Below are 115343 nucleotides of genomic sequence, written 5' to 3' on the forward strand. Positions count from 1 at the left end.
GATATGGTCGGCGTGGGGGTCCAGCAACGGCGTGGGCAACACGATGACCTGGGGCCGCGCCTTGAGCAGCAGCGCCCGCAGATCGGCGATCAGGTTGTGCCAAGTCGGCGCGCCATCAGCATCGCCAGGCAGGGCAAAACCATTGAACTGGCGAAACAGCCGCGTATCGGCCAAATCGGCTTCGCGCGAGGCTTGAGGCTGATCCGGCGCGACCTGCATGGCTTGCAACTGCATGCAAAAGTAGCCCAATTGCACGCACTGCGCCTCGGGCACGCCCGCCCAGCGGGGCACGGCGACGCTGTCCCAGGCGCGCAAACGGCCCTTGAGGCGCGCAGCTTCAGCCTTGGGCAGGCCCATGTGCTGATAATGCTCGGCTTCGATTTCACCGGCGGTCAGCGTGACGATCCAGCTTTCAGTCGCCTGGCTGTAAAGGCTGAACGCAGCCAGCTCGGCATCGTCGGCATGGGGCGCGATCACCATCACACGTTGCTGGCGATAGTCGGGCTGGCGAAAGCGCCACAGCGTCGGCTGCCCCTTGATCCGGCAAAAACGCCCGCGCAAGTGGAGCTTGCCCGCCGCCAAGTCTTCGGCGGCGCCGGTCAGGTTCAGATAACGCCGCCCAGCGACGCCGCGTTCGAAGGTTTGCCGGTCCGGGCTTGCCAGGCCCGACAGGTCTACCGCAGGGTCGAAGAAACGCCCCAGCCAGGTACTTTTCAACTCAATGCCGACGATCAGGGTTTCATCCGCCGCCAACGGCGTATCCAGCAACAGTCGGCCCGCCTCCAGGCGCAAGCCGGGTTGTTCGCTGCCGGCCGGGAACGCGTACTCATAGCTGTCTTGGGGCGAGTAAAACAGGTGATCGGCAAACCAGGCCTCATGGGCGGCCCACAACAGCACCGCAAGGATCAGCGGCAACCACCAGGCAACCAGTACGCCGGTCGCGACCAACACCAGCACGCCGATCAGCAGCGCAATACGTTTGTTACGCCGATGGCGCTTGAGCAGTTGCTGTTTGCGGCTCATACGCTGAACACCGGCACCGGGTTGCACCAGCGCTCCTTGTATTCACGGTCGGAACGCCCGAAGGAGAAGCGCAGTGACTTGTTCGCCGCCCGCGCCTGTTCCCAGGCACTTTGGGTATTGAGGAAACTCAGCACACTGCCAGGGCTGAATGCACGGGTTTCAGGGTCGACGCCGCCGTTGACATACTCGGCGCTGAACCACTCGTTGGACTGCACCTGATACACCAATTGCACTGCAATCGGCGCGTCGTTCAGAAACAGCACCGAGCCGAACAGGAATTCCTTGAGCAACTCCAGCACCTCGGCCAGACGCGCCGCGCCCGCCGCCGGGAAGCCCCAACGACGCTGGAACAGGTCGCAATAAATCGCCGCCAGTTCTACGCTGGAAAACTCACTGACCGCCCGTACCACGCCGCCCGCCTCTTCCAACAGGCGCAGTTCACGCCGCTGGTTATAGCGAAACTTCTTCGACAGGTCTTCGGGCGTACGCGCCATGGCCAATTGCTCGGCCTGAGGCTTGAGGGTGCTCACGCGCCCCTCGTTCAGCGCCGAGAGGTAGCGCGCACGGTGCCGTAACGGTACCTGCGCATCGGCGGCAATCGGCAGGATGATCTCGGCGTTGCCCAGGTCAAACAGGCCTTTCTTGCCGCTGCGCTTGAGCACGTCCTTGGACAGCGCCAGGTCGCGCCCCCAGGTGGCGATCGCCCCCTTGAACTCACCCCCTTGCTCCCAGCCCAGGTAGCGCACGGGTATCTGCGCCAGGCCGGCCAGCCGCTCGATCACCTGGGGATGGGTCGCCACGCTGCCGCCGTAACGCTGCCAGGCCTGGGCGTAAACCTCGGCCTCGACAGGCGCCCAGCCACGTTCACGCCAGCCCTGGAAGCGGTTCAGCATTTAAACCACGGCGTCATAAGGGTCCACGCCGTCCTTGACCACCAGGATGTCTTCCATGATCAGGTACTGCAGGTCCGAGCCGAAGAACATGTTCAGCGCGTCGGTCGGCGAGCAGATCATCGCTTCGCCACGACGGTTGAGCGAGGTGTTCAGGGATACGCCGTTACCGGTCAGCACTTCCAGCTCTTTCATCATGTCGTAGTAGCGCGGGTTGTATTCGCGCTTGAGCACCTGGGCACGGGAAGTACCATCTTCGTGCACCACTTCCGGTACACGGGTCTTCCACTCTTCGGCGACTTCAAAGGTGAAGGTCATGAACGGCGCCGGGTGATCGACCTTGATCATCTGTGGGGCCACGGTGTCGAGCATCGACGGGCAGAAAGGCCTCCAGCGCTCGCGGAACTTGATCTGGTGGTTGATGCGATCCGCCACGCCGGTTGCACTTGGGCAACCGATGATCGAACGACCGCCCAACGCACGCGGGCCAAACTCCATGCGGCCCTGGAACCAGGCTACCGGATTGCCGTCGACCATGATCTTGGCAATGCGCTTAGGCATGTTCTCGATCTTGCGCCAGTTCGGCTTGCTCTCGTGCTTGGCGCACGCGGCAATCACGTCTTCGTTGCTGTAGGACGGGCCGAGGTAGACGTGTTCCATCTTCTCGACCGGTACACCACGAGCATGGGACACGTAGGCCGCCGCACCGACGGCGGTGCCGGCATCACCGGAAGCCGGCTGTACGAACAGCTCTTTGACGTCGTCACGGGCAATGATTTTCTGGTTCAGCTTGACGTTCAGCGCACAGCCGCCGGCGAAGGCGAGCTTGCCGGTGTCCTTGAGGATGTCGCCCAGGTAGTGGTCGATCATCTGCAAAGCCAGTTTCTCGAACAGCGCCTGCATGCTGGCCGCGTAGTGGATGTACGGCTCGTCGGCGATGTCGCCTTCGCGTTTCGGCCCCAGCCACTCGATCAGTTTTGGCGAGAAGTAGAACCCCTTGCCCTTCTCTTTGTAGCGGCGCAGGCCGATGACATTGGCGTAGTCGGTGTTGATCACCAGCTCGCCGTTTTCAAAGGAGGCCAGGCGCGAGAAATCGTACTTGCTGGCATCGCCGTACGGCGCCATGCCCATGACCTTGAACTCACCGTCGAGCATCTCGAAACCGAGGAACTCGGTGATTGCGCCGTACAGGCCGCCGAGGGAGTCCGGATCGTAGAATTCCTTGATCTTGTGGATCTTGCCGTTTTCGCCGTAGCCGAAGAAGGTGGTGGCGTACTCGCCCTTGCCATCGATGCCCAGGATCGCGGTTTTTTCCTGGAAGCCCGAGCAGTGGTAGGCGCTGGAGGCGTGAGCCAGGTGGTGTTCAACCGGTTCGATCTTGATTTTCTTAGGATCGAAGCCCAGTTGCTCCAGGCACCAGACGATCTTGTTGCGATAGCGTTTGTAACGACGGTTGCCCATCAGGATCGCGTCGAGGGCGCGGTCCGGGGCGTACCAGTAACGCTTGGCGTAGTGCCAGCGCGCCTCGCCGAACAGGCTGATCGGGGCGAACGGGATCGCCACCACGTCAACGTCCGAAGGCTTGATGCCAGCCTGCTCAAGACAGAACTTCGCCGACTCGTAGGGCATGCGGTTCTTTGCATGTTTGTCGCGTACGAAGCGCTCTTCTTCGGCGGCCGCAATCAGCTTGCCGTCGATATACAGGGCTGCGGAAGGATCATGGCTAAGGGCGCCGGACAGGCCAAGAATCGTCAATGCCACTGGGGTCTAGCCTCTTTTAGTCTGCATGCAGGCGCATCGCGCCTGAAAAAAGTGTGCCTCTCGCCTGGGCGAGAAACAGCTAAAGGGCGGGATTATAGCTTAAAAGCAGAGGGAAGCTGTTAGCGGCAAGCGCCGAGAGGGGCTAGCGGAAGATCTCGATGCTGCCGTCCTTGTTCTGGCGGTAGATCGTGTAAGGCAGCATCAGGGTGTCCATGACACCAGAGGCGACAAATTCAATCGCGATGATCGGGAAAGCATTGCCTTGGCGATCCAGCAGGCTTTGGTCCTTCAGGCTTTTGTCCGGTGCGGGCTCGCCATTGAGGGTACAAAAGCCGTAGATCACCCCACTGTAGATACGCGGCACGTTTTCGCAGTGACTGCGCGACTCCTTGAGATTCTGGCTGGCCACGGCATCCGGACGCAAGACGGTATTGATCGTTCCGCAACCGGAGGCCATTAACAAGGTTGAAACCAGCAGTACTTTGAAACCACGACTCACGGACTACTCCTTTCGCCGAGTAAATGGGCTGGGCAGGTGCTTTTATACCCATAGGCTTATGAACGGCCTGGACGCCAATAGATGCTGATATTACCGTCGGCCGATTGTCGATAAATCGTATAGGGCAAAACCACCGTATCGGCAACCGCGGACACCGCAATATCTACGAGCACGAAGGGTATGAGGAACCCGGTGGGGTCCGGGGCCGCGTGCAGCATGCAGAAATCAAACGCCACGCCGCTGTAAGCGCGGGGAATGGATTGGCAATAGGTTTTTACGAGCCTGAGCTCACGCGCCGTGTCGCCCTCTTTGCGCATGACGCTATTAACGGTTCCACAACCGCTTAATAACAGCGCAACGACACTTATACCCAGTGCAGCCATTCTTTTTCTTTTCATATCCGAGCCTCGCAAACGGTCAGCCACGCTAGCACCGAGAGATTGGCTCATTCATCCGAGAAGCACCGCCACATTGCGTGGGAAAAATCCGAAATGGTAAAACTTACCTGACTGTTTACACTTGCGCACTTTTTGCGCGCCTTCACTATGCGTGCCCGAAACTCTGGCTGCCTCATGAAAAAAACGCACGCTCGCTTTTCCCTCTTGCTGCCTGGCCTGCTGGCCTTGAGCACCACAGCGCAAGGCGAGGACTCGCCACTGATACTTGACCCCAGCGTGGTCACCGGTTCGCGCAGCGCCAGCCCAACGTTTGATTTGCCCTACTCCGTGGACGGCATCAGCCGCGAACAGATCAGTGACGGCCAACTCGGCATCAACGCCTCCGAAGCCCTGTCCCGCGTGCCCGGCCTGGTGGTGCAGAACCGCCAGAACTATGCGCAGGACCTGCAAATTTCTTCCCGAGGCTTCGGCGCCCGTTCAGCATTCGGCGTGCGCGGCATCAAGCTGATCGCCGACGGCATTCCCGCCAGTACCCCGGACGGTCAGGGTCAGGCCGCCACCTTCAACCTCGACACCGCCGAGCGCATCGAAGTGCTGCGCGGCCCGGCGGCGACGCTGTATGGCAGCAACGCCGGGGGCGTGATCCAGATGTTCTCCCGCGTCGGCGAGGGCCCGCCTCGTATCGGCGCCGAAACCCTGGTGGGCAGCGACGGGCTGAACAAGAACCACCTGAGCGCCGAGGGCGCGGCGAATGGCGCCGGGTTTGTGCTCGACGCCTCGCGCATGGACACCAACGGCTACCGCGATCACAGCAGCGCGCGCCGCGACCAGACCTTCGCCAAGCTCAATTTCCAGCCCGATGACGACAGCAAGCTGGCGCTGATCTACAGCAGCCTGGAGCAGAACGGTACGCAGGATCCGCTGGGACAAACCTGGGCAGCGTACAAGGCCGACCCGCGTTCGGTGAGCGCCAATGCGCTGAACTACAACACGCGCAAAAGTATCGATCATCAGCAATTGGGGATGAATTACGAGCGGTATTTCGGTGGCGCCACCTTGCAGGTCAATACCTACACTGGGCGCCGTAGTGTGATTCAGTACCTGTCGATCCCCAAGGGCACGCCCGCCAACGAACGCGGCGGAGGCGTGGTGCAATTTGATCGAAAGTTCTACGGCGGCAGCGTGCGCTGGATGCAGCCCATCGAAAGCGCGCCTGGCGAGCTGATGATCATTACCGGCCTGGACTTCGACCAAAGCGAGGACAGCCGCCATGGCTATCAGAACTACAGCGGCAATGCCCTGGGCGTGAAAGGCCAACTACGCCGCGACGAAATCGACACGGCTCGCAGCCTCGACCCGTATATCCAAGCCAACTGGGCCCTCGACCGCTGGACCCTGCAAGCCGGCGTACGCCACAGCACGATGCAGATGGACGTTGACGACCAGTTCCTCAGCAATGGCGACGCCAGCGGCAACAAGACCTACCAGAAAAACACACCGTCGATGAGCGTGATGTATGCGTTCACCCCCGACCTGCATGGCTACATCAGCGCAGGCAAAGGCTTTGAAACCCCGACCCAGGCCGAGCTGGCCTATGCACCGGGCAACGCCGAGGGCTTCAACTTCGGCTTGAAGCCGTCTGAAAGTACGCAATATGAAATGGGTGTGAAAGCGCAACTGAACAACACGCGGATCAACGCCGCCCTTTTCCAGATCACCACCGAGGACGAACTGGTGGTGCAGCAATCCATCGGTGGCCGTACCAGCTACCAGAACGCCGGTCGCACATTGCGCCGCGGCTTCGAACTGGGCGTTGAAAGCCAACTGAGCGAGCACTGGAGCACCAGCCTCGCCTACACCCGCCTGCACGCCACCTACGACAGCGACTTTGCCAGCGGCGCCAACACCATCGACAAAGGCAACTACCTCCCCGGCGTGCCACAAACTACCCTGTTCGCCGAACTGAACTGGAAACCACGGGACTGGGTCAGCACCGCCATCGAGGGCCTGTACCGCAGCAAAGTCTACGTAGAAGACACCAACCAGCAACACGCCGCACCGGCCTACAGCGTCTTCAACTGGCGCGCACGGTTTGTGCAGAAGGTAGAGCACTGGACCTTTCACCAGACCTTGCGCCTGGATAACCTGCTGGATCGCCAGTATGTGGGGTCGGTAATTGTGGGCGACGGCAATGGTCGCTATTACGAAGCCGCGCCGGGGCGGTCGTGGTATGCGGGGGCTGGGGCGCAGTACCAGTTCTGAATGCAGCGCCTGGACGGGCGCCATCGCGGGCAAGCCCGCTCCCACATTTTGACCGCGTTCACAGATCAAGTGTGGGAGCGGGCTTGCCCGCGATAGATTTAACTGCCGACACCCGCCTCTTTGGGCAAGCGCTGGTCAATCACCTGGTACAGCGCACTGCCCTGCGGCCAGTTACGCATAAATCGCGCACGGTCTTTGGCATACGCAGGGGCGAAGCTGGACAGCGAACCGTGCTGGCACATCGCATCCAGGTCAATCATCGCCCAGCGCCCGTCGCTCCAGAACAGGTTATGGCCCTTGAAATCCCCATGGCTGATGCGCTCGCGGATCAGCTCGGCAAACAACTGGTCCAGCGCCTGCAATTCGCTCTCGGGCGCATCGCCGCTTTCAACATACGGCGCAAAGCGCTCGATGATGTCTGGCCCAGGCAGGTATTCGGTGACCAGGTAGGCACGGCTGCGCAACCACAGGAACCGTTTCTCCAGCACCGCCAGCGGCTTGGGCGTGGCGAAGCCCAGGAAGGCCAGGCGGTTGCCTTCGCGCCAGGAGTGCCAGGCGCGGCTCGGGCGCCAGAAGCGCTTGAGCCAATGGGCAAAGCCCTTGATGTTGTAGCGTTTGATCACCAGCGGCCGGCCAGCCACGTCGACCTTGGCCACGCTCGCCGCGCCACCGGTCTTGTACAGGTGACCCTGGTCGAGCAACGCATCGGCCTGCTCCAGCACCGGCACCATGGCGGCTTCTTCTTCGCGGCGGATCGCACGCAAGCCAAAAGCGCCGCGCACCACGCTGAACAGCGTGCATTCGCGGCCGGTCTTGTCCAGGTAGTCTCTCAAACGCCAGGCGCTGACTTTACGCACCTGCTTTTCCAAGGCTTGCATTGGCAAGGCGTGTTCGCCGTTGGCCAGCAAGTAATACACCAGCAACTCTTCGGTAAAGGGCTCGAGGTTCTTGGGCAGTTGGGCGAAGAACACACCGAGGTTCTCCAGCACTCGATTGCGCGACAACGGCTTGCCCGCCTCTTCGACACGAATACCGGCGCCATCGATCAAATACAGCTTGCCATCCTTGCGCAGCAGGTTGTCCAGGTGCAGGTCTTCTTGCCACAGGCCCTTGGCATGCATCTGGGCAATCGCGCCCAGCGCTTCGGCGAGCACAGCGGTTTGTTCGTCCGCCAACGGCGGCAGGTTTTCGACGGCGAGCCAAGCGTCGGACAGGCTTTGGGCCCCCTCGATAAATTCAAACAGCAGCCAACCGCCCTCGCCGTCCTGCAAGCCATCGGCCAGCAGCAACGGCGTGGTCAGGCCCTGCTCAGCCAACAGGCGCACCCCCGTAAGCTCACGCTGAAAATGCCGCGCCGCCTTGTTGCCCACCAACAACTTGGCCAACACCGGGCGACCCCGCCACACGGCGGCGCCCACATAGCGCTGCCCCGGCAACACCCGCAAAAGGCTCAGCAATTGCAATTGCCCAGGGCCGGCGGCATCCGCCAGGTCGAGGGTCAGTGGCAGGCCGGGGGTACGCCCAGCCGTTTTCAGCTCGGATAAACGCATCAGCGGTTCTCCTTATGGCTGCGGCGCGCGGTCAGGCGCTGGTGCCAAGTGGACACCAGGGCACTGTCCTCGGGCTGCTCAAGGTACGCCGCCAGCAATTGGCGCACCTGCGCGTCCGACCATTGCGGCGCGCGGCGCAGCAGCGGTTCCAGGTCCTTGACCCGGTCACGCCAGCCAAACAGCAGCGGGCGGGTTTTCTCCAGGTCGATCAACTGCGCGGCATAACCCTCACCGGCAGGCTGCAGGAAAATATGCTTGGGGTAAAAACAGCCATGCACTTGCCCGACGCTGTGCAGATGACGCGCCAGCTTGCCGCACGCCAACAGGATCGCACTGTGCTGGGCTGCGCTCAATTGCGACCACTGCTCCAGCAACGAGTCCAGGTCATTCCAGCCATCCAGCGCACGGGTGAGCAGCATCGCCCGGCGCTCGCCCTTGACCTTGCGTTCACCGAAGAACGCCGCTTGCAGGGCCGGTATACCGAGCTTTCGATACAGGCTGATGTTGCGAAACTCGCGGGCAAAACTCGGCTCGCCGAACGGGCGGTGCAAGGTGCGCGTGAGGTAGTTGCTCTGGCGCTTGAGGTAGTAACCCTGCCCCTCAAGCTCCAGGCGATACACACTGCTCCAACCGTCGCCGCTGGTGTTCGGCTCGTCCACTGCATCCAATTGCTTGGCCCACAGCGCGTCGAAGGTCGCCAGGCCGTTGCGCTCAAGCAGAGCGCGGTCTTCGGCCGCCAGGAAGTCACTCATTCGCGTCCCTCGAAAAACTTCACCACATGGCGAATTCGCTGTTTGTCCGACGCGGTCAGGTGCGCGCGCTGACGATATTGCAGGTAGAAGCGCAGGCGCTGGGTGGCCGACAAGTGATACTTGGCGACTTTGTCCAGGCAGGCCAGGTCTTTGGTGATGCGGTACTTGAGCCAGAAACCGCGCCAGAAATCACCGTTGGGGCAGTCGATCAGGTACAGGGTGCGTTGGTCGTCCACCAGCAGATTGCGCCACTTCAAGTCGTTATGGGTGAAGCGGTGATCGTGCATGGTGCGCGTGTATTCGGCGAGCTGGCGGCTGATGCCATCGACCCACCGGGGGTCTTTGAGGCGCTCATCGTGACGCTCGGCCAGCACCGACAGATCTTCGGTCTTGGGCAGTTCGCGGGTGATCATGGCGCCACGGTTATAGGCCAGGCCCTTACGGTCCAGGCCCCAGGCCACCACGTCGGCGGTAGGGATGCCCCACTTGGCGAAGCGCTTGAGGTTCTGCCATTCGGACTTCACCCGCGGCCTGCCCAGGTAACGACGCAGGCCCTTGCCGGCACCTACGTAGCGCTTGACGTAATAATTGACCCCGCCACGCTCCACCCGGATCACTTCCGACAACGGGTCGCGGGTCAGCCGCTCGCCTTGCAGGGCGAACACCGCGTCCAGGCTTCCAAAGTCATCCGCCAGGGCGGCGTAGGCAGGTTCCAGATTCCAACCCGCCATCAGATCGCATCCCCATATCGCTGTTTACGCGCATACAGCTTTGCTGCCATGCGTTCCAGCGCAGACAACAGCGCGGTTTGCTCTGCCAGGATCTGGCGCAGCGGCTGCTGGAAGTAGGCCTTGAGAAAACGCAGCTTGTCGCGCTGGGTCAAGCCGATCTCCAACGCGGAGTAATACAGGCCGGCCAGGTCTTTGTTGCGCCAACGCACGGGGATCGTCGCACGTACCTGGGCACGGTGCAGGTCGATCACCGACAGCTTGAGGTTGTCGACGCTGATAGGCCGGTCGGTGTGCAGCAGGAAATGGCACAGGTAGCAGTCACGGTGGTTGACGCCGCCGCGGTGCATCGCGCCCACGGTACGCGCCAGCTCAAGGATCAAGGCATGCTTGATGGCCGGCACGGGCGGTTGCTTGACCCAGTCCAGGGTCAGGTCTTCCAGGCTGATGATGGGGGTCAGTTCCTGGGTGATGATGAACGAATGCTGGTCGGCCGGGTTGCTGCCTTTTTCACCGAACGCCACGGCGGTCATGGTCGGTACGCCAAGCGCCTGCAAGCGCTGGATCGCCACCCACTCCTGGCCCGCGCCCAACACCGGTAATTTGGCGGTGACCAGGTTCTTGAGGATTTCGCCCCAGCCGATCCCACGGTGGATCTTCACAAAATAAGGCTGGCCCTCGACCACCGTACGCAACGTACGGCGAGCGGCCAGCTCGCGGAACACCTGGCCTTCCAGCTTCTCGACCTCGGCGAACGCATCGCGTCCGGCCCAGAGGGTCTTGAAGGGTTCGGCTAGAATCAACTTCATCGGTTTGGCTCCGCCAGAATCAGGTCCGCAGCGTACTGCGGCATGCTAAAGAGGTCGGCCGTCTCGGCGAAGGCCAGACCATTGCGACTCCAGGTCGCACGCGCTTGTGGGTCGTCGAGCATATCGACCAGATACTGGTTGAGCTGGGTTTGCTCGAACGGCTCGTCCAACACCCGGCCGCTCTGGGCCTTGTCGATGTAGAACGCATAGCCGCACACCTGGCTCACCAGTACAGGGAGGCCGGCGACCACCGCTTCGACCAGCACCATGCCGGCCGCCTCGTTGTACGCAGGGTGAATCAACAGGTCCGCCCCCAGCAGGAAACGCGGAATATCATTGCGGCCCTTGAAGAACTGCACCTGGTCGCCCAGGCCCAGCGCCGCGCTCTGCAATTGGAATACTTTGGGGTCGTCCTGGCCGATTACAAATAGCCGGGTGCGTTTCTTCAGCCGCGAAGGCAGAGCAGCCAGCGCCTTGAGGCTGCGGTCGACGCCCTTGGTCTTGAACCCCGAACCGATCTGCACCAACAGCAGATCATCCTCGGCCAAGCCGAATTCAGCGCGGAACTCGGCGCGGATTTCGGCGGCGTTCGGCGGGGCGCGGCGGTCGCGGGCAATACCCGGTGGCAACAGGTGAAAACGCTCGGCCTGGGTGCCGTAATACTGGGTAAACAGCTGCTGCTGGTGCTCAGACAACACCATGATCTGCGTCTTGGCGTTTTTATCGAACACGGCGCGCTCGTATTCGGCAAAGTGCTTGTAGCGCCCGAACCAGCGATACATCGGGTTGCGCAGGGTCTGGGCCTTGTCCTCGAACACACCGTCGGCGGCAAAGTACAGGTCCAGCCCCGGCATCTTGTTGAAGCCCACCACGCGGTCCACTGGGCGCTTGGCCAGGTCGGCCTGGATCCAGGCGTAGAGCTTTTCGTTGCGACGGTGGTTGACCAAGGCCTTGACCGGCGCCACCAGCACTTCAAAGCCTGGCGGGATATCACCTTCCCAGATCAGGGTGTACACCCGAATGCTGTGGCCGCGCTGCTGGCATTCCAGGGCGATGCGCATGAAGTCGCGCTGCAGGCCACCGAAAGGGAAGTACTTGTACAGAACAAAAGCCAGTTGCATCAGTGCTGCTCCTCGGCCAGTAACAACGTGCTCAGCCGGCTTGCAACACGCTCAGGGTTCAAGCGCGTGAAGCACAGGGGCGACTCGCGGGCGATGTCGAACCGCCGCAGGTCGTCGGCAGTGGGTTGATAAGTGCACTGTTTTTGCAGGCAAGGCGCGCACGGCCAGTCGCTGGCCAAGTGAATATGGCCTTTGCCGTAGGCACCGGTAAGGCCTGGGTTGGTGGGGCCAAACAGGGAAATGGTCGGCACGTCCAATGCCGCCGCCAAGTGGCCAAGGCCGGTGTCGACGGCCACGCAGGCACGGGCGCTCGCCAAGACACGGGCAACGCCCGCCAGGTTGAGCTTGGGCAACACTTCGGTGTTGGGCAGGCCGAGGGCCAGGCGTTCGGCCCGCGCCTTTTCGGCGGCGTTGCCCCACGGCAGCTTTACGTCCACGCCCAGGCGGCCCATGCGTTCGGCCAGCTCGCGCCAATAGGCTTCGGGCCAGTGCTTGGTGTCCCAAGTGGTGCCATGCAACAGCAATACGAACGGTTTTTTCGGCGGCAGGCCGAGCAGCTTTTCAACGCTCAGGCCGTAGTCGCCCAGGCGTTGGGGCAGGTCGTAGCCCAGGGCCACGGCAAACAGCTGGCGCAAGCGCTCCACCGCATGCTGCCCACGGGCCACGGCCAGGCGCCGGGAATAAAAGCGCGCAGCCAGGGGTTCACGCGCAGAGTCTTTGTCGAAGCCAGCGATGGGCGCCCGCACATAGCGCGTCAGCCAGGCGCTTTTGAGCAAGCCCTGGGCGTCGATCACCAGGTCGTATTTAGTCGACTGCACCGCCTGCTTGAAGCGCCGCCATTCACCGCTCTTGATGGTTTGCCAGAGGTTCTTGCGCCAGCGGCGAATCGCCACCGGAATCACCTTGTCGACCGCCGGGTGCCAGGTGGGGATTTCGGCAAAGCCTTCTTCCACCACCCAGTCGAACCGAATGCCGGGAATCGCCCGCGCTGCGTCGGTGAGGGCCGGCAAGGCATGGATCACGTCGCCCAGGGATGAGGTCTTGATTACCAGAACCCGCAACTCAATGAACCTCGACCACGTCGCCCTGCAAACGCTGCAGGGCATCGGTTACCGGCTGGGGCAGCAACTGGCGCAGGCAGTTGTAGTGGCCGAAGCGGCAAGTACGGTCAAAGCACGGGCTGCAATCCAGGCCCAGGCGCACCACTTCGACCTTGTCGGCTAACGGCGGAGTGAAGCCTGGGGATGTGGAGCCGTACACGGCCACCAGCGGACGATTCAGCGCCGCCGCCACATGCATCAGGCCGGAGTCGTTGGACACCACCGAGTCGGCGCACGACAACAGGTCGATGGCCTCGGCCAGGGACGTGTCGCCACTGAGGTTCACCGCCTCTTCACGCAGGCCGGGGATCAAGCGCTGACGAATGTCTTCACCCACCGAATGATCGTTCTTGGAGCCGAACAACCACACCTGCCAGCCTTCGCGGATCTTGGTTTCGGCGACTTTGGCGTAATGCTCCGACGGCCAGCGCTTGGACTCGCCAAATTCGGCGCCCGGGCACAAGGCCAATACGGGCCGATCCAGGGTCAGGCCGAACTTGGCCAGCGCCGCGTCGCGGGTCACCGGGTCGATCTGCAAGCTGGGGCGCGGGTACGGCTTGGGCAGTTCAGTGCCCGGCTCGTAGGCCAAAGCCATAAAGCGTTCGATCATCAACGGGTAACGGGCTTTATCCAGGGTGCGCACGTCGTTGAGCAGCACATAGCGAAACTCGCCGCGCCAGCCGGTGCGCTTGGGGATACCGGCAAAGTACGGCACCAGCGCCGACTTCAGCGAGTTAGGCAGCAGGATCGCCTGGTCGTACTGGCCCGCCATGGACTTGCCGATACGTCGGCGGGTCGCCAACTCAAGGGCGCCGTGGCCGAGCGGGAAGCTCAAGGCCTTACGCACCTCTGGCATGCGCTCGAGGATCGGCCGGCTCCACTCAGGGGCGAGCACGTCGATCTGGCAGTCTGGATAGCGCAGGCGCAGGCACTGAAACAGTGTCTGTGCCATCACCATGTCACCGACCCAACTGGGCCCAACGATCAGAATATTCATGTAGTTTCCACAAACGATGCGGGGAGGCCTATGCCTCCCCGCCTCGATAATAACTGTAGATCGCGGTGCGCCAGGGAGCATCTTTATGTGGGAGCTGGCTTGCCTGCGATCGCATCACCTCGGTATCCCTGATAAACCGAGGCGCCTGCATCGCGGGCAAGCCCGGCTCCCACATTAATCCGCATCCCATATGAAAATTGGCGTCGCCAATCAGTCGAGTTTCAATTTAAGCCCAGCGCCTGCCAGATTCGCATCACCTGTCGCCGCTCGTCGGCGAACTGGTCCCCGGCTACCGTACCGGCCTCGTTCTGCAAAGCCTGGCGGTGCGCGGCTGAGCGATAAGCCTTGTACACTTCACGCAGCAAATGGGCATCGGCGGCGGGCATCAGCCCGACCTGCTCCAGGCCCTCCAAAATGCGGATATTGTCGGTGTAGCGCAGCAACGATGGATGTTGCGCAGACCACGCCAAAGCCGCGTATTGCACCATAAATTCAATATCGACGATACCTCCGGCGTCCTGCTTGAGGTCGAACAGCGCCGTGGCCTCGAAGGCATTGGCGCCCCTGCCGGCAGTCGTGGCCTTGGTGCCCAGGTTGTCACGCATCTTGGCACGCATCTCGCTGACCTCCTGGCGCAGCTTCTCCAAGTCCCGCTCACGCCCCAACACGTTAGCCCGTACCTGCTCGAACGCCTGGCCCACATCCTGGCTGCCCACCAGTACCCGCGCACGGATCAGGGCCTGATGTTCCCAGGTCCAGGCTTCATTTTGTTGATAGCGATCAAACGCCCCCAGGGAACTCACCAACAAGCCGGATGCGCCGGAAGGTCGCAGGCGCATGTCCACTTCATACAGCTGGCCAGAGTTGGTCTGGGTGGTCAGCAGGTGAATGATGCGCTGGCCCAGGCGTGTAAAGAATTGTGCGCCATCGATCGGCTTGGCACCGTCCGTCTCGGCCTGGGGGTCGCCGTCATGGATAAACACCAGGTCCAGGTCCGAACCATGCCCCAGTTCGATGCCGCCGACTTTCCCATAACCGACAATGATGAACCCAGGATCGCACAGGGTGCCGTCCAGGCGCTGCGGCGAGCCGTGGCGGGCGACGGTCTGGCGCCAGGCCAGGGCCAGCACTTGTTCAAGAATGGCTTCGGCCAGCCAGGTGAGGTAGTCGCTGACCTTCATCAACGGCAGGCTGCCAGCGATTTCGGAAGCGGCCACCCGCAGGCGGTGCGCCAGTTTGAAATGGCGCAAGGCTTCCATCTGCTGCTCAAGGTCATCTTCGGGAATGCGCGTGAGGCGCTCGCGCAACTCAGCGGCCAGTTCCGGCGCCAGCGGCGGCTTGAACAAGCGGCCTTCGTTGAGCAATTCATCGAGCAACAGCGGGAAACGGGTGATCTGTTCGGCGATCCACGGGCTGGCTGCGCACAATGTCAGCAGGCGACGCAGGGCGTCGGGGTTCTCGGTCAGCAACACCAGGTAGGCCGAACGCCGGGCCACGGCTTCCACCAGCGGCAACACGCGCTCCAGCACCAGGTCTGGGTTGGCATGTTCAACGGCCTGGGCCAGCAGGCGTGGGATGAACGCATCCAGGCGCTCACGCCCCAGGCGCTGCATGGCGCGCAACTGCGGGCTGGCGCGCAGGCTGGCCAAGGCCTTGAGGGCCTTGGGGGCATCGGCGAAACCGCCTTCACTCAGTTGGCGGCACGCGGCATCGTCATCCTGGGATTCCTCCCACAGTGGCAACCATTCACCGCCGACCACCAATTCGCTTTCTTCGCCCTCTTCTTCATCAGGGTCGGCAATCACTTGGCGAAAGTGCCAGTCCACACGGCCACGCCAGTACATCAGGCGCTCATGGAACGCGGCCCAGTCACTAAAGCCCAGCATAAAGGCAATGCGTGCCTGGTCTTCGGGGCTGTCCGGCAGCATTTGCGTCTGGCGGTCGGCAATCGCCTGGATCGCATGTTCGGTGTAGCGCAGGAACTCGTAACCGCTGCGCAGCTCGCTGATCACCGCCGCGGGCAAATAACCCTGGCCTTCCAGCGTGCCCAGCACGTTCAACAGCGGGCGTTGCTGCAGGCTGAGGTCGCGGCCGCCATGGATCAGCTGGAATGCCTGGGCGATAAATTCCACCTCACGAATGCCGCCCGCGCCCAGCTTGATATTGTCGGCCATGCCCTTGCGCCGCACTTCCTGCTGGATCAGTTGCTTCATGGTGCGCAGCGCTTCGATGGCCGAGAAGTCCAGATAACGGCGATAGACAAACGGGCGCAGCATGTCGAGCAGTTGCGCGCCAGCCGCCTGGTCCCCGGCCACCACCCGCGCCTTGATCATGGCGTAGCGCTCCCAGTCCCGGCCCTGGTCCTGGTAGTACTGCTCCAGCGCGTTGAAGCTGAGCACCAGGGCGCCGGCCGAACCGTAGGGACGCAGGCGCATGTCGACGCGGAAGACAAAACCGTCGACGGTCATCGGGTCCAGGGCCTTGATCAGTTTTTGACCCAGGCGAATAAAGAACTCCTGATTATCCAGGGCGCGCTTCACGCCCACCGTTTCACCACCTTCGGGATAAGCGAAGATCAAGTCGATATCCGACGACAGGTTCAGCTCCACTGCACCGAGCTTGCCCATGCCGAGGATGACCATGTGCTGTGCCTCGCCGCTGCGTGCGCCGGTCGGCGTGCCGAACTGGGCGCAGTGGCGCTGGTACAGCCATTGATAGGCCTGGTCGATGCAGGCGTCGGCCATGTCGGACAGATCGCGACAGGTTTGCACCAGATCAGCCTGCCGTGTGAGGTCGCGCCAGATGATGCGCACCTGCTGGCGCGTGCGTTGGCGGCGTAGCGCACGGCCCAGTTCATCTTCTGTTTCGGCCTGTTGCACGGCACCAGCTATCTGGCTGCACAGCTCGCCGGGCGCAAAGCCGCGGTCCAGCTCGCCCCAGGCCGCCAGTTCAAGCAACATCAAAGGGTCACGAACACTCTGTTCAATGACGAAATCACTGGCGGCGCACACGCGAGCGAAGTCGGCCCACCGTTGCGGCGTCCACGCAGAAAGGCCATGATCGTCGTCCAGCGCGGCCACTGCGTCACGAAATGACTGCTCGGCCCGGCTGGCGTAAGGCAACAGAATGGCCGGCAGTTCGGCCAGCGTTGGAAGGCTCATGGTCTATCCTTGATCGGCGTGTAAATGGCGTGTAGTTGTGAAGGCAAGAGCCATGCTCGGTGAAGGACTGTCGAACAAAGGTTAGAAATAGCTGAAATTAAATTAATCTTGGCAGGCAACATCAAAGTTTCACCTTTTCTTGTTCGCAATAGACCAACAATAACGATTATGCTCACCAGCAAGACCGAGCCATACGCTCAGTCTTGTGTAGTTTTACTACTCGTATATACATTCGAAAGGCTGAAATGGCCGACGATTTGTAGTAAAACTACAGGACGCCGAAGCAACCTTCGGCCATCCAAGAATTTATGTCGTCTGCCCACAAGGCCAGTCGCAAACTTCAGGCAACCGATTCTGGTAGCCTTTCCGCCCTGGAGCAAGCCATGCAAGACCTCGATCCCGTCGAAACCCAGGAATGGCTGGACGCCCTGGAATCGGTTCTCGACAAAGAAGGCGAAGACCGTGCTCACTACCTGATGACCCGTATGGGCGAACTCGCGACCCGCAGCGGCTCGCAACTGCCTTACGCCATCACTACGCCATACCGCAACACCATCCCCGTTACCCACGAAGCACGCATGCCTGGCGACCTGTTCATGGAACGCCGCATTCGCTCGCTGGTACGTTGGAACGCCATGGCGATGGTAATGCGCACGAACTTGAAAGATTCGGACCTGGGCGGTCACATCTCCAGCTTCGCTTCCAGCGCAACCCTGTATGACATCGGCTTCAACTACTTCTTCCAGGCCCCGACCGACGAACACGGCGGCGACCTGATCTACTTCCAGGGCCACACCTCGCCAGGCGTCTACGCCCGTGCGTTCATGGAAGGTCGCATCAGCGAAGAACAAATGAACAACTTCCGCCAGGAAGTCGACGGTCAGGGCCTGTCGTCCTACCCGCACCCTTGGCTGATGCCTGATTTCTGGCAGTTCCCAACCGTTTCCATGGGTCTGGGCCCAATCCAGGCGATCTACCAGGCACGCTTCATGAAGTACCTGGAAGCCCGTGGTTTCATCCCCGAAGGCAAGCAGAAAGTCTGGTGCTTCCTCGGCGACGGCGAGTGCGACGAGCCGGAATCCCTGGGTGCCATTTCCCTGGCCGGCCGCGAGAAGCTCGACAACCTGATCTTCGTCATCAACTGCAACCTGCAGCGCCTCGACGGCCCGGTTCGCGGCAATGGCAAGATCATCCAGGAACTCGAAGGCGTGTTCCGCGGTGCTCAGTGGAACGTGACCAAAGTCATCTGGGGCCGCTTCTGGGACCCACTGCTGGCCAAGGACGTCGACGGTATCCTGCAGCGTCGCATGGACGAAGTCATCGACGGCGAATACCAGAACTACAAAGCCAAAGACGGCGCGTTCGTCCGTGAGCACTTCTTCAACACGCCTGAACTCAAGGCGATGGTTGCCGACCTGTCCGACGACGAGATCTGGAAGCTCAACCGTGGCGGCCACGACCCGTACAAGGTCTACGCGGCGTACCACGAAGCGGTCAACCACAAAGAACAACCCACCGTCATCCTGGCCAAGACCATCAAGGGTTATGGCACCGGTGCCGGCGAAGCGAAGAACACCGCGCACAACACCAAGAAAGTCGATGTCGACAGCCTGAAGTTGTTCCGCGACCGCTTCGACATCCCGGTCAAGGACGAAGAGCTGGAGAACCTGCCGTTCTTCAAGCCAGAGCCAAACAGCGCCGAAGCCCGCTACCTGAGCGAGCGCCGCACTGCACTGGGCGGTTTCGTGCCACAGCGCCGCGCCAACAGCTTCAGCGTGCCGACGCCAGACCTGAGCACCCTCAAGGCTATCCTTGACGGCTCGGGCGACCGTGAAATCTCCACCACCATGGCCTTCGTGCGTATCCTCGCGCAATTGGTCAAGGACAAGGACATCGGCCCGCGCATCGTCCCGATCATCCCGGACGAAGCCCGTACCTTCGGTATGGAAGGCATGTTCCGTCAGTTGGGCATCTACTCCTCCGTCGGCCAGCTCTACGAGCCAGTCGATAAAGACCAGGTGATGTTCTACAAGGAAGACAAGAAGGGCCAGATCCTCGAAGAAGGCATCAACGAAGCGGGCGCCATGAGCTCCTTCATCGCTGCCGGTACTTCGTACTCCAGCCACAACCAGCCAATGCTGCCGTTCTACATCTTCTACTCGATGTTCGGCTTCCAGCGTATCGGCGACCTGGCCTGGGCAGCAGGCGACAGCCGTACCCGTGGCTTCCTGATCGGCGGTACCGCCGGCCGCACCACGCTGAACGGCGAAGGCCTGCAACACGAAGACGGTCACAGCCACATCCTGGCTGCCACCATCCCGAACTGCCGCACCTTTGATCCAACCTACGGCTATGAGCTGGCGGTGATCATCCAGGACGGCATGAAGAAGATGACCGAAGAGCAGCAGGACGTTTTCTACTACATCACCGTGATGAACGAGTCCTACCAGCAGCCAGCCATGCCGGCCGGTGTGGAAGAAGGCATCATCAAGGGCATGTACCTGCTCGAAGAAGACACCAAGGAAGCGGCGCACCACGTACAGCTGATGGGCTCCGGCACCATCCTGCGTGAAGTGCGTGAAGCGGCGAAGATCCTGCGCGACGAGTTCAACGTCGGTGCCGACGTATGGAGCGTCACCAGCTTCAACGAACTGCGCCGCGACGGCCTGGCCGTGGAGCGCAGCAACCGTCTGCACCCTGGCCAGAAGCCAGCCAAGAGCTACGTCGAAGAGTGCCTGGCCGGCCGTAAGGGTCCAGTCATTGCCTCTACCGACTACATGAAACTGTTTGCTGAACAAATTCGCCAGTGGGTCCCGTCCAAGGAATTCAAAGTCCTGGGCACCGATGGTTTCGGCCGCAGTGACAGCCGCAAGAAGCTGCGTCACTTCTTCGAAGTCGACCGTCACTTCGTGGTGTTGGCAGCCCTGGAAGCCTTGGCTGACCGTGGTGAGATCGAACCTAAGGTGGTGGCTGACGCTATCGTCAAGTTCGGGATCAACCCGGAAAAACGCAACCCACTGGACTGCTGAGGAGATTTTTTGTGAGCGAACTCATTCGCGTACCTGACATCGGCAGCGGTGAAGGTGAAGTAATCGAGCTGTTTGTGAAGGTCGGCGACACCGTCGAAGCCGACCAGAGCATCCTGACCCTGGAGTCGGACAAAGCGAGCATGGAAATCCCTGCTCCCAAGGCCGGCGTGGTCAAGAGCCTGAAAGTGAAGCTGGGCGACCGCCTGAAAGAAGGCGACGAACTGCTGGAACTGGAAATCGAAGGCGCTGCTGATGCAGCCCCTGCGGCCGCGGCTCCGGCCGCCGCTGCACCTGCACCTGCTGCTGAAAAGCCTGCCGCTGCCGAGGCTGCTCCAGCCCCGGCCGCCGCACCTGCCGCCGCGACCGTCCAGGACATTCACGTCCCGGACATCGGCTCGTCGGGCAAGGCCAAGATCATCGAGCTGCTGGTCAAGGTCGGCGACACCGTCGAAGCCGACCAGTCGCTGATCACCCTGGAGTCCGACAAGGCCTCCATGGAGATCCCATCGCCGGCTGCCGGCGTAGTGGAAAGCATCGCGGTCAAGCTGGAAGACGAAGTCGGCACCGGTGACTTCATCCTCAAGCTAAAAGTACAAGGTGCTGCGCCAGCCGCCGCACCAGCACCGGCTGCTGCTCCGGCGGTCAAGGCTGAAGCGGCACCTGCCGCTGCTGCCCCTGCGCCGGCCGCAAAAGCCGAAGCTGCGCCCGCCCCTGCGGCGGCTGCACCTGCGCCAAGCGGTGCCAAGGTTCACGCCGGCCCAGCCGTGCGTCAGTTGGCCCGTGAATTCGGCGTCGAGCTGAGCGCTGTTGCAGCCAGCGGCCCGCACGGCCGTGTGCTGAAGGAAGACGTGCAGGTTTACGTCAAAACCATGATGCAAAAAGCCAAGGAAGCTCCGGCTGCCGGCGGCGCTACCGGTGGTTCGGGCATTCCGCCGATCCGTACCGTGGACTTCAGCCGCTTCGGCGAAACCGAAGAAGTGCCGATGACCCGCCTGATGCAAATCGGCGCGGCAGGCCTGCATGCCAGCTGGTTGAACATCCCGCACGTGACCCAATTCGACCAGGCCGATATCACCGACCTGGAAGCGTTCCGCGTTGCGCAGAAAGCCGTGGCCGAGAAGGCCGGCGTGAAGCTGACCGTACTGCCACTGCTGCTCAAGGCCTGTGCACACCTGCTCAAGGAACTGCCGGACTTCAACAGCTCGCTGGCGCCAAGCGGCAAGGCGATCATTCGCAAGAAGTACGTGCACATCGGCTTTGCGGTCGACACCCCGGATGGCCTGCTGGTACCGGTCATCAAGAACGTCGACCAGAAGAGCCTGCTGCAGCTCGCTGGCGAAGCGGCTGCGCTGGCTGCCAAGGCCCGCGACAAGAAGCTCACCCCGGACGACATGCAGGGCGCCTGCTTCACCATCTCCAGCCTCGGCCACATTGGCGGTACTGGCTTCACGCCAATCGTCAACGCGCCGGAAGTGGCGATCCTGGGTGTGTCCAAGGCCACCATCCAGCCTGTGTGGGACGGTAAAGCGTTCCAACCCAAGCTGATGCTGCCACTGTCGCTGTCCTACGATCACCGCGTGATCAACGGCGCCGCGGCTGCGCGCTTCACCCAGCGCCTGAGCCAGTTGCTGAACGACATCCGCACCATCCTGCTGTAAGTCGCAGGGCCTTCCTGTTACCGGGAAGGTCCTTGCCACACCGATTTCCGAGCGCCACGCTCGTACCTCAACCCCGCCACTTGGCGGGGCTTTTTTTGCCTGTGTTTTTGTAGACGCGAGCTTGCTCGCGAAGATCGTCAACGATGACGCGGGTCTTCTGGATAAACGCGGTGCCCTGGCGTTTTTCGCGAGCAAGAACTAGGCGTCCCCCTCGCTCCTACAGAGAACAGACGTGAACCATCGATCACCCCAATTACAGAAATCCCTCGCGCGGCCGATAACAGGCTTATAGCACTTAGCCTTCATCCTCTCTTGTCACTGCGTCCTGCATGATGCAACCTTGCCGCAGTCGACAGTCAAGAGGGCGTGAGCCCAGCGCAGTGCGCATTTTCCCAAGCGAGTTTCCCCATGAAAAGCCAACCCGATGTCGCCCGTATGGCGGCCGAGGTAGTGACGCAATTACCGGTGCCTTCGCGCCTCGGTATGCTGCGTTTCGAGCGGCTTAATGAGGCAAGCTGGGCCCTGCTCTACCTCGATCCCAATTGCGAACGCCAGTTCGGCCTGCCGGCGGTTGAACTCTGCGCCTTGATCGGCACGCCCTACGCCAGCCTGATGGAACCCCAGGCGCGCTACCAGTTGCACGATGCGATCCAGCAACAACTGGCCCACAGCCCCCATTATCTGGTGCGCTATACCCTGCACACCCATGACGGCCCGCTGAGCGTGCTGGAAATGGGCGAGGCCTACAAACAACACAACCGCCACCTGGTGCGCGGCTACCTGATGGTGGTCGAGGGGCTGTTCAGCGAGAACAGCGCACCCGCCCCGACGGTCGACCTGGAAAACCAGAACAGCCGCCTGCAAATTGCCCTGGAGCTCAATCAGCGAGCACAGCAGGAACAGTTGCAGCATCTGGAGCGAGTGCGCGCCCAGCAGGAACTGATCCTGCTGCTGGCGCGCCAACGCTACACCACGCCAAACTCCCTGCAAGAAGCCGCTGAACTGATCACGCGCAGCGCCTGCGACATTTACCAGATCGACTGCGCCAGCATCTGGAACCTCGAAGGCCATCACTTGGTACCGATCTCCGCCTATCACCGCGCCGATCAACAACACCACCTGCCTGAAGCCATCGATGCCAGCGGCTTCCCGGATTACCTGGAAGCCCTGCACTCCAGCCGCGCCATCGACGCCACCCACGCCATGCGCGACCCACGCACCCGGGAAATGGCTGAAAGCCTGCGCGCCAAGGACATCCACGCGATGCTCGACGCCAGCATCCGTGTAGACGGCCAGGTGGTCGGCGTGCTGTGCCTGGAACAAGGTGGCAGCCCGCGCGCCTGGCAGTCCGATGAAATCGCGTTCGCCGGCGAGTTGGCAGACCAGTTCGCCCAGGTCATCAACAACCACAACCGCCGCACTGCCACCAGCGCCTTGCACCTGTTCCAGCGCGCGGTAGAGCAAAGCGCCAACGCGTTCTTGCTGGTCAATTGCGACGGCGTGGTGGAGTACGTCAACCCCAGCTTCACCGCGATCACCCAGTACAGCGCCGAAGAAGTCCACGGCCATCGCCTGGCCCAACTGCCAGCCCTGGAGAACCTCAGCGAATTGCTGTTCGACGCGCCCTCGGCCCTGGCCAAAAGCAACAGCTGGCAAGGCGAGTTCAAGAGCCGCCGCAAGAACCTGGAACCCTACTGGGGCCAGCTGTCGATTTCCAAAGTGTATGGCGACAACCGCGAGTTGACCCACTACATCGGCATCTACGAAGACATCACCCAGACCAAGCTGGCGCAGCAGCGCATCGAACGCCTGGCCTACACCGACAACCTGACCAACCTGGGCAATCGCCCCGCGTTCATTCGCAACCTCGACGAGCGCTTTGCCCGCGACAGCGACAGCCCGATCAGCCTGCTGTTGGTGGACATCGACAACTTCAAGCGCATCAACGACAGCCTCGGCCACCAGACCGGCGACAAGTTGCTGATCAGCCTGGCGCGCCGCCTGCGCAACAGCTTGAGCAGCGGCGGCAGCCTGGCGCGTTTTGCCAGCAACGAATTCGCGGTGCTGTTGGACGACGCCGACCTTGAGACCGGCCAGCAGGTGGCCAGCCAGTTGCTGACCACCCTCGACAAGCCGATGTTCGTCGACAACCAATTGATCAGCGTCACCGGCTCCGTGGGCCTGGCCTGTGCGCCGCTGCATGGTCGCGACCCACAGACCTTGATGCGCAACGCCGGCCTGGCCCTGCACAAGGCCAAGGCCAACGGTAAACACCAGGTGCAGGTGTTCACCGAAGCCCTGAATGCCGAGGCCAGCTACAAGCTGTTCGTGGAAAACAATCTGCGCCGTGCCCTGACCCAGAACGAGCTGGACGTGTTCTACCAGCCCAAGCTATGCCTGCGCAGCGGTCGCCTGCTGGGCATGGAAGCACTGTTGCGCTGGAACCACCCGGAAAAAGGCATGATCCGCCCCGACCAGTTCATCAGCGTGGCTGAAGAAACCGGGCTGATCATCCCCATCGGTAAATGGATCGCGCGCCAGGCCTGCCGCATGAGCCGCCAATTGACGGCCGCAGGCCTGGGCAACTTGCAGGTGGCCATCAACCTGTCGCCCAAGCAATTCTCCGACCCGGACCTGGTGGCCTCGATTGCCACCATCCTCAAGGAGGAACAGCTGCCGGCCAACCTGCTGGAGCTGGAGCTGACCGAAGGCTTGCTGCTGGAAGCCACCGAAGATACGCGCCTGCAACTGGACCAGCTCAAGAGCTTTGGCCTGACCCTGGCGATGGACGACTTCGGTACCGGTTACTCGTCGCTGAGCTACTTGAAAAAATTCCCCATCGACATCATTAAGATTGATCGCAGCTTTATCCATGAAATCCCGGACAACCAGGACGACATGGAAATCACCTCGGCGGTGATCGCCATGGCCCACAACCTCAAACTCAAGGTCGTGGCCGAAGGCATCGAAACCGCTGAGCAGTTGGCGTTCCTGCGCCGGCACCGTTGCGACGTGGGCCAGGGCTACCTGTTCGACCGCCCGATCCCGGGTGCCGAGCTGATGCAGAGGCTTAAACGCTACCCGCGCGGGCCAATCGCCTGACAGCGCTGTAACACTCGGGCACACTGGCTGTCTGACAATTTACTGTTACTCAACCTGACGAGAGGACTGATCATGGTCTTGCGCTCGGAAATTCTGGTGAACAAAAACGTGCTGCCTACTCAAGAACAAGCGTTGCCTGGTCGTGAAACCCCGATGAAGTTACCGGAAACGCACTTCGTCAACGGCAACCCACTGCTGGGCCCGTTCCTGGATGACGTCGGCTTTGCGATCTTCGGCCTGGGCTGCTTCTGGGGCGCAGAACGCAAGTTCTGGCAGCGCGACGGCGTGGTCAGCACCGTGGTCGGCTACGCCGGCGGCTTCACGCCTAACCCGACTTACGAAGAAGTCTGCTCGGGCCTGACCGGCCACAGCGAAGTGGTGCTGGTGGTGTATGACCAGGCCAAGGTGAAATACGAAGACCTGCTGAAGATGTTCTGGGAACTGCACAACCCGACCCAGGGCATGCGCCAGGGCAACGACATCGGCAGCCAGTACCGCTCGGTGATCTACGCCACCACGCCGGAGCAATTGGCGGCGGCCAAAGCCAGTGCCGAGGCTTATCAGCAAGAGCTGAGCAAGGCCGGCCTGGGTGAAATCACCACGGAAATCGAAGAGGCCCCGACGGTGTACTTCGCCGAGGCGTATCACCAGCAGTACCTGGCGAAGAATCCCCAGGGTTACTGTGGGATCGGCGGCACTGGCGTGACGTGCCCGATCTGACCCTTGTGCCATGATCATTCCCACGCTCCGCGTGGGAATGCCGCCCTGGACGCTCCGCGTCCGCTTTTAACATCGTGACGCGGAGCGTCACAGGCTGCGTTACCACGCGGAGCGCGGGAACGATCGGTTACTCGGCGATCAGCCAATCCATCTGCCAGCCACCCTGGGTCTGGCCCAGTTGCTTGGACAACCATGGCAGCAATTCACGCAATTCCTCTTCCAGGCCCCACGGCGGGTTGGCAATCGCCAGGCCCGAGCCGGTGAGGGTGTTGGGCGTGTCCAGCGGATGCACCAGCAACTCCACACGCAGCAGCTTCGGCGCACCGGTACCGGCCAGGTCCTGGTAGAAACGGCGCAACATGCGCTGGTCTTTCACCGGGTACCAGATCGCCGCGACCGTCTGGCGCATACGGCTGACGGCTTCCTTGAGGGACGCCGCGCAACGCTGCATTTCGTCGAGTTTTTCAAACGGCGGGTCGATCAGCATCAGCCCGCGCTTTTCCGGCACCGGCAGCAAGGCCCGTGGCACATGCCAGCCCTCGCCCAGATGCACTTTGACGCGGCGATCACCCTTCATGTTGTCCTTGAGCAGCACGCCATCTTCCGGGTGCTTCTCATTGAGCAGCACACGGTCCTGGGGCCGCGTGAGGCGGCGCGCCAGTTCCGGCGAGCCCGGGTAGTAGCGCAACTGGCCATCCGGGTTCATCTCGTGCAGCACGCGCATGTAGTCGGCGGTGAGCGGAGGCAGGTCGCTTGCGCCCCACAGGCGGGCGATGCCTTCCAGGTACTCACCGGTGCGGTTGGCCTGGTCGCCCTGCAAGTCGTACAAGCCAATGCCTGCGTGAGTGTCGAGGTAGGCGAACGGCTGTTCCTTGCGCGACATCAGGGCGATGAGGCGGGTCAAGGTCAGGTGTTTGAAGACATCGGCGTGGTTGCCGGCGTGAAAGGCGTGACGATAATTCATGGTTGCTCCTGCGCAGGGGGCGAAGTTTACCTCCTACCGACGCAAAGGTGCAGGGCCGCACGGCAGGCGGCACGGATGTCACGCTATTGCCAGGGGCTCAACTGAGTTGCGAGGCAAGGTAATCAGCCAATGCGCCATGGCTGACTTGCGGCCTGCGTACGAAGTAGGCGACCTTGTGCTGCAAGGTCGCTGGCGTAAACGCGGTGTAGAGGTCAGGGCGCTGTTCCTGGAGCCATTGCAACAGGTTGTCGACCAGCACCTGCGGTGACTGCGGGGCCATATGCATCAGCAACGATGCCGGTACCTGCCACCACGGACTGGTTGGGGCCGCAGTGACTGATTTGGGCGCCACCGACAGCGGTTGGCCGTTGACCAGGTAGCGCTGGAACACCGGCAACACGCGCGCCGCCTCGTCGCCTAATGACTGCAACATCGGCAAAAGGTGCGCGCCGTCCCAGAAGCGCAAAAACACCGGCTGGCTTTCCGGCAAGTACACCTGGGTCAACCCCTTCAAATGCGCGATCACCACCTCCAGCGGGCTGGATGAGACCGCCAGCCAGCCCCAGTCCGACGCTTGGGTGGTGGCTATCCAATCGAGAAAAGCACTGCTCGGCTCAACGACGCCAACGTAGGGCATGACCTCCTCCCAGTCAGCGTAGGCCGTGCCCACCCAGATCGGTCGCGGCATCTTCCCCGCAGCCGTGCCTTGCCAGGTGGCGAGCGGCTTGGCGTCGCTGGCATTGCCCAGCACGGCGTACAGCTGTTCATCTGGCTGCAACGGGTAGTGCGCCAGCCAGGCATTGGGCGTCAAGGGCGCGGGCATCAGGACGCACTCCGTGCATGGGCGCCGATGTCACACTGGCCGTTCTTGCAGCGTTCGCATTCTTCGCAGAACGGCGCGCTGCGTTTGAGGCTGAACACTTGTGCACGGCTTAACGGCGCGGGAACCACGGTCAATAAAGTCTCGTTCAATCCAGGCATCAACGGTGCAGGTGTCGGAGCAGGCGCGCTGCCGAGCTGGATCGGCACACTGCTGAATATCCCGCCCGCTGACAACGTGATCGACTGCCCACCCGCCTGGATCGTCACGCTGGCACCCGCATCAATAATGATGTTTTGTCCGGCCCCCAACGCAATGGTCTGCCCGGCACGCATGTGCTGCGAACCGCCAACCACCAGATGGTCATCCTGCTTGAGCTGCGTCAAACGGTTGCCGTGGGTGATGCGCTGCTCTTCGCCCCGCAGCTCATGGCGCGACTCGCCGCCCACCTGCACGCGACGCTGGTTATCGACCTGTACCTGCTGGTCGTGCAACACATGCTGGGTCCAGTCCCGCTGGGCGCGCAGGTAGATTTCCTCAGCGCCCTTGCGGTCCTCGATACGCAGTTCGTTGTAGCCACCACCGCCAGGGCTGCTCTGGCTACGCCAGAGACTGCGGGTCTTGTCTGCGGGCAGGTCGAGGGGCACTGGCGTGGCGGCGTTGGGCAGGCACCCCACCACCAGCGGCATGTCCATGTCGCCATTGACGAACCCCACCAGCACCTCCATACCGACCCGGGGGATCAGCACCACGCCATAACGGTCATGGGCCCAGCCGCTGGCTACCCGCAGCCAGCAACTGGAATGGTCGTTGTGCTCACCGACACGATCCCAGGCCAGTTGCACCTTGACCCGGCCGTACTCGTCACAGTGGACCTCACTGTCAACCGGGCCGGTAACCACCGCGCTTTGATACCCCGATACCGTCGGGCGCGGCGGCTCCGGCAAAGGCGGACGAAACACCGCATCCCATGGCGCGGCGACAAATGTGTTGCGATACCCCTGGCGCAGCTCCCCACCCTCTTCCTCGGTAACCGCCTCCTCCAGCACCTGGGGTTGTTTGCCTTCATGGCGCACCTGCGTCACCAGCCACAAATCATTCCAGTCCTCGCGGGGGTGCTCGCGCAACTGCAAAAACCGGCCACTGGCCAATGCCGGCTCATCGCCCTGGCCATGGGCACTGCGGTAGTCGCTGCGGTGCCGTTCCAAGCCACGCTGGGCGAGGTATCGGCCATGGGCTCGGTCGGAAAAATTGCCGGGGTAGTGCTGCGCTTCAAGCTTGGGCAAAGACTCATCGACGGCTGCGCTTTCCAGCTCGACATGGGGTTTGCGAAAGTCGTAATCGCGCAGGTTCAACGCCGTGGTCCGGGTCGCCAATTGCAAGGTGAAGCGCTTGATCCCAGGGGTATCGGCCACCATTCCCGAACCTGGCCGGTAAGGCGTGGGCTGATCCATCTGGGCAAACACCGTCTGGTCATCGCCAAACACCAGCAGATGCCCTTCGGGGGAATGCTGGAAGTGATAGTGAATCCCCAGCTCGGCACACAGGCGCTGAATGAACGCCAGGTCGCTCTCGCCGAACTGCACGCAATATTCACGCTCCGGGTAATCACCGCTCAACCGGAACTCAAAGCGATCACTGTGAATCCCCTGCCCGGCCAGCACCTGAGTAACAATCTGCGGCACCGTCTTATGCTGAAAAATACGCTGATGGCTACTGTGCGCCAGGTACGCCAGATGCGGCGCAAGACTGAGTTGGTAACGCGTCAAGCGCCGGCCCGAGTCGCCCTGGGCTACCCGATACACCAGGCCATGAACGCCATGCCCCTGATCATCGAAGCCCAAGTACACCTGGCGATGCAGCAAACCCTCCAGATCGATATCCGGTTGCTCGCAGACCAGCTCAAGTTCAAACCGGTAAGGCTGGCTGATGGCCTCGGTGCCGTTGAACGCGAACACCTTGAAGTCACTGGGCGACCCATCCAGGGCCAGGGTAAATGCGGGTTGGTTGGCAGGAGCGAACATCCGGTGTTTCTCTGCGAAGGGTGGGCGGCCGATTCTGCACCAGCCGCTCGCCTGGCCGAGCGCTGCCTCGGCAAATAAGTAAGGTCCTACGTGAGCACCGCTGGAATCCACGGGCATCGGCGGCTATTGCACCAATCAGCCCAGCAAAAAAAGGCCCAGCGTCCTTCGGACGTGGGCCTTTCTTGTTCGCTCAGCAGGCGTTAAACGCCCAGCGAATTACTTGTTCAAGTTGTAATCTTTTTCCGCCGCGTCAAAACGCTCGACCATACCCACCGTCGGTGCGCCCATCTTGCTCACGAAGTAGATCGCCAGGCTGGCGAAGATGAAGCCTGGGATGATTTCGTACAGGCCCAGCAATTCGAAGTGCTTCCACACGATCACGGTGATTGCGCCGACCAGGATGCCGGCCAGCGCGCCGTTGCGGGTCATGTGTTTCCAGATTACCGAGATCAGTACCACAGGGCCGAAGGCTGCACCGAAACCGGCCCAGGCGTAGCTGACCAGGCCCAGTACGCGGTTTTCCGGGTTGGCTGCCATGGCGATGGCGATCAAGGCCACTACCAGCACCATGATGCGACCGACCCATACCAGCTCAAGCTGGGACGCGCCCTTGCGCAGGAACGCCTTGTAGAAGTCTTCGGTCAGGGCGCTGGAGCACACCAGCAATTGGCAGCTCAGGGTGCTCATCACAGCCGCCAGAATGGCCGACAGCAACACACCGGCAACCCATGGGTTGAACAGGATTTTGGCCAGTTCGATAAACACACGCTCTGGGTTTTCAGTCACCGGGCCTGCTACTTCCGGGTGCGCCGAGAAGTAAGCGATACCGAAGAAGCCCACTGCCACGGTGCCGCCCAGGCACAGGATCATCCAGGTCATGGAAATACGACGCGCCTTGGCGATCGATTTCACCGAGTCCGCCGCCATGAAACGCGCAAGGATGTGCGGTTGGCCGAAGTAGCCCAGGCCCCAGCCCATCAGCGAAATAACGCCGATGAAGGTGGTGTTTTTCAGCATGTCGAAGCTGGTCGGGTCCTTGGCTTCAATGGCCAGGAAGGTGGTGTCTACGCCGCCGGTGGCCAGCAGCACGATGATCGGCGTAAGGATCAGCGCGAAGATCATCAGCGTGGCTTGTACGGTGTCGGTCCAACTGACTGCCAGGAAACCACCGATGAAGGTGTAGGCAATGGTCGCTGCAGCACCGGCCCACAGCGCGGTCTCGTAGGACATGCCGAAGGTGCTTTCGAACAGGCGGGCGCCGGCGACGATGCCGGAGGCGCAGTAGATGGTGAAGAACACCAGGATCACCACGGCGGAGATGATCCGCAGCAGGCCGCTCTTATCTTCGAAGCGGCTGGAGAAGTAATCCGGCAGGGTCAGGGCGTCGCCGTTGTGTTCGGTCTGCACCCGCAGGCGGCCGGCCACGAACAACCAGTTGAGGTAAGCACCGACGATCAGGCCGATGGCAATCCAGCTTTCCGACAGACCGGACATGTAGATCGCGCCCGGCAAGCCCATCAACAGCCAGCCACTCATGTCGGAAGCACCGGCGGACAAGGCTGTCACCACGCTACCGAGGCTGCGACCGCCCAGGATGTAATCGGAAAGGTTGTTGGTGGAGCGATAGGCCATCAGGCCGATCAGCACCATTGCTGCGATGTAGATCACGAACGTGATCAGGGTTGGATTGCTAACGCTCATAGGAGTGACGCCCTGGCTTTGTTTTTATGTAGCGACGGTCATGGGGACGGCCACCCGTGGATAACCGGATAGACGAACCTGCATGCCGCGCATTTATGACTGGCGTTTCCCCAGGAAAGCCGCCAGCCGATGAACCCACCCTGAGGGTTGGTTGCACCTTGGTGCGCGAATGCTATTCAACAAAGCAAATAAGGTGCAACCAGTTTCTGCCGATTAAGTTGCACCCAAGTATGTTTTAGGACAAACGCGCTTTTTTTGCTCCTTTTCGGAGCAAGAACAGCCGATCTCAGAAGCAAATGCACCAGCGCGGAGCGGATTCGGTCGCCTGTTTATTTTTTTCCGATCAAGCGTCGAACATTTAACCAACAAAAGGGTTGCACCCGGTTGCACCTCGGGATGGGCAAAGCTAATCTTGCCGCCAGCAGATGCCACTCGGTAGTGGCACCCATGAGGATAAAAAAATGGCAACGACCACCCTTGGGGTCAAACTCGACGACCCGACCCGCGAACGCCTGAAGGCCGCCGCGACCTCCATTGATCGTACGCCGCACTGGCTGATCAAGCAGGCGATTTTCAATTACCTGGAGAAACTCGAGGGTGGTGCAACCCTGTCCGAGCTCAATGGCTTGAGCAGCAAGGAGGCCGATGATGCCGGCGAGGTCCAGGCCGACCACGCCCACCAGTGCTTCCTTGAGTTCGCCGAGAGCATCCTGCCGCAATCGGTATTGCGTGCCGCAATCACCGCCGCTTACCGTCGCCCCGAGCCTGAAGTGGTGCCGATGCTGATCGAACAGGCGCGCCTGCCGGCGCCGATGGCCGAAGCCACCAACAAGCTGGCCGCGAGCATTGCCGAAAAACTGCGCAATCAGAAGAGTGCCGGCGGCCGTGCCGGTATTGTTCAGGGCCTGCTGCAAGAATTCTCCCTGTCGTCCCAGGAAGGCGTGGCGCTGATGTGCCTGGCCGAAGCGCTGCTGCGTATCCCGGACAAAGGCACCCGCGATGCGCTGATCCGCGACAAGATCAGCACCGGCAACTGGCAGCCGCACCTGGGCAACAGCCCTTCGCTGTTCGTCAACGCCGCCACCTGGGGCCTGCTGCTGACTGGCAAGCTGGTGTCGACCCACAACGAAGCGGGCCTGACCTCGTCCCTGAGCCGCATCATCGGCAAGAGCGGCGAGCCGATGATCCGCAAGGGCGTCGACATGGCCATGCGCCTGATGGGCGAGCAGTTCGTCACCGGCGAAACCATCGCCGAAGCCCTGGCCAATGCGAGCAAGTTCGAAGCCAAGGGCTTCCGCTATTCCTACGACATGCTCGGTGAAGCCGCCCTCACCGAACACGACGCCCAGAAGTACCTGGCCTCGTACGAACAAGCCATTCATTCCATCGGCAAAGCCTCCCATGGCCGTGGGATCTATGAAGGCCCGGGCATCTCCATCAAGCTCTCCGCCCTGCACCCGCGCTACAGCCGTGCGCAGTACGAGCGGGTGATGGACGAGTTATACCCGCGCCTGCTGTCGCTGACCTTGCTGGCCAAGCAGTACGACATCGGCCTGAACATCGACGCCGAAGAAGCCGACCGCCTGGAGCTGTCCCTGGACCTGCTCGAACGCCTGTGCTTCGAGCCGCAATTGACTGGCTGGAACGGCATCGGCTTTGTGATCCAGGCGTACCAGAAGCGTTGCCCGTATGTGATCGACTACGTCATCGACCTGGCCCGCCGCAGCCGCCATCGCCTGATGATCCGCCTGGTAAAAGGCGCGTACTGGGACAGCGAAATCAAGCGCGCCCAGGTCGAAGGCCTGGAAGGCTACCCGGTGTACACCCGTAAGGTGTACACCGACGTTTCCTACATTGCCTGCGCGCGCAAACTGCTGTCGGTGCCGGAAGTCATCTACCCGCAGTTCGCCACGCACAACGCCCACACCCTGTCGGCTATCTACCACATCGCCGGTCAGAACTATTACCCCGGCCAGTACGAGTTCCAGTGCCTGCACGGCATGGGTGAACCGCTGTACGAACAGGTTGTAGGCAAGGTTTCCGAAGGTAAGTTGAACCGTCCGTGCCGTGTGTACGCGCCGGTCGGTACCCACGAAACGCTGCTGGCCTACCTGGTACGCCGCCTGCTGGAAAACGGCGCCAACACCTCGTTCGTCAACCGCATCGCTGACCAGTCCATCTCGATCCAGGAACTGGTAGCCGACCCGGTGGCCAGCATCGAGCAAATGGCAACCCAGGAGGGCGGTTTCGGCCTGCCGCACCCGCGCATCCCTTTGCCGCGTGACCTGTACGGCAGCGACCGCGCCAACTCGGCCGGTATCGACCTGGCCAACGAACATCGCCTGGCCTCGTTGTCCTGCGCCCTGCTCGCCACTGCTCACAACAACTGGAAAGCCGCACCGATGCTCGGTTGCGCCGCCAGCAATGAAGCGGCACAACCGGTTCTGAACCCATCCGACCTGCGTGACGTGGTCGGCCAGGTACAGGAAGCCACCGTCGAAGACGTCGACAACGCCATCCAGTGCGCCATCAGCGCCGCGCCGATCTGGCAGGCCACCCCGCCCGCCGAACGTGCTGCCATCCTGGAACGCGCCGCCGACCTGATGGAAGGCGAGATCCAGCCGCTGATGGGCCTGCTGGCCCGTGAAGCCGGCAAGACCTTCGCCAACGCCATCGCCGAAGTGCGTGAAGCCGTGGACTTCCTGCGTTACTACGCGGTGCAGGCGCGCAACGACTTTACCAATGACGCCCACCGCCCATTGGGCCCGGTGGTGTGCATCAGCCCGTGGAACTTCCCGCTCGCCATCTTCAGCGGCCAGGTAGCTGCAGCGCTGGCTGCTGGTAACCCGGTGCTGGCCAAGCCTGCCGAGCAGACGCCGCTGGTGGCTGCCCAGGCCGTACGTATTCTGCTTGAAGCCGGTATTCCGGAAGGCGTGCTGCAATTGCTGCCAGGCCAGGGCGAAAGCGTCGGTGCCCGTCTGGTGGGTGATGATCGCGTCAAAGGCGTGATGTTCACCGGCTCCACCGAAGTGGCGCGCCTGCTGCAACGCAATGTCGCCGGTCGCCTGGATGCCCAGGGTCGCCCGATTCCACTGATCGCCGAAACCGGTGGCCAGAACGCGATGATCGTCGATTCCTCGGCGCTGACCGAACAAGTGGTGATCGACGTCGTGTCGTCGGCCTTCGACAGCGCCGGTCAACGTTGCTCGGCACTGCGCGTACTGTGCCTGCAGGAAGATTCGGCAGACCGTGTGGTCGAAATGCTCAAGGGCGCCATGGCTGAATGCCGCCTGGGTAACCCGGAACGCCTGTCGGTCGACATCGGCCCGGTGATCGACGCCGAAGCCAAGGCCGGTATCGAGAAACACATCCAGGCCATGCGCGACAAAGGCCGCAACGTTTACCAGGTGGCGATTGCCGACGGTGAAGAGATCAAGCGCGGCACCTTCGTGATGCCGACCCTGATCGAGCTGGAAAGCTTCGACGAACTGCAACGCGAGATCTTCGGCCCGGTGCTGCACGTAGTGCGCTACAAGCGCAAAGAGATCGACCAGCTCATCGGCCAGATCAACGCTTCCGGCTACGGCCTGACCCTGGGCGTGCACACGCGCATCGACGAGACCATCGCCAAGGTGATCGACAACGTCAATGCCGGTAACGTCTACGTCAACCGCAACATTGTTGGCGCCGTGGTCGGCGTGCAGCCGTTCGGCGGCGAAGGCCTGTCGGGCACTGGCCCGAAAGCCGGTGGCCCGCTGTACCTGTACCGCTTGTTGTCGACTCGTCCTACCGATGCAATCGAGCAATCCTTCGTACGGGGCGACAAGTTGGCCGCGCCGGATGTGCGCCTGCGTGATGCCATGAGCCAATCGCTGACCGCCCTGAAAACCTGGGCCGACGGCAATAAGTTCAGTGAACTGAGCGCCCTGTGCACGCAGTTCGCCGCCCAGTCGCAAAGCGGTATCACCCGCCAACTGGCCGGCCCGACCGGCGAGCGCAACAGCTACGCCATCCTGCCGCGCGAGCACGTACTGTGCCTGGCCGAAGTGGAAGGCGACCTGCTGACCCAACTGGCGGCGGTATTGGCCGTCGGTGGTTCGGCGGTATGGCCGGAAACCGAGCTGACCAAGGCCTTGTTCCCACGCCTGCCTAAAGAGATTCAGGCGAAGATCAAGCGCGTGGCTGACTGGACCAAGGACGACGTGGTGTTTGACGCCGTGCTGCATCACGGTGATTCCGACCAACTGCGTGCGGTGTGCCAGCAAGTGGCGCAGCGCGGTGGGGCGATTGTCGGGGTGCATGGCCTGTCGCAAGGCGAAACGGCGATTGCGCTGGAGCGTCTGGTGATCGAGCGTGCGTTGAGCGTAAACACCGCCGCGGCGGGTGGTAACGCCAGCCTGATGACCATCGGCTAACTGACACACCGCGGCTGATCGCGGCTGATCGTTCCCACGCTCCGCGTGGGAATGCAGCTTAAGGACGCTCTGCGTCCAGAAGCGTGACGCGGAGCGTCAAAAGAGGCGTTCCCACGCAGAGCGTGGGAACGATCTCGATGCCTCGCCAGCGTTCTGCCCCTCTATCACTTAGATCAATCTTGCTACCCACCCTCCATTCCCGCACTTAGACTCAGGCCAATTCCTTCAAAGGTAATCCGCCATGTCCGAGACGCTGCTCAGTTCCCGCAATCTGGCTTTCGAGCTGTACGAAGTCCTCGATGCCGAGGGCCTGACCCAGCGTGAGCGGTTTGCCGAGCACAACCGCGAAACTTTCGACGCTGCAATCAGCACGGCGCGCAGCATCGCCGAAAAGTACTTCGCCCCCCACAACCGCAAGAACGACGAAAACGAACCGCGTTATGAGAACGGCCAAGCGATCCTGATCCCGGAAGTCAAACCCGCCGTAGACGCCTTCCTGGAGGCCGGCTTCCTCAACGCAGCACGTAGCTTTGAAGCAGGTGGCATGCAACTGCCGACCCTGTTGTCCCAGGCCTGTTTCGCGCACTTCCAATCGGCCAACGCCGCCTCGACGTCCTACCCGTTCCTGACCATGGGCGCCGCCAACCTGATCGAAAGCTTCGGCACCGAGGAGCAGAAACAACGCTTCCTGCAGCCAATGATCGACGGGCGCTTCTTCGGCACCATGGCCCTGACCGAGCCCCATGCCGGTTCTTCCCTGTCGGACATTCGTACCCGTGCAGAACCCGCGGCTGACGGCAGTTATCGGCTCAAGGGCAACAAGATCTTTATCTCCGGTGGCGACCATTCGCTGTCGGAAAACATCGTGCATATGGTGCTGGCAAAATTGCCGGACGCTCCCGCAGGCGTGAAGGGCATTTCGCTGTTTATCGTGCCCAAGTTCCTGGTCAACGAGGACGGCAGCCTGGGCGCTCGCAACGATGTGCTGCTGGCAGGGCTGTTCCACAAGATGGGCTGGCGCGGCACCACGTCCACGGCGCTTAACTTTGGCGATAACGGCAACTGTGTCGGCTATCTGGTGGGCAAGCCGCACCAGGGGCTGAGCTGCATGTTCCAGATGATGAACGAGGCACGCATCGGCGTGGGCATGGGCGCGGTGATGCTCGGTTACGCCGGCTACCTCTACTCCCTGGACTACGCCCGCGAACGGCCCCAGGGGCGCCTGCCTGATAGTAAAGACCCGAGCACCGCACCGGTGGCGATCATCCAGCACGCCGACATCAAGCGCATGCTACTGACCCAGAAAGCCTATGTGGAAGGCGCCTTTGACCTCGGACTCTACGCGGCGCGGCTATTCGACGACACCACCACCCTGCAAACCGACACCGAGCGCAAGCAAGCCCACGAACTGCTCGACCTGCTCACGCCCATCGTCAAATCCTGGCCGTCGGAGTTCTGCCTCAAGGCCAACGAGCTGGCGATCCAGATTCTCGGCGGCCACGGCTACACCCGCGAATACCCGGTGGAGCAGTACTACCGCGACAACCGCCTGAACCCCATCCATGAAGGCACCCACGGCATCCAGTCCCTGGACCTGCTCGGGCGCAAATTGGCGCAGAACGGTGGTGCCGGCTTGAAGCAATTGATTCGCCTGATCGCCGAAACCGGAGCCCGGGCGCAAAAGCACCCTTCACTTACGGCACTGCGAGAGCCTCTGGAGCAACTGGTAAACCGGCTGCAAAGCGTCACGATTGGCCTGCTGACCGATCTCGCCCAAGGCAAGGTCAACAGCAGCCTGGCGAACTCGGCGCTGTACTTGAAAGTGTTCGGGCACACGGTGATTGGCTGGCGCTGGCTGGAACAGGCGATCCGCGCCGAAGAAGGGCTGGCCAAAGGGGAAGCGGCTGACGCGGCCTTTTATAAGGGCAAGCTCCAGGCCGCCCGGTACTTCCTGACTTGGGAAGTACCGAGCTGCCATCATGAACTGGCGATTCTGGAAGCACGCGACGATACGTGCCTGGGCATGCAAGACGAGTGGTTCTAGCCCTCAGGGCTGACCGATCACCTTGGAAATCACATCGACCGTGGCGCTGACTTGCTCTTGGTAACGGTCGAGTTCCTGCTGGTGCGCCTGTTGCATTTCAATCTGCTCGGCGCACAGGTTCAGCGCGGCCAGTACCAATAGCTTGTCACCGATCAGGGTCGGGTACTTTTTCTTGGTAACCGCCAGGGAGGCCTTGAGCATGGTCACGGCATGCATCAGGGTCTGATCTTCGCCGGCCGGTGCCTTGATCGAGTAATCCTCTCCGAGAATCGAAACGACCTTTATGCCCTCACTCATGCGCTGACAGGCCCTGCACTTACACGCTCAACCAGCGCCTGGATGCGGGCGGCGGTGGCGCCGTGCTTTTCTTCCTGTTCCATCAGGTTCAGTTGCAGGCTGTCGTTTTCGTCCTTGGCGCGGGCCAGCTCGGCCTTGAGGGATTCGTTGCTGCCCAGCAGTTCTTGATTCTGCTGTACGAGGTCGCTGACCAGTTGTTCCAATTGGCTGAGGGATGCTTCTAACATTTTGATTTCTCGGGCGTTTAAAAAGGGCGGTGACGATAAAGAAAATTCACCTTGGATGCCAGGGTTATCCCCGGCCGCGCAGCCCGATGTTGCAAGGCCGGGCCGCACTTTCGAGCCTTAGTGACTGCATTTACCCGATCTGGTTCCTGAACTCACCCAACCCCTGGTCCGATGCGACAAAAGCGCGCGCCCCCTTAAGACTTTAGTCGCAGGGCCGATAAGGCGGGCACACCTCGTCTCATGGCCGCATGGATAGCGCCTCCCCCAGGACTCCAGCATGTCTCTTCGTAATATGAATATCGCCCCGAGGGCCTTCCTTGGCTTCGCGTTTATTGGCGCCTTGATGTTGTTGCTCGGTGTGTTCGCCCTGAACCAGATGAGCAAAATTCGTGCAGCCACCGAAGACATCACCTCGGCCAGCGTGCCCAGCATTCGCGCCCTGGATGAATTCACCCAACTGACCCTGCGCCTGCGCGTGCTGTCGTACCGCTTGCTGACCAACCGCGAGCCAGATGTACAGCAAAAGACCCTGGAAGCCTTCGAACTGCGCAATCAGCAGATTCGCACAGCCCAGGACATCTACGAAAAACTGATCACCAGCACCGAAGAGCGCAGCGCTTACAACGAGTACGTGCGCTTGCTGGGTCAGTACCGCCAGATTGAAGAGCGCATGAAGAGCCTGTCTCGCGCCAATCAGGTCAACGAGCTGCGCAGCCTGCTCAACACCGAGTTGCTGGACAACTCCGAGCAGGTCAATGCGGTCTTGACCCGCTTGCTGGATATCAATAACGACGACGCCAACGCCACCAACCAGCGCGCCAAAGACCAATACGACATGGCCTTTGACCTGGTAGTAGGCCTGCTGGTGGTTGCCACGGCGCTGACCTTGCTGTTCGCCTGGCTGCTGACACGCAGCATCACCCTGCCCATCGCCCAGGCGCTAGAAGCCGCCGAAGAAGTGGCCGAAGGCAACCTGACGCGCCCGATCACCGTGGACGGCAACGACGAAGCCGGACGCCTGCTCGCGGCCATGGCCAAGATGCAACACAAACTGCGCGACACCCTGCAACGTATCGCCGGCTCCGCTACCCAGCTGGCGTCTGCCGCTGAAGAGCTGAATGCGGTCACCGACGAAAGCGCCCGTGGCCTGACCCAGCAGAACAACGAAATCGAACAGGCCGCCACTGCCGTCAACGAGATGACCAGCGCGGTGGAAGAAGTCGCACGCAACGCGGTGAGCACCTCCGAAGCCTCGCGCAACGCCACCACCTCTGCCGGCGACGGCCGCGACCTGGTGCAGGAAACCGTTAGCGCCATCGAACGCATGAGTACCGATGTGCAGGCCACAGCGTCCCTGATTGGCGATCTGGCCAATGAATCGCGGGATATCGGCAAAGTGCTGGACGTGATCCGTGGCCTGGCTGACCAGACCAACCTGCTGGCCCTGAACGCAGCGATTGAAGCTGCGCGCGCCGGCGAAGCCGGACGTGGTTTCGCCGTGGTGGCCGATGAAGTACGGGCCCTTGCCCATCGCACCCAGCAGTCCACCAGCGAGATCGAACGCATGATCGGCAGTATCCAGACGGGTACCGAACATGCAGTGGATTCGATGCGTAACAGCACCGAGCGGGCCGAATCGACACTCAACATTGCCCGAGGCGCGGGCCTGTCGCTGGACACCATCAACACGGCGATTGTGGAGATCAACGAGCGCAACCTGGTGATCGCCAGCGCGGCGGAAGAACAGGCCCAGGTGGCGCGGGAAGTGGACCGCAACCTGGTGAATATCCGTGACCTGTCGGTGCAATCGGCCACCGGCGCCAGCCAGACCAGTGCGGCGAGCGGCGAATTGTCGCGGTTGGCGGTGGACCTGAACGGGATGGTCGGAAGGTTCCGCCTCTGAAATAAGCCTTTGCTCACACCGCATACCCTGTGGGAGCTGGCTTGCCTGCGATAGCAATCTATCAGCTAACGCCCCTGGCGCCTGGCACACCGCAATCGCAGGCAAGCCAGCTCCCACATTTGATCGATGCGCAGCCACAAAAGCTTTTTGACAGCGCAGCAATTCAACAGGTTAGAATCCCTGGCACGCAGACTGCATGGTCAGTTTGCGTCCTGTCTTCCCCTGCCCTGGAGTACTGCCTTTGAATGCGACGACCATCAACAGCCTGTTCTTGATCGGCGCGTTGCTGGTGACTGCGAGCATTCTGGTGAGTTCGCTTTCGTCACGCCTGGGGATCCCCATCCTGGTGATTATCCTGGCCGTGGGCATGACCGCCGGGGTCGATGGCGGTGGCATCATTTTCGACAACTACCCGACCGCCTACCTGGTGGGCAACCTCGCCCTCGCCGTGATCCTGCTCGACGGCGGTTTGCGCACCCGGGTGGCGAGTTTCCGCGTGGCGCTGTGGCCGGCATTGTCCCTGGCCACGGTGGGGGTGTTGATTACCACCGGCCTCACGGGCATGGCCGCGGCCTGGCTGTTCGACCTCAATATCATCCAGGGCCTGCTGATTGGTGCCATTGTCGGCTCCACGGACGCCGCGGCGGTGTTCTCACTGCTGGGCGGCAAGGGCCTCAACGAGCGGGTCAGCGCCAGCCTGGAAATCGAATCGGGCAGTAACGATCCGATGGCGGTGTTCCTCACCGTCACCCTGATCGACATGCTCGCCAGCGGCCAGACCGGCCTGCACTGGAGCCTGCTCACGCACCTGATCCGCGAATTCGGCATCGGTGGCCTGGTAGGCCTGGGTGGCGGCTGGCTGATGTTGCAGCTGGTCAACCGCATCAACCTGGCCAACGGCCTGTACCCGATCCTGGTGATCGCCGGCGGCCTGTTCGTGTTTGCCCTGACCAACGCCCTGCACGGCAGCGGCTTCCTCGCCGTGTACCTGTGCGGGCTGGTGATCGGCAACCGCCCGGTGCGCAGCCGCCATGGCATTTTGCACATGCTCGACGGCATGGCCTGGCTGGCGCAGATCGGGATGTTCTTGGTGCTGGGCCTGCTGGTCACGCCTCACGACTTGCTGCCCATCGCCCTGCCCGCCCTGGGCCTGGCGCTGTGGATGATCCTGTTTGCCCGGCCGCTGTCGGTGATGGTTGGCCTGCTGCCATTCAAAGCGTTCCACGGGCGCGAAAAGGCCTTTATCGCCTGGGTCGGCCTGCGCGGCGCGGTACCGATCATCCTCGCGGTGTTCCCGCTGATGGCCGGTCTGCCCCATGCACAGCTGTACTTCAACCTGGCGTTCTTTATCGTGCTGGTCTCGCTGTTGGTGCAGGGCACCAGCCTGCCGTGGGTGGCCAAGTTGCTCAAAGTCACCGTACCGCCAGACCCGGCACCGATCTCCCGCGCAGCCCTGGAAGTGCACGTCACCAGCGAGTGGGAGCTGTTCGTCTACCGCCTCGGCGCCGAGAAATGGTGCATCGGCGCGGCCCTGCGCGAGCTGAAAATGCCCGAAGGCACGCGCATCGCCGCGCTGTTTCGTGGCCAGCAACTGCTCCATCCGTCGGGTAGTACGGTGCTGGAAGTCGACGATTTGCTCTGTGTGATCGGCCACGAACACAACCTGCCGGCTCTGGGCAAACTGTTCAGCCAGGCACCGCAACGGGGCCTCGATTTGCGCTTCTTCGGCGACTTCGTCCTCGAAGGCGACGCCCAGCTGGGCGCGGTTTCCGCCTTGTACGGGCTCAAGCTTGAGGGTATCGACCCGGACATGCCGCTGAGCCGTTTCATCACCCAGAAGGTGGGCGGTGCACCGGTAGTCGGCGACCAGGTGGAGTGGAACAACACCATCTGGACCGTCGCGGTCATGGACGGGAACAAGATTGGCAAAGTCGGCGTCAGATTCCCCGAAGGAAGTCGCCCGGGCCCCGGACTCTTCCTCTAAACTGCGGGACAACGACGCCCCGATTCTTCACTTTGCAAGACCGGTCTCTATGCCAACCCTGCGTACTTTTCTCGCCACTGCCCTGCTGGGCCTGACCCTTTGTGTTGGCAGCGTATATGCCGCCGACCCGCCCAGCGCCGAAGCCGTCCAGCAAAGCCTGGATAAACTGCCCGACCGCAAGCTGCCTGACGCCGACATGAAGGCGCTGCAGGCGACCCTGCAACAGACCCTGACCTACTTGGGCAATCAGCAGGACTACGAGCAGCGCCTGGCCGACCTCAAGCGCCAGCTGGAAGAGGCCCCGCGCCAGACCAATGAGAACCAGCGTGAGCTGGCGCGCCTCAAGGCCACCAAAATCATTCCGGTGGCCCAACGCTACGCCAGCCTGCCGGTGCCGCAGCTTGAGCAGTTATTGGTGCAACGCAGCACCCAGCAAGGCGACCTGCAAAAAGAACTGGCCGACGCCAACAGCCTGACCATCGCCGCCCAGACCCGCCCCGAGCGCGCTCAGACCGAAATCAGCAGCAGCCAGACGCGCATCCAGCAAATCAACGCGACGCTCAAGCTTGGCAAAGACAACGGCAAGCCCCTCAGCAGCGACCAGCGCAACCAGCTCAACGCCGAACTGGCGGCCCTGAATGCCTTGATTCCCCTGCGCCGCCAGGAATTGGCCGGCAACAGCCAGCTGCAAGATTTGGGCAACAGCCAGCATGACCTGATCCAGGAAAAAACCGCACGCCTGGAGCAGGAAATCCAGGACCTGCAAACCCTGATCAACCAGAAACGCCTGGCCCAGTCCCAGCAGACGGTGACCCAACAGTCCATCGAAGCGCAGAAAGCCGGGGGCAGCAGCATCCTGGCCAAGGAAAGCGCAGACAACCTGAAGCTGTCCGACTACCTGCTCAAAAGCACCGACCGCCTCAACGACCTGACCCAGAAAAACCTGCAGACCAAGCAGCAACTGGACACCGTGACCCAAAGCGATTCGGCCCTGGACGAGCAGATCAACGTGCTCAAGGGCAGCCTGCTGCTGTCCAAGATTCTCTATAAACAAAAGCAGGCCCTGCCGCGTCTGACCGTGGACAAAGACCTGGCCGACGACATCGCCAACATTCGCCTGTACCAGTTCGAGGTCAACCAACAGCGAGAGCTGATCACCTCCCCCAGCGCCTATGTGGACAACCTGCTGGCCAACCAGCCGCCAGATGAAGTCACCCCGCAACTGCGCCGCACCCTGCTGGAAGTGGCGATCACCCGCAGCGACCTGCTGGAACGCCTGAGCCGCGAACTGAGCGCACTGCTCAACGAATCCATCACCCTGCAACTGAACCAGAAACAACTGCTCAGCACCGCCAGCACCCTGCGCGCCACGCTCGATGAGCAAATGTTCTGGATCCCCAGCAACAAGCCGCTGGACACTGAATGGCTGGAAACCGTACCGGCGCATCTGAGCAAACAGGTCACCACCCTGCCCTGGGCGTCCAGCGTCAGTGAGCTGTATGACGGCCTGACCCAACGCCCGCTGCTGTTCCTGCCGTTGCTGTTGCTGATCGGCGCGCTGCTGTGGCGGCGCAATGCGCTGTATGTGCGCCTGAAAAAGGTTCACCAAGACATCGGCCACTTCAAGCGCGACAGCCAGTGGCATACGCCGCAGGCCATCCTGATCAACATCCTGCTGGCGATGCCCGTGGCCCTGGGCCTGGCGCTGTGCGGCTACGCGTTGCAGATCGACGCCCGCGGGCAAAACGCCAACCTGGGCGCGGCCTTGCTGCAGATCGCCCAAGCCTGGCTGGTGTTCTACACCGCCTACCGCATCCTCGCGCCGGGCGGCGTGGCGGAGCTGCACTTTCGCTGGGAGAGGCCGCAGGTCGAATTCCTGCAAGGCTGGATACGCAAGCTCGGGCTGGTGGTACTGGCGTTGGTGGCCGTGGTCGCAATTGCCGAACATCAACCGGCCGCGCTGGCTGACGACGTGTTGGGTATCGCCGTGGTACTGACCTGTTACGGGCTGATGGCCTGGCTGCTGGGCCGCCTGCTGCTGAACAGCCCAACCCACGAAAAGGCCTCATTGTTTCGCAAAGCGATCGGGGTGGTGTTCACCGCCCTGCCCATCGCGCTGTTTATTGCCGTGTGCTTTGGCTATTACTACACCGCGCTGAAACTCAGTGACCGGCTGATCAACACCCTGTACCTGCTGATGTTCTGGCTGGTGATCGAAGCCACCTTCGTGCGCGGCCTGGGTGTTGCCGCACGGCGCCTGGCCTACGCCCGCGCCCTGGCCAAACGCCAGGCAGCCAAGGAGGCCGGTGACGGCGAAGCGGTGATCGAAGAGCCGACCCTGGACATCGAGCAGGTCAACGAACAGTCCATGCGCCTGATCCGCCTGGCCCTGCTCGGCGGCTTTATCGCGGCGTTGTATTGGGTGTGGTCGGACCTGATCTCGGTATTTTCCTACCTGGACAACGTCACGCTGTACGAATACACCAGCGGTACCGGTGCGAATATCAGCATGGTGCCCATCAGCATCGGCGACCTGCTGGGCGCGTCGATTATCATCGGTATCACCTTCGCCCTGGCGCGCAACCTGCCCGGCCTGCTGGAAGTGCTGGTGCTGTCCAAGCTCGACCTGGCCCAAGGCAGCGCCTACGCCACCACCACCTTGCTGTCCTACATCATTGCCGGCGTGGGCTTTGTCACCACCCTTTCCACCCTCGGTGTGAGTTGGGACAAGCTGCAATGGCTGGTGGCCGCGCTGTCGGTGGGCCTGGGTTTCGGCATGCAGGAGATCTTCGCCAACTTCATCTCCGGCATCATGATTTTGTTCGAACGCCCGGTGCGCATCGGCGACACCATTACCATCGGCAACCTGTCGGGTACGGTGAGCAAGATCCGTATTCGTGCCACCACCATTACCGACTTCGACAATAAAGACATCATTGTCCCCAACAAGACCTTCATTACCGGGCAGTTGATCAACTGGTCGCTGACCGACACCATCACTCGGGTGACCCTCAAACTCGGCGTGGACTACGGCTCCGACCTCGACCTGGTGAAGGAACTGTTACTGAAAGCCGCTCGGGAAAACCCTCGGGTCCTGAAAGAACCGGAACCCCATGTGTACTTCCTCAACTTCGGCGAAAGCACACTGGACCACGAGCTGCGCATGCACGTGCGCGACCTGGGCGACCGCAACCCGGTGCTCGACGAGGTCAACCGCTTTATCAACCGTGAGTTCAAGAAACAGCACATCAACATCTCGTTCCGGCAGATGGAGATCTACCTGAAAAACCTCCACGGCCAGGAATACAAACTGGTGCCGGCCGAGGATGAGCGCAAGACCATCGTGCAGCCCGTCGACCAGCCCGACGCCCCAGAGCCACCTGCGGGCAAAGTGGTGGATGCGCCGGAGCCGCCACCCAGCAAACTCGACTAAATGCCCTATCCCCAGCAGAATGCTCGGACATTCTGCTGGAGATGGCCGGTGAAAGCCCTCGACGAACTGACCTTCGACAATCGCTTCGCACGCCTGGGCGATGCGTTCTCAACCCACGTTCTGCCCGAACCCCTGGACGAACCGCGCCTGGTGGTAGCGAGCAAGGCCGCCATGGCGCTGCTCGACCTCGACCCGGCCGTGGCCGAAACCTCCGTGTTTGCCGAACTGTTTGGCGGCCACAAACTGTGGGCCGAAGCCGAGCCACGGGCGATGGTGTATTCCGGGCATCAATTCGGCGGCTACACGCCGCAACTGGGCGATGGCCGCGGGTTGCTGCTGGGCGAGGTCTATAACGAGGCCGGCAAGCATTGGGATTTGCACCTCAAGGGCGCCGGGATGACGCCTTACTCGCGCATGGGCGACGGGCGGGCGGTGTTGCGCTCTTCGATTCGTGAATTCCTCGCCTCCGAAGCCCTGCATGCGCTGGGCATCCCCACCAGCCGCGCCCTGTGCGTGATCGGCTCCAGCACGCCGGTATGGCGGGAGAAACAGGAACGCGGAGCGATGGTTTTACGCCTGGCCCACAGCCATATTCGCTTCGGGCACTTCGAATATTTCTATTACACCAAGAAGCCTGAGCAACAGGCCGAACTGGCCGAGCACGTGCTGAACCTGCACTACCCAGAATGCCGCGAGCAACCCGAGCCTTACCTGGCGATGTTCCGCGAGATCGTCGAGCGCAACGCCGAAATGATCGCCAAGTGGCAGGCTTATGGTTTTTGCCACGGCGTGATGAACACCGACAACATGTCGATCCTGGGCATTACCTTCGACTTCGGGCCCTTCGCGTTTCTCGATGATTTTGACGCGCACTTCATCTGCAACCATTCCGATCATGAAGGCCGCTACTCCTTCAGCAACCAGGTGCCGATCGGGCAGTGGAACCTCAGCGCCTTGGCCCAGGCGCTCACGCCGTTTATCAGCGTTGACGCACTGAAAGAAGCCCTCGGCCTGTACCTGCCGCTGTACCAAGCGCACTACCTGGACTTGATGCGCCGCCGCCTGGGCCTGACCACCGCCGAAGACGCCGACCAGCAGTTGGTGGAGCGCTTGCTCAAGCTGATGCAGAACAGCGGCGTGGACTACACGCTGTTCTTGCGCCACCTGGGCGATGAACCCGCTGCTCTGGCCGTGGCGCGGCTACGTGATGACTTTGTCGACCTGGCCGGGTTCGACGCCTGGGCCGAGCAGTACAAGGCCCGCGTGGCGCGGGACGGGGATTACACCCAGGAACAGCGCCGTGAGCGCATGCACGCGGTCAACCCGCTATATATCCTGCGCAACTACCTGGCCCAAAACGCCATCGCCGCCGCCGAATCAGGCGACTACAGCGAAGTCCGGCGGCTGCATGAAGTGTTGACCAGGCCGTTTGAGGAGCAAGCAGGGATGGAGCAGTACGCGCAACGGCCGCCGGATTGGGGCAAGCATTTGGAGATTAGTTGTTCGTCGTAAGTCCTAAAGACGGTCGGATTATTCTGCGGTGAGTAGGCTCATCAGATCTGAGGCATACGCTGATGCTCCAGATCATAGGCCTCCACCCAGTCAGAAATGATGTCAAGTAGCCCACTCATTGGATGGTCTTCATCTTCTCCTGTGATATCGAGCAGCTCATCAATCGCCTCGACCAGGACGCCATAATCATCCTCGGTTTGGGGTTTGCGCAGCAGCGTTGCAACGTAAGGCCAATGTTCAATGGCCAGTTTTAGAGCGTGGTTCATGCTTTGTCCTTTTTTCGCGTGTTGATAAACCGCGTCGCCGACACCAGATTGAAGCCAATAGCCGCCCCCAAGGAGCCCCCGATGTCCGAATCTCTTGTAATCCCCTGCCCACATTGCAACGGCCTCAACCGCATCCCCGGCGAACGCCTGGCTGATGCGCCCAAGTGCGGGCGTTGCAAGCAGTCGGTGTTGCTGAACAAACCCTTTGATTTGAAACAGGGTGACTATGCCAGCCAGATCAAGGGCGACCTGCCGCTCCTGGTCGATGTGTGGGCCGACTGGTGCGGGCCGTGCAAGTCGTTTGCTCCGATATTCGAACAGGCCGCCGGGCAGTTGGAAGGCAAGTGCCGGCTGGCGAAGCTGGACAGTGAGGCTAACCAGAAGCTGTCGGCTCAGCTGGGGATTCGCTCGATTCCCAGTTTGATACTGTTCAAGAACGGCCGCGAAGTGGCGCGCCAGAGTGGGGCATTTCCGTTGCCGCAGTTGATGAGTTGGTTGCGTAGCCAGGGGGTGTAAACATCCTCCTCCATCAACTCGGTCAATGTGGGAGCTGGCTTGCCTGCGATGCAGGCGACTCGGTCTGCCTGGTACACCGAGGTGATGCCATCGCAGGCAAGCCAGCTCCCACATTAGATGCATTTCATGCGTTAGGTCAGCGGGGCTTCGCGGTCCATCATCTGGCTGACCAGCATGACGCCCAGTTCGCTTAACTGGTGGATGGCCAGCGCTACGTCGCGGTGTTCGCCGGTGAGGTCGTTGGACAGGTTGAGCAGCAAGGTGCGCACCGAGGAGAAGGTTTCGTAGCTGTTGAGTACGAGGGTTTCGGTGGGGAGGTTGGGTGAAACATTGAAAAGACGGATAGACATGCATTTGTTCCCTGATAGGGCCACTACCGTTTCGCTACTAAACGAAGGGTGGCAGCTGTACGCAGGTTAGTAGACCGGGGAACAAAGCAAAGACCGGCGCACCCGAAGGTGCCCTGCGCACAGCCACCATCAGATAGGCGATAAACGCCATGCTTTTGGAGCAGGTGCACATGCTTTGGTCGGTCGGGCTACTAAACCCGATCACTGAACATTCAGCGACCGGCAAACCTTAGAGACGCCCATCCAGACGCACAAGCCGGCGGATTCTGGCGTAGCTGTAGGCAAGGTTACAAGGCACAAGCCCAATTGCCAGCCCCTTCCTACATACCTTGTGGGACAAATCCAACTCACCTGCCGACATGCAATCCAAACTGTGGGAGCTGGCTTGCCTGCGATAACGGTGTTCCAGGCGACACATTGAGTCAATGTGCCGCCCTCATCGCGGGCAAGCCCGGCTCCCACAGTGTTCGGTGTTGCCTGTGGGGTCAGGCGTTCTCAAGTAAGTTATGCAACTCCACAAACTGCTGCGTCAGCTTATGCCGTGGGTCCAGATGAATCAGCGGCTTGCTCTCCTGGTGCGACTCGCGCATACGCACGGAGCTGGCCAGGTACACCGGCAGTACCGGCAGCCCTTCGGCAATCAACTCATCGAGAATCTGTTGCGGCAGGCTCGCCCGTGCCTGGAATTGGTTGACCACGATGCCTTCCACTTCCAGGCCTTCGTTATGGTCGTCCTTCAATTCTTCGATCTCTGCTAGCAGGCCATACAACGCCTGGCGCGAGAAGCTGTCACAATCGAAGGGGATCAGCACGCGATCAGCGGCAATCAGCGCCGAAACCGCATAGAAGTTCAAGGCCGGAGGCGTATCCAGGTAAATCCGGTCGTAATCCTCGCTCAGCTCATCCAGCAGCTTTCGCAGCTTGTTGATTTTGTGCTTGGCTTCGAGCTTGGGCTGCAGGTCTGCCAGCTCGGCGGTGGCGGTGATCACGTGCAGGTTGTCGAACGGCGTTTCGTAGATATCCACCTTGTTCTTCTTCGAAAACGGCCCGGAAGACAACGTCTGCTTGAAAAAATCCGCGATCCCCATGGGGATGTCGTCACCCGTCAGCCCAGTGAGGTACTGGGTTGAGTTGGCCTGTGCATCGAGGTCCACCAACAGGGTTCGATAACCTTCGCTGGCGCTGACCGCCGCCAGGTTGCAGGCGATGCTGGACTTGCCCACACCGCCTTTTTGATTGAACACCACGCGCCGCATGGAAAAACCTCCGTGTATCAATGAATCCCCCGAGTGTAGAGCGCAAAAGCGCCGGTTAGCTACCTCGTTCATCCTTGCGCGCTGTCTGGCTCACAAATGAATGGAAACCGCGTAACGATCGAGTCCGGCCTTTGATCGCCGATAATCTGCAAATTCTTCCAACTTATTTGTGATCATTAGTGAACAAACTTTCACCACTATTTGCTAGAACCCCACAGCACCGGGATAATGCGCGCCATACGGCCATTGCTCCCTGTCCCGGAATCCGGGGCCATTGGCCGCACATGGAAGCCCGCAGGGGCGGGATAACTTCTCAGTGATCAACTTCAACATCGCCCAATGGCGCGCCTGGGCTCCCGGCCTTGCGAGTGCGGACGACTGGTACGCCTGGTGCCGGGACCCGGTGTTGCCGCCTGTCAGCGAAGCGTCCCCCGATGTGTCATTTTTGCCAGCCATGCAGCGCCGCCGTCTGAGCCGGCTGGCGCGCATGGCGTTCAGCGTCGGCTGGCCGCTGGCCGAGGGCCTTGAAGACCTGCCGCTGGTGTTTATTTCCCGCCACGGCGAAACCCCGCGCACCCTGGACATCCTCAGTGACCTGGCCAACGAGCAGCCGCTGTCGCCCACTCAGTTCAGCCTGTCGGTGCATAACGCGGTGATTGGCCTGTGGTCGATCCTGCGCAATGAAACCAGCGAGATGACCGCCCTCGCCGCCGCCGGCGATGGCCTCGAACACGGCCTGCTCGAAGCCGCCGCGTTGCTCAACGAAGGCGCCGCCGCCGTATTGCTGGTGATCACCGAAGAACAACCGCCCCACGCCTACGCCAGCTGGATTAGGGATGTGCCCTTCCCCTACGCCCTCGGCCTGTTGCTCACGCCGGGCGACGAGTGGCAACTGGAACTCACCACCGGCACTGTCCAACTCACTCAAACCCAGTGGCCCCACGCCCTGAACCTGCTGCGCACCCTGCTGACCGAACAGGGCGCCTGCCAACATGCCTGGAAGAACCGAGTATGGAACTGGCAACGCAAGCCCTGACCCACAAGCCACGGCAGGCCTATTATTGGCGCCTGTTCGCCACGGCCCTCAGCTTTTGCCTGTTTGGCATCGGCGGGCTGTGCCTGCGTTTGCTGGTCTTTCCGTTGCTCAGTTGCCTGCCGGGCGACGCCAGCCAGCATCAACGGCGCGCACGCCACACCATCAGTTGCCTGTTCTGGTTTTTCATTCGCCTGATGAAGGGCCTGGGCATTCTCACGTACAGCGTCGAGGGTGCCGAAAAGCTTGGCCGCCCTGGCCAGATGATCGTCGCCAACCACCCGTCGCTGATCGACGTGGTGTTCCTGATCGGCCTGATGCGCCAGACCAACTGCGTGGTCAAGCAGAGCCTGTTCCAGAACCCGTTCACCCGCAGCCCGGTGCGCGATGCCGGCTATATCAGCAATGACGGCAGTGCCGACATGCTCGATGCCGCAGCCGACGCCCTGCGCGCCGGCCAGACGCTGATCATCTTTCCCGAAGGCACCCGCACCACGCCGGGCGCGGCGCCGGCCTTTCATCGCGGCGGTGCGGCCATTGCGCTGCGTGGTGCGACAATCATCACGCCAGTGGTGATCAAGGTCAGCCCCACCACCCTGACCAAGGCCGAACCCTGGTATCGCATCCCCCACCGTCGATTTCACTTCAGTTTGCGCGTGGGCGCCGATATAGAGCCACAAGCGTTTGCCGCAGTCGGGCCCGCGCCCCAGGCTTCACGCAAGCTCAACGATCACCTGCATCACTATTTCATTAAGGAGCTCGCCGAAGATGAGCGACCAACACCGCCTTGAGCACGACATAAAGACGCTGATCATCGAGGCCCTGGGCCTGGAAGACATCAGCCCCGACGATATTGGCAGCGAGCAGACCCTGTTTGGCGAAGGCCTGGGCCTGGATTCGGTCGATGCGCTGGAATTGGGCCTGGCGATCCAGAAAAAATACGGCATCAAAATCGATGCCGACGCCAAGGACACCCGCAATCACTTCACCAACGTGGCCAGCCTTGCGGCGTTCGTCACGGCCCGACAGGCAGCTTGAGACCGTACCATGCAAACTCGTGACGATATCTTCAACACCCTGCGCGACGCCTTGGTGGAACTGTTTGAACTGCCCCCGGAACGCGTCACCCTCGACGCCAACCTGTACCAGGACCTGGAAATCGACAGCATCGACGCCGTGGACCTGATCGACCACATCAAGCGCCAGACCGGCAAGAAAATCGCCGCCGAAGAGTTCAAGGCGGTACGCACGGTGAACGACGTGGTAGAGGCGGTGTACCGTCTGGTCCAGCCCGCCGCATGAGCCGGCTGATCGGCCTTGGCCTTTTATTGGCGGGGCTGCTGTACCCCTTCGCCGTGTATTACGGCACCGAGCATTTTGCACCCTGGCAGTTCGGCTTGCTGTTGGGCAGCCTGTGGCTGTTGCGCGCGCTCACCGCTGCGCGGCGCCCGGGCAGCCGTTGGATGGCGGTGGTGGTGATCGTGTTTTGCCTGGCACTGGCATGGTTCGATAACCCGCAGTGGCTGCGCTGGTACCCGAGCCTGGTCAGCGGGTTCATGCTGGCGCTGTTCGGCCTGAGCCTGAAATACGGCCCGCCGATGGTCGAGCGCCTGGCACGCATGACCGACCCGCACCTGCCGCCCCACGCGGTGGTGTATACCCGCCGGGTCACCCTGGTGTGGAGTGTGTTTTTTCTCTGTAATGGCCTGCTCGCCGCCGCGCTCACCCTGTGGGCACCGCTGAGCTGGTGGACGTTGTACAACGGCCTGATCGCCTACGGGCTGATGGGGCTGTTGTTTGCCGTGGAATGGCTGGTACGACAAAGGGTTCGAGGCCGCGTATGAATGGGTTGAAACTTGAGCACTTGCTGCTTGAGCCGCTGCAAAATCGTTGGGTAACCACTGAGCCCGAGATGAACCACGCGCAACTGTGGGAGCAGTCGCTGAGCCTGGCGGCGGGCCTGCAAGCCCGGGGTATCCGGCGCCTGGCCGTGCACCTGGAAGACGCCGGGCTGCTGGCGATTGCGCTGCTGGGCGCCTGGCGCGCAGGCGCGAGCGTGCTGCTGCCCGCCGACCTGCAACCCCAGACGCGCCAACGCTGGACCGACGCCGTGGATGCCTGGCTGGTCGAAGCCAGCGACCTGGACGCGCTGTATCAAGTGCCCTTGAGCGCCGCCGCCCTCGACCTGGACACTTGCCAACTGAGCCTGTGCACCTCCGGCTCCAGCGGCGAGCCCAAGCGCATCGACAAGTCCCTGCGCCAGTTGGCCAATGAAGTAGAGGCGCTGGAGGCCCTGTGGGGCAAAGACCTCAAGGACGCCTGCATCATCGGCAGTGTCGCCACCCAGCATATCTACGGCTTGCTGTTTCGCGTGCTGTGGCCGCTGTGCGCAGGTCGCACCTTTGTGCGCAAACAACTGGCGTTCCCCGAAGACATGCAGCGCGCCAGCCGAGAGCACCGGCAATTTGCCTGGGTGGCCAGCCCGGCGTTGCTCAAGCGCATGGGCGACAACCTCGACTGGCCGGCACTGAGCCAGGTTGCGCGAGTGTTTTCCTCCGGCGGTGCATTGCCGATTGAAGCTGCCGGCAGCCTCTACGACCGTTTACAGCAATGGCCGACGGAAATCCTCGGCAGCTCGGAAACCGGCGGCATCGCCTGGCGCCAGGGTGCGCAACCCTGGCAGCCGTTTGCCGATGTACAACTGAGCCAGGATGCCGACGGCGCTCTGCGTATCGCATCAAAATACCTGCCCGAAGGGCACATCGAACAGACTGCCGACGCTGCACGCATCCATGCCGATGGCCGTTTTGAGTTGCTGGGCCGCCTGGACCGTATCGTCAAGCTGGAAGAGAAACGCATCTCCCTGCCGATGCTCGAACAGGCGTTGATGACCCACCCGTGGGTCGCCGAAACCCGCTTGGGCGTGGTGCAGGAAAACCGCGCCTCCCTCGGCGCGCTGGTGGTGCTCAGCAGCGATGGCTTGCATGCCCTGCGCAACCAGGGCCGCCGCACGCTCACCCAAACCTTGCGCCAGCACTTGAGCCAACATTGCGAGGCCCTGGCCTTGCCGCGCCGCTGGCGCTTGCTGCGCCAACTGCCGCTGAACAGCCAGGGCAAGCTGCCTCAGGCCGGTGTCGAAGCCTTGTTGCTGGCGCCTCGCCCCAAGGGGCCCGAGGTGTTGGCGCAAGTCGAAACCGAAGGTGAATGGACCTTGCAACTGAGCATCCCACCGGACCTGGCCTATTTCAGCGGGCACTTCCCGGTCACCCCAGTATTGCCGGGGGTGGTGCAGGTGGAATGGGCGTTCAACCTGGGCCAGCAATTGCTCGACCTGCCAACCCGGTTCGCCGGCATGGAAGTACTCAAGTTCCAGCAACTGGTGCGCCCGGGCGATCACATCGAACTGCACCTGCGCTTTGATCGGGAGCGTAGCAAACTGTACTTCGCCTATCGCAATGGCGTTGCGGCGTGCTCAAGCGGGCGGATCGTGCTGGAGGCCGCGCATGCATAAGCCGGGTGAGCACTTCGTGCTCAATCGCGGGCAAGCCCGCTCCCACACTGGATCAGTGTCGGCCAACAATCTTGTGTGCACAGCAAATCCAATGTGGGAGCTGGCTTGCCTGCGATGCAGGCGGCCCGGTGTATCGGGTGCGCCCCATCATGCATAACCCCTGCGCTTTAATCCCGGTGTACAACCACGAAGCCGCCGTGCCGGCCGTGGTCCACAGTGTGCTGAAAAGCGGCCTGCCCTGCCTCTTGGTGGACGATGGCAGCAGCGCCGCCTGCGCAGCCGTGCTGGCGCACCTGGCGACGCTGGACAACGTCACCCTGCTGACCCTGCCCAGCAACCAGGGCAAGGGCGGCGCCGTGATGGCCGGTTTCCGCGAGGCAGCGCGCCTGGGCTACACCCACGCCCTGCAAGTGGACGCCGATGGTCAGCACGACCTGCGCGAAGTCGAGACCTTTATCCACACCTCACGCCAGCACCCCGACGCCGTCATCTGCGGCTACCCCGAATACGACGACAGCGTGCCCAAGGGTCGCCTGTACGCACGTTACCTGACCCACGTGTGGGTGTGGATCAACACCCTGTCGCTTGAGATTCGCGACTCGATGTGCGGCTTTCGCGTGTACCCGCTGGCGCCGACCCTGGCGCTGATGGACTCGGCCTACATCGGCACGCACATGGATTTCGACTCGGACATCCTGGTACGCCTGGCCTGGCGCAACCAGCCTATGCGTTGGCTGCCCACCCAGGTGCACTACCCCGCCGACGGCCTGTCGCACTTTCGCTTGTTGCGTGACAACCTGCGCATCAGCGCCATGCACACGCGGTTGTTCTTCGGCATGCTCGTGCGCGCGCCGATGATCCTGTGGCGACGGTGGCAAGCATGAACGACAGCACCAAACATTGGGCCGACCGCGAGGAACGCGGCAGCTTCTGGCTGATGAAATTCACCGCGGTCGCGGTCAAAGTCCTCGGCCGTCGCCTATTGAGCCCGTTGCTCTACAGCATCGTCTTTTACTTCTTCCTGTTCGGCCGCACCGCACGCCACAGCGCGTGGCAATACCAGCAGCGGCTGGCGCAATGGAGCGGGCGCGATGACTTGCTGCCGAGCCACCGCACCGTCTTTGCCCAGTTCATGGCCTTCGCCGATTCGCTGCTGGACAAGCTGGACGTGTGGAACGGCAAGCTGCGCCTGGAGCAAATCGAGATCAACGACCCGGCGCAGTTGCGCAGCCAACTGCGTGGCGAGCGTGGGCAGATGCTGGTGGGTGCGCACCTGGGTAACCTGGAAGTGTGCCGCGCCCTCGCGGAGATTGGTGAGCAGGTCACCATGAATGTGCTAGTGCACACCAAGCACGCCGAGCGTTTCAACCGCCTGCTGGGCGAGGCCGGCGCGACCCATTTGCGCCTGATTCAGGTGAGCGAACTGGACCCGGCCACCATGCTGCTGCTCAGCCAGCGCCTGGACGATGGCGAGTGGCTGGCGATTGCCGGCGACCGCATCCCGCTGCACGGCGGGCGTACGGTGCGCGTGGACTTCCTCGGCCATACGGCGACATTTCCCCAAGGCCCATGGCTGCTGGCGGGCTTGCTCAAGTGCCCGGTCAATCTGCTGATGTGTCTTAAGCACCAGGGCCGCTATCGCCTGACTATCGAGCCCTTTGCCGATTTGATCGAGTGGAAGCGCAGTACCCGCGAGCAGGTCATCGCCCTGTGGACCGCCCGCTACGCCGCACGCTTGGGCCAGTTCTGCCTGCAAGCGCCCCAACAATGGTTCAACTTTTACCCTTTCTGGAAGACCGATGACGACGCCTCTTGAGCCCATCACCTTTGGTGAACGCCCCCTGCGCATCGAAGACGTGCTGGCCCTGGCCAACCGCCAGGTACCCACTCACCTGCAGGACGATGCCGCGTACCGCCAACGCATCGCCAAGGGCGCGCAGTTCCTCGACTCGCTGCTGGACAAGGAAGGCGTGATCTACGGCGTGACCACCGGCTACGGCGACTCCTGCGTAGTGGCGGTGCCGCTGGAGCACGTCGAAGCCTTGCCGCGTCATCTGTACACCTTTCACGGTTGCGGCCTGGGCAAGTTGCTCGACGCCCAAGCCACCCGTGCCGTGCTGGCGGCGCGTTTGCAGTCGCTGTGCCATGGCGTATCGGGCGTACGCGTGGAGCTGCTGGAGCGCTTGCACGCCTTCCTCGAACACGATGTGCTGCCACTGATCCCGGAAGAAGGCTCGGTGGGTGCCAGTGGTGATCTGACGCCGCTGTCCTACGTGGCCGCGACCTTGTCCGGCGAGCGCGAGGTGCTATTCCGTGGTGAACGCCGTCCGGCGGCCGACGTTCACCGCGAGCTGGGCTGGGAGCCGTTGGTCCTGCGCCCCAAGGAAGCCCTGGCACTGATGAACGGCACCGCGGTGATGACCGGCCTGGCCTGCCTGGCCTTCGCCCGCGCCGACTACCTGCTGCACCTGGCGACGCGCATCACCGCGCTCAATGTGGTGGCGCTGCAAGGCAACCCGGAACACTTCGACGAGCGCCTCTTCGCCGCCAAGCCGCACCCAGGGCAGATGCAAGTGGCTGCGTGGCTGCGCCACGACCTGGCGATCGATGCACCGACCGCACCGCTGCATCGCTTGCAGGATCGCTATTCGCTGCGCTGCGCACCCCACGTACTCGGCGTGCTGGCCGATAGCTTGAGCTGGCTGCGCTCGTTCATCGAAATCGAGCTCAACAGCGCCAACGACAACCCGATCATCGACGCTGAAGAAGAACGCGTGCTGCATGGCGGGCACTTCTACGGTGGGCATATCGCCTTCGCCATGGACAGCCTCAAAACCCTGGTGGCCAACGTTGCCGACCTGCTCGACCGCCAGCTCGCACTGTTGGTGGACGTGCGTTACAACCATGGCCTGCCGAGCAACCTGTCGGGCGCCCCGGCTGATCGCGCGATGATCAACCATGGCTTCAAGGCCGTGCAGATCGGCACCAGCGCCTGGACCGCCGAAGCGCTGAAAAACACCATGCCGGCCAGCGTGTTCTCACGCTCTACCGAGTGCCACAACCAGGACAAGGTGAGCATGGGCACCATCGCTGCCCGCGATGCGATCCGCGTGCTGGAGTTGACCGAACAGGTGGCCGCCGCGACCCTGCTCGCCGCCAACCAGGGCGTGTGGCTGCGCGCCCAGGCCGAGGATGCCCGCCCACTGCCACCGGCACTGGCCGCGATGCACGCGGAACTGGCCCAGGACTTTGCGCCGGTCATCGAAGACCGCGCCCTGGAAGGCGAACTGCGCCTATGCCTGCAACGCATCGCCGCGCAACACTGGAGGCTGCATGCGTAGCCCCGGCGTGTTGCACAGCGACACTGAAATCCTCGTGCCGTTTTTCGACATCGACACCATGAACGTGGTGTGGCACGGGCATTACGTGAAGTACCTGGAAGTGGCGCGCTGTGCGTTGCTGGACAAGATCGGCCATAACTACACGGCGATGCTCGAAGCCGGCTACGCCTGGCCAGTGATCGACATGCAGCTACGCTATGTACGCGGCGCGACCTTCGGCCAGACCATCAATGTGCGCGCCAGCCTGGTGGAATGGGAGAACCGTTTGAAGGTGAACTACCTGATTACCGACCTGGCCAGCGGCGAACGCTTGACCCGCGCCAGCACCGTGCAAGTAGCGGTGGAAATCGCCAGCCGCGAGATGCAACTGGCCTCGCCCAAAGTCTTCACCGATGCCGTAGAGAGAGCCTTGAAATGAGATCCCCTGTGGGAGCGGGCTTGCCCGCGATGGACGTTAACGATAAAGCAGGTCGCCTGACGCTGCGCAGCGCCCTCAGGTTCTTCGCGGGCAAGCCCGCGCCCACATTGATCGCGTTGTTGCTGAGCTTCAGCGCCCACGCCTTCGACCTCCAGCAGTTGAGCGATCAGCTTGCCAAACCCTCCGTGATCCACGGCAACTTCACCCAGGAAAAACACCTGCGCGCCCTGCCCCAGCCATTGGTGAGCAAAGGCACCTTCGTGCTCGCCAAGGATCAAGGCCTGCTGTGGCTGTTGAAAAGCCCGCTGCAACAGGACTACCGCATTACAGCCCAGGGCATTGCCCGCCGCGATGCCAATGGCTGGCAACTACTGCCAAACAAGAGTGCCGGCGCCGAACAGAATCGTTTGTTCCTGGCAGTACTGCAGGGCGACAGCAGTGGCCTGCAGCGCGACTTCGACCTGCAACTGCAAGGCGAGGCCCAACAATGGAAGCTCACGCTGACCCCACGCTCACTGCTGCTCAAGCAAGTCTTCACCCAGATCAATATCGACGGCGGCGCACTGGTGCGCACCATTGAACTGCTGGAAACCCAAGGCGACAGCACGCTGTTGCGCATGCAGGACAATACCGCCGACCAGCCGTTGAGCAATGCGGAGCAACACGACTTTGCCCAGTGAGCGCCTGCTGCCGCGCCTGTTCCTGACCTTGCTGGTGGCCGTGCTGGCCCTGGCAGGCTGGCAGTGGCGTGATGGCGCGCCGTTGTCGGCCAACCTGATGGAACTGGTGCCCGGCAGCACGCCGGACGCCTTGGAACTGCAAGCCGAACAGCGCATGCAAGAGCCGCTCAACCGCGAAATGCTGGTACTGGTGGGGCATGCCGACCGCCAGCAAGCGGTGGCCGTGGCGCAGCAACTGGGTGAGCGTTGGCAGGCCAGCGGCCTGTTTGAAAAGGTGCAGTGGAACCTGCAAGCCGACTTGCCAGCGTTGCGCGAACAACTGCTGCGTGGGCGTTTGTCGATGCTCTCGTCCAAGGACCGCGAACAACTGATCCAGCAGCCTGAGGCGTTCATCCAGCAACGCGTGCAATCGCTGTTCGACCCCTTCACCGGTTTCAGCCTGGTACCAAGCCAGGACGATTGGCTCGGCCTGACCGGGCGCATCCAGAACAGCCAGCCGCAACACGGTGCGGTGCAAATGGACATCGGCAGCGGCGCCTTGATCGCCGATGCCGACGGCAAGAGTTGGGTGCTACTGCGAGCGCGCACTACCGGCAACGCCTTCGATATGAAGCTGCCGCTGCAAGTGGCGGACTTGCTGAAGGCCAGCCGCGAGCAAGCCGGCGCACACGGCGCGCAACTGCTCGCCGCCAGCGGTTTACTCTATGCGGCCAACGGGCAGCAGCAGGCCACGCGGGAAATGACCTGGGTCGGCGGCGGCGCCACCCTGGGCATCCTGTTATTGCTGCTGCTGGCGTTCCGACGCTGGCGGGTGCTGCTGGCGTTCGTGCCGGTACTGGTGGGCATGCTGTTTGGCGCGGTGGCATGTGTGGCGCTGTTTGGGCATATGCATGTGATGACCCTGGTGCTGGGTTCCAGCCTGATCGGCGTGGCGGTGGATTACCCACTGCACTACCTGTCCAAAAGCTGGAGCCTGCAGCCGTGGCGCAGTTGGCCGGCGTTGCGCCTGACCCTGCCAGGGCTGAGCCTGAGCCTGGCCACCAGCGCTATCGGCTACCTGGCGCTGGCCTGGACGCCGTTCCCGGCGCTGACCCAGATTGCGGTGTTTTCGGCTGCCGGTTTGGTCGGTGCCTATTTGTGTGCCGTGTGCCTGTTGCCCGCGCTGCTCAAGGGCGTGGAACTGCGCCCGGCGCAATGGCCGCTGCGTGTCGCCCAAAGCCTATGGCAGCTGCGCACGGCCTTGCTCAAACGCGTGCCCAGTTCGGTACTGCTGGTGTGGGTGCTGCTGTTCTGCGCGGCGGGCCTCTGGCAACTGAACACTAAAAACGATATCCGCCAATGGATCGGTGCGCCGCCGCAGTTGCTGCAGGAAGCCCAGGCCGTGGCGCGCATCACCGGGTTCCAGCCCACCAGCCAGTTTTTCCTGGTGCGGGCGGACAATCAGCAGCAGTTGCTGGAACGCCAGGCCGCCCTGGGCAAACGCTTGGACCAGTTGGTGCAGATGGACAAGCTTCAGGGCTACCTGGCGCTCAATCAACTGGTCAACCTCCCCGCAGAACAACAACAGTTGCGCGAGGCGCTGAACAACCTGGCGCTACACTGGCAACCGCTACTGGACCTCGGCCTGCCCCTCAGTGCCCTGCAAGCCGAAGTGGCGCAATTGCAGGCGCTGCCTACCGCAGACATCGACGCCGCACTGCAAGGCCCGCTGGCCGAGCCGTGGCGCACGCTGTGGCTGGGCCCGGTGGACGGTGGCGTGGCGGCCATGGTCAGCCTGCAAGGCTTGAACAACCCGGCGCTGCTGCGGGTGCAGGCGCTGAACTTGCCCGGTGTGCAACTGGTCGACCGCCTGGGCGACTTGAACCGCGTATTTGCCGACACGCAGATCAGCGCTGCCGAATTGAAGTTGCTGTCTTGCGTGCTGATCGTGCTATTGCTGATTGCGCCCTTCGGCGTTGGCGGCGCCTTGCGTATCGTCGCCCTGCCGCTGCTGGCCGCGTTGTGCAGCCTGGCCAGCCTCGGTTGGCTGGGCCAGCCGCTGACTTTGTTCAGCCTGTTTGGCCTGCTGCTGGTCACGGCCATCAGCGTCGACTATGCGATTTTGATGCGCGAGCAGATCGGCGGCCCTGCCGTCAGCCTGTTGGGAACACTGCTGGCAGCGCTGACGACTTGGTTGTCGTTCGGCCTGCTGGCGGTCTCCAGTACACCGGCCGTGAGTAATTTCGGCTTGTCGGTCAGCCTGGGCCTGGCGTTCAGCTTTATGCTGGCGCCCTGGGCCGGCCGGCAGAAACACGCCTTATGAATGTGATTAGCGCCTATGCGGCAAGGAGCCCTCGTGCCCACAGTTGAAATGGAACGTCGCCAGGTGGTGGTGATCGGTGCCGGGCCTTCCGGTGCCATCGCGGCCGCGCTGTTAAAGCGCAAAGGGCATGATGTATTGATCATCGAGCGCGAGCATTTCCCGCGTTTCTCGATTGGCGAAAGCCTGCTGTCGCACTGCATCGACTTTATCGAAGAAGCCGGCATGCTCGACGCTGTGCAAGCTGCAGGCTTCCAGGTAAAAACCGGCGCGGCCTTCGCCTGGGGCGAGCGCTACAGTGCCTTTGATTTCAGCGACACCTTCAGCAACGGCAAGCCCACCACCTTCCAGGTGCAGCGCGGCGAGTTCGACAAATTGCTGGCCGACCAGGCGGCACTGCAAGGCGTGGAAATCCGCTATGGCCAAACCATTGTCGGCGTGGATTTTTCTGCCGAGAGCCGGTATTTGCATGTGCGCCGCCAGAATGGCAGCGAGTACCACCTCAAGGCCAGGTTCGTGCTCGATGCCAGTGGCTATGGCCGTGTGTTGCCACGCCTGCTGGACCTGGAAGCACCGTCGAATTTCCCGCTGCGCCAGGCCGTGTTCACTCACGTCGAAGACCGTATCGAACACCCAGGCTTTGACCGCAGCAAAATCCTGGTGACCACTCACCCGACCCAGCGCGATATCTGGTTCTGGACCATCCCGTTCAGTAATGGCCGTTGTTCGGTGGGCGTGGTTGCGGCCAAGGAGCATTTCGAGGGTGCCGACAGCGACCTCGACGCCTGCCTGCGCGGCTTTATCGAGCAAACCCCAAGCCTGTCCGGCGTGCTGCAAAATGCCGTCTGGGACACCCCGGCGCGCACCATCGGCGGCTACTCGGCCAACGTCAAAACCCTGCACGGCCCAGGCTTTGCGCTGCTGGGCAATGCGGCGGAGTTCCTCGACCCGGTGTTCTCTTCCGGCGTGACCATTGCCATGCGTTCGGCGAGCATGGCCGCAGGGGTGCTGCACCGCCAATTGAGCGGCGAAACAGTGGACTGGCAAACCGAGTTCGCCGAACCGCTCAAGCGCGGTGTCGATACCTTCCGTTGCTACGTCGAAGGCTGGTATGCGGGCACGTTCCAGGACGTGATTTTCCATCCTGGCAGTTCACCGGAGATTCGCCGCATGATCAGCTCTATCCTGGCCGGTTACGCCTGGGATGAACGCAACCCGTTTGTCAGCGAGCCGAAACGGCGCTTGCGGATGTTGTCGGATATTTGTGCGAGTGAAGCGGTATGAGCAGCCCGGGCGTCGAAAAAAACTACCTGAGTCAAAACTACGTCGAAGAAACCAAGTTCGGTTTCTGGTTCCTGCGCAGCCATACCTGGCAGCATCACGTGTTGCGCGTGGCGATCAATGACCTGCGCAGCCTGTTCAGCGAGCCGCTGCCGGTGGCGCCGGTGTTGCTGGATGCCGGTTGCGGCCAAGGCAAATCCTTCCAGTTGCTGCATCAGGTATTTGCGCCTTCGCGCCTGATCGGCCTGGATGCGGACCCTCACAGCCTGGCACTGAGCCGCGAAGAAGCCGCGCGGCTGGGCCTGGACGTGGAGTTGATCGGCAGCGACTGCGCGACCCTCAACCTAGCGGATGCCAGCGTCGATATCCTGTTCTGCCACCAGACCTTCCATCATCTGGTGGAACAACATCGCGCACTCAAGGAGTTCTATCGGGTGCTCAAGCCGGGCGGCTATCTGCTGTTTGCCGAATCCACCGAAGCTTACATCGACACCTGGGTGATTCGCTGGCTGTTCCGCCACCCGATGCATGTGCAAAAGAGCGCCGAAGAATACCTGGAGATGCTGCGCGAGCAGGGCTTTGAGTTCGCTGCACAGAACATTTCGTACCCTTACTTGTGGTGGAGCCGTTCCAGTGACTTCGGCCTGCTGGAACGCTGGGGCCTGCGCAAGGCACCGCCTGTGGGCCAGCGCGAGGAAACCCTGGTCAACTGCGTGGCCCGTAAACCTGTGGAGAACGCGGCCCCATGATGCGCCTGCTGTTGATAAGTTGCCTGCTGCTGCTCGGTGCCTGCGCCAGCCAGGCGCCGCTGCCGGAGAAGAGCCCGGCCCTGGCCTTGCCGATGCAATTGCATGTGCAGCGCCTGGCAGACGGCCAGAGTCAGGACTGGCTGCTGGTGATCCAGCGCGAAGGCCGCGCGATTCGCTGGTCGATGATGGACCCGCTGGGCATTCCCCTGGCCCGGCAAAAACTGCTTGATGGGCAGTGGCAGGCAGACGGCTTGCTGCCGCCCAACCCCCAGGCGCGCACGCTATTTGCCGCGCTGCTGTTTGCCCTGACCGCGCCCGGTGACGTACCGGCGTTGTATCCCACTGCGCAGGCCATGGACCTGACGCGCACGCTGCCGGGCCACTGGCAGATCGTCTATCAGTCTTCGGAGGTGTTCAGCGTGAACATGGCCGACCCGCCGTTGAGTTACCGCATCACCCCGTTGGGTGTGAGCCGATGACCGCCTACCTCAATGCCCTTGGCGTGATCTGCGCCCTTGGCCGTGGCCAGGCGCAAGTCAGCCGCAAGCTGTTTGCCGGCGACTGCTCGGGCATGCGTGCCGAAAGCGGCTGGGTGCCGGAGCGCGTCGTGCCGGTGGCCGCCGTACACGGCGAACTGGCGAGCCTGCCCCCTGAGCTGGCCCAGCAAAGCAGTCGCAATAACCAGTTGCTGTTGGAAGCGGCGCTGCAAATTGAAGATCAGATTCGTCAGGCCATCCAAACCTACGGCCCTGGCCGGGTCGGGGTTGTGCTCGGCACCAGCACCTCGGGCATTGACGAAGCCAGCCGTGGCATTGCCCATTACCTGCAAAACACGCAGTTCCCCGCCGACTACGATTACCAGCAACAGGAACTCAGCGCCCCGGCCAACTTCCTCGCCGACTGGTTGGACGTGAGCGGCCCGGCCTATGTGATTTCCACCGCCTGCACCTCCAGCGCCCGAGCATTGATGAGCGCCCAGCGCCTGTTGGACCTGGGGGTGTGCGATGCGGTGATCTGCGGCGGCGTGGACAGCCTGTGCAAGCTGACACTGAACGGGTTTACCGCGCTGGAAGCCGTGTCTGCGGAGCGCTGTAATCCGTTCTCGGTGAACCGCAACGGCATCAATATCGGTGAAGCGGCGGTGCTGTTCCTGATGAGCCGCGAGCCGGCCCCCATCGCCTTGCTGGGCAGCGGCGCCAGTTGCGACGCGCACCATATCTCTGCGCCCGAGCCCAGCGGCAAGGGCGCGTTGCTGGCCATGCGCAAGGCCCTGGCCAGTGCAAAGCTTTCGCCCGAGCAGATCGGCTACCTGAACCTGCACGGCACCGCAACCCAACACAACGACGCCATGGAAAGCCTGGCGGTCGCCAGCCTGTTTCCAGGCGGCGTCGCCTGCTCATCGACCAAGCCCATGACCGGCCACACCCTCGGCGCTGCCGGGGCACTGGAAGCCGCGTTCTGCTGGCTGAGCCTGACCCATCGCCTGCTGCCACCCCACGTATGGGACGGCCACCCCGACCCGGCGCTGCCCGCGTTGCAATGGGCGCGCAGCGGCGACAGCTTGAAAAAACCCTGCCTGATGAGCAACTCGTTTGCCTTCGGCGGTAACAATGTCAGCCTGATAATCGCAGAGGCCCCATGATCGATTGGCCACTTGCCGAACTGCTGCCCCATGCGGGCGACATGATCCTGATCGACCAGGTGCTGTCGTTCGATGAAGAGCAGATCCACACCCGCGTCACCGTCAAGCCCGGCGGCCTGTTCAACCGTGCTGACGGTAGCCTGCCCGCCTGGGTCGGCATCGAGCTGATGGCGCAAAGCGTCGCCGCCTATGCCGGTTGCCATGCACGCCAGCAAGGCAAGGCCGTGGAACTCGGTTTCCTGTTGGGCACACGTAAGTTCGAGTGCAACGTGGAGCACTTTCCGGCCGGCCTCGAGCTGAATATCCACGGCCTGCGCTCCCTGGAAGACGACAACGGCATGGGCGTGTTCGAATGCCACCTCACCGGCGACGGTATCCAGGCCAGCGCGCGCTTGAACGTATTTCGACCGCCCCAGGCGGCCAACTATTTAGATGAATCGAAGGACGAAACGCCATGACTGAATCCGTACTGGTCACCGGCTCCAGCCGTGGTATCGGCCGCGCCATTGCCCTGCGCCTGGCCCAGGCCGGCCATGACATCGTGCTGCATTGCCGCAGCGGCCGTGCCGAAGCCGACGCGGTACAGCTCGAGGTCCAAGCCCTGGGGCGCGAGGCACGCGTGCTGCAGTTCGACGTGGCCGATCGCGCTGCGTGCAAAGAGATCCTTGAGGCCGATGTGGAGCGGCATGGCGCCTATTACGGCGTGGTGCTCAATGCCGGCCTGACCCGCGACGGCGCCTTTCCTGCGCTGTCGGAAGACGATTGGGATGTGGTGATGCGCACCAACCTGGATGGTTTCTACAACGTGCTGCACCCGGTGATGATGCCGATGATTCGGCGCCGCGCCGCCGGGCGTATCGTGTGTATCACCTCGGTGTCCGGGCTGATCGGCAACCGCGGCCAGGTCAACTACAGCGCCTCCAAAGCCGGCTTGATCGGTGCGGCCAAGGCGCTGGCCATTGAATTGGGCAAGCGCAAGATCACCGTCAACTGCGTGGCGCCGGGCCTGATCGACACCGCGATGCTGGATGAAAACGTGCCGGTAGAAGAACTGATGAAAATGATCCCGGCCCAACGCATGGGCACGCCGGAAGAAGTCGCTGGCGCCGTGAACTTCCTGATGTCGGCCGAAGCCGGCTACATCACGCGCCAGGTGCTGGCCGTGAACGGGGGCCTGTGCTGATGAAGCGCGTTGTCGTCACCGGCATGGCCGGCGTGACCTCCCTGGGCAGCGACTGGGACACCATCGCCGCGAACTTTCGCGCCAACCGCAGCGGCATTCGGCGCATGGATGAGTGGGACCGTTTCACCGAACTGAACACCCGCCTGGCCGGCCCTATCGACGATTTCGTCGTGCCCGCGCACTGGACGCGCAAACAACTGCGCAGCATGGGCCGCGTCTCGCGCCTGGCGGTGTGGGCGGCGGAGCAGGCGTTGCGGGACGCCGGCTTGCTGGGTGACGAGTCGATCAAGGACGGGCGCATGGGCGTGGCCTGTGGCTCGTCCACCGGCAGCACCGATGAGATCAAGGCGTTCGGCAATATGCTGCTCAACTCGGTGGCCGAGGGGCTCAATGCCAACTCCTATGTGCGCATGATGCCGCACACCACGGCGGCAAATATCAGCATCTTCTTTGGCCTCACGGGCCGGCTGATTCCTACCTCCAGCGCCTGCACCAGCGGCAGCCAGGGCATCGGCTACGCCTATGAGGCAATCAAGTTCGGGCGCCTGCCGTTGATGCTTGCGGGCGGCGCAGAAGAACTGTGCCCCACCGAAGCCATGGTGTTCGATGCGCTGTACGCCACCAGCCTGAAAAACGATGCGCCGCAAACCAGCCCTCGTCCCTACGACAGCGGCCGCGACGGCCTAGTGATCGGTGAAGGTGGCGGCATGTTGGTGCTCGAAGAGTTGGAACACGCACTCGCGCGAGGCGCGCATATTCATGCGGAGCTGGTCGGCTTCGGCAGCAACGCCGACGGCCAGCACACCACCCGCCCGGAACAGAAAACCATGCGCCGCGCCATGGAGCTGGCCCTGGAAGACGCAGGTCTTGAACCGTCCGCCATCGGCTACGTGAACGGCCACGGCACGGCTACCGACCAGGGCGACATCGCTGAAACCCTGGCCACCAGCAGCCTGTTTGGCAGCCGTATGCCGATCAGTTCGCAGAAAAGTTTCCTGGGGCACACCTTGGGCGCGTGCGGGGCGTTGGAATCGTGGTTCAGCATCGAGATGATGAACCGCGACCAGTACGTGCACACCTTCAACCTGGACGCGGTCGACCCGCAATGCGGCGAGCTGGACTACCTGCAAGGTGGCTTTCGCCAGATGCACAACGACTACGTGATGAACAACAACTTTGCCTTCGGCGGGGTCAACACCTCGTTGATCTTCCGCCGCTGGGCCTGACTTTTTAATCGATTGGAGAAAACGGAATGTCTTCCCTGCTACGCGCTGCCCTGATCACCCTGGCCCTGCTGACCACGGCTGGCTGCACCAGCAAACCCGTGCTCAACACCCAGCATGAGTTACCGGCCACAAGCCAGGTCAGCGAAGAAAAAATGAAGCAAGTGATCGTCGCCGCCCTGCAAAAACGCGAGTGGACGGTACAACGCCTGAGCCCACAACTGGTGCAGGCCGAGATCACCGTGCGCGGCCAGTTCTACGCCGCCATCGACATCCGCTACACCCGCAACAGCTACGCCATCACCTACCGCGACAGCCGCGACCTGGGCTACAAGGACGGTAAGATCCATCGCAACTACAACCGCTGGGTGAGCATGCTGGATCGGGATATTCTGGCGGGGTTGCGTACTTACAGCGTGAATGAAGCAAATACTTCGCCCCAAAACTGACCCCCTTGTGGCGAGGGAGCTTGCTCCCTTGCCACAGGTTATTGAGCGGCCTTACGCGTCAACAACTCCACAAACCCTTTCGCCATTGGCGTTTGCGCGCCCTTGCGCTGCACCAGCCACACCGCCGTCACCGCCTGCGGATCGAGCAAGGTGCGATAGACCACGCCGTCAATGCGGATGCGCTGGTAAGACGCCGGCAACACCGACACCCCCAACCCCGCCGCCACCAGGCCGATGATGGTCATTGCTTCCCCTGCTTCCTGGGCAAAGTGCGGGCTGAACCCGGCGTCGCGGGCCAGGTTGAGCAACTGCGCGTACAAGCCGCTGCCGTAACTGCGCGGGAAGAACACAAAAGGCTCCTCGGCCAATTGCTCCAGATGCAAGCCGCGCTCGCTGCCGTGGGCCAATGGGTGGCCGGCGCTCAGTACCGCGACTAATGGCTCGCGCATCAACTCGATCACGTTCAGTGAGTCGGGCAAGGGCAAAGGCCGCATCAACCCAACCTGAATCGACTCGTCCACCAGCGACTCGGCCACTTGGGTGCTGCTCATTTCTTGCAGGTTCAGATGCACCGCCGGGAATGCCTGGCGGAAGGCAAAGATCGCCTGGGGAATGCTGGCGTTGAACGGCGCAGACGAGGTAAAGCCGATCTTCAATTCACCCAGTTCCCCCAACTGCGCACGCCGCGCCACATCTGCCGCCTTGTCGACCTGGGCCAGCACCAGCCGTGCCTCTTGCAAGAACAAGCGCCCGGCCTCGCTCAGCTCGACCCGACGATTGGTACGCTCGAACAAGCGTGCGCCCAGCTCGTGTTCCAGCGCCTGTATCTGCTGGCTCAGGGGCGGCTGCGAGATGCCCAGCACCTGCGCGGCGCGGCCGAAGTGCAGCTCTTCGGCAACGGCGATGAAGTAGCGCAAATGGCGAAATTCCATGCAAGCCTCATTAGGTCGTAAAAGCTATCAAACAGGTCGAACAATATATTGGAAAGAATCATTAGCCAGCTATATTCTTTTTCGTATTGTCAGTCCTGGCAGACTTTCCTCCCCGAGGTCCCCCGTGAATCCTGCTGTTGCCCCACTTGCCCAACACACCTCGCCCTCAGCCCTTGATGACGTAGTGGCGCAGCTCAACGACGCGTACATCGAAAAAGGCACGCCGATGTTCATGCGCACCGTGCTGGCGCTGTTCTCCGGCGGGTTCGCCACCTTTGCGCTGTTGTATTGCGTGCAGCCGATGATGCCGGCGCTGTCCCACGAGTTTTCCATCAATGCCGCGCAGAGCAGCCTGATTCTATCCGTCGCCACCGCGATGCTCGCCTGCGGCCTGCTGATCACCGGGCCGATATCCGACAGGCTGGGGCGCAAGCCGGTGATGGTTGCCGCGTTGTTCTGTGCGGCGCTGGCCACCATCGCCAGCGGCCTGATGCCGAGCTGGGAGGGCATCCTGTTGATGCGCGCACTGGTGGGCCTGTCCTTGAGCGGCCTGGCCGCCGTGGCCATGACCTACCTGAGCGAAGAGATCCACCCACAACACATTGGCCTGGCCATGGGTTTGTACATCGGTGGCAACGCGATTGGCGGCATGAGCGGGCGCCTGATCATCGGCGTGTTGATCGACTTCGTCAGCTGGCACACCGCAATGCTGATCATCGGTGCCCTGGCATTGATCGCCGCCACAGTGTTCTGGAGGATCCTCCCCGAGTCGCGCAACTTCCGCGCCAGCAGCCTCAAGCCGCGCAACCTGGTGGACGGCTTCGTCATGCACTTCAAGGACGCCGGCCTGCCGTGGCTGTTCCTTGAAGCCTTCCTGCTGATGGGCGCCTTCGTGACGATGTTCAACTACATCGGCTATCGCCTGCTGGCCTCACCCTATGAGCTGAGCCAGGCGGTGGTTGGCCTGTTGTCAGTGGTGTACCTGTCGGGCATCTACAGCTCGGCCAAGATCGGCTCCCTGGCCGACCGCCTCGGCCGCCGCCGAGTGCTGTGGGGCACCATCGTGCTGATGCTCGCCGGCATGGCGCTGACACTGTTCACCCCGCTGTGGTTGGTGGTGCCGGGCATGCTGATCTTCACCTTCGGCTTTTTCGGCGCCCACTCGGTCGCCAGCAGCTGGATCGGGCGCCGTGCGGTGAAAGCCAAGGGGCAAGCGTCGTCGCTGTACCTATTCTGCTACTACGTGGGGTCGAGCATTGCCGGGACGGCGGGTGGGTTCTTCTGGCACTTTGCCGGGTGGAACGGGATTGGTGGGTTTATCGTCGCGCTGCTGATTGGCGCGTTGCTGGTGGCGTTGAAGCTGGCGAAGTTGCCGCCACTGGGAAATATGCAGACCTGACGCGATTGGCTTTATGTGGGAGCGGGCTTGCTCGCGAATGCGGTGGTCTAGTGACGAATTTGTCGACTGACACTGCGCATTCGCGAGCAAGCCCGCTCCCACATTTGTTTTGTGTTTACCCATGAAAAAGCCCGGCTTCAAGCCGGGCTTTTTCGTCATTCGTGGTATTGCGCCGACAGTTCGTGCACTGCGCGCAGGAACGCACCGGCATGCTCCGGGTTCACTTCCGGTGTGATGCCGTGGCCAAGGTTGAACACGTGGCCACTGCCCTTGCCATAGCTGGCCAGGATGCGTCCGACTTCGGCACGGATCGCTTCCGGCTTGGCGTAAAGCACGGTGGGGTCCATGTTGCCTTGCAGCGCGACCTGGTTGCCCACGCGACGGCGGGCTTCGCCGATATCGCAGGTCCAGTCCAGGCCCAGGGCATCGGCCCCGGCATCGGCGATGCTTTCCAGCCACAGGCCGCCGCCCTTGGTGAACATGATCACCGGCACTTTACGGCCTTCGTGTTCGCGGATCAGGCCGCTGACGATCTTGCGCATGTAGGCCAGGGAGAACTCCTGGTACGCCGCCGCCGACAGGTTGCCGCCCCAGGTGTCGAAAATCTGTACCGCTTGGGCGCCCGCCATGATCTGGCCGTTGAGGTAGGAGGTGACCGACTGCGCCAGCTTGTCCAGCAACAGGTGCATGGCTTGCGGGTTGTCGTAGAGCATGGCCTTGGTCTTGCGGAAGTCTTTCGACGAGCCGCCTTCGACCATGTAGGTGGCCAGGGTCCATGGGCTGCCAGAAAAGCCGATCAGCGGCACACGGCCGTTAAGCTCGCGGCGGATGGTGCTCACGGCGTCCATCACGTAGCCCAGGTCTTTGTGTGGATCAGGGATCGGCAGGGCTTCGATATCGGCCAGGGTGCTGACGACTTTCTTGAAGCGCGGGCCTTCGCCGGTTTCGAAGTACAGGCCTTGGCCCATGGCATCGGGGATGGTGAGGATATCGGAGAAGAGGATGGCCGCGTCCAGTTGTGGGTAGCGGTCCAGCGGCTGCATCGTGACTTCGCAGGCGAACTCCGGGTTCATGCACAGGCTCATGAAATCGCCCGCATTGGCGCGACTGGCGCGGTATTCCGGCAGGTAGCGACCGGCTTGACGCATCATCCACACCGGGGTGACGTCTACGGGTTGCTTGAGCAGGGCACGAAGGAAACGGTCGTTCTTGAGGGCAGTCATGTCGGCATCCGCAAAAAAAGTGCGGGCATTTTCTCAGAGCGCGACGCAAAAGGCACGGAATGCACCGTGCCTTTTGTCTATCGGGTCAATTTGTCGCGGCAATGCCGCCGCAGGATCGTTCCCACGCTCCGCGTGGTAACGCCTCCTGTGACGCTCCGCGTCATGCTGTTCGGGACGCGGAGCGTCCCTGGCGGCATTCCCACGCGGAGCGTGGGAACGATCATCAGACTTGCAGGTAGTCCAGGATACCTTCGGCGGCGTTACGGCCTTCGAAGATCGCGGTGACCACCAGGTCCGACCCACGCACCATGTCGCCACCGGCGAAGACCTTCGGGTTGCTGGTCTGGTGCTTGTACTGGCCTTGCTCCGGGGCGACGACGCGGCCCTGGCTGTCGGTCTGGATCTCGAACTGCTCGAACCACGGTGCCGGGCTTGGGCGGAAACCGAAGGCGATGACCACGGCGTCAGCCGGGATGATGTCTTCGGAACCCGGGATCGGCTCGGGGCTGCGACGGCCACGGGCATCCGGCTCGCCGAGACGGGTCTCGACCACCTTCACACCTTCGACGCGGTCTTCACCGACGATGGCGATCGGCTGGCGGTTGTAGAGGAATTTCACGCCTTCTTCCTTGGCGTTCTTCACCTCTTTGCGCGAGCCGGGCATGTTGGCTTCGTCACGGCGATACGCGCAGGTCACCGACTTGGCGCCCTGGCGGATCGAGGTGCGGTTGCAGTCCATCGCGGTGTCGCCACCGCCCAGCACCACGACCTTCTTGCCCTTCATATCGACGAAATCTTCCGGCGACTTTTCAAAGCCCAGGTTGCGGTTGACGTTGGCGATCAGGAAGTCGAGCGCGTCATACACGCCTGGCAAGTCCTCACCGGCAAAGCCGCCCTTCATGTAGGTGTAGGTGCCCATGCCCATGAACACCGCATCGTATTCGGCGAGCAGTTGCTCCATGGTAATGTCTTTGCCGATTTCGGTATTGAGACGGAACTCGATACCCATGCCGGTGAACACTTCACGACGGTGGCTCAGTACAGTTTTTTCCAGCTTGAATTCAGGAATACCGAAGGTCAGCAAGCCACCGATTTCCGGGTTCTTGTCGAACACCACCGGGGTCACGCCGCCACGCACCAGCACGTCGGCACACCCCAGGCCAGCAGGGCCTGCGCCGATGATCGCGACGCGCTTGCCGGTTGGCTTGACCTTGGACATGTCCGGGCGCCAGCCCATGGCGAACGCGGTGTCGGTGATGTACTTCTCCACCGAACCGATGGTCACCGCGCCGAAGCCGTCGTTGAGGGTGCAGGCCCCTTCACACAGCCGGTCTTGCGGACACACCCGGCCGCAGACTTCCGGCAGGGTATTGGTCTGGTGAGACAGCTCGGCGGCGGCGAGGATGTTGCCCTCGGCCACCAGCTTGAGCCAGTTGGGAATGAAGTTGTGCACCGGGCACTTCCATTCGCAATACGGGTTACCGCAACCCAGGCAGCGATGGGCCTGGTCGGCCGAGTGCTGGGGTTTGAAGGGTTCGTAGATTTCCACGAACTCTTTCTTGCGTTGACGCAACAGTTTCTTCTTCGGATCTTTGCGCCCGACATCGATGAACTGGAAGTCGTTATTCAGACGTTCAGCCATGTTAAAACCTCATCAAACTGTTCAGGCGCATATCACTGCGGGTTGGCACGGATGCTGGAAAGCAACGATTTCAGGTTGGCAGCCTTGGGCTTGACCAGCCAGAAACGACGCAGGTAATCATCGAGGTTTTCGGCGAGGTTACGACCCCATTCGCTGCCGGTTTCCTCGACGTACTCGTCCAGCACGTGCTGCAAGTGGTTCCGGTAGGATTCCATGGCTTCGCCGCTGATGCGCTGGATCTCGACCAACTCGTGGTTGACCTTGTCGACGAAGGTGTTGTCCTGGTCGAGCACGTAGGCGAAACCGCCGGTCATGCCCGAACCGAAGTTGTAACCGGTCTTGCCCAGTACCGCGACAAAGCCTCCGGTCATGTACTCGCAGCAGTGATCGCCAGTACCTTCCACCACGGTGTGGGCACCGGAGTTACGCACGGCGAAACGCTCACCGGCGGTACCTGCGGCAAACAGCTTGCCACCGGTGGCGCCGTACAAGCAGGTGTTGCCAATGATGGCGCTGTCCTGGGTCTTGTACACGCTGCCAGCCGGCGGGACGATGACCAGCTTGCCGCCGGTCATGCCCTTGCCCACGTAGTCGTTGGCGTCGCCTTCCAGGTACATGTGCAGGCCGCCGGCGTTCCACACGCCGAAGCTTTGGCCCGCAGTGCCCTTGAAGCGGAAGGTGATCGGCGCTTTCGCCATGCCCTGGTTGCCGTGCTTGCGTGCGATTTCGCCGGAGATGCGTGCGCCGATGGAACGGTCGCAGTTGCAGATATCCAGGGCGAATTCGCCACCGCTGGCGTCGTTGATCGAGGAGCCGGCCATTTCGACCATTTTCTCGGCCAACAGGCCTTTGTCGAACGGTGGGTTGCGGTCCACCTGGCAGAACTGTGGCTTGTCTGCCGGGATGTGATCGCTGCCCAACAGCGGGGTGAGGTCCAGATGTTGTTGCTTGGCGGTCTGGCCTTCGAGGATATCCAACAGGTCGGTGCGACCGATCAGCTCTTCCAGCGAACGTACGCCCAGCTTGGCCAGCCACTCACGGGTTTCTTCGGCGACGTAGGTGAAGAAATTCACCACCATGTCGACGGTGCCGATGTAGTGATCCTTGCGCAGTTTTTCGTTCTGAGTCGCTACGCCGGTAGCGCAGTTGTTCAGGTGGCAGATGCGCAGGTATTTGCAGCCCAGGGCGATCATTGGCGCGGTGCCGAAGCCGAAGCTTTCGGCGCCGAGGATCGCGGCCTTGATCACGTCGAGGCCGGTTTTCAGGCCGCCGTCGGTCTGTACTCGCACCTTGCCGCGCAGATCGTTGCCGCGCAGGGTCTGGTGGGTTTCGGCCAGGCCGAGTTCCCACGGCGCACCGGCGTACTTGATCGAGGTCAGCGGCGAAGCGCCGGTGCCGCCATCGTAGCCGGAGATGGTGATCAGGTCGGCATAGGCCTTAGCCACACCGGCGGCAATGGTGCCGACGCCGGCTTCTGCGACCAGTTTCACCGAGACCAGGGCCTGAGGGTTGACTTGTTTGAGGTCGAAGATCAACTGCGACAAGTCTTCAATCGAGTAGATGTCATGGTGCGGCGGTGGCGAGATCAACGTCACACCCGGCACCGCATAGCGCAGCTTGGCGATCAGGCCGTTGACCTTACCGCCGGGCAATTGCCCGCCCTCACCCGGCTTGGCGCCTTGGGCCACCTTGATCTGCAGCACCTCGGCATTGACCAGGTACTCGGGGGTCACACCAAAGCGGCCGGTGGCCACCTGCTTGATTTTCGAGCTTTTGAGCGTGCCGTAGCGCGCCGGGTCTTCACCGCCTTCGCCGGAGTTGGAACGCGCACCCAGGCGGTTCATGGCTTCGGCCAGGGCTTCGTGAGCTTCCGGCGACAAGGCGCCCAGGGAAATACCGGCGGAGTCGAAGCGCTTGAGGATCGATTCCAGCGGCTCGACTTGGCTGATGTCCATCGGCGTGTCCAGGGTCTTCACCTTGAACAAGTCGCGGATCATCGACACCGGGCGGTTATCCACCAGGCTCGTGTATTCCTTGAACTTGGCGTAGTCGCCCTGCTGCACAGCGGCTTGCAGAGTGTTGACCACGTCGGGGTTATAGGCATGGTATTCGCCACCGTGCACGAACTTGAGCAGGCCACCTTGCTGGATCGGCTTGCGCGCGCTCCAGGCCTCCAAGGCCAGGGCTTTTTGCTCGGCTTCGATGTCGACGAAACGCGCACCTTTGATGCGGCTCGGTACGCCACGGAAACTCAGCTCGCAGACTTCTTCGGACAGACCGATGGCTTCGAACAACTGAGCGCCACGGTACGAGGTGACCGTAGAGATACCCATCTTCGACAGGATCTTCAGCAGGCCCTTGGTGATGCCCTTGCGGTAGTTCTTGAACACCTCATAGAGGTCGCCCAGCACTTCACCGGTACGGATCAGGTCACCCAGCACTTCGTACGCGAGGAACGGGTACACCGCCGAGGCGCCGAAACCGATCAGCACCGCAAAGTGGTGCGGGTCGCGGGCGGTGGCGGTTTCCACGAGGATATTGGAGTCGCAGCGCAGGCCTTTTTCGGTCAGGCGATGGTGCACCGCGCCGGTCGCCAGGGACGCGTGGATCGGCAACTTGCCCGGCGCGATGTGGCGGTCGGTCAGTACGATCTGGGTACGGCCGGCGCGCACGGCTTCTTCAGCCTGGTCAGCAACGTTACGTACAGCCGCTTCAAGGCCCAGGCTCTCGTCGTAGTTCAGGTCGATGATCTGGCGGTCGAAGCCTGGACGCTCCAGGGTCATCAGCGAGCGCCATTTGGCCGGAGAAATGACCGGCGAGCTGAGGATCACGCGGGACGCATGCTCAGGCGATTCCTGGAAGATGTTGCGCTCGGCACCGAGGCACACTTCCAGGGACATCACGATGGCTTCGCGCAGCGGGTCGATCGGTGGGTTGGTCACCTGGGCGAACTGCTGGCGGAAATAGTCGTACGGCGTGCGCACGCGCTGGGACAGCACGGCCATTGGCGTGTCGTCACCCATGGAGCCTACGGCTTCGTAGCCTTGCTCACCGAGTGGGCGCAGCACCTGGTCGCGCTCTTCGAACGTGACCTGATACATCTTCATGTACTGCTTGAGCTGGTCGATGTCGTAGAAAGCCGAACCGTGGTCGTTGTCTTCCATGGTCGCCTGGATGCGCAGGGCGTTCTTGCGCAGCCATTGCTTGTACGGGTGACGCGACTTCAAACGGTTGTCGATGGCGTCGGTGTCGAGGATCTGTCCGGTTTCGGTGTCCACAGCCAGGATCTGGCCAGGGCCGACACGGCCTTTGGCAATCACGTCTTCAGGCTTGTAGTCCCACACGCCGATTTCCGAGGCGAGGGTGATAAAGCCATTGGTGGTGGTGACCCAACGCGCCGGGCGCAGGCCGTTACGGTCGAGCAGGCACACCGCGTAGCGGCCGTCGGTCATGACCACGCCGGCCGGGCCGTCCCACGGTTCCATGTGCATCGAGTTGTACTCGTAGAACGCACGCAGGTCCGGGTCCATGGTCTCGACGTTCTGCCACGCTGGCGGAATGATCATGCGCACGCCACGGAACAGGTCGATGCCACCGGTGACCATCAGCTCAAGCATGTTGTCCATGCTGGAGGAGTCCGAACCCACGCGGTTGACCAGCGGGCCGAGCTCTTCGAGGTCCATCAAATCGTTGGCGAACTTGGTGCGCCGGGCCTGAGCCCAGTTGCGGTTGCCGGTGATGGTGTTGATCTCGCCGTTGTGGGCGAGGAAGCGGAATGGCTGAGCCAGCGGCCATTTCGGCAAGGTGTTGGTGGAGAAGCGCTGGTGGAACACGCAGATTGCGGTTTGCAGGCGCTCATCGCTCAGGTCTGGATAGAAGGCGGTGAGGTCCGCCGGCATCATCAGGCCTTTATAAATGATGGTCTTGTGGGAAAAGCTGCAGATGTAATGGTCGGTGTCGGCGGCGTTGAGCACCGACGAACGACGACGGGAGGTGAACAGCTTGATCGCCATGTCCTGGTCGCTCAGGCCATCGCCGGCGATGAACACTTGTTCGATCTGCGGCAGGCGCTCCAGGGCCAGGCGGCCGAGTACGCTGGTGTCGATGGGCACTTTGCGCCAGCCGACGATCTGCAGGCCGGCGGCAACGATCTCGCGGTTCATGTTCTCGCGAGCGGCCTCGGCTTTTACCGGGTCCTGGTTGAAAAACACCATGCCCACGGCGTACTGCTTGGGCAGTTCGACCGCAAATTGCTCTTTGGCGACAGCACGCAGGAACTGGTCGGGCTTTTGAATCAGCAAGCCACAGCCGTCACCGGTCTTGCCGTCGGCGTTGATCCCACCGCGGTGGGTCATGCAGGTCAGGGCCTCGATGGCCGTTTGCAAAAGGGTATGACTGGGTTCGCCCTGCATGTGGGCTATCAGGCCGAAACCGCAGTTATCCTTGAATTCATCGGGTTGGTACAGACCTGCTTTCATAGACACTTTCTCACCAGGCTGCCTCTTATATCGAGGCAAATTTCTTTTCAATTCAACCGGTTACCTTCCACGCCGAACGTACGCCGGCTTAGCGGGGGCAAAAGGGAGGTCATTGTACACACCGACACACACGCTCACAAATTTAGCGACGAAATGTCGCAAATCTATGTCGCATTTATGAAAGGTTTAAAGCGATATGCTGTGCTAGTCAAAACTTTTTTAATTCTGACCGCTACGACTCAAAAGCCACTGTGACGCAGACACCACAAAGCGCGCGGTCTCGGGAGACTGCACCCACTTGCGGATTTTTTTGAGGTGCCGGGAGGGCGGCCTGGGTAAGGCCGCCGGATCTTCAGCGAGTTGCTGCCAGTTCTTGTTGAACGCTGGCAACAGTGCGAGGCCAAGGTTTACCAGCCTGAACCTTCGCTGGCAAGGCTTTGATAGCAGAATCGGCTGCGGCGCGGCTTGGGAAGCTGCCGTAGGTGATCACGTAGAGAGGCTTGCCGTTGAGCACTTTCTTGAAATAACGGTACTGGCCGCCCTGCTCTTTGACGAACGCCTGGGCGTTAGCTTCGGAGCTGGTGCCGAGGATCTGTACCACAAAGTTGCCGGTAGGCTGGCTGCTGTACCAGCTGCTGCCGGCGGCACCGGCCTTGGCCACGGTGGCGGCTGGTTTTTCAGCAGGCTTGGCGGCTGGCGCTGGAGCCGGCGCTGGTTTTGCTACCGGTGCCGGCTTGGCGGTGGCAACGGTCGGCGCAGGCGTTGGCTTGGCCGCTGGCGCTACCGGAGTGGCTGGCGTGCCAGCCGGTACGCCCGCAGGTGGCGCGGTGGTGGTCACAGTCGGCGGCGTGGCGCTGGAGCCTTCCACCGGCACTCCGTCGTCGCCTTCGGAGATGCCACCGGCTTCTTCTGCCAGCGGGCCGCGCATCACCGGTTGGCCGACCATCGGCAGGTTGGTCGGTTGGCCGGAGTTGGCAAATTCGACGTTTGGCGTGGGCTTGCCCAATGGCAACTGCGCCTGCTCAGTTGGCGCGCCGGTGGTTGTCGGTGCCTTGTTGCGACCCGGGATCAACCAGGCGGCGGCTACAGCGACCACGACAACGGCGGAAATAGCCAATACGTGCTTCTTAGGCATAGTGAACCCCATCTTTGGACGCTTGACCGCAGAGCGGCTGGCAATCATGGCTTCGATCATCGCATCGCGGGCAACCTGGTTGATGTTTCCAGGCCAGCCATCGGAGCTTTCGTGAATATCAGAGATCTGCGCAGCGGTGAAAAGTTCGATACCCGCCCCGGCGCCTTCAAGGCGTTGTGCCAGGTATTCGCGGGTTTCTTCCTCTTCGTACGGCTGCAACTCGATGACGTGGAACAGCTCCTGCTCACCACTGATCTGCTCCAGATCGGCGATCAGCGACGACTCACCGAACAGGAACACATGCGGGCGACCTTCCGGCGTGCCCGCCGCGAGCGCCAGCAGCGCTTCGAGGGCGGATTCGTCGAGCTGCTCGGCGTCATCTACCAGCAGGTAGACTTCCTGGCCGGTCAGGCCCAACTGCACCACTTGCTTGAGAATCGCGTTCGGCTCGGCATTGGAGACGTCCAACGCCTGCGCTACCTGGCGCAATACGCCGGCCGCATCACCGGCACCGCGGGCCGATACCACCACGCTCTGCACCGATTGCTTGTTGGTGCTGGCCACCAGCGCCTGGCGCAGCAAGGTCTTGCCGCTGCCCAGAGGGCCGGTGACCACCAGCAGCAACTGGCTGTAGCGCGCGAGGTGATGCAACTGCCCCAGTACCGGCTTGCGCTGGGCGGGGAAGAATTTGAAACCCGGCACCCGTGGAGCAAAGGGGTCGTGGCTCAAGTGGTAATGGCCGAGGAACGCCTCGTCGGCATGCAAACTAGTCATCGGGTCTTATTAACCTTTGAGCTGGGCCAGGGCGCGGTAATCCGCTCCCAGCGTGGCCTGTAGAGTCTCTTTTGGATAATCGTCGGTCACCACGGCTTCGCCGATGTGGCGCAGCAGTACCAGTCGAAGTCGACCGTCGATCACTTTCTTGTCTATCGCCATATGTTCAAGGAAATCCGCCTCGGTCATATCCGTGGGCGGAATAACCGGCAAACCGGCGCGCTGGAACAGGCGGATACCGCGATCACGCTCTTGGGCGCTGATCCAGCCCAGGCGCTGCGACATGTCCAATGCCATCACCGTGCCAGCCGCTACGGCTTCCCCATGCAACCACACACCATAGCCCATGTGCGTTTCGATCGCATGGCCGAAGGTGTGGCCCAGGTTCAGTGTGGCCCGCACACCGGACTCGCGCTCGTCGGCATTGACTACCAGCGCCTTGGCCGCGCATGAGCGGGAAATCGCCTCGGTAAGCGCCACCTGGTCGAGGCCGCGCAAGGCGTCCATGTGCTCTTCCAGCCAGGTCAGAAACGGCTCATCGCAGATCAGCCCGTACTTGATGACTTCCGCCAGGCCGGCCGACAGCTCACGCGGTGGCAGGGTGTTGAGGGTAGCAGTGTCGATCAGCACAGCTTGGGGCTGATAGAACGCGCCGACCATGTTCTTGCCCAGCGGGTGGTTGATACCGGTCTTGCCGCCCACCGACGAATCGACCTGGGACAGCAAGGTGGTCGGCACCTGGATAAAATCCACGCCGCGCTGGTAGCAGGCCGCGGCAAAACCGGCCATGTCGCCAATCACACCGCCGCCCAGGGCGACCACAGTGGTTCGACGGTCATGGCGTGCGGTCAGCAGGCCATCAAAGATCAGCTGCAGGGTTTCCCAGTTTTTGTGGGCCTCGCCGTCAGGCAACACCACGGAGATCACCGAGTACGCCGCCAGGCTGCGGCTCAAACGCTCAAGATACAGCGGCGCGACCGTTTCGTTGGAGATGATCGCCACCTGTCGGCCGGCAATATGCGGCGCAAGCAGTTCGGGCTGGTCCAACAGACCTGCGCCAATGTGGATCGGGTAGCTGCGCTCGCCTAGATCGACCTTAAGTGTCTGCATGTGTCCCCGCGTTGAAGATGTATTGACGACCGGCACTGTCGATATCTCGACACCGCCTAGTGGCTCTACGCCATACCTTACAGGGTGATGGCGCGCCGCCGAGAATAGCGCATTTCGGGCCAGGCTTTAACGGGGTGGCAACCGTTGCAGGCGCTCGAGGATGTCGAGCACGACCATCCGAGGTGGCCGCTCATCGGTTTCCACCACCAGATCGGCGATTTCCCGGTACAGCGGATCGCGCAGCGCCAGCAGGTCACGCAGGGTTTTGGCCGGGTCGGCAGTGCGCAACAACGGGCGATTGCGATCACGGGCGGTACGGCCCACCTGCTGCTCGACCGACGCGTGCAAATACACCACTCGACCACCGGCATGCAGCGCCCGACGGTTTTCATCGCGCATGACAGCGCCACCACCGGTCGCCAATACCACGCCATCGCAGCCGCACAGCTCGGCAATCATCGCCTGCTCGCGGTCACGAAAGCCCAGCTCGCCTTCTTTATCGAAGATCCATGGGATATTGGCACCCGTGCGCAATTCAATTTCCTTGTCGGAATCTTTGAACGGCAGGCGCAGCTCTTTGGCCAGCAAACGGCCGATGGTGCTTTTTCCAGCCCCCATCGGCCCTACAAGAATCAAATTTCGCACAGAATCAACGACTCACAGCAATCGCCTGGTTATTCATGATACGCGGAGTCAGGAATACCAGCAGCTCGGATTTTTTCTCCGCCAGCACATCGCGCCGGAAAAGGCGGCCAAGATACGGCACATCGCCCAAAAATGGCACTTTATCTACCACTTTGCTCTGGGTGTTGGAGAAAACCCCGCCAATGACGATGGTCTCGCCATCCCTGACCAGAACCTTGGCGTTGACCTCGTTTTTCTTGATCGGCGGCACGTCATTGAGGCGATTCAGGTAGTCAGGCTCATCCTTGGTGACCTTGACCGCCATGATCACATGGTCGTCGGGGGTGATTTGCGGCGTGACTTCAAGCGACAGCGAAGCCTCTTTGAACGACACCGAGGTGGCGCCCTGGGAGGTGGATTCCTGGTAAGGAATCTCGGTGCCCTTGAGGATGCGTGCAGTCTCTTTGTCGGAGGTGACGACCTTGGGCTGCGAGACGATCTCACCGTTGCCGGTTTTTTCCATGGCGGTCAGCTCAAGGTCCAGCAACAGGTTGTCGGTGATATAGGCGATCCCCAGGCCCGAGGTTCCGGCCAGCGACCCCAAGTCGACAAAGGGTGAACTGGGTGGGTTTTGCGGCGGCTCGGCACCCTCCGCCGGCGGCTTGGCAATACCGCCAACGCCGCCGTTGCCGCGGGTGAGCCGCCCACCCCAGCGCACACCCAGGCTTTTGTCGTAGTCGACATTGGCCTCCACAATCCGCGCCTCGATCATGACCTGGCGTACCGGGATATCCAGCTGCGCCACGATGCGCCGCAGCTCTTCGAGCCGCTCGCCAGTCTGGTAGGCGATGATGTTGTTGGTGCGGTCATCCACCGCCACCGAACCGCGCTCATCGGTGGCGCCCTCAAAGCCGGTCACCGACTGAAACAGCTTGGCCAGGTCGGCGGCCTTGGCGTAATTGACCTGCAGCAGCTCCCGACGCAAGGGCGCCAGCTCGGCCATCTGCTTGCGCGACTCCAGCATCAACAGCTCTCGGGCAGCCAATTCATCGGCGGGCGCCACCAGCAGCACGCCCGCCTTGACTCGCTTGTCCAAGCCCTTGGTTTGCAGTACCAGGTCCAGAGCCTGGTCCCAGGGCACATCCTTGAGCCGCAGGGTGATCGAGCCCTGCACCTCATCGCTGGTCACCAGGTTGAGCCCGGCGACATCGGCGATTTGCTGCAATACCGCACGCAAGTCGATGTCTTGGAAATTCAGGGTCAGTTTGGCGCCTGTATAGCTGACCGGCGGGGCGCTGTCGGGCGGCGGCAGTTGGATAAGGTCGAGGCGATTGGGCACAGCAGCAGCCATCGGTGCCGTGAACGCTATCCATAGCGCCACACCGAAGGACGAGAAGGTCCTTTTCATTGTTTGATTCCGTTATGAGTTGACGTTCAGCACAAGGGTTCGCGGGCGTTCCAGCCAGGCACCCTGTCCATCGGGAAACAGCTCCACCAGCTCGACAGCAGCGTCTTGAATGGCCGTGACCTGGCCATGGTCCGGCCCCAGGTAATCACCCACCGCCAGCCGATACACCCTGGCCCCAGCCCGCAACAAGGCAAAGGCCTGCGCACCACGGGACAACGTGCCGACCATTTCGAACTGGTCGAGACGCATACCCTCCAACAGTCCCCGTGGCCGGGTGAAATCCGGGGCAAGGGCCGGCCGGCCTGGAACGTGGGGTGCCTGCAAAGCGGGCGGCGTGAACGGGTCGCGCAAGGACGAGGGCTCGTAGACAAATTGCGGCCCTGGGTCGAGCACCTGGCGGGCCTTGCCGTTTTGCAGGGTGCTGCGATAGGTCTTGGCGAGCATGTTCAGACGCAACAAGGCACCCTGATGCCCGAGCGCAACATCCTGCACGGTAACGACCCGCGGCAACCCACCCAAGGCACTGACAAACGTCGCCAGGTCGTGGTAAACCCCGGACGCGCTTATCTGCATGGGTTGTTCGATATAAAGCTGCCGAGGCGCTTCATCCAGCACGGTGATGCCTTCGACCCACACCCCATGGGCAGCCGCCAGCCGGGCGATGTCTTCCAGCACGGCAGGCAGCTCGGACTCGCCGGGCAATTGCCCTAGAAGGCTGGCAAGGTTGTCTTCCATGCTCCGGACTTGCCGGGTGCGCAGCTCAAGGCTCGCGGCCAGGTCGGTCTTTTCTGTGAGTTGCTGCTGCAGCGCCTGCTCCCGCGCCTCAAGCCCGTGCAATCGCTCCCGCTGCGGCCCCCCATGCGAAACCTCGCCTATCACCAGCACCAGGCCGGCCAGCGCACAGCCAAGCAGCACCTTGCCCGGCAGGGACCATTTAGCAGCGTTGTAAGAAAGCGTGGAAAAATCGAGCCTGGGCAGGCTCATGGTTGCGCCTCGCTGGATTCTCCCTGGCGCACCATCAGCTGAAATTCGCTTTCGCCGCGCGCACCTTCGGCCTGCACGCGCTGCAGACGGGTCGAACTGGAACCCTGGGTTGGCTTGAGCTGCTGCATCAAACGGGCGATATCCTGGTTGCTTTCAGCCGTGCCGCGAATGCTGATGGTGTCGCCGTTTGCGACCACCTCATGCAGATGGACACCTTCAGGCACCGCACGCGCCAATTGCTCGAACAATCGAGCCCCGGAAGAGCGGGCATCGTGCAGGTCCTGAACCACCTTCATGCGTTCGGCCAGTTGCTGGCTTCGCTCCTGAAGATCGTCGATCGTCTTGATGCGCGAGTCCTGGGTGGCGATGTGCTCTTCCAGGCGGCTGTTGCGGCTTACCTGCCGGTCTATCGCCTGGTCGATCACTTGATCAGCCAACCACAATGCCGCGAGCGCCATGCAGGCAAACGCCAGCAATAGCACCAACAGGTATTTGCGTCTGCGCTCCGCCAGGGCCTGGCGCCAAGGCAAAAGATTGATTCGTGTCATCCAGCGAAACTCCTCAGGGCCAGCCCGCAAGCCACTCCCATCCCTTGGGCATCCAAGGCCCATTGTGCACCATCGACTCTGTGACCCGGCGTGAAGCTGGCAAAATCCTGAAGGCAAGCGCGCTGCAATGCAAACCCTTCTACATCAACCACCCGCGGCACCAGCCCCGCCAGGGCCAAAACCGCCTCGCGCGCTTCGACCTGCTCGCGCAGGCACGCCGCCAGCATCACCTCCACCCACTGTGGGCCTTGAGCCGATGGCCCTTGAACCTGAAAGTCGATGGCCACTTCATCCAATGGATAAGGGATGAACTGGTCGGCTTCCATCTGGATCTTCCAGGCCATTTCCTCGTCGCTGAGGCCTGCGTCCATGTCAATCAGCCGGGTAATTACCGACGGGCCCGCAACCGCCACGGCGGCGTACCGGGCCGAGGTACCCAGGCGCGACAGCGCCTGTTGCAGCCCCCGGCCCACACCCTCAAGGTCCAGCAGGGTGCCGTCGACCACCGCGTGGGGCGCCAGCACTTGCGTGGCGTAGCCCTGGACGCTGAAACCGCCGGATGAACGGCCCAGTTCGATCAGCTTGATGCCACTGTCATTGATATCGACCCCCAACACCGTGTCGACTTTTCGCGTGAAAAATCCCTTTCCCATAAAACTCCCCAAAACTTTCCCTGTCATACCGGCTGTCATCTCGCCTGATTGCTGCCAGGCACCTTGCATTCGGTCGGCTTGTTCAAGGCTCGCGAATGACGCCCCAAGCCGAAAAATGCTTTAATGCCCAGCGTTTTTTCCCGCTTTTTATCTGCTGCCCGGGTCGATCCATCGTTTGCCATGCATGCCCCGACGCGTAACTCTTTCTTTTCTCTGGAAATCCAAAAGCCTTGATTCGTCTGCTGAAGTTTTTCGGGTACTCCATTGTCGCCATCGTCTGCGGGCTGCTGCTCGTATTCAGCGGGGCCTACCTCTACCTTAGTCCGGGTTTGCCCTCCGTAGAGGCCCTCAGAAGTATCCAGTTGCAGATTCCTTTGCGGGTCTACAGCAGCGATGACAAGTTGATCGCGGAGTTCGGCGAAATGCGCCGCACACCGATCCGTTTCGCCGATATTCCACCCAATTTCATCAGCGCATTGCTGTCCGCCGAAGACGATAATTTCGCCAACCACTACGGCGTAGACCCCAGCAGCCTGGTGCGTGCAGCCACACAACTGGTAAAAAGCGGACACATTCAATCGGGCGGCAGCACCATCACCATGCAGGTGGCGAAGAACTTCTTCCTCACCAGCGAGCGCAGCTTTTCCCGCAAGGCCACCGAAATCCTGTTGGCGCTGCAGATCGAACGCCAGCTGACCAAGGATGAAATCCTCGAGCTGTACGTCAACAAAATCTACTTGGGCAACCGCGCCTACGGCATCGAGGCCGCGTCCCAGGTCTATTACGGCAAGTCGATTCGTGACGCCAGCCTGGCGCAGATGGCCATGATTGCTGGCCTGCCCAAGGCACCTTCGCGCTTCAACCCGCTGGCCAACCCGGCGCGCAGCAAAGAACGCCGCGACTGGATCCTGGGCCGCATGTACAAGCTGGGCAAGATCGACCAGGCCGCTTATGAAAGCGCCGTGGCCGAGCCGCTGAATGCCAGCTATCACGTGCCGACGCCCGAAGTGAATGCACCCTATATCGCTGAAATGGCCCGCGCCGAGATGGTTGGCCGTTATGGCAGCGAGGCCTACACCGAAGGTTTCCGCGTCACCACGACGGTGCCGAGCGACTTGCAGGAAATCGCCAACCATTCGGTACATGAAGGCCTGATTACTTATGACCAGCGTCACGGCTACCGCGGTCCCGAGTCGCGCCTGCCGGGCAAGACCCTGAGTGCCTGGACCACCGAATTGAGCAAACAGCGTTCGATCAGCGGCCTGGACCCGGCCATCGTTACCCAGGTATCGAAAGACGGCATCCAAGTGCTGACCCGTTCTGGCGAAGCCCATGTAGCCTGGGACAGCATGAAGTGGGCGCGCCCGTTCCTGAACACCAACAGCATGGGCGCGATGCCCAAGCAGCCCTCCGACGTGGCCCAGGTGGGTGATCTGATCCGCGTGCAACGCCAGAAGGATGACAGCCTCAAATTCAGCCAGGTGCCGCTCGCCCAGGGCGCCCTGGTGTCCCTGGACCCGCAGAACGGTGCGATCCGTGCGCTGGTCGGCGGTTTTGCCTTTGAGCAGAGCAACTACAACCGCGCTACCCAGGCCAAGCGCCAGCCAGGCTCCAGCTTCAAGCCGTTCGTCTACAGTGCGGCACTGGACAACGGCTACACCGCCGCCAGCCTGGTCAACGACGCGCCAATCGTGTTTGTCGACGAATACCTGGACAAGGTCTGGCGCCCGAAGAATGACACCAACACGTTCCTCGGCCCGATCCGTATCCGCGAGGCGCTGTACAAGTCGCGCAACCTGGTGTCGATTCGCCTGTTGCAGGCGATGGGCGTAGGCAAGACCATCGACTACATGACGCGCTTTGGCTTCGCCAAGTCGGACCTGCCGCCGAACCTGTCCCTGGCCCTGGGTACCGCAACCCTCACGCCGATGGAAATCGCCACCGGCTGGAGCACCTTTGCCAACGGTGGCTACAAGATCGCGCCTTACTTGATCGACAAGATCGAAAGCCGCAATGGCGACACCCTGTTTACTGCCAATCCGCCACGGGTACCGGGTGATGTGGTCAATGGCGTGGCGGCAACCGACGGCCTTGCGGCACCGAGCAACGGCGGTATCACCATCGAGCCGACGCCAGGCACGCCGTCGGCCGCAAACGCCAGCGCACCGGCCGAACCGCAAGCGCCAGCGGTTGCCGAGCGCATCGTGGATGGCCGTACTACCTACATCCTCAACAGCATCCTGCAAGACGTGATCAAGAAGGGCACCGGCCGCCGCGCACTGGCCCTGGGCCGCGCGGATATCGCTGGCAAGACCGGTACCACCAACGAATCCAAGGACGCCTGGTTCTCCGGCTACAACGGCGACTACGTGACCACCGTGTGGACCGGCTATGACCAGCCTGAAAGCCTGGGCCGCCGCGAGTTTGGTGGCACCGTCGCCCTGCCGATCTGGATGAGCTACATGGGCGCAGCGCTCAAGGACAAGCCGCTGCATACCCAGCCAGAGCCGGAAGGCATCCTCAGCCTGCGCATCGACCCGATCAGTGGCCGCGCAGCTTCACCGAGCACGCCGAATGCGTACTTCGAGCTGTTCAAGAGCGAAGACACACCGCCGTCGGTCAACGAACTGGGCAACGGCGCAGTGCCGGGCAGCCCACTGCCGGCGGATGAAGGCGCGCCGATCGATTTGTTCTGACCTGATCACGCTGATCGGCCGATCGTTCCCACGCTCCGCGTGGGAATGCATCCTGTGACGCTCTGCGTCACGACCTCAAAAGCAGACGCGGAGCGTCCAGGTGGGCATTCCCACGCAGAGCGTGGGAATGATCAGCCAAAGCCTCTCGTGAATCGCTACCCACAAAAAAGCCCCGACTGATCACTCAGCCGGGGCTTTTTGTTGGTGCGCTATAACGGCTTAGCCGTTGAACACATCATCCACGCTCTGCAGCGGGTAGTTCTTTGGATACGGCAGGGTAGCCACACCAGTCTCGATCGCGGCCTTGGCCACGGCATCGGAGATCAGGGTGATCAGGCGCTTATCCATTGGTTTTGGAATGATGTACTCACGACCGAATTCCAGCTTGGCGCCACCGTAGGCGTCGCACACGTCCTGAGGTACCGGCAGCTTGGCCAGTTCACGCAGGGCGTTGGCAGCGGCCACTTTCATTTCTTCGTTGATACGCTTGGCGCGAACGTCCAGGGCACCACGGAAGATGAACGGGAAGCCCAATACGTTGTTGACCTGGTTCGGGTAGTCCGAACGGCCGGTGGCCATGATCACGTCGCTGCGAGTGGCGTGGGCCAGCTCAGGAGAAATTTCCGGATCCGGGTTGGAGCAGGCGAACACGATAGGGTTCGGCGCCATGGATTTCAGGCCTTCAGCGCTCAGCAAGTTCGGGCCGGACAGGCCAACGAACACGTCGGCACCGTCGAGGGCGTCAGCCAGGGTGCGCTTGGAGGACGGATGGGCAAACATCGCCTTGTACTGGTTCAGGTCGGTACGCTCGGACTGGATCACGCCCTTGCTGTCGACCATATAGATGTTTTCCAGCTTGGCGCCCATGCTGATGATCAGCTTCATGCAGGAAATGGCCGCGGCACCGGCGCCCAGGCAGACGATTTTCGCCTCGCCCAGGGTTTTGCCAGCGATTTCCAGGGCGTTGATCATGCCGGCTGCGGTAACGATCGCGGTGCCGTGCTGGTCATCGTGGAATACCGGAATGTCGCACTGCTCGATCAGGGCCTTTTCGATCTCGAAGCACTCAGGTGCCTTGATGTCTTCCAGGTTGATGCCACCGAACGTGATGGAAATGCGCTTGACGGTGTCGATGAACGCCTGCGGGCTTTCGGAATCGACTTCGATGTCGAAAACGTCGATGCCGGCAAAGCGCTTGAACAGCACGCCCTTGCCTTCCATGACTGGCTTGGAAGCCAATGGGCCGAGGTTACCCAGGCCCAGAATCGCGGTGCCATCGGAAATCACTGCAACCAGGTTGCCTTTGCCGGTGTACTTGTACGCCAGCTCTGGGTCACGGGCGATTTCACGTACGGGTTCGGCAACACCAGGGCTGTAGGCCAGCGACAGGTCGCGGGCAGTGGCAGTGGCTTTGGTGAGCTCTACACTCAGCTTTCCTGGACGAGGATTGGCATGGTATTCGAGAGCGGCAGTTTTCAAATCAGACATATCGGCATTCCGCTTTTACTGTTGGTCGACGGACCGCCGAGGATACGCGTGTCGTAAAGTCCCTACAAGACTGGGCAGTCACAGGTGTCAAGGGCCCTGGGCTACGACTTTTGGCCAAGAGCCACGGGATACAAGGGCTCAACTGTTCACAATCGAAATAAAAAATGTCTACAATTTTTTATTCAAAGCGTCGATTTCAGCATGCGAGAGTCGGTTATTGGCAACAGCCAGCGTGCTTGGCCTTTTTTCAGGCCGCCACTGCGGGAACGATCCTGCACCCAGCCACGCGCCTCAAGGGTGCGGCCTTGCAGACCATTGAGCATGGCCGTATCGAACTGGCTGATCAGCTCGGGCGCAATGCGTAATACCAGTGAACCCTGCAGTTCAATCCAGATTCCGCCGCGATTGCGCTCGATCTTGCTGACCCGACCAGCCACCAGGGCAAACCCGGAGCGCTTGAGATTGGCCACGTTTTGCACCGGCGATTGGCGCCACAGGCCGAGCCGTGACTGGCGGGCGCTGTTTTCGGCCGCCTGCTGGCAGGCCACCAGGTCCACGTTCGGCGCCACGCCCACCTGGTACCCCAGGCCCTCGGCCAGCAGTTGCGCCTCCAGGTTCTCGCCATTGGCGCCGTAGAGGTAAGCCAGGGTGCGCCCGTAATGATCTTTGCCTTCGCGCCCCGGCACCAGGCCGACACGCCCATCACTGGCCTTGACCAACGCCTGCAGGCGCTGGCGTGCGGCGACGGCAAATGGCTCGTCTGGACGGCCCTTCTTGCCGGTTTCCGGCGCATTGAGGCCGATCATACGTACGCTGCGACCATCCTTGAGGCGTACTGTGTCGCCATCCACCACACGCTGCACCTCAACGCGGGCGATAGCTGCCGGGGCGGGGCAGAATGCATCGGCCTCAGCGGTCACCAGCCAAATTCCAGGCACAAAAAAGGCGCCCACAAGGGACGCCTTTTTCAACAGCGGGTAAAAGCCCATAAGGCTCTTGAACCTTACTCTGCTGGAGTAGCAGGCTTCTTGCCGAAAGCACCAAAGCGATCTGCGAAGCGCTGTACGCGGCCGCCGGTGTCCAGAGTTTTCTGCTTACCGGTGTAGAACGGGTGGCACTCGTTGCATACGTCAGTACCCAGTGGCTTGCACAGGTTCGAACGAGTTTCGAACTTGTTGCCGCAGCTGCAGGTGACTTGGATGGTTTCGTACGCTGGATGGATATCGGCTTTCATGGCACTTCCTCAGGCTAGCGTGCCGCCACTCGACACTATTGTCGAATACCGCACGTAATTAGGCCGCGGATTCTACCAGACCTTTTTAATCGCGCAAGCGGCGGTAATGGCCGAAAGCTCCCTTTCATCAGATATTCCTGACACACCGCCGACAATGTGGGAGCCGGGCTTGCCCGCGAAGGCGGTGTGTCAGTCACTGCATCTGTTACTGCACTAGCGCTTTCGCAGGCAAGCCAGCTCCCACAAGATCCGGTTCCAGTACTGGAGACGTGACAACCCCGGTCTGCTAGGCTCCCGCCCCTGCGCCACCGCTGCCTTAATAGATGAGACTCCTCGCGTGCCCGACGCCATTTTGCGCCTAGCCCTGCCCTCGCCCCTGCGCCGCCTGTTCGATTACCGGGCCCCGCCCGGCGTGTCGCGTGCGCAGTTGCAGCCAGGCATGCGCGTGCGCGTGCCGTTCGGGCGCAGGGAAATGATCGGCATTCTGGTGGAAGTTACCGACCACAGCGAAGTGCCTGCCGAAAAGCTCAAGCCGGCTATTGCCCTGCTCGACGCCACACCGCCGCTGCCGCCCGCGCTGTTCAAGCTGTGCCTGTGGACCGCGCAGTATTACCAACACAGCCTGGGCGATACCTTGAGCTGGGCGCTGCCGGTGCTGCTGCGCCAGGGCGAACTGGCCGAAGCGCGTCAGGAGCGTTTCTGGTCGATGGCGCCCGGCGCACGCCTCGAAGACCCGCGCATCGCCCGCGCCCCGCGCCAGCGTGAGGCCCTGGCCACCTTGGCGCAGCATCCACACGGCGTGGCCCATCAGCTATTAAGCAAGCTGATGCTGAGCAAAGACAGCCTCGACCTGCTGCTGGCCAAGGGCCTGGTGCAGGTGGAAATCCGCAAGCACGCCCCGGACCCGCGCCACGAACACTGGCTGGCCCAGCCGGAGTTGCCGCTGAACCCCGAGCAACGCGCCGCGTATGAGGCGATTCGCGCCGGTTTCGACAGTTTCCACGCGTTCCTGCTAGCCGGCGTCACCGGCAGCGGCAAGACCGAAGTCTATTTGCAACTGATCCGCGAAACCCTGCAGGCGGGCAAGCAGGCACTGGTGCTGATCCCCGAGATCAATCTGGGCCCACAGACCGTGGCGCGTTTCGAGCAACGCTTCAATGCCCGGATCGCCCTGGTGCACTCAGCGGTCAATGACCGTGAACGCCTGGAGTCGTGGCTAGCGGCGCGGGACGGCGAGGCCGACATTATTATCGGCACGCGCTCAGCACTGTTCACGCCGATGAAAAACCCTGGGCTGATCATCGTCGACGAGGAGCACGATGGCTCCTATAAACAGCAGGAAGGTTTGCGCTACCACGCCCGCGACCTCGCGCTGGTGCGCGCCCGCCAGGAAGACATCCCGATTGTGCTGGGCTCGGCCACGCCGTCCCTGGAAAGTCTGCACAACGCCTACACCGGCCGTTACGGGCTGCTGCGCCTGAACGAGCGCGCCGGCGGCGCCAAACAACCGCGCTTCCTGCGCCTGGACGTGAAAAGCCGCCCGCTGGACAGCGGGATTTCCGGCCCGATGCAACAGGCCATTGGCCAGACCCTGGCCGCCGGCCAGCAAGTATTGGTATTTCTCAACCGCCGCGGCTTTGCCCCGACGCTGCTGTGCCATGACTGCGGCTGGATGTCCGGCTGCGAGCGCTGCGATGCGCGCATGACCGTGCACCAGCGCCACGGCGAGTTACGCTGCCATCACTGCGGCCATGTGGAACGGGTACCGCGCCATTGCCCGCAGTGCGGCAAGGTGGACCTGCGGCCCGTGGGCGCCGGCACCGAGCGCGCCGAAGAACGCCTGGGCATTCTGTTCCCGGATTACCCGGTGCTGCGGGTCGACCGCGACAGCACGTCACGCAAAGACGCTATGAACCAACTGTTCACCACCATCCACAAGGGCCAACCGTGCATTCTGGTGGGCACGCAGATGCTTGCCAAAGGGCATCACTTCCCACGGGTGACCCTGGTGTCGATCCTGGATGCCGATGGCGGGCTGTTCTCCGGGGATTTTCGCGCCAGCGAACGCATGGCGCAGTTGATCGTGCAGGTGGCAGGGCGCGCCGGGCGGGCCGAAGAGCCAGGCAGGGTGATTATCCAGACGCACCTGGCCGACCACCCGCTGCTGATTCAACTGACGGAACAAGGCTACTTTGCCTTCGCCGAGCAGGCCTTGAGCGAACGCCGCGCCGCCGGCCTGCCGCCCTTTGCGCACCTGGCGCTGCTGCGTGCCGAAGCCCACAAACCCGGGCAGGCCGAAGGCTTTCTTGATGAGGCCTGCAGCGCCGCCGAACGTTTATTGGGCGAACTGGCCCTCAGTGGCATCGAACTACTCGGCCCGGTGCCAGCGCCCATGGAGCGGCGCGCCGGGCGTTATCGCGCTCAGCTACTCTTGCAGGCAACCTCCCGCGCGCCGCTGCATCGGCTATTAAGTCGCTGGATGCTTGAGCTGGAGCAACTGCCCAGCGGTCGGCAGGTGCGATGGTCGTTGGATGTAGACCCGGTAGATTTGTATTGAGGGTAATTACGTCATCGCAGGCAAGCCAGCTCCCACATTATGAAATGTGAATACCCTTAAATGTGGGAGCGGGCTTGCCCGCGAAGAGGCCCGCAGGTCCGCCATATAGTCTGAACGGTTGGCAAGCCCGCCCTCGCCACGGATAATGCCCAGTTTTTCCACCTGCGCATCGCGCGCCGCCGCTTGCGGTCGAAAGAGAACACCATGAAAGACACCATTCGCCAGCTGATCCAACAAGCCCTCACCCAACTCGTCCACGAAGGTGTGTTGCCTGAAGGCCTGTCGCCGGCGATCCAGGTGGAGAACACCCGCGACAAGACCCATGGCGACTTCGCCAGCAACATCGCGATGATGCTGTCCAAGCCGGCCGGCATGAAACCGCGCGACCTGGCAGAAAAAATCATCGCCGCGCTGCCGGTTGACGCCAGTGTCACCAAGGCCGAAATCGCAGGCCCTGGCTTTATCAACTTCTTTCAGAACACCCAGGCCCTGGCGTCACGCCTGGATGCTGCCCTGGCCGATGCCCGCATCGGTGCGCGCAAGGCCGGCGACAGCCAGCGCGTGGTCATCGACCTGTCGGCGCCGAACCTGGCCAAGGAAATGCACGTGGGCCACCTGCGCTCCACCATCATTGGCGACGGCGTGGCACGGGTGCTGGAATTCCTCGGCGACACCGTGATCCGCCAGAATCACGTGGGCGACTGGGGTACCCAGTTCGGCATGCTGATGGCCTACCTGCAGGAAAACCCGATCACCAGCAACGAGCTGGCCGACCTGGAAAACTTCTACCGCGCCGCCAAAAAGCGGTTTGACGAGTCTGAAGAGTTCGCCGACCGCGCACGGGGCCTGGTGGTCAAGCTGCAAGCCGGCGACGAAGAGTGCCTGGCGCTGTGGAACCGCTTCCGTGAAATTTCCCTGTCCCATTGCCAGGAAATCTACGAGCTGCTCAACGTGAAACTGACCATGGCCGACGTGATGGGCGAAAGCGCCTATAACGACGACCTGATCAACGTGGTCAACGACCTCAAGGCCAAAGGCCTGCTGGTCGAAAGCAACGGCGCCCAGTGCGTGTTCCTCGAAGAATTCAAGACCGCCGACGGCGAGCCGCTGCCGGTGATCATCGTCAAGGCCGATGGCGGCTACCTCTACGCCACCACTGACCTGGCCGCCGTGCGTTACCGCAGTGGCGTGCTCAAGGCTGACCGTGCGCTGTACTTCGTCGACCAGCGCCAGGCCCTGCACTTCCAGCAGGTGTTCGAAGTGGCCCGTCGCGCCGGTTTCGTCACCCACCCGATGCACATGGAGCACATGGGCTTTGGCACCATGAACGGCGCCGATGGCCGCCCCTTCAAGACCCGCGACGGCGGCACCGTGAAGCTGATCGACCTCCTGACCGAAGCCCAGGAACGTGCCTACAACCTGGTGAAGGAAAAGAACCCCGAGCTGGCCGAGGCCGACCTGCGTAATATTGCCCGCGTGGTGGGCATTGGCGCGGTGAAATACGCCGACCTGTCCAAGCACCGCACCAGCGACTACAGCTTCAACTTCGACCTGATGCTCAACTTCGAAGGCAACACCGCGCCGTACCTGCTGTACGCCTACACCCGCGTGGCCGGGGTATTTCGCAAGCTGGGCAAGGACTTCAGCGAAGTCGAGGGCCAGATCGCGCTGGACGCCGCCCACGAACAGGAACTGGCGGCCAAGCTCGCGCAATTTGGCGAAGTGCTCAACAGCGTTGGCGAAAAAGGCACGCCGCACATCCTGTGCACCTATTTGTACGAAGTGGCCGGCCTGTTCTCCAGCTTCTACGAGAACTGCCCGATCCTGACCGCCGACGACGAAGCCCAGAAACAAAGTCGCCTGCGCCTTGCCGCATTGGCTGGACGCACCCTCAAGCAAGGCCTGGAACTCTTGGGCCTGGAAACTCTGGAGCGTATGTAAGTTGGCTGCCAAGAAAAAACCTGCACCCAAGCGCGGCGCCAGCCGCTACCAGGCCCCGGCGAAGCAACCGATTCCGGGTTGGTTGTGGATGGCCATCGGCCTGACGGTCGGCGCATTTATCGTGTTTCTGATGAAGCTGGAGCCCGGCCAGGGCGATGACGTCAAGCGCGTCAAACAGGAGCAGCAAAAGGCCACGAAAATCGCCGAAGCCAACAAGACCGCGCCGAGCCCGACCGCACCGGTAAAGCCCAAGTACGACTTCTACACGCTGCTGCCGGAATCGGAAGTGATCGTGCCGCCTGACGCCGTGCCGGAAAAAACCCTGCCGACGCCACAAGTGCCGACCACGCCGGTAACCCCAGCGGAAGCGGCGAAAATCGACACGGCGCGCGCCCAGGCCGCGCTGGCCGGTATCACGCCGCCGCCAGCACCGCCAGTGGCTGCAACCAAGGCGGCGCCGGTGACCAAGTTCTTCCTGCAAGCGGGCTCGTTCCCGAAACAGGCGGATGCGGACCGTGTACGCGCACAGATCATTCTGTTGGGCCAATCGGTATCGGTTGAGTCCGGCACGGTGAAGGATGCGACTTGGTATCGCGTATTGGTGGGGCCGTTCAGCAACCGTGAACAGCTGACCGTGGCGCAAAAGCAATTGGCCGGCGCCGGGTTTAGCAACCTGTTGTTACAACAACGCCAGAGCCGCTGACGCATACCCACTGATCGTTCCCACGCTCCGCGTGGGAACGTGCCCCTTGACGCTTTGCGTCACAGAGCAGGCGCAGAGCGCCCAAGGCGGCATTACCACGCGGAGCGTGGGAACGATCACCACTCGTCCGCACTGCCTCCCTACGGTTGAAATCCCCCTCGCCACCCCCATATGAGTTTCCATCAGGGCATTTTCGCCCCGCTGCGTGGAGACTCTCCCCTTGACCACCATCGTTTCAGTACGTCGCCACGGCAAAGTTGTCATGGGCGGCGACGGCCAGGTTTCCCTGGGCAACACCGTGATGAAAGGCAACGCCAAGAAAGTGCGCCGCCTGTACCACGGCCAGGTGCTTGCCGGCTTCGCAGGCGCGACCGCCGATGCCTTTACCCTGTTCGAACGCTTCGAAGGCCAGCTTGAGAAACACCAGGGCCACCTGGTGCGCGCCGCTGTAGAGCTTGCCAAAGAATGGCGCACCGACCGCTCCCTCAGCCGCCTGGAGGCTATGCTGGCGGTTGCGAACAAAGACGCTTCCCTGATCATCACCGGCAACGGCGACGTGGTTGAACCCGAGCATGGCTTGATCGCCATGGGTTCAGGTGGCGGCTACGCCCAGGCTGCGGCCAGCGCGCTGCTGAAGAAAACCGACCTGTCGGCCCGTGAAATCGTCGAGACCGCCCTGGGTATCGCTGGCGATATCTGCGTGTTCACCAACCACAATCAGACCATTGAGGAGCAGGACCTCGCCGAATAAGCCCTAGGCTTATTCAGGCTTGAGGCCGCCAAACACTATGTCCATGACTCCCCGCGAAATCGTCCATGAACTCAACCGCCATATCATCGGCCAGGACGATGCCAAGCGCGCCGTTGCCATTGCGCTGCGTAACCGCTGGCGCCGGATGCAACTGCCAGAAGAACTGCGCGTTGAAGTAACGCCCAAGAACATCCTGATGATCGGCCCTACCGGCGTCGGCAAAACCGAGATCGCTCGGCGGCTGGCCAAACTGGCCAATGCACCGTTCATCAAGGTCGAAGCGACCAAATTCACCGAAGTTGGCTATGTGGGCCGCGATGTCGAGTCGATCATTCGTGACCTGGCTGACGCCGCCCTGAAGATGCTGCGCGAACAGGAAGTGACCAAGGTCAGCCATCGCGCCGAAGACGCCGCTGAAGAGCGCATCCTCGACGCCCTGCTGCCACCGGCACGCATGGGTTTCAACGAAGACGCCGCACCTTCGTCGGATTCCAACACCCGCCAGCTGTTCCGCAAGCGCCTGCGTGAAGGCCAGTTGGATGACAAGGAAATCGAGATCGAAGTGGCCGAAGTGTCCGGCGTGGATATCTCTGCCCCGCCTGGCATGGAAGAAATGACCAGCCAGTTGCAGAACCTGTTCGCCAACATGGGCAAGGGCAAGAAGAAAAGCCGCAAGCTCAAGGTGAAAGAAGCGCTCAAGCTGGTGCGCGACGAAGAAGCCGGGCGCCTGGTCAATGAGGAAGAACTCAAGGCCAAGGCCCTGGAAGCGGTCGAGCAACATGGCATTGTGTTTATCGATGAGATCGACAAGGTGGCCAAGCGTGGTAACTCCGGCGGCGTGGATGTGTCCCGCGAAGGCGTGCAGCGCGATTTGCTGCCACTGATCGAAGGCTGCACGGTCAACACCAAGCTGGGCATGGTCAAGACTGACCACATCCTGTTTATCGCCTCCGGTGCCTTCCACCTGAGCAAGCCCAGCGACCTGGTGCCCGAACTGCAAGGCCGCCTGCCGATTCGGGTGGAGCTCAAGGCACTGACGCCGGGCGACTTCGAGCGCATCCTCAGCGAGCCGCATGCCTCACTCACCGAGCAGTACCGCGAGCTGCTGAAAACCGAAGGGCTGGGTATCGAATTCCAGGCAGACGGTATCAAGCGCCTGGCGGAGATCGCCTGGCAGGTCAATGAAAAGACCGAGAACATCGGTGCCCGTCGCCTGCATACCTTGCTTGAGCGCCTGCTTGAGGAAGTATCCTTCAGCGCCGGCGACATGGCCGGTGCGCAGAATGGCGAAGCGATCAAGATCGATGCCGATTATGTGAACAGCCACCTGGGCGAATTGGCGCAGAACGAAGATCTGTCTCGTTATATCCTGTAAGCCTCACTCAATGTGGGAGTGGCTTGTGTGGGCGCTGGCTTGCCTGCGATAGCATCACCTCAGTGTTCCTGAAACACCGAGGTGCCGGCATCGCGGGCAAGCCCGGCTCCCACATTGGTCCCTCCCACATTTTGGGCCGGTTCCTTCAGGGTTATCTCCAATGTCGAAATTTCCTACCGCAGTAAACCTGCATAAAACTTCCAACACCCTCGGCCTTACCTACGGGCCCGACGAGGTTTACCAACTACCCGCCGAATTCCTGCGGGTGCACTCCCCTTCCGCCGAGGTCCAGGGCCACGGCAAACCCATCCTGCAATTCGGCAAGCTCAACGTCCGGTTGATCAAGCTGGAACCGGCCGGCCAGTACGCACTGAAATTGACCTTCGACGACGGTCATGACAGCGGACTGTTCACCTGGGACTACCTCTATCAGTTGGCCGTACGTCAGGACGCTTTGTGGGCCGACTACCTGGCCGAGCTCAAAGCCGCTGGTAAAACCCGCGATCCGAGTGAGTCGGTCGTGCGGCTGATGCTCTAGCTCAACGGTCTTGCTGTTTAGAGCGCATTTTCTAATTTCATCTGCTTGAATGCCCTGTCGCGTGGCCAACGATTGGCCCGCTTGCGAAAAAAAATAAACTCGGGTAACCAATGGAGCTGGCAAGTTCCCTGCATTTGACGATGCGGTATCAACGGTCACCCGAGTCGCAGTACCAGGCTGGTGTCGTGTATCGAAATTGGGTGCGCAGCAATCGCCGGTACTCGTCTTTCGGACAATGGAGCGTCGTAGATGAGTAACAAGAATAACGATGACTTGAAACGCCAGGCCTCGGAAAACACCCTGGGGTTGAACCCGATCATCGCGTTACGCAAAAAGGATTTATTGGCCTCGGCCAAGATGGTGCTGACCCAAGCCATCAAGCAACCGTTGCACAGCGTCAAGCACGTCGCCCACTTTGGCGTTGAATTGAAGAATGTGATGTTCGGCAAATCCGCACTGGTGCCCGAGGGCGACGACCGTCGTTTCAACGACCCAGCCTGGAGCCAGAACCCGCTCTACAAACGTTATTTGCAGACTTACCTGGCATGGCGCAAGGAACTTCACGACTGGATCGACGACAGCAACCTGTCGGCACAAGACATCAGCCGGGGCCACTTCGTGATCAACCTGATGACCGAAGCCATGGCCCCCACCAACAGCGCGGCCAACCCGGCGGCGGTCAAACGCTTCTTTGAAACCGGCGGTAAAAGCCTGCTCGACGGTTTGTCTCACCTGGCCAAGGACATGGTGCACAACGGCGGCATGCCCAGCCAGGTCAACATGGGCGCCTTTGAAGTCGGCAAGACCCTGGGCACCAGCGAAGGCGCGGTGGTGTTTCGCAACGACGTGCTGGAGCTGATCCAGTACAAGCCCATTACCGAGCAGGTGCATGAGCGCCCGCTGCTGGTGGTGCCGCCGCAGATCAACAAATTCTACGTCTTCGACCTGTGCCCGGATAAAAGCCTGGCGCGCTTCTGCCTGCGTAATGGCCAGCAGACCTTTATCGTCAGTTGGCGCAACCCCACCAAGGCCCAGCGCGAATGGGGGCTATCCACCTATATCGAGGCGCTGAAGGAAGCGGTCGATGTGGTCACGGCGATTACCGGCAGCAAAGACGTGAATATGCTCGGTGCCTGCTCAGGCGGCATCACCTGCACGGCGCTGCTGGGCCACTACGCGGCGCTGGGGCAGAAGAAGGTCAACGCCCTGACTCTGCTGGTGAGCGTGCTGGATACCACCCTGGACACCCAGGTGGCGCTGTTTGTCGACGAGCAGACTCTGGAAGCGGCCAAGCGCCACTCCTATCAGGCCGGCGTGCTGGAAGGCCGCGACATGGCCAAGGTCTTTGCCTGGATGCGCCCCAACGACTTGATCTGGAACTATTGGGTCAACAACTACCTGCTGGGCAACGAGCCGCCGGTGTTCGACATCCTGTTCTGGAACAACGACACCACACGCTTGCCGGCCGCGTTCCATGGCGACCTGATCGAACTGTTCAAAAACAACCCACTGGTACGGGCCAACGCCCTGGAAGTGTGCGGCACGCCCATCGACCTCAAGCAGGTCACTGCCGATATCTATTCCCTGGCCGGCACCAACGACCACATCACGCCGTGGCAGTCCTGCTACAAGTCAGCGCAGTTGTTCGGCGGCAAGGTCGAGTTTGTACTGTCCAGCAGCGGGCATATCCAGAGCATCCTCAACCCGCCGGGCAACCCCAAAGCGCGCTACCAGACCAGCGAGGGCCTGGCCGGCAGTGCGCTGGAGTGGCAAGAAGATGCGACCAAGCACACCGATTCGTGGTGGCTGCATTGGCAGGTGTGGCAGGCGGAGCGGGCGGGAAAATTGAAAAAAGCCCCGACGACATTAGGCAATAAAACCTATGCAGCCGCTGAAGCGGCGCCGGGTACCTATGTACATGAACGCTAGGCATTCTTGTGATTGAAATGAGATCAGATGTGGGAGCTGGCTTGCCTGCGATAGCAATGGGCCTGCTCACTAATCGCGGCCTGAAAGAATGCCATCGCAGGCAAGCCAGCTCCCACACTGACCGAGTTCCTACAGACCAATAGCACCACTTCACAGGGCTTGAGCATGGCGCAACCGTTCATCTTCCGTACCATCGACCTGGATGGCCAGACCATCCGCACGGCGGTACGCCCGGGCAAGCCGCACTTGACCCCGCTGCTGATCTTCAACGGCATCGGCGCCAACCTTGAGCTGGTGTTTCCGTTCGTCCAGGCCCTGGACCCGGACTTGGAAGTGATCGCCTTCGACGTGCCCGGCGTGGGCGGATCCTCGACGCCGAACCGACCCTATCGCTTCCCCGGCCTGGCCAAGCTCACCGCACGTATGCTCGATTACCTCGACTACGGCCAAGTGAATGCCGTGGGCGTGTCCTGGGGCGGAGCGCTGGCCCAGCAATTTGCGTATGACTACCCCGAGCGCTGCAAGAAATTGATCCTGGCGGCCACCGCGGCCGGGGCCTTCATGGTGCCGGGCAAACCGAAGGTCTTGTGGCTGATGGCAAGCCCCAGGCGTTATATCCAGCCGTCCCACGTGGTGCGCATTGCACCGATGATTTATGGCGGTTCGTTCCGCCGAGATTCCAAACTGGCCGCCGAGCACGCCAGCAAAGTGCGCTCGGCCGGCAAGCTGGGTTACTACTGGCAACTGTTTGCCGGGCTGGGCTGGACCAGCATTCACTGGCTGCACAAGATCCGCCAGCCCACCCTGGTGCTGGCCGGGGACGATGACCCGCTGATCCCGCTGGTCAACATGCGCATGCTCGCCTGGCGCATCCCCAATGCGCAGTTGCACATCATCGACGACGGCCACCTGTTCCTGATCACCCGGGCCGAAGCCGTGGCGCCGATCATCATGAAGTTTCTGGAGGAGGAGCGCCTGCGTGCCGTGATACATCCGCGACCGGCGGTGTGAAGGACCACACCACCGCGCAACTTGCCAGGAACCGACTATGGTTCTGGATTGGCGTGCCTGCTTGATGACTTGACGAAGGAGTGTTGGCTCATGCGAGAAAGACCCGTGACGAACCCGGCGCCCACCCCCGCTGCGTTCATCAACGCGCAAAATGCGATCACCGGCCTGCGCGGCCGGGACTTGCTGTCGACCCTGCGTACCGTCGCCGCGCACGGCCTGCGCAACCCGGTGCACACCGCTCGCCACGCCCTGGCCCTGGGCGGCCAGCTGGGCCGCGTGCTGCTGGGTGAGGCCGTGCACGAACCCAACCCCAGGGACCATCGCTTCAGCGACCCCACCTGGAAGCTCAACCCGCTGTACCGCCGCAGCTTGCAAGCCTATCTGAGCTGGCAAAAACAGACACGGCAGTGGATCGATGACAGCACCCTCAGCGACGATGATCGCGCCCGCGCGCAGTTCGCCTTCGCCCTGCTCAACGATGCCGTGTCCCCTTCCAACACCCTGCTCAACCCGCTGGCGATCAAGGAGTTGCTCAACTCCGGCGGCAACAGCGTAGTGCGTGGCGTGAGTAATTTGTTCGAAGACCTGCTGCACAACAACGGTTTGCCGCGCCAGGTCAGCAAGCACGCTTTCGAAGTGGGCAAGACCGTGGCGACCACCCCCGGTTCGGTGGTGTTTCGCAATGAGCTGCTGGAGCTGATCCAATACAAGCCCATGAGCGAAAAACAGTACGCCAAGCCACTGCTGGTGGTGTCGCCGCAAATCAACAAGTACTACATTTTCGACCTGAGCCCGGCCAACAGCTTTGTGCAATACGCGCTCAAAAACGGCCTGCAGACCTTTATGGTCAGCTGGCGTAACCCGGACGTGCGGCATCGCGAATGGGGCCTGTCCACCTACGTGGCGGCGCTGGAAGAAGCGCTCAACGTGTGCCGGGCCATCACTGGCGCCCGCGAGGTCAACCTGATGGGCGCCTGCGCCGGGGGCCTGACCATCGCCGCGCTGCAAGGCCACCTGCAAGCCAAGCGCCAGTTGCGGCGCATCTCCAGCGCCAGTTACCTGGTAAGCCTGCTCGACAGCCAGATCGACAGCCCCGCAACCCTATTCGCCGATGAACAAACCCTGGAGGCCGCCAAGCGCCGCTCTTACCAGCAAGGCGTGCTGGATGGCCGCGACATGGCCAAGGTGTTTGCCTGGATGCGCCCCAACGACTTGATCTGGAACTACTGGATCAACAATTACCTGCTGGGCAAGGAACCGCCGGCGTTCGACATCCTGTACTGGAACAACGACAACACGCGCCTGCCCGCCGCCTTGCACGGCGACCTGCTGGACTTCTTCAAGCACAACCCCCTGAGCCACCCTGGCGGCCTGGAGGTATGCGGCACGCCCATCGACTTGCGCAAGGTCGCGGTGGACAGCTTCAGCGTGGCCGGCATCAACGATCACATCACGCCGTGGGACGCGGTGTACCGCTCCACGCAACTGCTGGGTGGCGAGCGGCGCTTCGTGCTGTCCAACAGCGGGCATATCCAGAGCATCCTCAACCCACCGGGTAACCCCAAGGCCAACTACGTCGAGAACCTCAAGCTGAGCAGCGACCCGCGCGCCTGGTATTACGACGCCCAGCACGTCGAAGGCAGTTGGTGGCCGCAGTGGCTGGAGTGGGTGCAAAAACGCTCCGGTGTACAACGCGAAACCCTCACCGCTCTGGGCAACCAGAATTACCCACCGATGGAAGCGGCGCCGGGCACTTACGTGCGCGTGCGATGAGCTCAAACATCACATTAAGAAGACTGGATGAAGACCCGCGACCGTATCCTTGAATGTGCCTTGCAGTTGTTCAACCACAAGGGCGAACCGAACGTGTCGACCATGGAGGTGGCCAATGAAATGGGGATCAGCCCCGGTAACCTCTACTACCACTTCCATGGCAAGGAGCCGTTGGTACTGGGGCTGTTCGAGCGCTTTCAATGCGAGCTGGCGCCGCTGCTCGACCCGCCTGCCGATGCGCAACTGGAGGCTGAGGACTACTGGCTGTTTTTGCACCTGATTGTCGAGCGCATGGCCCACTATCGCTTCCTCTTCCAGGACCTGTCGAACCTGGCCGGGCGCCTGCCGAAGCTGGCCAAGGGGATCCGCAATCTGCTTACCGCGCTCAAACGTACCCTGGCCTCCTTGTTGGCGCGGTTGAAGGCTGCGGGGCACCTGGTCAGTGACACCCAGGCACTGGGGCAGTTGGTGGAACAGATCACCATGACTCTGCTGTTCTCCCTCGATTACCAACGCGTACTGGACCGTGAAGGCGAGGTACGAGTGGTGGTGTACCAGGTCATGATGCTGGTAGCGCCGCACCTGCTGTCACCTGCACGCCAGGCCACCGAACGCTGGGCCTTGCGCTACCTGGATGATCCGCTTTGACCGGTGCTTACTCAGGCCCGCCGAATTGCTGAATGAATTTGAAAAGTTCACTGTCATTGCGCACGCCCAACTTCCGATAAGCCGATTGTTTCTGCGTACTGATAGTACTTGCACTGCGGGAGAACTTTGCCGCAATCGAACTGACTGACATGCCATCGAGAAAACAGCGCAATACTTCGCGCTCTTTGGGTGTGAGCCCGGAGGTCAATGACAGCGTCGCTGAAACATTGACCGTCGACTTCACGGTGACGAGATCAAACGCAGAGTGTTTGCCCTGTAATGTCGCCAACATACAAGGTTGTATATAAAGCCGCCCTTGAGCGACAGTTCGGATAGCCGTGATCAGCTCGGTCAGATTCTGAGTCTTACCCAGAATGCCCCAACATCCAGCCTTGAGCGCCAGCGAGACTGTCGCAGGCGAATAATCCGAGGAAACGATCAATGCCCGGCACTGGCTGAAACGCCTGCCCAGCGTCTGGAGCAGACTGAGGCCGTCGATGTCTGACGGCGCCAGCACGAAGTCCATGACGACCACATCGACCCGCTGACGGGCCAGCGCCTCCAGCAGTTGCCGGCCCGTACCGTAGGAGCCGGTCACCTGAATGTCGGCCTCGGCATTCAATCCCAGTGCGATACCTTGGCGAACCATCTCGTGGTCATCCAGCAGCATGACGGTACAGATGGCCAATGGTGAAGTTGTCATAACGAGCCCCGCATAAATCAATGCAGTACTGCACGCTATAGACCAGCCTTATGCAGGGTTCAATAAGCGGACACAACAGTACTACATTTACTTACGGCAACTTCCTACAGAAACAACTGAGGAAACTTTACCCAACCAAAAATCCATACGAAAAAAACTAAACAAAACAAAACGCTTTCGAACAATCACGAACCAAAACTCGAGACTTCGCTATAGAGCGCATTCACTTTTAGATACAAATTATGCCAGCCCGCCCCAAGAAAAAAATTCGACAAGAACCTCAGGCACTGCGCTTAAACCTGCGGCGGATAACTTCAATAACTCGAGATCGAAAACAGAATGAAAGCCAACGTTTTACCTGCCGTTGCAACCGCCCTGGCCTTGAGCGCCACGATGACGTCATCGGTGTACGCCGCGGACGGCGTGATCAACTTCAGTGGACTGGTGACCGACGTGACCTGCACCGTCGAAGGCGCGGCTCCGGGCACGGGGGCTGTGGTCAAGGACGTGAACCTGGGTGGCGTCTCTGCTGCACGCCTGGCCACGGCAGGCAGCCGTGCCAACCTGACCGGCTTCACCATTCGCATCGGCGCACCGGGTGAGGGCAGTTGCACAAACGGACGCACCGCCATGGTTGCCTTCGATCCGACCAGCCCGGCCATCGACGTGGCCACTGGGCGCTTGAACATTGATGGTTACGACGATCCATCGGATACCACCAACGCCAAAAACGTCCAGGTGGAGGTCACCAGCCGCAGCGGCACGCCGATCAACGTGTACACCGAAAAATCCGAAGGCGTGGTGATCGCCGATAACCAGGCAACCATCCCATTGGCTGCACAACTGTACGCCAGCGGCCCGGCCACCGAAGGCAAGGTCAACACCCGGGTCGGGTTCATGATCGAGTACGCCGAGTAAAGCGCGAGCGAGCCTGCGAAGGCGGGCTCCTCCCTGGGTAAAGAGACCAGACGATGAAAACGAAGGCCCGTCTTACATTTGTCGCCGGTGTGTCTGGTGCAATGCTGCTGTTCATACTTGCCGCCGAGGCAGGCGTCATCATCCACGGCACACGGGTGATCTACCCTGCCGAACGGCAGGAAGTGATCGTACGCCTGGAAAACAAGGGCAATCGCCCGGCATTGGTGCAAACCTGGCTGGACGACGGCGACCGATACTCAACAGCCGCCACTGCAAAAGCGCCGCTGAGTACGTCCCCCCCAATCTTCCGCATTGAGCCGCACCAGCAACAGGCGTTGCGCCTGCGCTACTCGGGCGAGCCTTTGCCTGCCGATCGTGAAAGCCTGTTTTGGCTCAACGTACTGGAAGTGCCGCCGAGTGCCGCAAAGGGTGACGAGAATAACCAGATCGAATTGGCATTTCGCACCCGCTTGCGCGTATTCCTGCGCCCGCAAGCGTTGCCTTATGCGGTGGCAAACGCAGCCTCGAAACTGCAATGGAAACTGATCGCCCACGATCGCGGCTACGCCCTGCAAGCCACTAACCCGACGCCCTATCACGTCTCGCTTGCCTCTATCGAACTGCTCAGCGCCGGCCAGCGTTTTGCCAAAGCGCCGAACCAGAGCGCCAACGACAGCCTGCTGCTGCCGGCCGGCGATGTAAAGCGCTTTGCGTTGCCGCTGTTGCGCGAATGTCCGCGTACCCCGGCCAAGGTTGAGTTCACCAGCGTCAGCGATTTCGGTGCCCGCGTACGGCATTCGGCAGCGCTGCCTGGCTGCACGGGATAAACCACCATGAATGTATTTTCGATTTTTGCGCAGACCACCTTGCTGACCTGCACGCTGGTGGGCGCAACGGCGCTGCAGGCGAGCGTGATCATCAACAGCACGCGCGTGGTTTATCCGCAGAACGACAAAGAGGTCACCGTCAGGCTGGAGAGCAAGAACCAGGCACCGGTATTGGTCCAGACCTGGCTGGATAATGGCGATGAGCAGTCGACGCCACAGGTGGGCGGCATTCCTTTTGTGGTGACCCCGCCCATCTTCCGTATGGAACCGGGCAAGCAACAGGTGGTGCGCGTGGCCTATACCGGCGAACCCTTGCCGACCGCACAGGAAAGCCTGTTCTGGTTCAACTTGCTGGAAGTGCCTGCGCAATCTCCAAATGCGCAACAGGGCAACCAACTGCAGCTGGCGTTTCGCTCGCGGATCAAACTGTTCTTCCGTCCGCATAACCTGCTCTACGGAGTCGAAACGGCACCCGGAAAACTGCAATGGCGACGCATCTCAAGCGCACAGGGCCAGGGCCTGGAAGTCTTCAACCCGACGCCCTATCACGTGACCTTTGAAGCCGTCGAGGTGCTGGAGTCCGGGCAACGACATGCGCGTAAAACCGCGTCGTCGGGCAGTGAAAACATGGTACTGCCCGGCGGCCGCCTGCGCTTTGAGCTGCCCACGCTCAAAGCATCGGCCAATACCGAGGCGACCGTAGAGTTCCAGACACTCGATGACTATGGCGTGAAGGCCGTCCATAGCGCCAAGGCCCCGCCATGACAGCCCCCAGAACAGACCTTCCAGCGTAGGGCGCCCTGACTGGCGCTACCACGCCCCTACTTTTTCATGTCGATGCCCACTGACGCGGGTAGGGACGCCCTATGCCGACAGTCGACCGACACCTGTTTTTCGAGAATGCTGAACATGAGTTTCAACACGCCAACCGGCGTAAAAGCACGTCATCGCTTCAAGCGGACCCTGCATAGCCTGCTGTTGATCAGCGGCGCTCAAGCCGTCAGCGCCCAGAGTGCCGAACAGGTCGAATTCAATCCGGCTTTCTTTCCGGGTGGCAAGGCGGGCTTGCAGGTCGATATCGCCAAGTTCAACCAAGGCAACGTCGTCCTGCCTGGCAGCTATCGCGCCGATGTGCACCTTAACGGCCAGTGGATCGGGCGTGAAACCCTGTCCTTTTCCAAGATCGCGGGCCATGACACCGCCCAGCTGTGCCTGGAGCCCCAGGCGCTGCTCAGGTTTGGCGTTATCGTCGATAGCGTCGAGGCAGCAGCCCTTTCCAGCTGTGCCGACATCGCCAGCTACCTGCCCGGCGCCAGCAGCCAGTTCGATTCGGGTGAAAGTCGCCTCGACCTGCAAGTTCCGCAGATATACCTGGCGCGCCAGCCACGCGGCTACGTCGACCCGCAACACTGGGATGGCGGCGTGGATGCCGCGTTTGTGCGTTACAACACCAATACCTTCACCACGCGGACCGGCGGGCGCACCCAGGGCTCCAGCTACCTCGGCCTGAACACCGGCCTCAACCTGGGGAACTGGCACTGGCGCCACAACGGCAGCTACAGCCGCACCCATACCGCCTCGGGGTACCAAAGCAGCGCCACCTATGTGCAGCGGGATTTGAGTGCCTTGAAGTCCCAACTGGTGCTTGGCGAACTCTATACCCCCGGCGAACTGTTCGACAGCGTGCGTCTGCGCGGCGCCAGCCTGTCTTCCGATGACCGGATGCTGCCCGATTCACTGACCGGCTTTGCCCCGGTAGTGCGCGGGGTTGCCGAGACCAACGCACGGGTCACTGTGCGCCAACGCGGTGTGTTGCTGGATGAAGTCTCCGTCGCGCCCGGCCCGTTCGTGCTCAAGGACCTGTTCCCCACCGGTTACGGCGGCGACCTGAATGTCACCGTCACCGAAGCCGACGGTCGTACCCGTGAGTTCATCGTACCGTTTGCCGCCAACGCCAACCTGCTGCGCCCCGGCTACAGCCGCTATTCGCTGAGTGCCGGCCTGCTCGATGAAGTCGGCCTGCACCACCCGCCCAGGCTGATGCAAGCGACTTACCAGCATGGCCTGAGTAATCTGCTGACCGGTTATACCGGTGCCGTGATGGGTGAGGATTACCGTTCACAGTTGCTGGGGGCCGCGTTCAACACACCGTTGGGCGCACTTTCTCTGGACTTGACCCAGTCGAACGCGCATCTGCCAGGGCATGGTTCACGCGCGGGTCAAAGCGTACAGCTGCGCTACAGCAAGAACTTCGCGAATACGGGCACCCACTTCGCGCTGGGCGCCTACCGCTACTCCACCGAAGGCTTCTTGAGCGTGAGCGACGCAGCACACATCCGCGACCTTGCGCTGGACGGGCTCAAGCTCGACACCGTTTCGCGCCTGCGTGACCGAATGGACATCAGCCTCAACCAAAGCGTCGGCGACGGCTCGGTGTACCTGACCGGCTCCTCGCAAAACTATTGGAACCGCAACAATGGCAACCTGACGTTTACCGCCGGCTACAGCAGTACGTGGAAGGGTTTGCATTACACCGTCAGCGCGCAGCGCACCCGGGACTTGCTGAGCGAACGCGTCGACAAGCAATTGGACTTCACCGTCAGCCTGCCACTGGGCAGCGGCGCACGCTCGCCCACACTGACCACCACCGTCTACCGTGGCGATCAAAGCAGCGGCGAGCGCCTGAGCCTGGGCGGTACGCTTGGCGGGCGCAATGAATTGAGCTACGGCCTGAGCAGCAGCCGTGCTCAAGGCAGCGGCTATGCCACTAGCGCCGACATGAAATACCAGACCTCTCAAGGCGTGCTGTCGGCAAGCTACGGCCAAAGCAACGCGTACCAATCGACCTCCCTGGGCATGACCGGTGGCATCGTCGCCCACCGTGGCGGTGTGACCTTCGGCCCAGAGTTGGGCGACACCATCGGCATAGTCCAGGCTCCCGACGCCCTCGGCGCACGGATCAATGGCAACCACAGCGCGCAGATCGGCAAAAGCGGCTTCGCCGTGGTGCCGAATCTCACGCCTTACCGCCAGAACGTGGTCGAGTTGGACCCCAAGGATCTGTCCTCGGATGTCGAGCTCAAGACCGCCGCTCAGAACGTCGCGCCACGAGCCGGTTCGGTGGTGCAGTTGCAATTCGAGACCGTCAGCGGGCAGGCCATGTTGATCACGGCGCTGCGGGAGGATGGCACGCCATTGCCGTTCGGCGCGGATGTGTTCGATGAAAGCGGCGCCAGCGTCGGGATCGTTGGCCAGGGTGGCAAAGCCTTTGCGCGTGTGTCACGCGGGCAGGGGCAGTTGACGGTCAAGTGGGGCCCGGACGCCACGACCCTGTGCACGCTGCGCTATGACGTGAGCACAGGTTTCACTGCCGAGAACACCAACCGCTTGCGCCACCTGAACGCAGGTGCCTGCCAGCATGCGCCGCAAGCGCCTACCGCCAAAAGCCCCATGACAATACGGAGTTCACAATGAAGCCGTCGATCTCGCGCCTCTTGACCCTGCTGGTGCTTGGCCTGCCCATCGCGGCCCAGGCGGAGTGCGATAGCTATATGGACTCCGAGCACGGCCTTTCCCTTCCGGCCACTATTACGGTACCGGCCAACCTGCCCGATGGCAGCATCATCACCCAGCAGCCATTCAGTGGAGTGGTTCCCGGCCGTTTCTTCAATTGCCACAGCTTGACCCTCAGACAGGTCACCTCCCGCAGGTACCCGCAACTATTGCCAAGCCTGATCTATTCCACTGAGGCTCCTGGCATCGGCATCCGCATAAAAATTACCGATGCCCGAGGAGTGACCAACTTCTACGCGCTTGAAAATATTACCAATCAGCTGCCCACTGGACGCCATCCCATCTTCACCAATGCCGAGGCGATCTTCTACAAAACCGGCCCGGTGACCGGAGGGGTAGTGCCGGCGGGAAGCATCTACAAATACACAATGATGACCCGTATAGGCCAGCGCCTGGGCCGCTTTGAGCTCAACCTCAACAACTCGGTCAGGTTCGTAAGCCCTGTTGCTACCTGCAACCTTGAAGCAGGCGACGTCAACCGCTCCATCGCCCTCGACCCGGTGCAGGTCAGTGCTTTCAACAGCAGCCCCTACGCTGGCGCACACAACTTTGAGCTGACGGCCAATTGCAGCGATGCCGCCAACGTCACCTTTCGTTTTTCCGGCCCGCCCTCGCCTGAAAATGACCTGCTCTTCGCCAATACAGGCACCGCTGGAGGCGTGGCGCTGTGGCTGTATTCACGTATCAACGGAACGAATCAAACGATCCCTGCCAATGGCAGCGACAACGAACGCACGCTGGTTGTGAGCGGCAATCGCGCGGTACTGCCACTCGGCGCTGCGTACCACAAAAGCGGCACGGTCGGCCAAGGCACGCTGATCAGTACCGCTACCGTCAACATCACCTACAACTGAAACCCTGAGGATTAACGATGCGTCTCTCAATACTGCCCCTGCTATTGGCGTTCACGGCCAGCCTGGGCGCTCCTGTCGCCTTCGCTGCTACCACCGGCACCCTGACCTTCCAAGGCGTGGTCAACGCGGGCACGTGCAACCTGATCGCCGGCGATGTAAACCGCACCATCACTCTACCGCCCGTCAAAGTGTCGGACTTCGATAGTGCCGACTCCGCTGGAGAACACGATTTCGAGCTTGCCGCTGACTGCGACTCTGACGTCAAGAACGTGATCTTTCAATTCGCTGGCACACCCTCCGCCGGCAACGCAGAGCTCTTTGCCAATACGGGAACTTCGGGCGGCACCGCTCTTTGGCTGGCCAGCGCAGGCATCATCCCCGCCAACGGTACGGAGGCCCAGCGTAGCCGTACGGTTGCAACGAGCAGCAGCAAGGCGGTACTGGCGCTCAAAGCGGCTTACCACAAAACCGGCGCGGCGATTTCCCACGGCACGCTGGCCAGTGCCGTCACCGTTTCTATCACTTATAACTGATGGGCTTGGTGTAGCGCCCGCGACGCCTGATTGCTGTGGCCCATAAAAAATGCCCGACCTTTATAGGCCGGGCATTTTCTGGTCCCGCAAAAATCAGGACTGACTGGATGGCGTCGGGGTTACCGGCGTTGCAGTCGGGGTAGCAGTGGTGGGCGACGGCGCGGACACCGAATTGGCTGCAGAAGCAGTCGGAGCCGGCTTGGCCGCCACGGCAGGCTTTGGCGCTGCTGGCTTTTTCACCGCGGCAGGTTTTTTGGCCACCGCAGGTTTTACCGCCGGTTTGGCTGCTGCTGGTTTCGCGGCGGATTTTGCCGCAGCTGGCTTGGCAGCGGGTTTGGCGGAAGCTGGCTTGGCAGCGGATTTGGCAGCAGCCGGTTTAGCCGCAGGTTTCGCTGCTGCTTTAGCAGCCGCTGGCTTGGCGGCAGGTTTGCTGGCCGGTTTGGCAGCAGCTGTTTTGGCCGCTGGCTTGGCCGCAGGTTTCGTCGCGGCTTTGGCTGGCGCCTTGGCCGCAGATTTTGCAGCCGGTTTAGCGGCAGCTTTAACCAGAGGCTTGGCAGCGGCTTTGGCTGCTGGTTTTGCAGCTGCAGTTTTGGCCGCTGGTTTTGCCGCAGGTTTTGCCGCGGCAGTCTTGGCTGGAGCCGCTTTGGCGCCAGTGAGTTTTTCGATTTGCCTGGTCAAGGTATCGACCTTGCTGTGCAACGTCTTCAACTCAGCCTTGCTAGGCACGCCCAGTCGCGAAATAGCACTGTTGAGGCGCTTGTCGAAGGTTTCTTCCAACTTGCCCCACGTGTCAGAAATGCTCGACTTGGCGGAACCGGCCGTTGCCTTGGCCGCATCAACTTTTTTCCCCACTGTACTCTTGGTCAACTTCTCGGCCTTCTCGCCGTCCTTGACCAGAGTCTCGAAGTATTTACCGCCGTCACTGCTAACCTTCGAGTACACGCCTAAACCAGCAAGCCAGATTTTGCGGGAATATTTTTCAACTTCCCCGACCCACGAGCTGCCTTCTTTCTGAGTAGTCTTTTTAACAGCCATCCCGATGTCTCCTTAGTGTTTACGCGCGACACGTTCGAGCAATGCCGTCAGCTCTTCGAGCTTAGCAGAGAGTGTCTCCACGTCATGTTTAGACGCAATGCCGATTCGATTCAAGGCACTTGCAACACGCGTGTCAAAAGCTTTTTCAACTTTATCCAGCTGAACTTCAACCAGGCTCCTGACGCCGGAGACATTACTCTTTACCTGGTCAATCTGACTGTTGGCGGCATCAAGTTGTTCAACTACAACTTTTTTACCTTTACTTTCAACATGTTGGCCGCTCTTAACCAGCTCTTTGAAGTACTCGCTGCCCTCACTGCCGACCTTCGCATAGGCACCAAGACCCGCCAGCCAGATCTTGCGGGCATAGCTTTTAACCTCACTCAGGGGAGTGGTTTGAACGTCGATTTTTTTCTTCAAAATAACTTTGGCCATGGTGCACCTCACACAAAAAGGGGGGGAGGACGGCCCGCAGGAGTTGAGGGCTTGGGCACAAAGTAGGGTTTAAAATTAGAATCGGCACCCTAAGAGCAGCCAGGTCAGGCCAACGCTTTATCCAAGGCTTTTTCGATTTCGGACTTTATCGTGCCACTCATGGCCGACATCAACAGGCCGAGTTCGACATCGATGCGCAGTGAGTTGTCGGCCACCGCAACCGTGCCTTTAACCCCGGAGCGCTTGAGCTTCAGGGTGTCGCCAGCCCATGAAGACTCCACCCCATATTTATCCTCGAGTTTGCGCACCAATTGCTCAGCCTTGGCCCGCGCCTGTTCTTTTCCCAGGGTATGTTCACGCTCAACGGTAATACGGGCCATTGCAATGACTCCTCTATATAACGACTCAGAACACCCGCCATGCGGCAAAAGGTCTCGATGAGCGCCTATCTTACCTGCAGCCTTGCCAAGACAAAGTAGGCCTTGGGGATTATCATGTCCCGCATTCTCTTTTGGTGACAGCGATATGACTGATCAGCGCAAAGGCAGCGATGCCGAACCCACCACTCACTTCGGCTTCAAGAACGTCCCGGAAAGCCAGAAAGCGGAAAAAGTCGCTGAGGTGTTCCACTCCGTGGCGGCCAAGTACGACCTGATGAACGATGTGCTCTCCGGCGGCATGCACCGCCTGTGGAAGCGCTTCACCATCGAGTTGTCGGGCGTACGCACCGGCAACCGGGTGCTGGACATCGCCGGTGGCACGGGCGATTTGGCGGCCAAGTTCTCCAAGCTGGTTGGCCCCACCGGCCAGGTAGTATTGGCCGATATCAACGGCTCGATGCTCAAGGTTGGCCGCGACCGCCTGCTCGACAAAGGCGTGGCCGGCAATATCGAGTTCGTTCAGGCCGATGCCGAGAAGCTGCCCTTCCCCGACAACCATTTCGACTGCGTGACCATCGCGTTCGGCCTGCGTAACGTGACTCACAAGGAAGACGCGATCCGCTCGATGCTGCGCGTACTCAAGCCGGGTGGCCGCCTGCTGGTGCTGGAATTCTCCAAGCCGACCAACGCGCTGATGTCCAAGGTCTACGACACCTATTCGTTCGCCTTCATGCCACTGATGGGCAAGCTGATCACCAACGACGTCGAGAGCTACCGCTACCTGGCCGAGTCGATCCGCATGCACCCGGACCAGGAAACCCTAAAGTCGATGATGGTGGAGGCCGGTTTCGACCGCGTGACCTACCACAACATGACGTCCGGCATCGTCGCCCTGCACCGCGGCATCAAGCCCTGATGCTGCTGCAAGGTCTTCTCGCCAGCGTCGAGCACGGCCTCAACCGTGTACTGCGCCTGGACAGCACCGCCCTGGCGCGGCTCGCGCACCTGACCGGCAAAGTCATTGCCGTCGACTGCCGAAGCCCCGCCTTGCAGCTGTTTATCCTGCCCAGCGATGAAGGCCTGCTGCTCGCCACTCAATGGGCCGCTGAGGCCGATTGCACTCTGCGTGCGCCAGCCTCAAGCCTGTTGCACCTGGCACTGAGCCGCAACAAGACCGCCATCCTCCACAGCCCCGAGGTGGAACTGGAAGGCGACAGTGCGGTGCTGATGGACCTGGCCGCCGTGCTGCAAGACCTGGAGCTGGACTGGGAATACGAACTGTCGCGCTGGATTGGCCCCGTCGCCACCCAGTTGATCAGCGGGCACCTGCGCAGCCGCTCGCGCTGGTACCAGCAAGGGTTCGCCAGCCTCAACCAGAACCTTGCCGAATACCTGAGCGAAGAATCGCGCACCCTGGTCGGGCAACGGGAAGCGCAAGCGCGCTTTCGCGAGCTCGACAAGGCCAAAATCGACCTGGAACGCCTCGAGGCCCGCTTCGAGCGCTTGAGCCGTTCCCTTGATCCAAGCGATAACGCATGAAGCTGCTCGCCGTCCGCCGTTTGTTTCGTATCCAGCGCGTCGTAATCCGCTACCGTCTCGATGACCTGCTGTTTGCCCTGCCTTTGCCATGGTTCCTGCTGGCGGTGCGTTATGTGCTGCCGTGGCGCTGGTTGCCGCGCAAACCGTCACCGTTGAGCCGTGGCGCCAGCCTGCGCCTGGCGTTGCAGGATTTGGGGCCGATCTTCATCAAGTTCGGGCAGATCCTCTCCACCCGCCGCGACCTGTTGCCCGAAGACATCGCCGACGAGCTGATGCTGCTGCAAGACCGCGTGCCGCCGTTCGATTCGCAGCAATCGATGGCGCTGATCGAAGAACAGCTGGGCCAGAAGATCAGCGAGGTGTTCAGCCGCTTCGACGTCGAGCCCCTGGCCTCAGCGTCGGTGGCGCAAGTGCACGCCGCGCAGCTCAAGACCGGCGAAGAAGTGGTGGTGAAAGTCATTCGCCCAGGCCTCAAGCCGATCATCGGCCAGGACCTGGCATGGCTGTTCATCCTGGCCCGCGCGGCCGAACGCTTCTCTGCCGATGCGCGCCTGCTGCACCCGGTGGACGTGGTCGCCGACTACGAAAAAACCATCTACGACGAACTCGACCTGCTGCGCGAAGCGGCCAACGCCAGCCAATTGCGACGCAACTTCGAAGGCTCGCAACTGTTGTACGTGCCGCAGGTGTATTGGGACTGGTGCCGGCCCAAAGTGCTGGTGATGGAGCGCATCTACGGCGTGCAGGTCACCGACCTTGCGACCCTGGCCGACCAACGCACCGACATGAAGATGCTGGCCGAGCGCGGTGTGGAAATCTTCTTCACCCAAGTGTTCCGCGACAGCTTCTTCCACGCCGACATGCACCCGGGCAACATCTTCGTCAGCACCGTCAACCCGTGGAGCCCGCAGTACATCGCCATCGACTGCGGCATCGTCGGCAGCCTCACCCCGGAAGACCAGGATTACCTGGCGCGCAACCTGTTTGCCTTCTTCAAGCGCGACTACCGTCGTGTGGCGCAGCTGCACATTGATTCGGGTTGGGTGCCGGCGGAAACCAAGCTCAACGAATTCGAAGCGGCGATCCGTACCGTCTGCGAGCCGATCTTTGAAAAACCGTTAAAAGATATTTCCTTCGGTCAGGTACTGATGCGTCTGTTCCAGACCGCGCGGCGTTTCAATATGGAAGTACAGCCGCAGTTGGTGTTGTTGCAGAAGACCCTGCTGAACATCGAAGGCCTGGGCCGCCAGCTGTACCCGGACCTCGACTTGTGGAACACCGCGCAACCCTTCCTGGAACGCTGGATGCGCGAGCGCATGAGCCCCAAAACCATGCTGGGCAACCTGCACAGCCAGTTCGAACAGCTGCCGCACCTGGCCAACATGACCCGCGACCTGCTGGAGCGCATGTCCCAGCCCCATGCCAAGGACCCTGAGCCACCGTGGCGCAAGCGCAAGGACGACTGGTTCCTGCGCCTGCTCGGCGCCGCGCACCTGGTGGGCGGTGTGATGCTGGCGATTGGTGGGCCATTGAACCAACTGGGCCACTGGCCAGCCGGCATCATGGTCGCAGTGGGTGTTTATCTGATCGTGCGTCGATAGCCCATCCGGTTATACACTGTCGCAAATTGCCGGAGCCGAACATGAAAGACTGGCTGGATGAGATCAAGTGGGACAGTGACGGCCTGGTGCCGGCCATTGCCCAGGACTACAAGACCGGGCGCGTGCTGATGATGGCCTGGATGAACCGCGAGGCCCTGAGCCTCACCGCCGCCGAGCAGCGCGCCATCTACTGGTCACGTTCGCGTGGCAAACTGTGGCGCAAGGGCGAAGAATCCGGGCACGTGCAGACCCTGCACGAGCTGCGCCTGGACTGCGATGCCGACGTGGTGATCCTCAAGGTCGAGCAGAT

At 61.7% G+C, this 115343-nt stretch carries 93 protein-coding genes and 2 pseudogenes (2 of these 95 cut by a window edge); 55 read left to right on the top strand and 40 right to left on the bottom strand.

Annotated elements, in window-relative coordinates; all coding sequences use genetic code 11:
* From BOP96_RS04075 to BOP96_RS04095, 5 genes are all read right to left on the bottom strand, one after another.
* On the bottom strand, positions 1-1023 hold the 5' portion of the coding sequence (locus BOP96_RS04075) for a PIG-L family deacetylase (RefSeq protein ID WP_073451905.1). Its footprint begins 384 nt before the window's first position; only the first 1023 of its 1407 coding nucleotides appear in the window; its start codon is at positions 1021-1023; the stop codon falls past the left edge of the window.
* On the bottom strand, positions 1020-1916 hold the full coding sequence (locus BOP96_RS04080; RefSeq protein ID WP_014716635.1) for a GNAT family N-acetyltransferase: 897 nt from the start codon (positions 1914-1916) through the stop codon (positions 1020-1022). Before BOP96_RS04080 ends, BOP96_RS04075 begins: the two co-directional genes overlap by 4 nt.
* Positions 1917-3674 carry a carbamoyltransferase family protein gene (locus BOP96_RS04085; protein WP_014716634.1) on the bottom strand — a complete coding sequence of 586 codons (1758 nt, stop codon included), beginning with the start codon at positions 3672-3674 and terminating at the stop codon, positions 1917-1919.
* Positions 3675-3816: 142 nt separating this feature from the next.
* Entirely contained in the window at positions 3817-4173 is a 357-nt protein-coding gene (locus tag BOP96_RS04090) for a YceK/YidQ family lipoprotein (protein ID WP_014716633.1), read from the bottom strand.
* Between the two features lie 56 nt (positions 4174-4229).
* Positions 4230-4556: a YceK/YidQ family lipoprotein gene (locus BOP96_RS04095; RefSeq protein ID WP_019818311.1), complete on the bottom strand. Its 327-nt coding sequence runs from the start codon at positions 4554-4556 to the stop codon at positions 4230-4232.
* Between the two features lie 189 nt (positions 4557-4745).
* On the opposite strand from BOP96_RS04095, the gene BOP96_RS04100 reads away from it, so the two are divergent.
* Positions 4746-6833, top strand: a complete 2088-nt coding sequence (locus tag BOP96_RS04100; protein WP_073451907.1) for a TonB-dependent receptor family protein — start codon at positions 4746-4748, stop codon at positions 6831-6833.
* A 98-nt stretch (positions 6834-6931) separates the two neighbouring features.
* Here the strand turns inward: BOP96_RS04100 and BOP96_RS04105 are convergent, their stop codons facing one another.
* From BOP96_RS04105 to glnE, 8 genes are all read right to left on the bottom strand, one after another.
* Positions 6932-8383 carry a lipopolysaccharide kinase InaA family protein gene (locus BOP96_RS04105; protein WP_014716630.1) on the bottom strand — a complete coding sequence of 484 codons (1452 nt, stop codon included), beginning with the start codon at positions 8381-8383 and terminating at the stop codon, positions 6932-6934.
* Positions 8383-9135, bottom strand: coding sequence for a lipopolysaccharide kinase InaA family protein (locus BOP96_RS04110; protein WP_032904063.1), 753 nt, complete (start codon positions 9133-9135; stop codon positions 8383-8385). The genes BOP96_RS04105 and BOP96_RS04110 overlap by 1 nt, the downstream gene beginning before the upstream one ends.
* On the bottom strand, positions 9132-9866 hold the full coding sequence (locus BOP96_RS04115) for a lipopolysaccharide kinase InaA family protein (RefSeq protein ID WP_003187993.1): 735 nt from the start codon (positions 9864-9866) through the stop codon (positions 9132-9134). The genes BOP96_RS04110 and BOP96_RS04115 overlap by 4 nt, the downstream gene beginning before the upstream one ends.
* Complete coding sequence (rfaP, locus tag BOP96_RS04120) at positions 9866-10672, bottom strand: lipopolysaccharide core heptose(I) kinase RfaP (RefSeq protein WP_073451909.1); 807 nt, start codon at positions 10670-10672, stop codon at positions 9866-9868. Before rfaP ends, BOP96_RS04115 begins: the two co-directional genes overlap by 1 nt.
* Positions 10669-11793 (bottom strand): glycosyltransferase family 4 protein, encoded by a 1125-nt coding sequence (locus tag BOP96_RS04125; protein WP_014716627.1) that lies wholly within the window; start codon positions 11791-11793, stop codon positions 10669-10671. Before BOP96_RS04125 ends, rfaP begins: the two co-directional genes overlap by 4 nt.
* Positions 11793-12854, bottom strand: a complete 1062-nt coding sequence (waaC, locus tag BOP96_RS04130) for a lipopolysaccharide heptosyltransferase I (RefSeq protein ID WP_073451911.1) — start codon at positions 12852-12854, stop codon at positions 11793-11795. The genes BOP96_RS04125 and waaC overlap by 1 nt, the downstream gene beginning before the upstream one ends.
* A 1-nt stretch (position 12855) precedes the next feature.
* Positions 12856-13890: a lipopolysaccharide heptosyltransferase II gene (gene waaF, locus BOP96_RS04135; protein WP_019818313.1), complete on the bottom strand. Its 1035-nt coding sequence runs from the start codon at positions 13888-13890 to the stop codon at positions 12856-12858.
* Positions 13891-14111: 221 nt separating this feature from the next.
* On the bottom strand, positions 14112-17051 hold the full coding sequence (gene glnE, locus BOP96_RS04140; protein WP_073451913.1) for a bifunctional [glutamate--ammonia ligase]-adenylyl-L-tyrosine phosphorylase/[glutamate--ammonia-ligase] adenylyltransferase: 2940 nt from the start codon (positions 17049-17051) through the stop codon (positions 14112-14114).
* A gap of 383 nt (positions 17052-17434) precedes the next feature.
* Between glnE and aceE the strand changes: the two genes are divergently transcribed.
* From aceE to msrA, 4 genes are all read left to right on the top strand, one after another.
* The gene (aceE, locus tag BOP96_RS04145) at positions 17435-20080 is read left to right on the top strand and encodes a pyruvate dehydrogenase (acetyl-transferring), homodimeric type (protein WP_014716623.1); all 2646 of its coding nucleotides are present in this window, start codon (positions 17435-17437) and stop codon (positions 20078-20080) included.
* 11 nt (positions 20081-20091) lie between these two features.
* Entirely contained in the window at positions 20092-21738 is a 1647-nt protein-coding gene (gene aceF / locus BOP96_RS04150; protein ID WP_073451915.1) for a dihydrolipoyllysine-residue acetyltransferase, read from the top strand.
* Positions 21739-22146: 408 nt separating this feature from the next.
* On the top strand, positions 22147-24840 hold the full coding sequence (locus BOP96_RS04155; RefSeq protein WP_020301653.1) for a putative bifunctional diguanylate cyclase/phosphodiesterase: 2694 nt from the start codon (positions 22147-22149) through the stop codon (positions 24838-24840).
* Between the two features lie 72 nt (positions 24841-24912).
* Positions 24913-25560, top strand: coding sequence for a peptide-methionine (S)-S-oxide reductase MsrA (msrA, locus tag BOP96_RS04160; protein WP_014716620.1), 648 nt, complete (start codon positions 24913-24915; stop codon positions 25558-25560).
* 127 nt (positions 25561-25687) lie between these two features.
* On the opposite strand, the gene BOP96_RS04165 is transcribed toward msrA, so the two are convergent.
* The 4 genes from BOP96_RS04165 to putP all read right to left on the bottom strand — a co-directional run bounded on the left by BOP96_RS04165 (position 25688) and on the right by putP (position 31069).
* Positions 25688-26524, bottom strand: coding sequence for a 23S rRNA (adenine(2030)-N(6))-methyltransferase RlmJ (locus BOP96_RS04165; RefSeq protein ID WP_014716619.1), 837 nt, complete (start codon positions 26522-26524; stop codon positions 25688-25690).
* Positions 26525-26621: 97 nt separating this feature from the next.
* Positions 26622-27347, bottom strand: a complete 726-nt coding sequence (locus tag BOP96_RS04170) for a DUF4123 domain-containing protein (protein WP_073451917.1) — start codon at positions 27345-27347, stop codon at positions 26622-26624.
* Positions 27347-29368 (bottom strand): type VI secretion system tip protein TssI/VgrG, encoded by a 2022-nt coding sequence (tssI, locus tag BOP96_RS04175; RefSeq protein ID WP_073451919.1) that lies wholly within the window; start codon positions 29366-29368, stop codon positions 27347-27349. Before tssI ends, BOP96_RS04170 begins: the two co-directional genes overlap by 1 nt.
* 216 nt (positions 29369-29584) lie before the next feature.
* Complete coding sequence (gene putP / locus BOP96_RS04180; protein ID WP_034125609.1) at positions 29585-31069, bottom strand: sodium/proline symporter PutP; 1485 nt, start codon at positions 31067-31069, stop codon at positions 29585-29587.
* 461 nt (positions 31070-31530) lie between these two features.
* Between putP and putA the strand changes: the two genes are divergently transcribed.
* A complete protein-coding gene (gene putA / locus BOP96_RS04190; RefSeq protein ID WP_019818318.1) occupies positions 31531-35484 on the top strand; it encodes a trifunctional transcriptional regulator/proline dehydrogenase/L-glutamate gamma-semialdehyde dehydrogenase in 3954 nt (1317 codons plus the stop codon).
* Positions 35485-35725: 241 nt separating this feature from the next.
* On the top strand, positions 35726-37528 hold the full coding sequence (locus BOP96_RS04195) for an acyl-CoA dehydrogenase (protein WP_038448593.1): 1803 nt from the start codon (positions 35726-35728) through the stop codon (positions 37526-37528).
* A gap of 3 nt (positions 37529-37531) precedes the next feature.
* Here the strand turns inward: BOP96_RS04195 and BOP96_RS04200 are convergent, their stop codons facing one another.
* Entirely contained in the window at positions 37532-37825 is a 294-nt protein-coding gene (locus BOP96_RS04200; RefSeq protein WP_003187971.1) for a cell division protein ZapA, read from the bottom strand.
* Positions 37822-38052: a hypothetical protein gene (locus BOP96_RS04205; RefSeq protein WP_003187970.1), complete on the bottom strand. Its 231-nt coding sequence runs from the start codon at positions 38050-38052 to the stop codon at positions 37822-37824. Before BOP96_RS04205 ends, BOP96_RS04200 begins: the two co-directional genes overlap by 4 nt.
* A gap of 292 nt (positions 38053-38344) precedes the next feature.
* On the opposite strand from BOP96_RS04205, the pseudogene BOP96_RS30810 reads away from it, so the two are divergent.
* From BOP96_RS30810 to selO, 5 genes and pseudogenes are all read left to right on the top strand, one after another.
* Positions 38345-39100 (top strand): annotated as a pseudogene (locus tag BOP96_RS30810) (MCP four helix bundle domain-containing protein); the annotation flags it as partial.
* The gene (locus BOP96_RS30815) at positions 39092-39955 is read left to right on the top strand and encodes a methyl-accepting chemotaxis protein (protein WP_371101677.1); all 864 of its coding nucleotides are present in this window, start codon (positions 39092-39094) and stop codon (positions 39953-39955) included. The pseudogene BOP96_RS30810 and the gene BOP96_RS30815, both read left to right, overlap by 9 nt.
* 241 nt (positions 39956-40196) lie before the next feature.
* On the top strand, positions 40197-41939 hold the full coding sequence (locus tag BOP96_RS04215; protein ID WP_014716612.1) for a potassium/proton antiporter: 1743 nt from the start codon (positions 40197-40199) through the stop codon (positions 41937-41939).
* 49 nt (positions 41940-41988) lie between these two features.
* Entirely contained in the window at positions 41989-45372 is a 3384-nt protein-coding gene (mscK, locus tag BOP96_RS04220) for a mechanosensitive channel MscK (RefSeq protein ID WP_014716611.1), read from the top strand.
* 48 nt (positions 45373-45420) lie between these two features.
* Complete coding sequence (gene selO / locus BOP96_RS04225; RefSeq protein ID WP_073451921.1) at positions 45421-46884, top strand: protein adenylyltransferase SelO; 1464 nt, start codon at positions 45421-45423, stop codon at positions 46882-46884.
* Positions 46885-46925: 41 nt separating this feature from the next.
* Here the strand turns inward: selO and BOP96_RS04230 are convergent, their stop codons facing one another.
* Complete coding sequence (locus BOP96_RS04230) at positions 46926-47150, bottom strand: hypothetical protein (RefSeq protein WP_032904074.1); 225 nt, start codon at positions 47148-47150, stop codon at positions 46926-46928.
* 81 nt (positions 47151-47231) lie between these two features.
* On the opposite strand from BOP96_RS04230, the gene trxC reads away from it, so the two are divergent.
* A complete protein-coding gene (gene trxC / locus BOP96_RS04235; RefSeq protein WP_073451923.1) occupies positions 47232-47666 on the top strand; it encodes a thioredoxin TrxC in 435 nt (144 codons plus the stop codon).
* 131 nt (positions 47667-47797) lie between these two features.
* Here trxC and BOP96_RS04240 read toward each other — a convergent pair whose 3' ends face one another.
* Positions 47798-48016 carry a DUF6124 family protein gene (locus tag BOP96_RS04240; protein WP_014716607.1) on the bottom strand — a complete coding sequence of 73 codons (219 nt, stop codon included), beginning with the start codon at positions 48014-48016 and terminating at the stop codon, positions 47798-47800.
* Positions 48017-48501: 485 nt separating this feature from the next.
* Positions 48502-49272, bottom strand: a complete 771-nt coding sequence (locus tag BOP96_RS04245) for a ParA family protein (RefSeq protein ID WP_020301660.1) — start codon at positions 49270-49272, stop codon at positions 48502-48504.
* Positions 49273-49588: 316 nt separating this feature from the next.
* Here BOP96_RS04245 and BOP96_RS04250 point away from each other — a divergent pair, with 316 nt between their 5' ends.
* The 20 genes from BOP96_RS04250 (at position 49589) to BOP96_RS04345 (ending at position 67081) form a co-directional block, all read left to right on the top strand.
* Positions 49589-50308, top strand: a complete 720-nt coding sequence (locus BOP96_RS04250) for a beta-ketoacyl synthase chain length factor (RefSeq protein WP_014716605.1) — start codon at positions 49589-49591, stop codon at positions 50306-50308.
* Positions 50284-51096 (top strand): lysophospholipid acyltransferase family protein, encoded by an 813-nt coding sequence (locus BOP96_RS04255; protein ID WP_003187953.1) that lies wholly within the window; start codon positions 50284-50286, stop codon positions 51094-51096. The genes BOP96_RS04250 and BOP96_RS04255 overlap by 25 nt, the downstream gene beginning before the upstream one ends.
* Positions 51074-51343 (top strand): phosphopantetheine-binding protein, encoded by a 270-nt coding sequence (locus tag BOP96_RS04260; protein ID WP_073451925.1) that lies wholly within the window; start codon positions 51074-51076, stop codon positions 51341-51343. The genes BOP96_RS04255 and BOP96_RS04260 overlap by 23 nt, the downstream gene beginning before the upstream one ends.
* A gap of 9 nt (positions 51344-51352) precedes the next feature.
* Positions 51353-51607, top strand: a complete 255-nt coding sequence (locus tag BOP96_RS04265) for an acyl carrier protein (protein ID WP_003187949.1) — start codon at positions 51353-51355, stop codon at positions 51605-51607.
* The gene (locus BOP96_RS04270) at positions 51604-52149 is read left to right on the top strand and encodes a membrane protein (protein ID WP_014716602.1); all 546 of its coding nucleotides are present in this window, start codon (positions 51604-51606) and stop codon (positions 52147-52149) included. The genes BOP96_RS04265 and BOP96_RS04270 overlap by 4 nt, the downstream gene beginning before the upstream one ends.
* Positions 52146-53816, top strand: coding sequence for an acyl-CoA synthetase family protein (locus BOP96_RS04275; protein ID WP_073451927.1), 1671 nt, complete (start codon positions 52146-52148; stop codon positions 53814-53816). The genes BOP96_RS04270 and BOP96_RS04275 overlap by 4 nt, the downstream gene beginning before the upstream one ends.
* A gap of 149 nt (positions 53817-53965) precedes the next feature.
* A complete protein-coding gene (locus BOP96_RS04280) occupies positions 53966-54700 on the top strand; it encodes a glycosyltransferase family 2 protein (RefSeq protein ID WP_019818323.1) in 735 nt (244 codons plus the stop codon).
* On the top strand, positions 54697-55632 hold the full coding sequence (locus BOP96_RS04285; RefSeq protein ID WP_073451929.1) for an LpxL/LpxP family acyltransferase: 936 nt from the start codon (positions 54697-54699) through the stop codon (positions 55630-55632). Before BOP96_RS04280 ends, BOP96_RS04285 begins: the two co-directional genes overlap by 4 nt.
* Positions 55616-57157, top strand: coding sequence for an HAL/PAL/TAL family ammonia-lyase (locus BOP96_RS04290; protein WP_073451931.1), 1542 nt, complete (start codon positions 55616-55618; stop codon positions 57155-57157). Before BOP96_RS04285 ends, BOP96_RS04290 begins: the two co-directional genes overlap by 17 nt.
* Positions 57150-57575 carry an acyl-CoA thioesterase gene (locus tag BOP96_RS04295; protein WP_003187940.1) on the top strand — a complete coding sequence of 142 codons (426 nt, stop codon included), beginning with the start codon at positions 57150-57152 and terminating at the stop codon, positions 57573-57575. The genes BOP96_RS04290 and BOP96_RS04295 overlap by 8 nt, the downstream gene beginning before the upstream one ends.
* Positions 57572-58255, top strand: coding sequence for an outer membrane lipoprotein carrier protein LolA (locus BOP96_RS04300; RefSeq protein ID WP_230957591.1), 684 nt, complete (start codon positions 57572-57574; stop codon positions 58253-58255). The genes BOP96_RS04295 and BOP96_RS04300 overlap by 4 nt, the downstream gene beginning before the upstream one ends.
* Positions 58227-60557 (top strand): MMPL family transporter, encoded by a 2331-nt coding sequence (locus tag BOP96_RS04305; protein WP_073451933.1) that lies wholly within the window; start codon positions 58227-58229, stop codon positions 60555-60557. Before BOP96_RS04300 ends, BOP96_RS04305 begins: the two co-directional genes overlap by 29 nt.
* Before the next feature lie 33 nt (positions 60558-60590).
* Positions 60591-61838 (top strand): NAD(P)/FAD-dependent oxidoreductase, encoded by a 1248-nt coding sequence (locus BOP96_RS04310; protein WP_014716594.1) that lies wholly within the window; start codon positions 60591-60593, stop codon positions 61836-61838.
* Positions 61835-62584 (top strand): class I SAM-dependent methyltransferase, encoded by a 750-nt coding sequence (locus BOP96_RS04315; RefSeq protein ID WP_014716593.1) that lies wholly within the window; start codon positions 61835-61837, stop codon positions 62582-62584. The genes BOP96_RS04310 and BOP96_RS04315 overlap by 4 nt, the downstream gene beginning before the upstream one ends.
* The gene (locus BOP96_RS04320; RefSeq protein ID WP_019818329.1) at positions 62581-63063 is read left to right on the top strand and encodes a hypothetical protein; all 483 of its coding nucleotides are present in this window, start codon (positions 62581-62583) and stop codon (positions 63061-63063) included. The genes BOP96_RS04315 and BOP96_RS04320 overlap by 4 nt, the downstream gene beginning before the upstream one ends.
* Positions 63060-64226 (top strand): beta-ketoacyl-[acyl-carrier-protein] synthase family protein, encoded by a 1167-nt coding sequence (locus tag BOP96_RS04325; RefSeq protein WP_019818330.1) that lies wholly within the window; start codon positions 63060-63062, stop codon positions 64224-64226. Before BOP96_RS04320 ends, BOP96_RS04325 begins: the two co-directional genes overlap by 4 nt.
* A complete protein-coding gene (locus tag BOP96_RS04330) occupies positions 64223-64684 on the top strand; it encodes a hotdog family protein (protein ID WP_032904086.1) in 462 nt (153 codons plus the stop codon). The genes BOP96_RS04325 and BOP96_RS04330 overlap by 4 nt, the downstream gene beginning before the upstream one ends.
* Positions 64681-65409 (top strand): 3-oxoacyl-ACP reductase FabG, encoded by a 729-nt coding sequence (gene fabG / locus BOP96_RS04335; RefSeq protein WP_057975401.1) that lies wholly within the window; start codon positions 64681-64683, stop codon positions 65407-65409. Before BOP96_RS04330 ends, fabG begins: the two co-directional genes overlap by 4 nt.
* Positions 65409-66635 carry a beta-ketoacyl-ACP synthase gene (locus BOP96_RS04340; RefSeq protein ID WP_014716588.1) on the top strand — a complete coding sequence of 409 codons (1227 nt, stop codon included), beginning with the start codon at positions 65409-65411 and terminating at the stop codon, positions 66633-66635. The genes fabG and BOP96_RS04340 overlap by 1 nt, the downstream gene beginning before the upstream one ends.
* A gap of 26 nt (positions 66636-66661) precedes the next feature.
* On the top strand, positions 66662-67081 hold the full coding sequence (locus tag BOP96_RS04345; RefSeq protein ID WP_020301670.1) for a hypothetical protein: 420 nt from the start codon (positions 66662-66664) through the stop codon (positions 67079-67081).
* Positions 67082-67119: 38 nt separating this feature from the next.
* Here BOP96_RS04345 and BOP96_RS04350 read toward each other — a convergent pair whose 3' ends face one another.
* The gene (locus BOP96_RS04350; protein WP_014716587.1) at positions 67120-68013 is read right to left on the bottom strand and encodes a LysR family transcriptional regulator; all 894 of its coding nucleotides are present in this window, start codon (positions 68011-68013) and stop codon (positions 67120-67122) included.
* Between the two features lie 184 nt (positions 68014-68197).
* On the opposite strand from BOP96_RS04350, the gene BOP96_RS04355 reads away from it, so the two are divergent.
* Positions 68198-69412 (top strand): MFS transporter, encoded by a 1215-nt coding sequence (locus BOP96_RS04355; protein ID WP_019818333.1) that lies wholly within the window; start codon positions 68198-68200, stop codon positions 69410-69412.
* Between the two features lie 155 nt (positions 69413-69567).
* Here BOP96_RS04355 and hemE read toward each other — a convergent pair whose 3' ends face one another.
* The 10 genes and pseudogenes from hemE to pilM all read right to left on the bottom strand — a co-directional run bounded on the left by hemE (position 69568) and on the right by pilM (position 83991).
* Positions 69568-70635: a uroporphyrinogen decarboxylase gene (hemE, locus tag BOP96_RS04360; RefSeq protein ID WP_058410936.1), complete on the bottom strand. Its 1068-nt coding sequence runs from the start codon at positions 70633-70635 to the stop codon at positions 69568-69570.
* Between the two features lie 223 nt (positions 70636-70858).
* Positions 70859-72277 (bottom strand): FAD-dependent oxidoreductase, encoded by a 1419-nt coding sequence (locus tag BOP96_RS04365; RefSeq protein WP_073451935.1) that lies wholly within the window; start codon positions 72275-72277, stop codon positions 70859-70861.
* 32 nt (positions 72278-72309) lie between these two features.
* Positions 72310-76755, bottom strand: coding sequence for a glutamate synthase large subunit (gene gltB / locus BOP96_RS04370; protein ID WP_019818335.1), 4446 nt, complete (start codon positions 76753-76755; stop codon positions 72310-72312).
* 352 nt (positions 76756-77107) lie between these two features.
* Complete coding sequence (locus tag BOP96_RS04380) at positions 77108-78664, bottom strand: SPOR domain-containing protein (RefSeq protein ID WP_073451937.1); 1557 nt, start codon at positions 78662-78664, stop codon at positions 77108-77110.
* Between the two features lie 9 nt (positions 78665-78673).
* Entirely contained in the window at positions 78674-79774 is a 1101-nt protein-coding gene (gene aroB / locus BOP96_RS04385; protein ID WP_073451939.1) for a 3-dehydroquinate synthase, read from the bottom strand.
* A 126-nt stretch (positions 79775-79900) separates the two neighbouring features.
* Positions 79901-80419: a shikimate kinase AroK gene (aroK, locus tag BOP96_RS04390; protein WP_003187914.1), complete on the bottom strand. Its 519-nt coding sequence runs from the start codon at positions 80417-80419 to the stop codon at positions 79901-79903.
* Positions 80420-80423: 4 nt separating this feature from the next.
* Positions 80424-81680, bottom strand: a pseudogene (locus BOP96_RS04395) (type IV pilus secretin PilQ); the annotation flags it as partial.
* A 138-nt stretch (positions 81681-81818) separates the two neighbouring features.
* The gene (locus BOP96_RS04400) at positions 81819-82790 is read right to left on the bottom strand and encodes a pilus assembly protein PilP (RefSeq protein ID WP_073451941.1); all 972 of its coding nucleotides are present in this window, start codon (positions 82788-82790) and stop codon (positions 81819-81821) included.
* Positions 82787-83338, bottom strand: a complete 552-nt coding sequence (locus tag BOP96_RS04405) for a PilN domain-containing protein (RefSeq protein WP_014716579.1) — start codon at positions 83336-83338, stop codon at positions 82787-82789. Before BOP96_RS04405 ends, BOP96_RS04400 begins: the two co-directional genes overlap by 4 nt.
* On the bottom strand, positions 83335-83991 hold the full coding sequence (pilM, locus tag BOP96_RS04410) for a type IV pilus assembly protein PilM (RefSeq protein ID WP_073451943.1): 657 nt from the start codon (positions 83989-83991) through the stop codon (positions 83335-83337). Before pilM ends, BOP96_RS04405 begins: the two co-directional genes overlap by 4 nt.
* Before the next feature lie 233 nt (positions 83992-84224).
* Between pilM and BOP96_RS04415 the strand changes: the two genes are divergently transcribed.
* The gene (locus BOP96_RS04415; RefSeq protein WP_370694793.1) at positions 84225-86687 is read left to right on the top strand and encodes a penicillin-binding protein 1A; all 2463 of its coding nucleotides are present in this window, start codon (positions 84225-84227) and stop codon (positions 86685-86687) included.
* Positions 86688-86906: 219 nt separating this feature from the next.
* Here BOP96_RS04415 and BOP96_RS04420 read toward each other — a convergent pair whose 3' ends face one another.
* The 3 genes from BOP96_RS04420 to rpmE form a co-directional block, all read right to left on the bottom strand.
* Positions 86907-88175 carry a malic enzyme-like NAD(P)-binding protein gene (locus BOP96_RS04420; protein WP_014716577.1) on the bottom strand — a complete coding sequence of 423 codons (1269 nt, stop codon included), beginning with the start codon at positions 88173-88175 and terminating at the stop codon, positions 86907-86909.
* Positions 88176-88357: 182 nt separating this feature from the next.
* Positions 88358-89164 carry a thermonuclease family protein gene (locus BOP96_RS04425; RefSeq protein ID WP_073451945.1) on the bottom strand — a complete coding sequence of 269 codons (807 nt, stop codon included), beginning with the start codon at positions 89162-89164 and terminating at the stop codon, positions 88358-88360.
* 14 nt (positions 89165-89178) lie between these two features.
* Positions 89179-89409, bottom strand: coding sequence for a 50S ribosomal protein L31 (gene rpmE, locus BOP96_RS04430; RefSeq protein WP_014716575.1), 231 nt, complete (start codon positions 89407-89409; stop codon positions 89179-89181).
* Positions 89410-89746: 337 nt separating this feature from the next.
* Between rpmE and BOP96_RS04435 the strand changes: the two genes are divergently transcribed.
* The 10 genes from BOP96_RS04435 to BOP96_RS04480 all read left to right on the top strand — a co-directional run bounded on the left by BOP96_RS04435 (position 89747) and on the right by BOP96_RS04480 (position 102635).
* Positions 89747-91966, top strand: a complete 2220-nt coding sequence (locus BOP96_RS04435) for a primosomal protein N' (protein ID WP_038448547.1) — start codon at positions 89747-89749, stop codon at positions 91964-91966.
* Between the two features lie 204 nt (positions 91967-92170).
* Entirely contained in the window at positions 92171-93907 is a 1737-nt protein-coding gene (gene argS / locus BOP96_RS04440) for an arginine--tRNA ligase (RefSeq protein WP_038448545.1), read from the top strand.
* Between the two features lies 1 nt (position 93908).
* The gene (locus BOP96_RS04445; RefSeq protein ID WP_003187899.1) at positions 93909-94610 is read left to right on the top strand and encodes an SPOR domain-containing protein; all 702 of its coding nucleotides are present in this window, start codon (positions 93909-93911) and stop codon (positions 94608-94610) included.
* Positions 94611-94830: 220 nt separating this feature from the next.
* Positions 94831-95361, top strand: coding sequence for an ATP-dependent protease subunit HslV (gene hslV / locus BOP96_RS04450; protein ID WP_003171209.1), 531 nt, complete (start codon positions 94831-94833; stop codon positions 95359-95361).
* A 37-nt stretch (positions 95362-95398) separates the two neighbouring features.
* Entirely contained in the window at positions 95399-96736 is a 1338-nt protein-coding gene (gene hslU, locus BOP96_RS04455) for an ATP-dependent protease ATPase subunit HslU (RefSeq protein WP_003171208.1), read from the top strand.
* A 160-nt stretch (positions 96737-96896) separates the two neighbouring features.
* Positions 96897-97274, top strand: a complete 378-nt coding sequence (locus tag BOP96_RS04460) for a gamma-butyrobetaine hydroxylase-like domain-containing protein (RefSeq protein WP_019820036.1) — start codon at positions 96897-96899, stop codon at positions 97272-97274.
* Positions 97275-97523: 249 nt separating this feature from the next.
* On the top strand, positions 97524-99203 hold the full coding sequence (gene phaC, locus BOP96_RS04465; protein WP_014716570.1) for a class II poly(R)-hydroxyalkanoic acid synthase: 1680 nt from the start codon (positions 97524-97526) through the stop codon (positions 99201-99203).
* Between the two features lie 165 nt (positions 99204-99368).
* On the top strand, positions 99369-100214 hold the full coding sequence (phaZ, locus tag BOP96_RS04470) for a poly(3-hydroxyalkanoate) depolymerase (protein WP_019820034.1): 846 nt from the start codon (positions 99369-99371) through the stop codon (positions 100212-100214).
* A 90-nt stretch (positions 100215-100304) separates the two neighbouring features.
* Positions 100305-101987 carry a class II poly(R)-hydroxyalkanoic acid synthase gene (gene phaC, locus BOP96_RS04475; RefSeq protein ID WP_073451947.1) on the top strand — a complete coding sequence of 561 codons (1683 nt, stop codon included), beginning with the start codon at positions 100305-100307 and terminating at the stop codon, positions 101985-101987.
* Positions 101988-102014: 27 nt separating this feature from the next.
* On the top strand, positions 102015-102635 hold the full coding sequence (locus BOP96_RS04480) for a TetR/AcrR family transcriptional regulator (RefSeq protein ID WP_019820031.1): 621 nt from the start codon (positions 102015-102017) through the stop codon (positions 102633-102635).
* Positions 102636-102642: 7 nt separating this feature from the next.
* Here the strand turns inward: BOP96_RS04480 and BOP96_RS04485 are convergent, their stop codons facing one another.
* A complete protein-coding gene (locus tag BOP96_RS04485) occupies positions 102643-103338 on the bottom strand; it encodes a response regulator transcription factor (protein ID WP_014716566.1) in 696 nt (231 codons plus the stop codon).
* Between the two features lie 339 nt (positions 103339-103677).
* On the opposite strand from BOP96_RS04485, the gene BOP96_RS04490 reads away from it, so the two are divergent.
* The 6 genes from BOP96_RS04490 (at position 103678) to BOP96_RS04515 (ending at position 110043) form a co-directional block, all read left to right on the top strand.
* Positions 103678-104256: a fimbrial protein gene (locus tag BOP96_RS04490; protein ID WP_014716565.1), complete on the top strand. Its 579-nt coding sequence runs from the start codon at positions 103678-103680 to the stop codon at positions 104254-104256.
* Positions 104257-104309: 53 nt separating this feature from the next.
* On the top strand, positions 104310-105083 hold the full coding sequence (locus BOP96_RS04495; protein WP_032901829.1) for a fimbrial biogenesis chaperone: 774 nt from the start codon (positions 104310-104312) through the stop codon (positions 105081-105083).
* Between the two features lie 6 nt (positions 105084-105089).
* Entirely contained in the window at positions 105090-105848 is a 759-nt protein-coding gene (locus tag BOP96_RS04500; RefSeq protein ID WP_073451950.1) for a fimbrial biogenesis chaperone, read from the top strand.
* 144 nt (positions 105849-105992) lie between these two features.
* Entirely contained in the window at positions 105993-108557 is a 2565-nt protein-coding gene (locus BOP96_RS04505) for a fimbria/pilus outer membrane usher protein (protein ID WP_073451952.1), read from the top strand.
* On the top strand, positions 108554-109510 hold the full coding sequence (locus BOP96_RS04510; protein ID WP_014716561.1) for a fimbrial protein: 957 nt from the start codon (positions 108554-108556) through the stop codon (positions 109508-109510). Before BOP96_RS04505 ends, BOP96_RS04510 begins: the two co-directional genes overlap by 4 nt.
* Positions 109511-109527: 17 nt before the next feature.
* On the top strand, positions 109528-110043 hold the full coding sequence (locus tag BOP96_RS04515; RefSeq protein WP_014716560.1) for a fimbrial protein: 516 nt from the start codon (positions 109528-109530) through the stop codon (positions 110041-110043).
* Positions 110044-110136: 93 nt separating this feature from the next.
* Here BOP96_RS04515 and BOP96_RS04520 read toward each other — a convergent pair whose 3' ends face one another.
* The 3 genes from BOP96_RS04520 to BOP96_RS04530 form a co-directional block, all read right to left on the bottom strand.
* A complete protein-coding gene (locus BOP96_RS04520) occupies positions 110137-111078 on the bottom strand; it encodes a phasin family protein (RefSeq protein WP_073451954.1) in 942 nt (313 codons plus the stop codon).
* Between the two features lie 12 nt (positions 111079-111090).
* Positions 111091-111513, bottom strand: a complete 423-nt coding sequence (locus BOP96_RS04525; protein WP_014716558.1) for a phasin family protein — start codon at positions 111511-111513, stop codon at positions 111091-111093.
* Between the two features lie 104 nt (positions 111514-111617).
* Positions 111618-111893, bottom strand: coding sequence for a polyhydroxyalkanoic acid system family protein (locus tag BOP96_RS04530; protein WP_073451956.1), 276 nt, complete (start codon positions 111891-111893; stop codon positions 111618-111620).
* Between the two features lie 145 nt (positions 111894-112038).
* On the opposite strand from BOP96_RS04530, the gene ubiE reads away from it, so the two are divergent.
* The 4 genes in view from ubiE to hisI are tightly spaced (at most 41 nt apart) and all read left to right on the top strand, a layout consistent with a single transcriptional unit that may run on beyond the window.
* Positions 112039-112809 (top strand): bifunctional demethylmenaquinone methyltransferase/2-methoxy-6-polyprenyl-1,4-benzoquinol methylase UbiE, encoded by a 771-nt coding sequence (gene ubiE / locus BOP96_RS04535; RefSeq protein ID WP_073451958.1) that lies wholly within the window; start codon positions 112039-112041, stop codon positions 112807-112809.
* Positions 112809-113432 carry a ubiquinone biosynthesis accessory factor UbiJ gene (locus BOP96_RS04540; RefSeq protein WP_019820017.1) on the top strand — a complete coding sequence of 208 codons (624 nt, stop codon included), beginning with the start codon at positions 112809-112811 and terminating at the stop codon, positions 113430-113432. The genes ubiE and BOP96_RS04540 overlap by 1 nt, the downstream gene beginning before the upstream one ends.
* Positions 113429-115033 carry a ubiquinone biosynthesis regulatory protein kinase UbiB gene (ubiB, locus tag BOP96_RS04545; protein WP_019820016.1) on the top strand — a complete coding sequence of 535 codons (1605 nt, stop codon included), beginning with the start codon at positions 113429-113431 and terminating at the stop codon, positions 115031-115033. The genes BOP96_RS04540 and ubiB overlap by 4 nt, the downstream gene beginning before the upstream one ends.
* A 41-nt stretch (positions 115034-115074) precedes the next feature.
* A protein-coding gene (gene hisI, locus BOP96_RS04550) for a phosphoribosyl-AMP cyclohydrolase (RefSeq protein ID WP_073451960.1) crosses the window boundary here: on the top strand, positions 115075-115343 show its 5' portion. The gene runs 124 nt beyond the window's last position; the window shows 269 of its 393 coding nt (coding positions 1-269); its start codon is at positions 115075-115077; its stop codon lies beyond the right edge, outside the window.

This window comes from Pseudomonas sp. FSL W5-0203 (assembly GCF_001896155.1).
GTDB lineage: Bacteria > Pseudomonadota > Gammaproteobacteria > Pseudomonadales > Pseudomonadaceae > Aquipseudomonas > Aquipseudomonas paracarnis.

Excerpts from the sequence above, each read along its gene's own strand:
- BOP96_RS04290 (WP_073451931.1), top strand. The coding sequence starts at position 55,616 with ATGACGACGCCTCTTGAGCCCATCACCTTTGGTGAACGCCCCCTGCGC.
- BOP96_RS04195 (WP_038448593.1), top strand. The coding sequence starts at position 35,726 with ATGTCCGAGACGCTGCTCAGTTCCCGCAATCTGGCTTTCGAGCTGTAC.
- argS (WP_038448545.1), top strand. The coding sequence starts at position 92,171 with ATGAAAGACACCATTCGCCAGCTGATCCAACAAGCCCTCACCCAACTC.
- BOP96_RS04200 (WP_003187971.1), bottom strand. The coding sequence starts at position 37,825 with ATGAGTGAGGGCATAAAGGTCGTTTCGATTCTCGGAGAGGATTACTCG.
- rpmE (WP_014716575.1), bottom strand. The coding sequence starts at position 89,409 with ATGAAAGCCGATATCCATCCAGCGTACGAAACCATCCAAGTCACCTGC.
- BOP96_RS30815 (WP_371101677.1), top strand. The coding sequence starts at position 39,092 with ATGCAACACAAACTGCGCGACACCCTGCAACGTATCGCCGGCTCCGCT.
- aceE (WP_014716623.1), top strand. The coding sequence starts at position 17,435 with ATGCAAGACCTCGATCCCGTCGAAACCCAGGAATGGCTGGACGCCCTG.
- BOP96_RS04365 (WP_073451935.1), bottom strand. The coding sequence starts at position 72,277 with ATGGCTGAACGTCTGAATAACGACTTCCAGTTCATCGATGTCGGGCGC.
- BOP96_RS04295 (WP_003187940.1), top strand. The coding sequence starts at position 57,150 with ATGCGTAGCCCCGGCGTGTTGCACAGCGACACTGAAATCCTCGTGCCG.
- BOP96_RS04170 (WP_073451917.1), bottom strand. The coding sequence starts at position 27,347 with ATGCCCGCGCCCTTGACGCCCAATGCCTGGCTGGCGCACTACCCGTTG.
- BOP96_RS04505 (WP_073451952.1), top strand. The coding sequence starts at position 105,993 with ATGAGTTTCAACACGCCAACCGGCGTAAAAGCACGTCATCGCTTCAAG.
- ubiE (WP_073451958.1), top strand. The coding sequence starts at position 112,039 with ATGACTGATCAGCGCAAAGGCAGCGATGCCGAACCCACCACTCACTTC.
- BOP96_RS04255 (WP_003187953.1), top strand. The coding sequence starts at position 50,284 with ATGGAACTGGCAACGCAAGCCCTGACCCACAAGCCACGGCAGGCCTAT.
- BOP96_RS04485 (WP_014716566.1), bottom strand. The coding sequence starts at position 103,338 with ATGACAACTTCACCATTGGCCATCTGTACCGTCATGCTGCTGGATGAC.
- BOP96_RS04340 (WP_014716588.1), top strand. The coding sequence starts at position 65,409 with ATGAAGCGCGTTGTCGTCACCGGCATGGCCGGCGTGACCTCCCTGGGC.
- ubiB (WP_019820016.1), top strand. The coding sequence starts at position 113,429 with ATGAAGCTGCTCGCCGTCCGCCGTTTGTTTCGTATCCAGCGCGTCGTA.
- phaC (WP_073451947.1), top strand. The coding sequence starts at position 100,305 with ATGCGAGAAAGACCCGTGACGAACCCGGCGCCCACCCCCGCTGCGTTC.
- pilM (WP_073451943.1), bottom strand. The coding sequence starts at position 83,991 with ATGGGAAAGGGATTTTTCACGCGAAAAGTCGACACGGTGTTGGGGGTC.
- BOP96_RS04345 (WP_020301670.1), top strand. The coding sequence starts at position 66,662 with ATGTCTTCCCTGCTACGCGCTGCCCTGATCACCCTGGCCCTGCTGACC.
- BOP96_RS04300 (WP_230957591.1), top strand. The coding sequence starts at position 57,572 with ATGAGATCCCCTGTGGGAGCGGGCTTGCCCGCGATGGACGTTAACGAT.
- BOP96_RS04325 (WP_019818330.1), top strand. The coding sequence starts at position 63,060 with ATGACCGCCTACCTCAATGCCCTTGGCGTGATCTGCGCCCTTGGCCGT.
- glnE (WP_073451913.1), bottom strand. The coding sequence starts at position 17,051 with ATGAGCCTTCCAACGCTGGCCGAACTGCCGGCCATTCTGTTGCCTTAC.
- BOP96_RS04400 (WP_073451941.1), bottom strand. The coding sequence starts at position 82,790 with ATGAGCCTGCCCAGGCTCGATTTTTCCACGCTTTCTTACAACGCTGCT.
- BOP96_RS04125 (WP_014716627.1), bottom strand. The coding sequence starts at position 11,793 with ATGCAACTGGCTTTTGTTCTGTACAAGTACTTCCCTTTCGGTGGCCTG.
- BOP96_RS04530 (WP_073451956.1), bottom strand. The coding sequence starts at position 111,893 with ATGGCCCGTATTACCGTTGAGCGTGAACATACCCTGGGAAAAGAACAG.
- BOP96_RS04205 (WP_003187970.1), bottom strand. The coding sequence starts at position 38,052 with ATGTTAGAAGCATCCCTCAGCCAATTGGAACAACTGGTCAGCGACCTC.
- BOP96_RS04080 (WP_014716635.1), bottom strand. The coding sequence starts at position 1,916 with ATGCTGAACCGCTTCCAGGGCTGGCGTGAACGTGGCTGGGCGCCTGTC.
- BOP96_RS04490 (WP_014716565.1), top strand. The coding sequence starts at position 103,678 with ATGAAAGCCAACGTTTTACCTGCCGTTGCAACCGCCCTGGCCTTGAGC.
- tssI (WP_073451919.1), bottom strand. The coding sequence starts at position 29,368 with ATGTTCGCTCCTGCCAACCAACCCGCATTTACCCTGGCCCTGGATGGG.
- BOP96_RS04095 (WP_019818311.1), bottom strand. The coding sequence starts at position 4,556 with ATGGCTGCACTGGGTATAAGTGTCGTTGCGCTGTTATTAAGCGGTTGT.
- mscK (WP_014716611.1), top strand. The coding sequence starts at position 41,989 with ATGCCAACCCTGCGTACTTTTCTCGCCACTGCCCTGCTGGGCCTGACC.
- BOP96_RS04275 (WP_073451927.1), top strand. The coding sequence starts at position 52,146 with ATGAATGGGTTGAAACTTGAGCACTTGCTGCTTGAGCCGCTGCAAAAT.
- BOP96_RS04525 (WP_014716558.1), bottom strand. The coding sequence starts at position 111,513 with ATGGCCAAAGTTATTTTGAAGAAAAAAATCGACGTTCAAACCACTCCC.
- BOP96_RS04460 (WP_019820036.1), top strand. The coding sequence starts at position 96,897 with ATGTCGAAATTTCCTACCGCAGTAAACCTGCATAAAACTTCCAACACC.
- BOP96_RS04320 (WP_019818329.1), top strand. The coding sequence starts at position 62,581 with ATGATGCGCCTGCTGTTGATAAGTTGCCTGCTGCTGCTCGGTGCCTGC.
- BOP96_RS04270 (WP_014716602.1), top strand. The coding sequence starts at position 51,604 with ATGAGCCGGCTGATCGGCCTTGGCCTTTTATTGGCGGGGCTGCTGTAC.
- BOP96_RS04285 (WP_073451929.1), top strand. The coding sequence starts at position 54,697 with ATGAACGACAGCACCAAACATTGGGCCGACCGCGAGGAACGCGGCAGC.
- trxC (WP_073451923.1), top strand. The coding sequence starts at position 47,232 with ATGTCCGAATCTCTTGTAATCCCCTGCCCACATTGCAACGGCCTCAAC.
- BOP96_RS04405 (WP_014716579.1), bottom strand. The coding sequence starts at position 83,338 with ATGACACGAATCAATCTTTTGCCTTGGCGCCAGGCCCTGGCGGAGCGC.
- BOP96_RS04260 (WP_073451925.1), top strand. The coding sequence starts at position 51,074 with ATGAGCGACCAACACCGCCTTGAGCACGACATAAAGACGCTGATCATC.
- BOP96_RS04110 (WP_032904063.1), bottom strand. The coding sequence starts at position 9,135 with ATGAGTGACTTCCTGGCGGCCGAAGACCGCGCTCTGCTTGAGCGCAAC.
- BOP96_RS04495 (WP_032901829.1), top strand. The coding sequence starts at position 104,310 with ATGAAAACGAAGGCCCGTCTTACATTTGTCGCCGGTGTGTCTGGTGCA.
- BOP96_RS04425 (WP_073451945.1), bottom strand. The coding sequence starts at position 89,164 with ATGGGCTTTTACCCGCTGTTGAAAAAGGCGTCCCTTGTGGGCGCCTTT.
- phaZ (WP_019820034.1), top strand. The coding sequence starts at position 99,369 with ATGGCGCAACCGTTCATCTTCCGTACCATCGACCTGGATGGCCAGACC.
- waaF (WP_019818313.1), bottom strand. The coding sequence starts at position 13,890 with ATGAATATTCTGATCGTTGGGCCCAGTTGGGTCGGTGACATGGTGATG.
- BOP96_RS04520 (WP_073451954.1), bottom strand. The coding sequence starts at position 111,078 with ATGGCTGTTAAAAAGACTACTCAGAAAGAAGGCAGCTCGTGGGTCGGG.
- hemE (WP_058410936.1), bottom strand. The coding sequence starts at position 70,635 with ATGACTGCCCTCAAGAACGACCGTTTCCTTCGTGCCCTGCTCAAGCAA.
- BOP96_RS04240 (WP_014716607.1), bottom strand. The coding sequence starts at position 48,016 with ATGTCTATCCGTCTTTTCAATGTTTCACCCAACCTCCCCACCGAAACC.
- gltB (WP_019818335.1), bottom strand. The coding sequence starts at position 76,755 with ATGAAAGCAGGTCTGTACCAACCCGATGAATTCAAGGATAACTGCGGT.
- phaC (WP_014716570.1), top strand. The coding sequence starts at position 97,524 with ATGAGTAACAAGAATAACGATGACTTGAAACGCCAGGCCTCGGAAAAC.
- BOP96_RS04480 (WP_019820031.1), top strand. The coding sequence starts at position 102,015 with ATGAAGACCCGCGACCGTATCCTTGAATGTGCCTTGCAGTTGTTCAAC.
- BOP96_RS04115 (WP_003187993.1), bottom strand. The coding sequence starts at position 9,866 with ATGGCGGGTTGGAATCTGGAACCTGCCTACGCCGCCCTGGCGGATGAC.
- BOP96_RS04100 (WP_073451907.1), top strand. The coding sequence starts at position 4,746 with ATGAAAAAAACGCACGCTCGCTTTTCCCTCTTGCTGCCTGGCCTGCTG.
- hslU (WP_003171208.1), top strand. The coding sequence starts at position 95,399 with ATGTCCATGACTCCCCGCGAAATCGTCCATGAACTCAACCGCCATATC.
- putA (WP_019818318.1), top strand. The coding sequence starts at position 31,531 with ATGGCAACGACCACCCTTGGGGTCAAACTCGACGACCCGACCCGCGAA.
- BOP96_RS04420 (WP_014716577.1), bottom strand. The coding sequence starts at position 88,175 with ATGTCTGATTTGAAAACTGCCGCTCTCGAATACCATGCCAATCCTCGT.
- aroB (WP_073451939.1), bottom strand. The coding sequence starts at position 79,774 with ATGCAGACACTTAAGGTCGATCTAGGCGAGCGCAGCTACCCGATCCAC.
- BOP96_RS04165 (WP_014716619.1), bottom strand. The coding sequence starts at position 26,524 with ATGAATTATCGTCACGCCTTTCACGCCGGCAACCACGCCGATGTCTTC.
- BOP96_RS04245 (WP_020301660.1), bottom strand. The coding sequence starts at position 49,272 with ATGCGGCGCGTGGTGTTCAATCAAAAAGGCGGTGTGGGCAAGTCCAGC.
- BOP96_RS04330 (WP_032904086.1), top strand. The coding sequence starts at position 64,223 with ATGATCGATTGGCCACTTGCCGAACTGCTGCCCCATGCGGGCGACATG.
- BOP96_RS04315 (WP_014716593.1), top strand. The coding sequence starts at position 61,835 with ATGAGCAGCCCGGGCGTCGAAAAAAACTACCTGAGTCAAAACTACGTC.
- BOP96_RS04500 (WP_073451950.1), top strand. The coding sequence starts at position 105,090 with ATGAATGTATTTTCGATTTTTGCGCAGACCACCTTGCTGACCTGCACG.
- BOP96_RS04510 (WP_014716561.1), top strand. The coding sequence starts at position 108,554 with ATGAAGCCGTCGATCTCGCGCCTCTTGACCCTGCTGGTGCTTGGCCTG.
- rfaP (WP_073451909.1), bottom strand. The coding sequence starts at position 10,672 with ATGAAGTTGATTCTAGCCGAACCCTTCAAGACCCTCTGGGCCGGACGC.
- BOP96_RS04540 (WP_019820017.1), top strand. The coding sequence starts at position 112,809 with ATGCTGCTGCAAGGTCTTCTCGCCAGCGTCGAGCACGGCCTCAACCGT.
- putP (WP_034125609.1), bottom strand. The coding sequence starts at position 31,069 with ATGAGCGTTAGCAATCCAACCCTGATCACGTTCGTGATCTACATCGCA.
- fabG (WP_057975401.1), top strand. The coding sequence starts at position 64,681 with ATGACTGAATCCGTACTGGTCACCGGCTCCAGCCGTGGTATCGGCCGC.
- BOP96_RS04515 (WP_014716560.1), top strand. The coding sequence starts at position 109,528 with ATGCGTCTCTCAATACTGCCCCTGCTATTGGCGTTCACGGCCAGCCTG.
- BOP96_RS04265 (WP_003187949.1), top strand. The coding sequence starts at position 51,353 with ATGCAAACTCGTGACGATATCTTCAACACCCTGCGCGACGCCTTGGTG.
- msrA (WP_014716620.1), top strand. The coding sequence starts at position 24,913 with ATGGTCTTGCGCTCGGAAATTCTGGTGAACAAAAACGTGCTGCCTACT.
- BOP96_RS04350 (WP_014716587.1), bottom strand. The coding sequence starts at position 68,013 with ATGGAATTTCGCCATTTGCGCTACTTCATCGCCGTTGCCGAAGAGCTG.
- BOP96_RS04380 (WP_073451937.1), bottom strand. The coding sequence starts at position 78,664 with ATGACTAGTTTGCATGCCGACGAGGCGTTCCTCGGCCATTACCACTTG.
- BOP96_RS04230 (WP_032904074.1), bottom strand. The coding sequence starts at position 47,150 with ATGAACCACGCTCTAAAACTGGCCATTGAACATTGGCCTTACGTTGCA.
- BOP96_RS04155 (WP_020301653.1), top strand. The coding sequence starts at position 22,147 with ATGAAAAGCCAACCCGATGTCGCCCGTATGGCGGCCGAGGTAGTGACG.
- BOP96_RS04305 (WP_073451933.1), top strand. The coding sequence starts at position 58,227 with ATGCGGAGCAACACGACTTTGCCCAGTGAGCGCCTGCTGCCGCGCCTG.
- BOP96_RS04105 (WP_014716630.1), bottom strand. The coding sequence starts at position 8,383 with ATGCGTTTATCCGAGCTGAAAACGGCTGGGCGTACCCCCGGCCTGCCA.
- BOP96_RS04280 (WP_019818323.1), top strand. The coding sequence starts at position 53,966 with ATGCATAACCCCTGCGCTTTAATCCCGGTGTACAACCACGAAGCCGCC.